Here is a 115,343-nt window from a genome sequence, read left to right as displayed (position 1 = left end):
CCTAATTCACCTTGAACATTGGTTTGTTGGCGTATCACTAATCGTACAACGTGTTGTGATGGAATACTTGCGATGGAATATTCACGGGTAGGAAGTAGGGGGAGTTGTTCCAATAGATGTTGCATATTGGCAAAAGGTTCAATTTCTCCTGTTAAATCTCGATGGCAAAGGATTTGTTGAATACTTTGTTGTGAGCCATCAACAGAGGTATGAGCAGAAATATGATATTTATCTAAAAATGCTTGTATTCGTGCGAGGCTATTTCCAGTTTGAATTTCTGCAATATCACCTGCTTGCCATAACACTGGATGCTCTGCTTGTAATTCGAGATGATAAGCAGGTGCTCCCAAACTGTTTGGATTAAGTAATTCACGCTTTTTGAGTGTCCATTGGTCAAAAACTTTTTGGATACTCATCTCATTTAACTCAAGTTTGCTCATTTTTGCTAATGCAATTGTCCAGCGTTCAATGTCTGCTGCATTAGCATTATCAACTTCAATGGTTTTAAAGAATGCTTGAGCTTGATTTTGCTGTAACCAAGCATCCAATTGATGCCCAAAGCTACAATAAGTTTCAGGATATTCTTTCGAGCCTAGTGCTAAAACAGCATATTTGAGTTGTTTTAAATCTACACTTTGTTGCATGAATTTTTTTACAAAAGTTGCGGCTAAATCTGGAGCATCGCCTGTGCCATATGTACTGACAACAAATAAAATTTGCGCTGAGTTTTGTAAATCTTCAAGGCTTAAATGCTGTAAAGCTTTAACCGTAACGGGTTGATGTGCAGCTTGTAAACTTGTTGCAGTACGCCAAGCCAGTTGTTCAGAAACACCCGTTTGCGATGCATAACTAATTAACCAAGGTGTTGCATTTGGATCTATAGTTGTTGTGGTTGTATGTTGACGAGCTGCTAAAGTAAGTTGTTTTTGTTTACGACGTTTGAGATAAAGCATCCATCCTGTAATAAAAAATAATGGCATACAGAGTGCAGCAAGCATGACTAAGAATTGATAAATTGGTCCAAAAAAACTGCCACGATGCACAGGAAGCATGCTACTCATAATTTTTTCATTGAGTTTTTTATTGGCATATAATTCAATTTTTTTAACTTGATGTTGTTGATAATCATAAACCGCTTTGTTGCGCGCACGTTCATGTTGTGGAATAGGGTCAACAAACGATACTTCAAGTAAACCATCTGCTTTTTTAGGCACAGACAAGGTGATAGAAGAATAATCATGTTTGAGTTGTGTATGCAGACCTTGCCATGTTTGTGTCAGTGCTAAGTCAATTTGTGCTGGACTTAACCGATCTTGATGAGATTTTTGCTCATGCTGATCTTTTTGTTTAGGTTGATTAAGACCTTTAGTTTTATTATTCGCTTGCATTTCAGGTTTGGGTTGTTCAACACCTAATACTTTGAACATACCACTACGCCACCAGTCATAAGACCAATACAAACCTGTTAAAGCAAGCAGTAAATAGAAAATGACCACCCATGTTCCAACAACAGCATGTAAATCCCAAAGAAAATTTCGCCCTTTAAGTTTAGGCTTAATACTTAACCATTGTTTAACAGAATGCTTTTTAGGCCAACGTAGATATAAACCACTTAAAATAAAGTAAATTAAAATAAGGGTAGAAGCACCTGTTAATTGTTTACCAAAATTTTTAATAGTGAAATCGCCAATTGTTAAATCCCCCATCGTTAAAGTACGATGCAGCTTTTGAATAAATTGGAAAAATTCACGTCCTTGAATATCAGGTAAAACTGCTGCTGTGTAGGGATTAATCATGATATTAAAGCCCTTACGCGCACCTTCTTTTTCAATATTAATGCTTGAGCTAGCTTCAGGTGCCTGATCAATCGTGATGCTATTAATCTTCATTTCAGGTTGTGTGTACTGAAAATGTTGAAAAATCTCTGTCGGAGTTAATTTTGCTCGGTTTTCTATTTTAACTGTATAGCTGTCAGGATTAATGAGTTTTTGTATAGGTTGCTCATAAGAGTAAATAGCACCTGTTACACCCATAATTGCAAGGATTAGACCTGCGGTAATGCCAAAAAACCAATGCAGTTGGAAAAGTATTTTTTTAAACATGCGTGTTGAAGAGAGAGTTTAAGTGGGAGAATTATAACTGAAGAACACGCAGAGAAAATGGATTTAATGATAATATTTATTCTCATTATCATTCAGATTATGAGTATAAAAAAGCCTCCTAAAAAGGAGGCATATACTGAAAATAACTTAAAGATTTTTTGCTGCACCTACAGTTTCATTTAAATGTTTACGTACAGTTTCAAATGAAAAATTCTTACTATCCATGCGCTTAGGTAAGATATAAGCACCTTGTTGACCTTTAACTTTAAAGTTAACTAACATAAAGTCAGGCGTGTTGTACCATTCGTAAATATCTTTCCAGCCAATTGTACCTACACCTTCTTGTAGCCCCATTTTTTGGCGCATAACAATACCGCTTGGTTGTACTCCGAGTTTAATCCCTTTAATTTCTTGAACAGGGAACTCATTCATTTTACGTTTAACATACCATTCTAAGCCAAATTTGCGGACTAAAAGATAAACCGCAACACAGGCTAAAAGTACCCAGAAAATAACTGTAGAATAGTTTTTAATGAAAATAAGACCAAGTATAGATAAAGCTGCAATAGCACCCATAATTGCCCATGCCTTTGTGCCAATTTTATTGGTACTACGCCAAATCATCAGTTGAGCATGACGTTGTTCAGCTTCTGTGACTTCATAAGTAACAGGTTGTAAGGTATAAGCGTAAAGATTCTTGGCAGTCATAGTGTCAATAGTAAGAAAGAGATAGAGCTAAACAGAGTTTAGCATTAATTGGGTTCAATTCGTGAGTATATTCTACCAAAATAGCAGCAATTCTGCTGCATTATTAGAGTGACGCTAATTCTGTAGATTGATCATCACGTTCATGACTTAAACTTTGCTTTAAGGTGCTTAATTGTTTCAAAATACTAAACATGAGCGAAAGCTGTTGTAAAATAATCAATGATTGTGATGTATCTTCATCAGACTGATTTAAACGTAAGCGAATGGTTTGCAACATATTATGTGCGGTCAAATCAGGCATTTCATCATGTAATAATGCCCCTTGAATATTATCTAGGGCTTGGTCTAATAAGTTGAGAATTTCTTGATCATGGATCTGTTCGCGGTGGGCACCTAAGGCTGCAATATAACTAATAAAAGTATGATTTAGACACAAAAACTCAAAAGCCAAGGTTTTTTGGCTCGGATCAAAATCAGGTTCGGTGGCTAAAGTTGAAATGAGAGAAGCGACTTCAGCATCGGTATTGTGTGCAGCACGACGTACAACACGATAATTTAATGCATTATTACGTCCATGATGATACTGACTGACAACCTCTGCGAGATATTGACATTGTGCTTCTAGAGAACGATTAATGGTGCGTGGTAAACGACGGAACTTCCAATCTGGAAAAATAAAGCTGACACCAAACCAGGCTAAAGCACAACCTAATACTGTATCAATTAAACGAGGAAGAGCAGCCTGAAAACCTAAGCCATCTAAGTTAAAATTGATCAGTGCTAAAATCGTAATAAATGCAGTTGCTTGCGCATATTGTTTACTACGTAAGTCAAAAAATAGTACGCCACTAATAATTAACAGGAGTAATTGACCTTCGACAGAAGGAACAAAAGATAAAATCGCATAACCAACAATAATGCCTCCTAATGTACCAATAATACGTAAGCGTAAACGACGTTTGGTGGCATTAAAATTCGGTTGGCTGACAAAAAGTGCAGTGAGTAAAATCCAGTAACCATATTCAATTTGTGTGACTTGGACAAAAACATAACCAATAAATAGAACAATAGAAACACGAATCGCATGGCGGAATAATACTGATTCTGGTGTCAGATGCTGTTTAACGCGACTGACGATATCATCCCAGCCTTTTAGATCATCATCTTTGAGTTGGTTTTCAATATGTTTACTTTGATCACGACTAATATATCGCTCAGTTTCAACATTCTGTAGCTGAGCATCAATCGACTTTAAGTTTTGATATAACGAAAATAAAGCATTTACCCAAACTTGATCATAGTTTGGGTCTTGGCGCAGTTTATCTAAGGACTGTCTTAAGTTCTTAAATGCATGTTGAAACCGTGAATTATGTTGGTAAGTACTACGATTTAAAATACTGTCGCTTAAATCCTTACAGGCTTTACCTTGAAGCGATAAAATACGTTGAAAACGAAATAAAATATCACTATGTTCAAACATCTTGGTGAGTTTTTGATAGTCAATATGAGCAGAGTCAGCACGTTCATGAATATCTTGTGCAACAAAATAATATTGTAAACTACGACGAGTATCTCTTTGACCACGGTCGCCTTTTAAACGTGTTAATAGGGCTGTTTTGGTGTCGTTAAAAATACCAATCAATTTACCATTTTCCATAGATAAACTGATCATACTTTGTTGATAGCTGTCAGCAGTCATATCGACATCAAAAAGATTAGATTTAGAAAATAGAAAATCACCTAAAGATTTATAACATTGAGCTAATTTGTCTTGTACAGGACGAATAGGGAAGAGTAAAAAGCTAATGGTAGAAATCAGTCCATACCATGCTGCGCCTGCCACCAATAACGCAGGTTGTGTATACCAAGGCTCAAACAGATTTACACCTAACATGGAATAAACTGAGATCACCAAGCAGCCATAGGAAATCGTTGCATAACGACGCCCTAATGAACCTAATAAAATCCAACCAATACACGAGACGATTAAGCCAAACGCAAAAATCATTGGATAAGGAAATAATAATTGAATAGAGGCAGCAGTGATGAAAAAACCTACATAAGTGTAGAGTAAATTCATGATACGCACAGAAAAGCGATCATCAATATCACTGAGTCCTGCAGCAACCACGCCCAATGTAAGCGGAATGGTCATATGTTGCTGACCTAGAAAATAAGGAAGAAAAGCAGTTCCCGAAAAGGCAATAATCATGCGTAAGTTGTACATGATTGCGGTATTATATGTTGCTTTTCTAAGCCGACTCAGCCAAGTATTCAAGCGATTTCCTTGTCCATCATTTTTTGATAAAGTCTGAAAAATAAAAAACTTCGTGTGAAATTTCAATTAATCCAGCAATAGAAATAATACAATGCAAGCGTTACACTTGTCTGCATTTCTTGCCATTAAATTATTTATATCTATGTCTCAAAAAAACGCAGGGCAGCAATATTCTACGGGTTGGATAATTTTACTCGCATTATTTACATCACTTGGACCTTTATCTATTGATATGTATTTACCTGCTTTGCCACAAATGGCGCAGGACTTTAATGCGACTACGCAACAAGTAGCAAATTCTTTACCTGCGTATTTCTTTGGACTGGCATTAGGGCAACTCATTTATGGACCAATTAGTGACCGAATTGGGCGCAAAAAACCTTTATATTTTGGCATGGCACTTTTTACCTGTGCCAGTTTATTATGCGTTTTAGTTGATGATCATTGGTCACTCATTGCTGTACGTTTTTTGCAAGCACTGGGCGGTTGTGTAGGCGTGGTCATGGCACGAGCTGCTATTCGAGATCGTCTGGATGTACAAGGTTCAGCACAAGCATTTGCAAGTATGATGATGGTGATGGGGGTTGCTCCTGTCCTAGCACCAACTTTAGGCGCATGGATTTTATACTTTTTTGATTGGCATTACGTTTTTATATGTTTAATGCTCGTGGGGATGCTGTGTTTTATTTGTGTGCATTTTTTCTTTAAAGAAACTTTGCCTGTTGAGCGTCGCTTAAATTTAACATTTAACCAAGTGTTTTTATTGTATGGGGCAATTTTTAAAGATCGAAGTTTTCATTTACCAATGTTAGCAGGTTGTTTAACAGGTGCAGCGTTATTTGCTTATATTGGTTCGGCTGCTGCGGTATTAATGGATCAATATCATTTAAATGAACAACTTTTTGCTTATGCCTTTGGTCTAAATGCTCTAGGTATTATATTTGTTTCATTTTTAAATAAAAAATTAGCTGCTAAGTTTTCAGTTGTACAGCGTTTAAAATTAGGTGGAATAAGCCAAATTACAGGTTCTATTATTATTGTGATCGCAGGGTTATTGGTAGATGTGCCACTCTGGGTTGTGATGATTGGTTTGTTTATGACAGTGTCTGGGATTGGTTTTACAGGACCCAATTCGATGGCTTTAGCAATGTCTCAACAAGGCGCACGAGCAGGTACAGCCAGTGCAATTATGGGAAGTATGCAATTTACCTGTGGTCTGATTGGCGGAATACTTTTAAACTTTTTATATGGTAATCATGTCTTAAATATGGGCATTTTGATGTTGGGTTTTACATTGGCAGGTGGTGTTGCGATTTATTTTGTAAGCCGAGAATTAAAACTACAGTCACAAGTTTCAAAGTGACTGTACTATGGCATCCATAAAAGAGCGATGTTCAACTGCAACAAAGCTCTTGGCTCAAAATAAACTTAATTTACAAACACACAAAAATTTTCTGCGGGTTCACGCGGTGTAATAAAATTATTTACAATAGCATCTGGGTCTGCATAGCCTAAAGCAATGGTACAAACCAGTTCTTCATGTTCAGGAGCATCTAAAACATTTAACACAATGCTGTGAAAATGGTTCCATGCTGCTTGTGGGCAAGTATCTAGTCCTCGTGCTTTGGCAGCAACCATGACATTTTGCATGAACATGGCGATATCCATTTTTGCGCCAATGCCCATTGCATTGGAAACAGTAAAAAATAATCCTACAGGTGCATCAAAAAGTTGAAAATTACGTAAAAGCTGTGCCGCCATTTTTTCTTTATCCCCTTTTTGGATGTTGAGTAGACCATAAAGTCCCCAACCATTTTCACGACGACGCTCAATAAAAGGGGAAACCCATTTTTCAGGATAATAAGCAAAAGTTTCTTGGTATTTGCTGTCTTGTTCAGGATGAAGAAACTGTTCAATTTGTGCTTGGCAGACGCGTTGAATTAAATGTTCTCGTTTTTCACCTGTGACAATATAAACCTTCCAAGGTTGGGTGTTACTTCCTGATGGTGAACGTGCAGCAACATTTAAAATATCTAAAATAGTCTCTTGTTTGACTGGTCGATTTAAAAAAGCGCGTACAGAATGACGTTGTGTAATGGCTTCATCAACATATTTAATTTGTTCAGGGTTCATAAAATATCCATATTGTTTTGTTAAATAGACTTTTCAAAATATAGACATTAGTCGTATATGCTTGGAAAATAAAAATAATTCAAAATGATAAATGTAAGAATATATAACAAAAATTGAAAAGTTAATCTAAAAAAAGAATTGAAAAGAATATCTTATTCGGTAAAACTGATTTTAATAAAGTTGTTGAGTTAAGATAGATTACAGATGTGTAATTCTTTTACATATAATGTTACTTTTATGTTTTAACTAAGTTTCAACGCTTTCATAATTTAACAAATAAAGCAAAGGTGCATATGTTGGTTGAGCAAGTTGAGAAATGATTGCTGCCAACAAACAAAAATATTGATTGCTTCAACATTATATAGGGGTGATTCAATCAATTTTTGCACGGATGCACAACATGATTAAAGACTAGGAGTATTTCATGGGTCTATTCCTCAACCGTAAAACATTTGTTTTGAAAAGCTTAGCCCTAACAGTAACTGCATTAATGGTTACTACAGCAAACGCAGCAACATCTGATCAAGAGGAAATTAAACAACTTCGTGAAGAAGTAGAAGCTTTAAAAGCTTTAGTACAACAACAGCAACAAGTACAACAACAGCAACAAGTTAAATTACAAGAAGTCGCATCTCAACCTGCTGCACCACAGTCACCATTAGCATCGTTAAAATCAAAAGCGGGCGCAGACGTTAACCTTTACGGTTTTGTCCGTGCAGATGCTTCTTATCAAGCAAAAGGTGGAGACGGTATTTTTAACCGTATCAATGAGGTTGATCTTAATAAAGCAGGCGATGAAAAAAATGATGATCGCCTTTACAGCACAGCCGCAACATCACGTATTGGTTTAGACTTTAAAGCACCCGTTCAAGGTGCAGATGTTGGCGGTAAAATCGAAATTGATTTTCGTGGTTCAGGTGACACCGTTCGTATTCGTCACGCTTACTTAAACTATAACAATTGGTTATTTGGTCAAACGACATCATCATTCTTATCAACTGAAACTCAGCCAGAAATGTTAGATTTCAACTCACCATTAGGGATTGGAACAAAACGTACTCCAATGGTTCGTTATAGCGATAAACTAGACGCAAATACTCAATACTTTGTTGGTTTAGAAAAAGGTCGTGACGAAAACCGTTTACCTGCGGCAACTGCAAAAATTAGCCATAAATTGGGTGATACTGCTTTGTTAACAGGTCGTGCTTTGATTCAAGAAGTACGTGCACGTGCTGCTGATGACGCAACCGAGTTTGGTTGGGGTGTTGGTTTAGGTGCTAAACTGAATCTTGCTGAACAATTAACAGTATTTGGTGATTATTCGCATGTAAAAGGTGATAATTTCTTCTTACTCTATACAGAAAACCCATATCAAGTTGAAACAAATAAAACGGATATTGAGTTAACTGATATTGATGCTGTGACGGTAGGCGCAACTTATAAAATCACACCTAAACTTCGTAGTACCATTGGTTATGGTGCAGCATTCTATGATGATAGTACTTTAGGTGCTGATGCGAATGAAAAGTTACAGCAAGGTTGGTTAAATGTGATGTATAGCCCAGTAAAACCAATCACTTTTGGTACTGAATATGTCTATGGTGAACGTGAAACTGTAGGCGGTGCAAAAGGTCGTGACAGTCGTTTAGGCGTAATGGCTAAATACGATTTCTAAGCTTTTAGCATAAATCAATAAATAGTAAAAACTGAGGCGCTTGTAGCCTCAGTTTTTGTTTACATATCACTAAAAAATATACACTTTATTTTTGTGTTAAAAACAATCAGAATGGCTTTTAAGTATAACTTTAGTCTAATAATAAGGTTGAATCGCTCATAAAATTGTAAAAAAAGCAGATATTTTTTTGAAATTCTGCATAATGTTGCATCTTTTTAGAATTGCTTATTAAACACGTTATTTAAAGCGATTTTTATACAGTATTAATTAATAATTAGTGCTGTAGATTCAGTTTATTCATGAGGTTATCCCTTTGGATAGGCTGTAATTCTAAGGTTTGATGAAATTATCAATTTATCAATGATAGAAGGAATACATATGATCTATAAACCATACTTCAGATTTCCATATTGTATTTTTATCTATTTAGAAATACAGCCACAATTCATGATCCAAGCGTAATTCAGAATAAGTTTTATTCTGTATTTCTTTTCGTTGTATAGTTTTTCATTACTTTTGGAATGCGTTCTCTTTTTAGAGTACATAAGACTATAGAACAAAAAGTATCACCTAGATTAAATGGAAATAATGATGGAATTTACTTTTAATGCTTTCTATACGCTGATAGCAGCAGTCATTGTACTGCTACTTGGGCGTTTCTTAGTGAACAAGATTGATTTTTTACGCAAATATAATATTCCAGAACCTGTAGCAGGGGGCTTGGTTGCAGCCGTAATTTCATTAATTGTGCATAATCTATTTGGTTATAGCATTACGACAAGTAGCGAGTTACAAACCAGTTTTATGTTGGTGTTCTTTGCTTCAATTGGTTTAAGTGCAAATTTTGCAAAACTCAAAGAAGGCGGAATAGGGCTCGTTATTTTCCTTGTCTGTGTCGCATCATTTATTATTGTGCAAGACCTTGTCGGGATGAGTTTAGCCTCTGTGCTGGGTTTAGACCCTCTTATTGGCTTGATCGCAGGTTCAATTACATTAACAGGTGGTCATGGTACAGCAGGGGCATGGGGTGAGATTTTAGAAACACAGCATGGTATTCAAGGCGCATTAGCATTGGGTATGGCAAGTGCGACATTTGGTTTAATCATCGGTGGGATTATTGGTGGACCATTAGCTAAACTATTGATTAATAAATATCAATTATCTAGCCCTAAAACAAACCAAGAAATTAATAATACAGATCAGCAAGTTAAAAGCGAATCTGAATTAGGTGAATATGTTCCTTTTGAGTATCCACAACAAGTTCGTTTAATCACAGCAGATAATGCGATTACGACGTTAGGTTTGTTTGCTGCATGTTTGGCTTTTGCTGAATTTATGACTGGCTTTAGTAAAGGTCATTGGTTTGAGTTGCCAACATTTGTTTGGGCGCTTGGTGGTGGTGTTATTTTACGTAATGTTCTAGAAAGTGTATTACGCATTAATATGTTTGATCGTGCGATTGATGTATTTGGTAATGCTGCACTTTCATTATATTTGGCTATGGCATTATTATCACTAAAACTATGGCAATTAGCAGATTTAGCTGGTCCATTGGTGGTGATTTTAACAGCACAAACCTTGACGATGGCACTTTATGCTGCGTTTGTGACATTCCGTGTTATGGGTAAAAACTATGATGCTGCGGTGCTTGCTGCGGGTCATTGTGGTTTTGGTATGGGGGCAACACCAACGGCTGTTGCAAACATGCAGGCAATTACCAATATGTATGGTCCTTCACATAAAGCATTTTTAATTGTACCTTTATGTGGTGCTTTCTTTGTCGATTTAATTAATGCAACAGTGATTCAAGTTATTCTTAAGTTTTTTGCTTAAAAATAAATGAGATGTAAAAAAGCTGATGATCAAACATCAGCTTTTTTATTTTAAAATTAAAGGCTTTAGTTTAATATTATAAGTTATTATTTTTATTGTATTTTTAATTTTATTTGTTTTGTTAATCTTCTATTAAATTTAAAACAAGATTCTTTTCAGATTATACTGATAAAATGTGACAGAAAAAATAACAGATTTTTTTGTGAGTCTGTGCTCTGATATATACAAAAGTGAGATGTCTATTTCTATGCAAAAAATAACTTTATGGCTTTTGTGTGGCTTTATGTTGATGGCTTGTCAAACGACACCATCAGAACATCCTGTAGCTAAAATTTCGTCTCCATCAGTGGCAAGCTCACAGCTACAACATAGTTTTTATAAGTTTAAAAATATTCATCATAAACCTGTTGTTGCGCTTGTTTTAGGCAGTGGTGGAGCACGAGGCTATGCTCATATTGGTGTCATTGAAGTTTTAGAAAAACAAGGTATTAAACCTGATTTTATTGTGGGAACAAGTGCAGGCAGTATTGTAGGTTCACTCTATGCAAGTGGTAAATCTGCACAAGAATTACGTGATATTGCATTAAATTTAAAAGTTAAAGATGTACGGGAGTTTAAAATTGGCTTAAAAGGTTTTTTTGATGGTCAAAAGGTTGAAGATTTTATCAATACGCAAGTCCAAAATCAGCCTTTAGAGCAGATGAAAATACCCATGTATGTTGTAGCAACAGAATTAAAAAATGGTCATAAAGTTGTTTTTAATTATGGAAATACGGGACAAGCAGTACGTGCCTCAGTATCCATACCAAGTATGTTTATTCCGACTGTAATTGGTGGTGAAGAATATGTGGATGGTGGCTTAGTCAGCCCAGTGCCTGTAGATGTTGCCAAAGAATTAGGTGCGGATATTGTGATTGCAGTCAATATCTTAGCTCAGCCTGTATATACTGAAACAAGTAATGTGTGGGGGTTATTTAACCAAAATATTAATATTATGCAAAATCATTTAGCAGCAGATGAACTGAAAAATGCAGATATTGTTATTCAGCCTGATTTACGTGAAAAAGCTCATATTTTTGATGTAAAAACTCGTGAATATACAATGAAAGTTGGGCAAGATGCTGCAAATGAGCGTTTAAATGATATCAAAGCAGTATTAAAAATTAAAAATAAAGCGCTGCAAAGCGAAGAGTTTGATGAATATAGTGTCCAAAATTAATATTGAACTCATTTATTTAAATTTAATCATCGGATAAATATAGTTATAATCTTGAGTGTTATACTTAAAAGTTATAAGCATTGTTTATGATGCCAGAGATTAGGTTATAGAAAATGAAAGCAATGTTCGTTGGGCAACAGGTAAAATTAGCAACACATCTAGATATGATTTTTGTCGTGACTAAAATCAACGCAGATCATTCTTATGCCATAAAAGCACAGTCAAATATGGCAGCTCAATTAAGTTATGATCATGTGGTTGCTGAAATGTTATGTGTCGTTGACGCAAAGAAATGACTTAAAAATCATTTAACTATAGATTTTATAAATGATTCACTTAAAAAGTATCATATAGGATAATGGTCAATTGCCGAATTAAACATTTTTTTTGATCGAAAAGATATATAATAATAGATCTATATCTCCTGCCTTAACACTGAGTCAAGAAAACAATGTCACCACTCGATCAAATGATCCCTGCAACAGAAGACCAATCTGAATTAACGATGTCAATTTTGATGACGCCTGACATGGCAAATTTTTCTGGTAATGTACATGGAGGTACCATTTTAAAGTTACTTGACCAAGTCGCTTATGCTTGTGCAAGTCGCTATTCTGGTAGTTATGTGGTTACGCTTTCAGTGGATAAAGTGAACTTCAAAGAGCCGATCCATGTGGGTGAATTAGTTACATTTCTAGCAAGTGTAAACCATGTGGGACGTACTTCGATGGAAATTGGAATACGTGTAGAAGCGCAAAATATTCAAAAACGTTCAGTTCGTCATACAAATAGTTGCTATTTTACGATGGTTGCTGTTGATGAAAACGGTAAACCAAAACAAATTCCATCATTAAATTTGGATAATGATTGGAAACGTTGTCGTTTTGAAGCTGCTGAACATCGTAAAGTTGCACGTTTGCAAGAAAATCATCATCCATCTTGCAGCATTTATAAAAAATCATCACATAACTAAAAGGTTTTTGTGAATGAAAGCTTCCTTTAAGGAAGCTTTTTTGTTTTATGTGATCATAAAAAAAGTGGTTGATTGAAGTTTTAGAAAAATTTAAGTACATCAGGACATGAATCATTTTCAGGATTGATTGTCAGTTTTCTAATCATTCATCGTTTTTAAGACTCACCTTAATTAAAATAAGTATTTATTGAAAAGAGTAATAATTTTTACAATGAAACGAAACGTATCGTCTCGTTTGGTGTAAGGATGAAGGAAATAGAAAAAGTCTCGCGTCGCCAACAATGTATTTTTAATGCAGTGACTGAGATCTTAGAAATACAGGACTATCGCAGCTTAACAATCGAAGATATTGCTCGTCGTGCTGGTGTAGGAAAGTCAACTATTTATCGTTGGTGGGCAGATAAGTCTGATTTAGTTTTCGATGCTTTTAAAGCACATACTGCATCGATTTTTGAAATGGATTTTTCTTTAAGTTTAGCAATGAATTTAGAGCAACAATTGTTAAAGCTGAGTCATGCTTTAGATCATGCCCTGGGACGAGCATTATTGGTCGTATTGGCGGAGCATCGTGAAGCGGCAGGTGAGTTTTTTAAACAATATCTAAGACCTCGTCGTGAAGAAACGCATAAGCTCATTCAAGTGGCAATTCGACGTCAAGAATTACAGGAAAATTATCCTTTTGAGTTGATGCTTGATACTTTATATGCACCTATTCATTATCAAATTATTTTCTTCAATCAAAGACCAAATATTGAGTATATTCAGCATTTAGTGAAGTTGGTTTTAGCTCCTGCTCAGTGGTTACAGGAGTCAAAAATTAATGAATAAACTGAAAAATGATTTGATCATAGGGGGAGATTTGCCCTTATGGAATCGTAATTTTATTTTATGTATTTTAAATAATTTATTTTTATTTATTTATTATTTTGCTTTTTTAACAATATTGCCTGTGTACATTATGCAGTCTTTAGGAGGCTCAATCCAAGAAGCAGGCTTAGGTTTAACTTTATTTTTACTTTCTTCAATTGCTGTAAGACCTTTTTCAGGTTTAATTATTCAAAAAATCGGGCAAAAGCGAGTTTTTCGAATGTCTGCTTTTTTCTTTATGCTATTTGCTTTTACTTATTTATGGGTTGATAGTTTATGGATTTTATTAGGACTGCGCTTTTTACATGGGATTTGGTTTAGCATTTTAACGACCGTTGCGGTGCCTATTGCCAATGAGTTTATTCCTGAGCGACGCAAGGGTGAGGGCATGGGATATTATGTCATGTCGATTAATTTAGCGGTTGTTTTGGGTCCCTTTATTGCCTTAACAGTCTTACAATACTCCGATTTTAATTTTTTATTTCAGTTGCTTACATTCATTATTTGTATCGGGTTTATATTTTGTTTGCTTATTCCTATCCCAAAGCAGCCTGAGTTAATACAAGTCGAAAAAACTAAAAAATTTGTGCTGTCTATTCATGATTTAATTGAGTTTAAAGTCATTCCTATAGCGTTTGTCGCACTGCTGACAGCCTTTGCTTATTCGAGTGTGATGAGTTTTATTGCAGCTTATGCTGAATCAAAGCATTTATTCTCTTATGTAAGTTTATTTTTTGTCATTTTTGCGGCATCAATGATGATGGTCAGACCTTGGGTTGGTAAGCTTTTTGATCAAAGAGGCGCAAATTTTGTCGTTTATCCTTCATTGGTCTGCTTTACGATCGGTCTAGTGATCATGAGTTTTATGTCTAATCAATGGATTTTATGGCTTGCTGCGGTATTTATTGGTATAGGCTACGGTTCATTATTTCCATGTTTTCAAACGATTGCGATTCAGTCCGTGCCTAAGGCTCGAATGGGGCATGCGATTGCAACACTATTTACTTTATTTGATTTGGGAATGGCTTTAGGGTCAGTTTGTATAGGGATTTTAATTGCAAAACTCGGTTATTCAGCGACATATTTAATTTGCGCCATTTTGACTGTTTTGACCTTACTTTTTTATAAGATCAAAGCAGCCCAACCACTCAATTCAATATGAAGCTTGTGCATTCATGCTTAAATTGAATCGTGTTTAGTTTCAAATGCATATAAATTTTGTGCATTTTGACCTAAAATTTGTTGACGTTCTTGTTCATCAGGAACAATTTTATGAAAAGCTTCAACCACTGATGCATAAGATACTTTTGACTCATGTTGTGTATTGGGCCAATCACTTCCCCAGACTAATTTATGTAGAAAACCTTTTGCTTTCAATAAAGCAAAAGCTTGGCTTGCAACATCAATATTTTCAGGAGATTGACCAAGTCGATAAAAAGCAGATACTTTAATCCAATGTTGATTGACATCTAACATATTTAAAAAATCTTGATAATCAGGATCTTGTATGCCTTTTATTGGGTCAATACGCCCAAAGTGATCAATCACAACATTGAGTTGGTAAGAGCGTAAAATCGGTAAAATTTGAACTAAATATGCAGGTGGAGCATGTAATTCAACTTGCCAATTCATGAATGACAAATGATTAAATAATGTATTCCAAGCTTTGTCTGAAAAATTCGGTAAGTTTTTGCCAAACAGATTTAAACGAATACCAACAATACCTTGTTGATTGAGTAAAATTAATTCGTTGATATGAATCACATGATCAACAACAGCAATACCTTTTAAGCGATCAGGATATTGTGCAATGGCTTGGAGCATTACACGATTATCTGTGCCAAAAAAACTGGGTTGTACCAAAACACCATGAGTGAGTTGGTGTTGATCCAAATGCGCAATATATTCGCTTACAGAAGCATCATAATCTGGTGTATAGCGTGCAGTTGCGATACAAGGATCATTTTTTGAAAATACATGGGCATGTGTATCAACAGCAAACATTTTTATCTCACATTACAAATTTAAGAATAAGTACAGCAATTAAGGCAGCGACTAAACCAACGGGAACAGCTCTAAATAGCAACTGATTAAAGAGTTGGTTTTTATCGACATCAGCAGGAGCTGATCCTAAAATTAAGCTTCCGCCAGACGAAAACGGGGAGATGGCGGAAGCTTGAGCACCAACAACGATGCAAAGGAAAAGGACAAGCGGGTTTAAGCCAGAAGCAAGCGCAATAGCAGGCACAATTGGGAAAAGCGTCGGTGCAACCACACCTAAAGTGCTTGAAAAAACAGACATAACAGCACTGATTAAACAAATCAGAATAGGGATAAGCCAAACAGGAACGTTATTTGCTAACCAGTCAGAGAGTTGAGTGATGACACCAAGTTTGACACCGAGTGCGATTAACATCCCCACACCACAGATCATGATGAGCGTATTCCATGGAACAAGTGCCATGACTTTTTTCTCGTCAGCCAATTTCATAAATAAGCTGATCAAGGCAAAGATAATCGCAATAAAGCCGATATCAATTTTTGAATTTAAGAAGGCAATAGTGTGTTGATCTGGCATCAATAAATTTAAAATTGGGAAGATCAATACAAGTGCCATCATGCCAAGGATGAGCGCAATAGATTTCTTTTGCTTGTCATCAAAAGCTTCAGGTTGAGTGTCTTCAATATGAATTGAATTACTATTACGGTTCCACAAGGTATATAAACCCAGTACCACAATCGGAATGATCAATGTCACCACAAAAATACCTGTGGCATAGCTAAAACCAGTTGCAGCGTCTACACCGACACTTTCCATCAAACTACGGAAAATAATGCCGCTTTGTGAGGTCATAAAGTTCGCACCTGCAAGCGCACCGTAATTCACTGCCATACCACCAATGATCATGCTCATATTGGTTTTTCGGCAAAGTAACAACGTGATCGGTGCCATAAATGCCAAAACGGTATAAAAACCAGCACCTAAAGCCGCAATAATGGTTGAAGCAAAAAAAACAGCTAAAGGTAATAATTGCGGAAATTTACGGCATTTATAGAGAAGATGACTAGCAAGCTTTTCAAGTGCTCCATTAGCAAGAGCAAAGTTATAAAACAAAGTCACAGAAAAAATAATAAAGAAAATTTTTACAGGCCACAGCTCAATAATTTCGGATGGTTTTAAGCCCATACCAAAACAACCAATTAAATAGCTAAAAATAATCGTAAAAAATCCGATATTGATTTTCGTGACATAGCCCAAGCCAATCGATATGGCTAAAGCAGCAAGAATAAGCATAGTCATTTGTCATCTCTCCTTGACAGTCTATGACTCATAAATACATTTAAAGATATAAACATATATATGTTTGAATGTTTATATTAAAAGCTGATGTGTTATGATTGTCAAATCTAAATTTTGTAATAGTTATGCAAATGCTTGATGAAAATGCATTTAAAAATTTTAAGCTGCCTCGTTATGAACAGGTTCGCTGGCAAATTCAAAAGCTTTTAGTTCAGTCAAAATGGACGATTGAAGAACCGATTCCATCTGAACAAGAGTTAGCAAGTATGTACAGTGTCTCTGTGGGGACTGTGCGCAAAGCAGTTGAATGCTTGGTAGAAGACGGTCTGTTGATTAAATTACAAGGCAGAGGAACGTTTCTAAGACAGCCAAACTTTGCTACGTCATTGATGCGTTTTTTCCGCATGCGTAATCAATTTGGCAAGGATGTACAACCGATTGGTGAAATTAAAAAATTACAGGTTGTTGATGCGATTCCAGAAATTAATCAAAAACTTAATCTGAATGAACAAGCATCTTTGATTTATATTGAACGTGTGCGTTTGAATGAAAATACAGTGGTCTTGAGCGAGAAGATTTGGTTGCCAGAAACCTTATTTACAGTATTAACTACGCTAGAATTAAAAGATTTCGCAAATTTACTTTATCCATTTTATTATGAAAAATGCGGACAATTTGTTTCATCGGCAACGGAGCAATTATCTTTTAAGAAAAATCTACAAGATCCGTATTTAAATAATCAACAATCTGATGCTTTGGTACAAGTGTGTCGTATCGCTAAAAACATTGAAGGTGATCCGATTGAATATCGTGAATCTTTGGGTTTTGCAGAAAACTTTAATTATGAAATCACCATTCATTAATCAGCATTCTCATTGAGATCATTAAATTTATATAAATCAAAAAAGAAAAAGACCAGATCGCAGCTTGATCTGGTCTTTTTCATTGGTTCAGTCTCTACAACTGACTTAACCGTATTGCTCTTCAGAGGGAGTGAAGTTAATTATTGATTCGCTTGAGGTGCTGCTGGTGCAGTGCCTTCAGCCGCACTTTCTGTTGTTGGTTGTTCAGAAGAAGGTTGAGCTGCCGCAGAAGCATCCTCAGTTGTTGTTGCAGATTCTTGAGTTGAAACCACTACTTTCTCAGCTTCATCAGCCGCTTGTTCAGCCGTCGCAGCAAAAGAAGCAGTTGCAGCAGTTAAAGCAAAAGTTGTAGCTAAAAGTGTTTTAACGAGTTTCATATTTGGCATCCTTTATTCATTAAAAAATAGTCCGTGATTTATTGTGTTGTCTGTATTGATTGATAAATTGCTAGGTGACAACAATCACTAGTGGACGAAAATCATGCTAAGCGGTGAACTACTTTTAGGCAACCTTATGAACAAAGGAAAACAGTTTGAGTTACGTAATGGACATAAAGCGCCAATTTTTGTGTAATTCTTGTGAAAAATTCTTCATTTTGTCTGCTTAAAATGTGTGAAAATATTAAAAAATGATTAAAAAATAATCTATAAAATTACGGATGAGAAACAAAAAAAGAAAAATTGAGTGATTTAAGAGAATTTATTTAAAAAATAAAAAAATATTTGATTTAAATTAAAGTCTATAATAATCAATTGCTTGTTTAAAATGAGAAATGCTAAAAATAGATTTTTTATCAAAAAAATGATTGGCTTAGCATGTATATGTCTATTTTCATAAATTCTTTATATGAATACTTGCACAATAAACCCTAAACTAAGATTTAACTTTTAATATTATTGATAGATTGGGCATGCTCCATGAAAATTATTCCTGCTGCAACGGTAAAAACACATATTATTTCTGGTTTTTTAGGTGCAGGAAAAACCACTTTATTGCAGCAACTTTTACAGCAAAAGCCTGAAAATGAAACGTGGGCAATTTTAATGAATGAGTTTGGTGAAATTGGTGTAGATCAGCAACTTTTACCGAATGCTCAAGGTTTTGAAGTAAAAGAATTATTGGGAGGCTGTTTGTGTTGCAGCAGCCAATTGCCTATGCAAATTGCATTGTCACGTTTGATTCAAGAAAAACAACCAGATCGTTTATTTATTGAACCTACGGGTTTGGGGCATCCTGCCCAACTTCTAGAACAATTAACAGAACCACATTGGCAAACTCAAATTGATATGCGAGCGTTGGTTACGGTGATTGACGGTTCACGTTTGCATGATGCAGCATGGGTTAAGCAAGATTTATATCAAGATCAACTGAAAGCTGCACAGATTGTTGTGGTTTCACATCAAGACAGCATGTCAGAACATGATCAACAAGTTTTAGCACAATTCAAAAATGAGTATTTGGCTGATATACAACATTGGCTCATGTCGGAACAAGGGAATATTGAACTGGCGCAAATTGACCTACCTCATCAAGGGATACAACGAAAAATCGTGCCTTTGATTCATATCCAAAAACAGTTAAATCGCACAGAAGCGTTACCTGTAATTAAACAGCTCCCTTACCATTATGTTGAAAGTGCAAATGGTTATACGGTTGCAGGTTGGAAGTTTTCTAAACGTTGGCAGTTTGATTTTTATGATGTGCTAGATGTGTTATGTGATCAGAAAAAATGGTTAAGAATAAAAGGTATTTTTAATACCAATCAAGGTTGGATGGTGTTCAATTTTAATCCCGAAGATTTAAATTATAAGTCAACCGAAGAAGGACTAGATAACCGTGTTGAAATGATTACCCAACAAGATCAAGATTGGGAAAGTTTTGAAACTGCACTTTTAAAATGTCGTATTGATTCCTTGGAAAAAGCGCAGTAATCCAATGCAAAATCTTATAGACTGAGCGCCATATTTTAGAACTTGATTTTTGGACGGATTATGGCGCTTAAAGCAACTATTTATAAAGTAGATTTAAATATTGCCAATATGGATGTACATCAATATGGCGATTATCAATTGACGATGGCGCTACATCCATCTGAAACGATTGAACGTTTGATGGTACGAGTTTTGGCATTTGCGCGTTTTGCTGATGAACAATTGGTATTTACTAAAGATTTATTTGAAACTGATGAGCCTGCATTGTGGGAAAAAGATTTGACAGGGCAGTTGGTAAAATGGGTTGAGGTCGGTTTACCTGACGAAGATAAAGTTAAAAAAGCAGCAGCACGTTGTAAAGATGTTGCTGTAATTGCTTATGGTTCAGCAGTTGCAGAATGGTATAAACGTAGTTCAAAGCTCAAAACCTTATCCAATGTGCAAGTATGGCAACTGTCAGAAGCAACAACGACAGCGATTCAACAATTATGTGAGCGCACGATGCAGTTACAGCTCAATGTGATGGATGGTGAATGGACACTCATCGGTGACAATGCTCAAGCACTGATTGAGTGGACACAGTTACAGTAAAACTGCATTTAAATACAGTCCAATTTAAATGTAGACCTAATCGAAAGTGAAAGTGGAGTAAAAGACATGACAGCAGCGTTAGAAATTATTGATTTAGTGGTTGGTGAAGGTAAAGAAGCAGTAAAAGGTGCTTTAATTACAACACATTATACAGGTTGGTTAGAAGACGGAACTAAATTTGATTCGTCACTAGATCGTGGTAACTATTTTGAAACTGTGATCGGTACAGGTCGTGTGATTAAAGGTTGGGATCAAGGTATTATTGGAATGAAAGTGGGTGGTAAACGTAAATTGATCGTGCCTGCACATTTGGCTTATGGTGAGCGTAAAATGGGTAATATTATTCCTGCAAACTCAAATTTGATTTTTGAAATTGAATTATATGATGTAAAAACACGTGACTAAGCATGTGATCAAACATGTAAATTGTTTTTGAATCTTCCCCTTGTAGAATGCTTCTCTTTTTAAAGCTGAGCAGCAAAAATGCGTAACAAGGGGAGATGTTTTAAAATCTATATAAACAAACAAGTTTTAACAAAGACTTTATTTTTTGAGTATATTCATCATAAATAAAATAAGTAGTTTTGTGAGAAGATGTAATATCAGTCAAACCAATAGAATGTGTAATATCTATCAGAATTAAAAACAAAAATGATCAATTGAGTGCTAACTTTCTATAAGTTAGTGTATGGCATTATTTGCAAACAAAACAAAACTTTCATTTTAATATTCACTTCAGGATTATACCTTATAAAATATCTACAGTAAGGATGTTTGATTTTTTGTGTTTTTTATCTTGGATTGAGTGGCGATCAGCGCTTATTTGGCTGCAAAAGAAACTGTACAAAATTTTGAGGGTACAGTTTTTTCGTTACTGGATTTGTCCAGTTGGATTTAAGATAAATCATAAAATCAGCATTCATAAAAAGTTCATGAGCTAAAAATTTATGTTGAATTGTTTTTTTAAACCAATTGTTGCTTGTTTAACGATGCTGGCTGCTTCTATGAGTATGATGTCAAATGCTGAAACGCTCAAACCAGATCCTCGTTCTTTAACGATCATTGGTTATCATGAGATTACAGATCATGAACATGCTTTAATTCCACAATATGCCATTAAATCTAAACAATTTGCTGAGCAAATTAAATCTTTGCAGCAAGATGGTTTTCACTTTATTAGTGTAGATCAATTGATTCAGGCAAATCAGGGAAAATATAAATTACCCAAAAAACCGTTGTTGCTTACTGTGGATGATGGTTATCAAAGTTTTTATCAATATGCATATCCACTTGTTAAGGCATTAAAAGTTCCAGTTGTTTTATCTGTTGTTGGGTCATGGATAGATACGCAAGGTAAAGAAGTCAGTTTTGGTGATCAGACCATTCCTCGTCATGATATTTTGACTTGGGATGAGCTAAAAGAAATGCAAGACAGTGGTTATGTCGAAATTGGGAGTCATAGTTACGACTTACATCGTGGGATTTTAGGCAATCCACAAGGGAATTCAGAACCAGCAGCAACAACACGTTTATATTCACCTGAAAATAAAAGCTACGAAACAGATGCTGCTTATGCAGAGCGTATTTATACAGATTTAAAGAAAAATAATGACTTATTAAAGCAACATGGGATTCGTAGCCCACGTGTCATGGTGTGGCCTTATGGTCAGTACAATATGAAAACGATTGAAATTGCGAATCAATTAGGCATGCCTATCACCATTACTTTAGATGACGGAAGTAATGATGTTAAACAGTCGTTGAGTCATTTAAATCGAATTTTAATCGAAAGTGACACGACACGTGAGGACTTATTAAAAGATATACATACACGTGAAATGGGCTTAAATGACAATAATCGTCCACAAAAGATTATGCATGTCGATTTAGACTATTTGTATGATCCTGATCCTGCTCAAGAAGAACGAAATATTGGTCTATTACTTGATCGTATTCAGGCAATGAAAGTCAATACAGTGTATTTACAAGCTTTTTCTGATCCAGATGCAGATGGTTCAGCAGATATGGTGTATTTCCCAAATCGTTATTTACCTATGCGTGCAGATTTGTTTAATCGAGTTGCTTGGCAAATCCAGTCGCGTACTCAAGTGACACGTTTATATGCATGGATGCCACTTTTGGCATGGAATTTACCCAAAGAAAACCCTGTTTCACAGCAGTTGGTGGTCACTCAACAAGCTGAAAAATCTGACCATTTAAATATGGGTTATCATCGTTTATCTCCTTATTCTGCTCAAGCAAGAGAGGTGATTCGAGGGATTTATGAAGACCTTGCAAAGTCATCTGAGTTCAATGGTATTCTTTTTCATGATGATACAACGCTATCTGACTATGAAGACAGTAGTTCTTATGCTTTAAGTGCTTATAAAGCAGCAGGTATTTCAACTGATCTAGATGCTGTGCGTAAAGATGAAGCACAATTACAAAAATGGACAGCATTTAAGACCAAAACCATTGATGATTTTGCAATGCAAATGGCAGATCAGATTCGTTATTACCATCCTTATTTGGTGACAGCACGTAATATGTATGCCCAAGTGGCTTTAAATGCATATTCGGAAAATTGGTACGCACAGTCCTTGGAACAATCACTCAATCGTTATGATTTTACAGCAATTATGGCAATGCCTTATATGGAGCAAGTTGACGATCAAGAAAAATTCTTTAAAGATATTGTAAATCGTGTCAAGTCTTATCCAAATGGATTGAAAAAAACAGTATTTGAATTACAAGCACTCAACTGGCGAAATAATCAACCCGTTCCCACACAAGAGATGGCTGATACGATAAAATCACTCTATCAGCAGGGTGCGATGCACATTGCCTATTATCCTGATGATCCTTTCAAAAATCATCCAGATCCAAAAATTATGCGTGATGTCTTTGGCTTAAAAACCAATCGTCTCGTTCCTTAATAGTACTCGATATGAATTTTTTACAGCAGTTCTGGCATATGGCGTTGGATTTTGTATTTTTTTATCCATTATTTATGTCATATCTTTGGATGATTGGCGCGGTGATTTTCTTCCGTAAGGAAAAAAAAGAACCACCTTATGATCAACCTAATCCGTTAATGGCATATCCTAAAGTTGCTGTATTAGTTCCTTGTTTTAATGAGGGAGAAAATGCAGAAGAAACTTTAAGTCATGCATTACAGTTAAATTATCCACATTTTGAAGTGATTGCGATTAATGATGGTAGTTCTGATCATACCGCACAAATTTTGGATGCTTTAGCTCAGAAATACCCAAAATTACGTGTAGTGCATCTTGCGAAAAATCAGGGTAAAGCCATGGCTTTACAGGCAGGAAGTCTATTGACAGATGCTGAATATTTGATTGGGATTGATGGTGATGCTCTATTAGACCCTCATGCTGCGGTGTGGATGATACGACATTTTTTAGCAGACCCAAGTGTTGCAGCAGTTACAGGTAATCCACGTATTCGTACACGTTCTACCTTATTAGGGCGAATACAAGTTGGTGAGTTTTCTTCTATCGTGGGGTTGATTAAACGTGCTCAACGAAGTTTTGGACGACTTTTTACGGTTTCTGGTGTGATTACTGCATTTCGTAAAAGTGCTGTACATGATGTTGGTTACTGGTCACCCAATGCCTTAACTGAAGATATTGATATTACATGGAAGTTACAACGTGCAGGTTGGAATATTCATTTTGAACCCAATGCTTTGGTGTGGATTTTAATGCCTGAAACCTTAAATGGTTTATGGAAACAGCGTTTACGTTGGGCAATGGGTGGCGCACAAGTCCTTATTAAAAATATCGATGTTGTATTTAAACCTAAATTAAATTATCTTTGGCCCCTGATTTTAGAACTGGTTTTGACATTAGTTTGGTCATATTTAATGCTCGCGGTTGCAATTATTTGGGTGTTGCATTTTATAATCCCAAGCATTGCGATCAGTCAAAACGTGAGTTCTCCTTTTTTACCGTATGGAAGCGGAATTCTTTTGGGTTTAAGTTGTTTACTTCAGTTTGCTTTAAGCAAATGGATGGATAGTAGATACGAACCTAATCTATTAAAAAACTATTATTGGATGATTTGGTATCCTTTTGTTTTTTGGTTAATTACGTTAACAGCAAGTATTGTAGCATTTCCAAAAGTATTGCTACGTGGTCATGGAAAGCGTGCGCGTTGGATCAGCCCTGATAGAGGTATGCGATCTTAATGGCATTGTTTGAGTATAGGTAAAAATGAAAGCCAGTAATCTGATTATTGATTTACGTCAACAATTGCCTTGGCATAAGCGATATATATCAACAACATCAACAGCCATGTTATGGGGTGTTTGGATTTTATTGTGGCGCCCATTACTCTTGCTTATTGGGGTGATTGGTATACAAAAGCCACATATTGTTCACAACATTATGCAAGCTTTTACGGTAATATTACAGCATGGTTTAATTGCATTGATGGTCTGTGCATTGAGTTTGTTGTTATGGAACCGTTTTATTCCTGCAAAAACACCAGAGCAAGCTAAGACTAAATCTTTATCTGATTATGCTGAACATTTTGCTTTAAATGAACAAGAGATTGATGAAGGTCGACACCAGAAGATCAGTATTGTCCATCATGATGAACATGGCAAAATCATTTCAATTCAATAAATCTAACGATAAAAATCCCACATCTAAGTGGGATTTTTTACGACACTTATTTACCGTGCTATGACAGGGAAGGCAGATTTTTTATATGGATCAACGTTTGTGCAAAAAATAAATTCGGCTGAAAGCATTCGAGGCTTAGCGTGTTTAGCTGTGGTTTTTTCACATTTAAGCCTAAGCTTTGTTCCATATTTGCATTATTTTGATGTCAATGATGTTGCTAATAATCAATTGATTTATGCGATTCATCATTCACCTTTTGCATTTTGGTATTCGGGAACGGCTGCTGTTTTTATCTTTTTTGTGCTGAGTGGTTATGTTTTGAGTTATGCCATTTGTAAAAATCCTGCACAGATTTCCTTTAAGCTTAAAAATATGTGGATTAAACGTTATCCGCGTTTAATGATTCCTGCTTTATTTTCTTGTCTATTGATCTGGATTGTATTTAATACCATTAAGATTGATAGTCAGCATGCTGGCGGATGGCTACAAAGTTATGTCACTCAAGTTTTTTCATTAAAAACTGTTTTTTATGAAGGCACAATTGGTTCTTTTCTTTTTGCAGAAAGTAATATTAATTGGGTACTTTGGACGATGACCATTGAATTACTTGGTTCATTTACTTTATTTATCTTAATTGGGTTACGCCAACTGCATCATGTCGTATTTTTTATAGGCTCAATTGTCTTTGCCTACTTTGCTTATTATTGGCGTGGTGAAGGCTTTTGTATGGGAATCTCTAGCTTTATTATTGGCATGTATATTTATTTTTATGGTCGCCAAATTTCGCTTTTATGTGCAAGCACATTACTAATTTTAGGTTTATATTTAGCAGGTGCGCATAATACAAGTCAGTCATATGTTTGGTTATATGAATGGCTTGGTAATCGAACCTATGAGTATGGCAATTTTTTTGCGGGTATTTTGATTGTTTATAGTATTTTAATGAATCAAAAACTATCAAATATATTAGATCAGCCTTTATTGGTTTGGTTAGGTAAATTATCTTTTTCAGTATATTTGCTACATTTAATGTTGATGTATCTGATTTGTCTGCCATTTTTAAATTTATTTTTAAGTTGGGGATGGAGCTATTTGAGTGCTGTGATGTGGGCATCAAGTATTTTTATTATTGTTACTCTCGGTGTTGCCCAAGTTTATAGTCATTATGTTGATGAACTTTCTATTCATGTCAGTCAAAAAATCGCAAAGCTCATTTTAAAACCTAAAGCCAAAGTATCATAAAGATACAGTTTTTTGATTCAGTTTATTTTGCGACATCATAAAATCATTTAATATATTGATCGGCAATGAAAATAATTTGAGTTTTAAAAATAATGAAATATTTAAGTTCTATTGTACTTTGTATGATGTGTAGTGCGACATTTGCAAACTCCACGATCAATTTTGAAAATTTAAAACAAAGTAAAACTTTAGACAAAGCATGTACACAAGATGATACAGATGTATTTGAAGTCAAAACTTATCAATTAAAATCTGGAAAAGTACAATTAAAAACTTATTCGTGTACAACAGAAAAGCAGGGCAAAACACAATATTATTCAGGTTTTGGTCTTCAGCTTGTTTCAGGTCAAATGATTTATTTTTATGATCAGTTATCTGATGCGATTGGTTATGTAGGAGTCAGTTCGCAACGTGTCGATCAATCTACCGTGGTTTTTGATAATATGTATGAGCGTGGTGGTGATTTGGTTTTTGTCTGGATGCAGGACGAGCAACATATTTATGCAAGCAAAGTCCCTTATATGGCATCGGATGAAGGTGGTATTAAAATTTCAGCACAAGATCAAAAGATTTATTTACAAAAACAACTGTATTTAGGTGAAAATAAACAACAACAAGCGCAGTATAAAAAAATTGGGCAAGGCATTGTATTAAAAAAACAAATAGGAAAAGGCATGGTTTATCTGTCTGGAGATCTTAAAAAATTTCAACAAGAACATTTACAATAAAGTGAAAAAGATGATCTTTAACTCAGGTCAAAGTATGGTTTATTGAGATTAGGTAAAGGAGTTTCAAATCATGAAATGGTTGCTGATCATCATTGCTATTGGGGTGATTTTTTTTATTTTTAGAGTTATTTCTAAACAACAACTTTCACAGTTAAAATCAACGACATTTAAACCCTTTAAAGATGCTGTTCAACCTAAAAGTAGTGTGACAAAAGTTGAGCCACTAGCACTGAGTGATGAAGAACAACAATTATTTGATGATGTCGCCAAACTTTTTTTCGAACAACACATACAACAGCAAGACATTGAACAAGCAGAACACATACAACAGCAATTTTTGAATAAAATGCCAAGTAAAACAGACAGTCAAATTGGTGAGTTTGATCTTGGAGAATGGTGTATTTATTGGAATTATCGTCAGCAGTCTTTAGAGTACTATGTTGGAAAATACGGCATTTTTTATACGCATGTTGACCGTCATGGGGTTGAACATAAGGCTGAATTGATGAAAGCATCGTCATAAGTTTTTTTATTGTCTGCTCTAAATTGAATACATCAGTCGATTTAATTTTATGAGCTCTTGCTTAGGATTTTGCTTTCAAACGCCATTTTAAAAGAAAGACATTTATGAAGATGGGGTGATGAGGTCATTAAAGGTTTCTAGCATTTGATCCCAGATTGGTTCAGACCCTTTACGAAAATATCCCATATGTCCAATTTGTTTTAAACCAAAATCATCTGCACAAATGTTAATAAAATGCATCGGTGCATGTTTATAGTGCTGCATAAAAGCATATCGTGACTTTGGTAAAGCCCAGTCATCATCTAAAGCAGCGACAGCATAGATCGGTGTTTTGACTGCTGCATAAAGACGATGGAGTTCTTTTTGTTCAGGATCAGCAAAAAAATAAGTTGGATTTTTACACCACTTTCGCCACTCTTGATAGACGCCTTTGGGTAAGTCTGCGCCCATTTTGAATTTACTCCAAGGCAAGTAACCTGTGAGTGCGACCAAAGGTGGGAAAACAATATTCCAAATCACTTGAACTTTTATTTTCTCTTTCAATGGCATATAGCCATGCCAGCCTGCACCTGTGCCAAAACAATACATCGCTGTGACTTTATGATGGTTGGATGTTAGACCTAAAGCTTGTCCACCGTAGGAATGACCAACCAGAAAAAGAGGAAGCTGTTCATCTGAAAAATGATCAATTGCACCTGCTAAATCTAACTTGCCCCAATCTAAATAGGACATTTCAAAGCCTTTTAGTTGTTGAGGTGCAGATTGAGCAACACCACGATAGTCAAAGGTGAGCACTTGAAAGCCTTGCTGAGCAGCATATTCAGAGAAACGACGATAAAAAGCTTGCGGTACGCCCGTTGCACAAGACAGTAAAATTTTAGCCCGAATCTCTTGCTCTGGTGTATAGCTGACTCCGACTAAATCATAACCGTCTAAAGCTTGAAATGAGCAAGTATCAGCTCGAAAGGATTGATAAACTCTATTTTCAGTATGAGCGAATTTTAAGTTTTCTATCATCTTTTTCCTCATTTTTAACTGTCTATATCATGTGATGTGTGTTTATTTACCTTGAAAACGTGGCGCTCGACGCTCGATCATCGCTTTTACACCTTCTTGTGCATCTTCAGATGCAAGTAATGGGGTCAGTAATTCTTGTAAATTTCCAAAAGCAATTTCAGGGCTATGTAAAAATGCTTGATGAGCAGATTTTAAGGCTGCCTGTACGGCAAGGGGCGCGGCTTGAGCAATACTTTCAGCGATTTCAAGTGCTCGAATAAGTTGATTATTGCCTTCTACGACTTCTGTCACAAGGTTCATTTCATACGCAGTTTGTGCATAGAAAAGATCGCCTGTGAGTACGTATTTCATGGCTTTTACCCAACCTGCAGCTTGAACGAAACGTACTGTTGCACCACCAAAAGGTAAAATACCGCGTTGTACTTCAATTTGTGTAAATTGAGTATTTTCATTAGCAATAACGATATCTGAATTCAACATCAGCTCAATTCCTGCGGTATAGCAATAACCTTGAACCGCAGTAACTAAGGGTTTTGTTCTCTGACGACCCACTGTACCCCAAGGGTTGACGATATCATCAGAAAAATTAAAAACACCCTCAGCCAATTTAGGTTGTAATTCGACTAAATCAAGCCCTGCAGTAAAATGATCACCATGAGCAAAAACGACGGCACATCTAAGTTCGGGGTTATTTTCGTATTCTGTTAAAGCTAAAGATAAATCTTGAATCAGATGACTATCAAAAGCATTACGTTTACTTGCTCTGTCTAAGCCGATCAGGTACAAATGACCACGAATTTCACGACTGACTTTTCCTTGCGTATTTGACATTATTGTTCTCACTTAGATCGTTATATCATTAATACATCAATACTTTTAACTGATCATTTTAAAACGATCAATTCAATCAACATGACTGATGGGTTTATAGTTGTACCATAGATCCTTAAAAATAAGTCTATTTATGCTGTATTACTCTGATTCAAATCATTTCATTCATATTGAAAAATAGACAGATTATTTAGAGCAGTTGGCTTGCATTCACGTTATTTTTTTTCATAATAAGCTATTATTTTTTAGTGCAGCTTAGCGATGTCTTCTTTAGAAATATTCTCAGTGATCATTAGTATTATCGGGGTTGCACTGACGATCAAACGTAATATGTTATGTTGGTTTTTTAACTTTTTTGCCTTTGTTTTATATGCTTATCTATTTTTTCAAGTCAAACTTTATGGTGAAACTATTTTACAATTTTTCTTTATGATTATTAACTTTTATGGCTTTTATCACTGGCTGAAAGGCAAACAACAAGATCATGAAATTCGTATTGAACCAATTGCTATAAAAAATGTGATTATTCAGATGATTTTAGCTGCTCTGGGTGGCTTAGTATTTGGGTTAAGTTTGCATTATTTTACTGATGCTGCTTTGCCAATGCTAGATTCTCAATTGGCTGCATTTAGTTTACTTGCTACTTATTGGACGAGTCGTAAACATATTGCGACATGGGTTTTATGGGTTTTTGTTGACATTGTTTATGTTGCAATGTTTATTCATAAAGATCTGCAACTTACGGCAGGTTTATATGCAGCATTTGTGGTGATGGCTGCATTTGGTTGGTGGCAATGGGAGCAAGTAAAAAAGAAACAAATGCTTCAGTTATAACCGACAGAGAGCCAAGAGATGATCATTGATTTTGTTACCATGCAAACAGAAAAATTTCAAAAACTGGCTGAAAAAATTCAGTCCGAACCTGAATGTTATTTAGATTTTGATTCAGTTTCGGACTTTTATAAAGCGAAATGGCTACAGGATTTTCCGCAGGGCACAACATGGACAGTCACAGGTTTAGACAATGGGGCAGATGAATTTGATATTTTAATCGAATATCGTCATTATTTTTTAGTGATTGAATATTGCCAACAGTTAAAAGTATATACAGGAATTAAACAGCTGAGAGTTTAGAAACTTGACTATAAAATGTCGAATCTCTTTTTGTTGAATATGACTTTTGTGTGAATCATCGTAGATATGTTGTTCATTTAAGATAGATATGTAATATTTCAAAATATAAGTCAGGATGGCAGACTGTAATGAACGTGTGGGGCAGATTCAGTGAATTTATAAATGGAAATATCATTTTAAATTGGCATCCTCTTACCAAATGTTGTTTAGTGATGGTACTAGGTGCATTAGTCTACATTTTATGGATCGTATGGTATCTTTTTGTTTTTAGTATACCAACGATGAAATATTGGATGAATGAAAGTTTATATCATTCACATTTGATTATTTCGCTGACTATTCTGATTATATTTTTACTATTTGCATTTTTAAGTTGGAAGTTTAAAAAAAATAAATGGATACAAAATGATTTTCCATATTTTGCAATTTTATATTTTGGTGCAACCTTAATATATGGCGGTTTTAATGTTGGTATTTTAAGCCCTGCAACAATTGGTGGATATATCAGTCTAATTTCTGTGGGTATTGTCCTATTTGAAAGAAAAATTATTTATAGCACAGCAATTCCTGTCACTATTTTTATGCTTGTGTGTATGGTTTTAAGTAGTTTAGAAAAAATTCCTTATGCACCATTATTTAGTCGAGAGCTTAATCAAACAATTTTATCGGAAAATTCATTTTGGATTTATAGCATGCTATTTTTATATGCTCCGATTTTTATATTTTCAATTATTCTTTTTGAAATTTTACTGACTCAGTGGCGTAATCGTGAAGCACAGATTCAACATATGAGCTCACTTGACCCATTGACCAATATTTTTAACCGTCGTAGTCTGGCACAACGTTTGAGTTTTATGCAGGTTGAAAATCAAGATTATGCTTTAATTTTGCTAGATCTTGACCATTTTAAACATATTAATGATCATTATGGGCATGATATCGGCGATATTGTACTGATTAAAGTCGCCAAATTATTTAATTTACATTTAAGTACAAATGATATGGCAGGTCGATATGGTGGAGAAGAGTTTTTATTGATTTTGCAAAATAAAACACAGCAGCAAGCTGTATTAATTGCAGAACAGTTTCGACAGTATATTGAACAAGAGCCTATTTCTTTAGATTCACATCGTGAAATTTATATAACTGCGAGTTTTGGGGTGGCTGTATCTGAAGAAAATGTGAATAAAGAAATGGTTTTAAAACATGCTGATCAGGCATTATATCTTGCTAAAAATAAAGGGCGTAATCAAGTACGGTCTTATACTGAGGTACAAGAAATCTAATTGTTAATATAAAAAATTATTCAATATCTTATTTAAAATGATCTGTTGCACTTAAATTTTAATAAATTTGGGTAAAAATATAAGTGCAACACCAATAATAAGCATGAAGAATATATTTTCAATAAAATAAGGGTAAAGCATTAAAATAATACCAGAGACCAAGACCACCATATTTTTTTGTTTTTTACCAAAAATAAAATAGCCTAAGCCTATTGAGCTAAAAACTACACCTAAAAGTAAAACTGTAGTATTCATTTTTTATCATATTGATTGCTTAAAAAATCAGTATGACAAATTGAACTGAAGATATACTTAAAATATGGATATATTTAAATTTGATAATTTTTTTAATGAGTTTAAATACTAAGTCAAAAATAAACCATCAAATCAATATGATGAAAAGGAGAAAGCAATGTCTGTGATTTTACCCGTGGCTCAACGTGGTGAACCGATTCTAAGCCTGATTGCAGCGTCTGTTGCTGAGCATGAGTTTGGCAGCGAATGGTTGATTCAGTTGGTTTCGGCATTGCATGAAACCATGATGGCACGTCAGGGCGTGGGGATTGCTGCGCCGCAGGTGTATATTTCCAAGCGTGTTATTATCGTGGCGTCCCGAGCAAATCCACGTTATCCCGATGCACCAACAATGGAAGCTGTGGTGATGGTCAATCCTGAGATATTTGAATTTTCATCTGAAACAGTGGCGGGTGAAGAGGGCTGTTTAAGTGTTCCTGATGAGCGAGGACAGGTGACTCGTGCGGAACAGATTTCAGTGCGTTATTACACATTGAATGGCGAAAAAGTTGAAACTACATTTTCAGGTTTTCCTGCTCGAATTGTGCAGCATGAGGTCGATCATTTGAACGGTGTATTATTTGTTGATCGGTTATAAGAGATTTATTGCGGTCATGCTTTGGTAAAATTTATTTTTTATGTTTCCATTTTGAAGATGGGTATAATAGCCCAATTGTGTAAAATTTTGGGAAATGTATATGGCATCTGAATTCCAGCAAGGGAAAATTAAGCAGTATCACGCAGATCGTGGTTTTGGTTTTATCGGTGGAGCAGAGGAAGACATTTTCTTTCATATCTCTGACTTTCCGCTTGAAGATGGTGAACCTAAGCGCAATGAGCGTGTTAAGTTTTTAATTGCCGATAACAATGGAAAACCACGTGCAATTAAGATTGAACGTGTTGCAGATAATTCAGCCAAAGCAAAAAAGACGAAAGTGGTGAAGCATAATAATGCGATTACCAATACTTTGTTGTCGAATTTTAGAAAATGATCAGTCCGATAAAGTGACTAAATTCCTCCCTTTGAAGCTGAAAGGATTTTTAGCGCAAGGGAGGATAAGTCTTTAAATTAATAATAACAACGCGAATCTCAACTCTCTAACCCCTTGAAATAAAAAGGACATAACACAATTTAGATTTCGACCAAGAAAACCATTTTATGTTATGTCCATTTATGATTTTATCATTTCTGTTTACTTATTTATTATAGACTCTTTGTATCCACAGATTGTTACTAAGCCATTAAGAACACGAGGATTTCCCCCTGCTTTAACTGATTTAGAAATCATCACAATGCAAATCGTAGGCGAGTTTTTAGGACTAGATTCTGATAAAAGTATATGGCAATACTTTAAACACAATTACTTAGATTGGTTTCCAAAATTGGGTTCTTATCCTAATTTTTGTAAACACTGTGCAAATCTATGGGGAGTTAATCAGCAAATTATGAAAAACTCAAACAAACCTATATGTACGACAATATTCATTTTATTGACGGTTTCCCTATCCCTGTTTGTCGTTATGCTCGAGCAAAGAAGCATAAGAATTTTAAAGCCAATGCTGGATTTAGCTACTGTGCTGCCAAGCAAGAGAAATATTATGGTTTTAGAGGTCATATCGTCATTAATTTTTCAGGAATGATTACAGATTATACGTTTGCTCCAGCTAACTGTGATGAGCGAGATATTGCCCCTGAAATCACACAAAATATTCATGGTTTACTTGGCGCAGATAAAGGCTATATCAGACCTGAATTGAAAACATATTATTATTTACAACACATTGATTTACAAACACCATTTAGACGTAACATGGTTGATTATCGCCCTAAAGAAGCAATGAGAATACTCATGAAAGCACGAAGAAAAATAGAAACAGTTATAGGACAACTTACAGAGCAATTTAATATCCAAAAAGTAAGGGCTAGAGATCTATGGCATTTAACCCATCGGATCACACGAAAAATTCTTTCGCATACAGTTTCAGTTATTTTAAATTCTCAATTAGGTCATCCTCCTTTACAGTTGGAAAACCTAATTAAAAGTTGAGAGTGGCGTAATAACAATGAAACCCTACAATAAAAATTTAAAACAGGCATCTCGTGATTTACGAAATAATATGACTGAGGCTGAAAAGCTGTTGTGGTCAAGGCTTCGTGGTAAGCAGATTTTAGGACTTCAGTTTTATCGGCAGAAGCCAATCTTAAATTTCATTGTGGATTTTTACTGTCCTTCAGCCAATTTGGTGATTGAGTGTGATGGTGGTCAGCACTATACAGATGAGGGTTTAGAGGCGGATCGGGTGAGGGATGAGGCTTTGGCTCAGTTGGGGTTAAAAGTTTTACGATTTGATAATTTACAAGTCTTAAATGAAATTGATGCGGTGGTGGAAAGGGTTTTTGAGGTGATTTCTTTGCAATTGGAATCTCCCTAAATCCCTCTTTAAGAAAGAGGGGCTTTTCGCGAATTTGATGGAGGTATTGGATTCGCGATGTTCCTCCCTTTTTAAAGGGAGGTTAGGAGGGATTTATCACGTATTTTGTCCAAGGATTCTTTTTGCTCGTTCTAATACATGATCAAAAGTAATAATACTAAGATTATGGTAGCTTGAATTTAATATCCGAAAAGCTCTATGTTGTTCTTTGTTCCAATTTTTTGAGCGACCGTAAATTAAAGTGCATCTTGGTTTGATTGTCTTAATATTTTCTGTACGCTCTAAAAATTTAACGCTATTAGACTCTTGTTCTATTTCATGGATATAGGTTAATGATTGGGTAATAGCTTTAATTAAATCACTATGAGGAATATAATTTCCATGATCTAATTGAGATTGCCAAAATTGTAAATTTCCTTCAGGACGTTTAATTTCTACAATATCGATAAAATCATCATAACTTTGCATTAAAAAAATCAGAAATGTTTCTAGTATCAATTGATCTTTCATCAATAGTTTTGACGAAATCGCTTCCTAGAACCCAACTATTATGTTCAAACCATTTTTGCCATTTATTTTCGATTTCATCATTTTCTAGTAAGTGATTAAACTCATCTATGGCACGTAATCTATTTATATAAGAAATACTAACCTCTAAATCGGTTCTATTTATTTGATTATCTATCAAAATATCAATTAGTTCTTTAACTTCAATACCATTGAACAATTGTTGAATTTTATCTTTTGTCAAAGAGTTTAAATTATTAGGTAATTCGACAAATGTTCTTTCACCTAATTTAAAATGTTCATAATGATTTTCTAAAAAGTCGATTAAATTTGATGTCTCATCATGATCAAGAGTTAACTCACTTTTAGGTTCTTCACTTTCAAGGGTTTGGATGTCAAAAAACTGTTTTGGTTTATTATATCTTCCTAGTTTCAATAAAATTTCACTGCAATCAGTTCTTTTTACCTTCCAAAAAGTCGCACGAGTTATAACGGTCTTCTTATCTTTAAGAATGGCATGTTTTTTATCTGATAAGCTCATTTTATTCAACTTAAAAGTTATTGGTTGGATTGTAATTTATATTTAAAATCAGTTGAATAGCAATAAGTTATTATGTAATCCCTCCCAACCTCCCTTTAAAAAAGGAAGGAGCTGTCACGTAATTCATTGGATGCGTGAAAGTCCCCCTTTGAAAAAGGGGGATTTAGGGGGATTAAATTAAACAAATCACTGAACCGAATCATCCAAATTCGGTGCTAACCAACGCTTCGCTTCATCCAACGTCCAATTCTTACGCTTCGCATAATCCTCAAGCTGATCCTGAGCAATTTTACCCACGTTAAAGTACTGACTTTCAGGGTTTGCATAATAGAAACCGCTGACAGAAGAAGGTGGCCACATTGCAAAACTGGACGTCAACTGCGTACCAATCTTATCGGTAGAACCCAACCAGTCAAACAAAGACGCTTTTTCAGAATGCTCAGGACAAGCAGGGTAACCCGGTGCAGGACGAATCCCGACATACTTCTCTTTAATCAACTCTTCATTTGAAAGTTGCTCATTTGCCTGATTGCCCCAGAACTCTTTACGAATGCGCTCATGCAAATGTTCAGCAAAGGCTTCAGCAAAACGGTCACCTAAAGATTGCGCAAGAATCGCAGAGTAGTCATCACCTTTGGCTTTATACTCATGCGCCATTTCTTCCGCACCGAAGATCGACACGGTAAAGCCACCTAACCAATCTTCAGCCTGATCTTTAGTCGCCACAAAATCAGCCAACGACAAGTTTGGCTTACCTGTCACTTTGTCAGACTGCTGACGAATATGATGGAAGGTATGTGTCGTTGCGCCTGATTCATCATACACTTCAACCGAGTCCGCCGCAGAACGGTTGGCAGGGTAAATGCTAAACACTGCACGCGCATCAAAGCGTTTATTTTCAATAATGTCTTTGAGCATGTCCTGCGCCTGATTATATAAATCAGTTGCTGCTTCACCGACCACTTCATCGGTCAGAATTGCAGGGAATTTACCTGCCAGACTCCATGAAATAAAGAATGGTGTCCAATCAAAGTATTCCACCAAAGTTTCAAGCGGATAGTTGGTCAGCGTTTGCGTACCAATAAAGTTTGGCTTCACAGGTGCATTGGCAGCAAAGTCAATTTTTAAACCATTTTCAATGGATTCAGCATAAGACAGTTTGGCTGCTTTTGGCTGTTTATTGGCAATACGCACACGTACTTTTTCATATTCCGCACGGGTTTCTTCAACAAACTTCGGCTTCATTTCTTTTGAAAGTAAAGTCGTTGCCACACCTACTGCGCGAGAAGCATCGGCTACATAAATGACCGCATCATTGGAATATTGCGGGTCAATTTTCACTGCCGTATGCGCTTTAGAAGTCGTTGCACCACCAATCAATAAAGGAACATGGAAATTTTTGCGCTGCATTTCTTTGGCTACAAAGACCATTTCATCCAAAGATGGCGTGATCAAACCTGAAAGACCAATAATATCGACTTTTTCATCAATCGCAGTTTGTAGAATCTTCTCAGCAGGTACCATCACCCCAAGGTCAATAATGTCATAACCATTACAACCTAAAACCACGCCAACGATATTTTTACCAATGTCGTGTACGTCGCCTTTTACGGTTGCCATCAGGACTTTACCTTTAGACTGACCGCCTGATTTTTCCGCTTCAATGAACGGGTTTAACCAAGCTACCGCTTGTTTCATCACACGTGCCGACTTCACTACTTGCGGTAAGAACATTTTACCTGAACCGAACAGATCACCAACCACGTTCATGCCGTCCATGAGTGGACCTTCAATCACATCCAATGGGCGGGCAGATTTTAAACGCGCTTCTTCGGTGTCTTCATCAATAAAGGTGGTGATGCCTTTGACCAAAGCATGTTCAAGACGTTTTTCAACGGGTTGATTACGCCACTCAAGGTCTTCAACTTGTTTTTGTGCAGCACCTTGACCACGGTATTTTTCCGCCACTTCAAGCAATTTTTCGGTCGCTTCCTGATGACTTTCACCCTGATTTTGGTTCAGGATGACATCTTCAACCGCAGCTTTTAGTTCAGCATCAATGTCATCGTAAATTGCCATTTGACCTGCATTTACAATCCCCATGGTCATGCCTTGTTTAATGGCATGGTAGAGGAACACAGAGTGAATTGCTTCACGGACAGGCTCATTACCACGGAACGAGAATGATACGTTCGACACACCGCCTGAAATCATCGCATGTGGTAGGTTCTGTTTAATCCAGCCTGTTGCTTCAATGAAATCAACCGCATAGTTATTGTGTTCTTCAATCCCTGTCGCAACCGCAAACACGTTCGGGTCAAAAATAATGTCTTCCGCAGGGAAGCCCACATCATTGACTAAGACATCATAAGAACGCTTACAGATTTCGCGCTTACGTGCCGCAGTATCTGCCTGACCTGTTTCGTCAAATGCCATGACAATAATTGCCGCACCGTACTGACGGCATAAACGGGCTTTTTCGACAAACTCGTCATAGCCTTCTTTCAGCGAGATCGAGTTCACCACAGGTTTACCCTGAACGCATTTCAAACCTGCTTCAATGATTTCCCATTTAGAGGAGTCAATCATGATCGGCACTTTGGAAATTTCAGGTTCAGAGGCAACCAAATTCAGGAAATGTACCATCGCACCTTGCGAGTCGAGCATCCCTTCATCCATGTTAATGTCGATGACCTGTGCGCCTGCAACCACTTGTTGCAATGCCACATCTAAAGCTTCGGCAAAGTTTTCTTCACGGATTAAACGCAGGAATTTTTTAGAACCTGTGACGTTGGTACGTTCACCGACATTCACAAATAATGAATCAGCGGTGATGTTGAACGGTTCTAAACCACTTAAACGGCAAGCAGGTTTGGTTTCAGGTACTTGGCGTGGCTTGATGTCTTTTACCGCATTGTAAATGGCACGGATATGATCAGGCGTGGTACCACAGCAACCGCCTGTGATATTGATCAGACCACTTTCTGCAAATTCTTTCAGGAATGCGGCAGTTTCTTCAGGGGTTTCATCATAACCACCGAAGGCATTTGGCAAGCCTGCGTTTGGATGTGCTGAAACAAAAGTATCGGCTACATCGGCAATGGTTTTGACGTGTGGACGCATGGCATCTGCACCGAGGGCACAGTTAAAACCAATGGAGAGTAAGTCACCATGACGCACAGAGTTCCAGAAGGCTTCGGCAGTTTGACCTGTCAGCGTACGACCTGAAGCATCGGTAATCGTCCCTGAAATCATCAACGGTAATTCACGACCAATCTGACGGAACACTTCTTTTACTGCAAAAATCGCAGCTTTACAGTTTAAAGTATCAAATACAGTTTCAATGAGCAGAATATCCGCACCGCCTTCAATCAGGGCATGCGCAGCTTCTATATAATTTTCTTTTAACTCATCAAAAGTAATATTACGAAATGCAGGGTCATTTACATTCGGTGAAATCGAACAGGTACGTGATGTTGGACCCAATACACCTGCCACAAAACGTGGTTTGTCAGGGGTTGAGTATTTTAAACAGGCTTCTTTCGCCAAACGTGCCGCTTCACGGTTGATCTCAGGAACCAAGTCTTCCATGTGATAATCCGACATGGAAACACGTGTGCCATTGAATGAGTTGGTTTCAATGATGTCCGCACCAGCATCCAAGTAGGCTTCATGAATGCCTTGAATAATTTGTGGCTGAGTCAGCACCAAAAGGTCATTGTTGCCTTTTAAGTCAGATGCCCAATCCGCAAAGCGCTCACCACGATAGTCGGCTTCTTCGAGTTTATGGCGTTGAATCATGGTTCCCATTGCACCATCAATAATCAGGATGCGTTGGGCGAGAAGCGCTTTTAAAGTGGCAAGTGTGGACATAAATAACCCAATCCGATGGAATATAAAATCTGCATATATGTTAGCAGAATTCAAATCAATTTTACTGTTATTCATGTGGTGAAGCGAAGGAAAAGCATTTTTGTTGCTATTTTGATCAGATAGTGCAGGGCATTAGAAAATAATTGTCTGAATTTTCATCGAAATGTCATCTCTTGAGCGTATTTTATTTGTCCCCAAAAAATAATATGCAATTTTTTATTGCAAATATTACAATTATTTTAATTGTTGGAAAATGACATTTTGGCGTAAATTGCCAATTATATTTTATTTAATATGTTGATTTATTAATATTTAATTTGTTTTTAGTGATCTTTGTTTGTGTTTTGGTCAATTCAAATAAGCAAAAATGTTGCTTTATATGACAGCTATTTGTCATATAATTGTCACAATTTAATTGAACAATAAGCGCATTCTATCATCCGCTTAAAACGTCTGCATGAATTCTAATCTACCTCCCGTTTCAGATTCATCACAGTCGTCGACTCAAAGTAAATCGACGAATGTTCATGTTCCGACACCTAAATTTTTTATGCCGGTGTTTTTAACGCTTATTATTTCAACACTTATTTATATCGGTGTTCAGCTTTCTGCTGATTTAGCTCATGTACCACCTTTGAGCTTATATTCTGTTGTATTACTTGCGACAGCTTTATTTATTGCTTTGGGTTTTGAGTTTGTAAATGGTTTCCATGATACAGCCAATGCTGTAGCAACGGTTATTTATACCAATGCTTTGCCTGCACCCGTTGCAGTGATGTGGGCAGGTTTTTGTAACTTTCTTGGGGTAATGGTTGCAAGTGGTGCTGTGGCTTACGGGATCATTGCTTTATTGCCTGTTGAATTGATCATGAATGTCGGATCAGGCGCTGGTTTTGCTATGGTTTTTGCCATGCTCATTGCTGCGATCATGTGGAACTTAGGTACTTGGTTCTTAGGGATTCCAGCATCTAGCTCACATACACTCATCGGTTCGATTCTTGGTGTAGGGATCATGAACTACATCTTGCATTCGGCAAGTGGTGCAAGTGGTGTAGACATGGATCAAGTGATCAAAGTCGGCAAAGCACTTTTATTCTCACCATTGATTGGTTTTGCCTTTGCAGCTGTTGTTTTCTTGCTTGTGAAAAAGATCTTCAAGAAACAACTTGAGTTGTTCCAACCACCTGAAGGCAATAAGCCACCACCGCCATTGATTCGTGCCATTTTGATTTTCACTTGTACAGGTGTAAGTTTTGCGCATGGTTCAAACGATGGGCAAAAAGGTATGGGCTTGATCATGTTGATTTTGATCGGTTTAGTGCCATTGGCTTATTCTCTCAACAAAAACTTAGATCAACAACATTTACAGTCTTTCTCTCAATTGTCTGCACAAACAGCAACAGCAGTGTATGCACAGCATGCCGATATTCCTGATGAGCAAGCACGTTCAACAATTACCAAATATATTCAAACTAAAGAAATGACACCCGAAGTTGTACCTGCGTTAGCAAGTTTGACAGATCACTTAGGTGACCGTGTGGCTAAATTTGGTGATTTAAAAGATATTCCTGAAGCAGAAGTATCATCTTTACGTAATGATATGTACTTAAGTACAACTGCATTTAAACGTTTAGACAAAGCTGAACAATTGCCAAAAATGGACGAAGCTCAAGCGAAAACTGTAAAAGAATATCGTAAAAGTTTAGATTCATTCCTGCAATATATTCCAACTTGGGTCAAAGTTGCTGTAGCACTTGCTCTAGGTCTTGGAACAATGGTGGGTTGGAAACGTATTGTTGTAACTGTGGGTGAGCGTATTGGTAAGCATCACATGACTTATGGTCAAGGGATGTCTGCTGAGTTGGTTGCAATGACAACAATTGCTGCGGCAGATGGTTTTGGTATGCCTGTATCAACAACACACGTATTAAACTCAGCAGTTGCTGGAACCATGGTGGCAAATAAATCAGGTTTAAACTTTAATACTGTTAAAACGATTCTTTCAGCATGGATTTTTACATTACCTGCGACCATTTGTTTATCGGGTGGCTTGTATTGGTTGTTGCTTAAAGTGTTTTAATTCTTAGATGCTTATATGATTTGATCTGAAAAACGCTGCTTAAGCAGCGTTTTTTTATGAGTATTATTTTTTCAACTTACTCAGTACTTGCTTAAGAGGAAGTTTCTCTGCGGCAAAACCATAGATTGCAGCAAAAGGTAATGCTGTACGAGCTAAGTAAGCTACACGCCATAAACCTCCATGATTTGCACCTTCCATCATCAGTTCTAAAGGATGTTCCATCGCGGTTTCTGGATTGGAAACAGACTGAGGGTTTTTTAAATCATGAATCCAAAGCGCAGCCATAATGGCATTGGTGGTTTCAGGGTCAAATGCTTCGACATCAAATAAACTGGCACCGTTAAATGCAGCTTTAAGCAGTGGATTTTTTGTCACTGAATGCGTTGTCGTTGAAGGCGCAATGTTAATACTGACTTTTTGCCCTTGATGTCGTGCTAAAGTTGCCCGCCATTGTTGAATACGTTTTGCTAAAGCATAGTTCGGACCTTGTTCAACCACAAGACAGTCTGCAATTCCATAGGACTGACCATTATCAGATGCGATGAGTTTGGACTGATTGTCTTTAAAAAACTGCTTCATGGACAAGGCAGAAACACCTTTACTCAGAATAATTTCCAGTTTAGAGCGTTGTTGATTTTTTGCTATAGAGCCTTCGATTACTTCTTTGGGCACAGCATAAACATCGGTTGGGGTACACATATACATCAACGATGAATCGGCTTTTTGTTCACTGACCGTGCTCATGATGCTATCCATCGCCATAGAGACACGAACATGTTTTTCACCATCTAAATAAGCAATCGAGGCTAAATCAAGACGCTGAGGGTTATCGCATAACCATTGCGTGATTTCTGGGATTTGAGTAAGTAAGTTTGCACCGAGTTTACTTTTGAGCGTATCGATGTCTTGAGTATCTGTTATCTTGTCAAAACAAGGTGCATACAGCGTAGCATTACCATTTTTGATGGTATTAAGAATTTTTGCCCAGACGCGTTCATTAGGTAAATCCACTGCAACGATATTGGCTTTCCAACGCGCAAGCCATGTCAGTGGTCCAGCCTCAGAACCTGCACCAAATAAAACCAATGTACGGTCTGATAAGTCAAACCATTCAGGATGAGCATGGGCTTCTCGGAGCGCATTAGCATGGCTCGCTTCGATAATGCCTTTATCTTCCCAAACTTGGATTTGTTCAAGTAAAGCAGCACCTTGCAATTTTTTGCCACGATATGGCACATACCATTCAGGTTGAATATCGGATTGACCTTGAAAATGAACAGAATAAATTTTTTCCGTCAAAGGAATGGACATGACATCTTTTAATGCATAACGTTGCCCATTTCTGAAAAAATCAAAACTATGCTGAGCTTTATGTAAACCTTGTTTTGCAATTGTGATTGGATTATTGACAGATTGAATGCCATTTTCTACCAAAGCTTTGAAATAAACTGGATAGTTTTTACGCCAATTTTTTTCTTGTAGTACCTGCTTTGAACGTTGAGGGTCAACCAAAGATAAAGCTTCAGCAATGATATTTTTACCTGTTTGAGAGGAGCTGCTTTTTTTAGAGTGCGGATCTAGAGGAAATTGTAAACCATCAATTGAATTGGACATGCAAAATATCTCGTTTATTTCAGTATTAATATACAGATGTATACATTATCCACGCCAAGTTTAAATGTTCGGTGGCATTTCATACCAAAATGACATACAGAAATAAAAAATCGCACACTATAGCGAAGACATCATTTAAAAAATACTCCTCATTTGGGGAGTAGAATTTATTCAATAAAACAATACATTAGGCTTGGGGAAAGTAGAAGTTAAGATCAGTGAGATTGTTATGAATATTCAAGTTAGTGCGTATGTTTTAGGTGCTTTATTATTCGTTGGGGCGACACCTGCATTTGCAAAAGATGTCTTTAATGCTCAAATTCAAGTTGGAAATAATACGTATCAGAGCAAAGGCTATACTAATTTAAATGATGCGATTGACCAGTATGATTTTGTAAATATGAAACAAATATTTCCAAATTATACAGAAACATCTTTTGCGCATTCAGCATTAAATTTAAGAGGGGTAAATACTCAACTTGAATTTGCACAAGACTCATCACAGTTAAAATTTAGTATTCCATCATTAGGAATTACCAGAACTTATGGGGAAATTGGAGGAACGAGAGAGCAAGCTAAAGATGCTTTTTTAAATGCTCTAAAAGGCGAAGATGAATATATTTTAAAAGCTCTAACGAAGGAATGGGTAAAAAATACGCCTATAGACCCTGTTGCAGGTAACCCAAATAGTTTAATGAGCACGATGGCGATTAGCAGTACAGACACAATGTCTGACATGACTTCAAACCAAGCTTTTGGCAATAAAACCACAGGTTCACGTTCTAGTTTTGGAATTACACCACGTTTTGGGCGTTATACCCAAGGTGAATATGGCGTAGATGTTTATAACTTACCCATCAGTTATAGCCACTGGTTTGAAAATGAAAAAGTAGGCATATCTTTTGATGTACCTATTACGCTTGTTGATACTGAGGGAGCTTATTCGGGTAGTCTAAACTTTGGTTTGGGTGTAAATTTTAAAGCTTATGAAAACAAAGATTTAACTTGGTTTGTTATGCCACAAGTACGAGTGGGAGCAACAGGTTCAGAAGACTTAGGTTCAGCAGCTTTAATCTATGGTGGTGGTTTGGTGAGTAATCTACAATTTCCATTAAGCTGGGATGCTTCAATCAATATTATTAATATGGCAACAGTCTATAAAACAGACTCTATTCAAATCGGGGACTATGAAACTCATTACGATTTAAAAAATACAATTTTGCGCAATGGTGTCGAATATAGCCAAGTCTTGAAACGTAGTATTAATAATAGTCCTCTGATTGCAAAAGTGTCTTTGGCACGTACAGATTATCATGGAGATGAATTATATACCGAAGTTTCACATGATTTATCAGCATCAATCGGATTTAAAAACTTAAAGCCAAACGCTTGGATTAGTGATTATCGAATTGGAGCAACATATACCTATACAGATAATGACTTAAAAGGATTCATGCTCAATATGGGTTATACTTTCTAAGGAATAGAACAATGAAATATATTTTACCTAGTATTGCATTGTTGATGACAACAAGCGTCCAAGCTGAATTAATTATTCACCAAGCGCCATTTATAAAAGGTGTGGTGGCTGAACCTGTTGCAACACCAAATGAAAACATCACTGAAACTACACAGCCTCAATCTCAAATAGCGCTAACTCAGTCATCTGTAATTGAACCATCTGTAAATACTGCACAGTCACCAACCAATCCTGTATTGCTTAGCGAAGCTCAACCTGTACAAGCTGTAGCACCTCAAATTGCTAAACCGACCGTCGTGTCTAGTGTTGTTGCAGATGAAACGGAAAATCGTATTTTAGGTTTAAAATATGCAGAAGGCGCGAAACCATTTGTTGTGTTTGCAGAAGCAGGAATTCTTGGTTTAGGTTTTGGTGCAGGTTTTTCAATTAATTCATATCTTGATCTGGTCGCAGGATATAATGGCGGAAAATACAAAGCTGATGCGCTAGACTTTGAATTAATGAGTGGAATGAAAGTCGATAAAGTGGATTTTGACAGTAAAGTTCAATATGTTGCTGCTAATATTCGACCATTCGCTGGTTCATTTCATTTAACATTAGGTTTATTTAATCAAGATATTAAATTTAAAGGACAATATTCTCCAAGTGACTTTTATCTTGATGAAGGAGAGCTTCCTGAATATACCTTTAACCATGCAACTTTTGATGCAAATCAAGTTGGAAATGTACACCTAGATGTTGATTTTGATCAGAAAGTATTGCCGTATGTGGGAATGGGTTGGAGTCCAAAAATTAGTCAACGTTGGGGTTTAGCAACACAGTTTGGCGCAATGTATGCAGGTAAACCTCAAGTCAGTTATTATCCTGAAAATGGAAATTTAACCATCCAAGATCAAGATAAAACCACAACATTGGGTGACGCTTTAAAAGTAGAGGAAGATAATTTTAGCACATGGCTAAAATGGATCCCTGTTGCCAAAATTGGTCTTTGGGTACGTTTTTAATTTTTCTAATTTCGCTTCATTTCAGATATTCGCTACAATTTTTGTAGCGAATATTACCTAATTAAAATTTAAAAATAAAACTAAAAAGGAAGCTGCATTAACTGATTAAAAAAATGCGGAACAACACGTGGTTCAATAATAATTGTCATAATCACACCATATGCTGCTCCCCATAGATGTGCACTGTGATTAATATTTGAATTACCTTTTTTACCTGACCAAATACTATAAGCGACATATAGCACAGCAAAAATAATTGCAGGAACGGGAATAAAGAAAACAAAAATCAATTTCCATGGTTGAAATAAGATATATGCAAATAACACCGCAGAAACAGCACCAGATGCACCTAAACTTGCCCAACGTGTGTCATTTTTATGTTTTAGATAACTCGGTAAAATTGCAAAAATTAAACCACCTAAATAAAACAAGACAAAGCCTAAGTCATATAGATATTGACGATAAAAACTTTCGATAATGCTACCAAAGAAAAATAAGGTAAACATATTAAATAACAGATGCATACCATCAGCATGAATAAAACCATGAGTAATAAAACGGTCATATTGCGATTTTTGCTGAATTGCAGGTGGCCAAAAAATAAAACGATCAAGGACTTGCCGATTTGAAAAGGCGATAAGGGAGATAATCACCGTAATAAGGATGATTGTAATCGTATGATTAAAAGGTAAATGCAGCATAAGCGTTCACAAAAAGAGAAGAAGATCAATTTAACAGCAATCATGCCATTAAATTGTATGAAATCATGTTGTTTTTCATCAAATCCGACAATTTTAGTTGATTTTTATTCATTCAGCCTCATCTTCAGTTAAAATAACAACTTCAGCTTGAGGATAGAGTTATGTCGACTGAGAACACCAATACTGCAGTTGCAGAAGAAATTCCAAATTTATTGATTACTCCAAATGCACAAGAGTATTTAAAGGATCTGTTGGATAAGCAAAATACTCCAGGAATTGGCGTTCGTGTATTTGTAGAAAATGCAGGTACTCCACGTGCAGAATGCTGTATGGCATATAGCGCGCCTGAAGAGGTTGTACCAACAGATTACAAACAAGATTATGCAGATTTTCCTGCATTTATTGATGCACCATCCATTCCATATTTGAAAGATGCTGTGATTGACTACAATAAAGATCGTTTTGGTGGTCAACTCACTTTCCGTGCTCCAAACTCTAAAGTGCCACGTGTTGGACCAGATGCCTCTATTGAAGAGCGCATTACTTATGTACTTCAAGCAGAAATCAACCCAGGTCTTTCAGGTCATGGTGGTAACTGTGCTTTGGTTGAAGTTGTTGAAGATGCAGAGCATGGCTTAACGGCTGTATTGAAGTTTGGTGGTGGTTGCCAAGGTTGTTCAGCGATTGATGTGACTTTGAAACAAGGCGTTGAAACAACACTGAAAGAGCATGTGCCTGAGTTAGCACGTGTGGTTGACCAAACAGATCATAGCCAATCAGAAGGTGCATATTTCAAATAATTTTTGAAATTTTGTGCAAAAAAACCTCCATTTTTTGGAGGTTTTTTTATGGGTCATTACTTCTATGTTTAAAATAAAAACAATATAAAACTTAAATTAAGCTTAATTTATTGAAATTATCGTGTGATAAATAATCAAAAAAGCGTAAATTCTTTAATTAATAATGATAATAGTTATCAATATCTATTGTAATTAGATTATCTTTTGTTACACTACGCAACGAAAACTGCATCTTTTATTCTTTTTCTATCATTTTTAGCCGCTCTGGAATACTTTTTATGCCAAACCGTATTATCCAATCTATATTATCTCTTTCGGTATTATCATTGATGATGGGAAGTGCATACGCAAAAGATTCACAAGAAAATTCCCGTGAAGTTCAGGCTAAAAATTCAGAACCTGTACAATTAGAAACGGTGGTTTTAACAGCGTCTGGCTATAAACAAGATAAAACAAAAGCACCAGCCTCTATGACGGTGATTACACGTAAAGAATTAGAAAATCGACAATATAGTGATATTACAGATGTACTTAGAAATACCCCAGGTGTTGTAATTTCAGGTGCAGGTTCAGCGCAAACGGTCAGTATTCGTGGTATGGGCTCAAGTTATACATTATTTTTAGTCAATGGAAAGCGCCAATTTTCTAAAGATGTGAACCCAAATGGCGATGATAATGGTTTTGAAAAAAACATCTTACCGCCAGTTGCTGAAATTGAACGTATTGAAGTCATTCGTGGTCCTGCATCTACTTTATATGGTACGGATGCCATGGGCGGTGTGGTAAATATCATTACCAAAAAAGTCAGTACCGATTGGTCAGGAACTGTAGAATTAGGTGCTGTGCTACAAGATCATCACCAATCTGGAGACATTAAAAACGGTTCTGCATATTTATCAGGTCCGCTTATTGCCAATAAATTAGGCATGCAATTGGGTGTAAGTAAGTCTAAACGTGATGAAGATCGTTATGTGGGTGGCTTTAGAAGTACTGATGTTGAAAGCTTAAATTCAAGATTTACATATTTACTCAATGATAATCATGATCTTGAATTTGAAGCAAATTTCATGAAACAAGAATCTGAGTCAACTGCGGGTAAAACCATTGTAAGTACAGGTGCAGATTCTTATGGACGTAATTATCGTCAAGTCTATGGCTTAACCCATAATGGTCATTATGGCGATAATTTAAGTAGTAATTCTTATATTCAATATGAAAATTCAAAAAATCCAGATCGTAGTAACAGTTCAACAGGTTTAAGTGGGATTGAACTGGAAACTTGGTTGGCAAATAGTCAGTGGCATTGGAAATTAAGTGATCATAACTTAATTGGTGGGCTATATTTTAAAAATGAATCTTTAGTCGATAAAGCAACCAATCAAAATGCCGACATGCCTGTAACAGAGTTAGAGCGTTGGGCATTTGCTGTATTTGCAGAAGATACCTGGGCGATTACTGATACATTTAATTTGACGACTGGATTACGTTATGATCATGATGAAAATTATGATGGTAATTTTTCGCCACGTTTATATGGTGTCTACACCCCTACAGATGCTTGGACATTTAAAGGTGGGGTATCTACAGGTTATAAACAACCTGACTTAAAACAGTCTTCAAGTGATGTGCATTCTGTTACAGGTAAAGGCAGTGCCTTTATTATGGGGAATGATAATTTAAAACCAGAAAAATCTGTCAGTTATGAGTTTGGTACAGCATGGCAAGGTGATCAATCTAAAGCCTCTGTGACCGCATTTTATACTGAATTTAAAGATAAAATTACTGAAATTCGTGAATGTTCTTCGCCAAATGGCAGCAATACAAATGCTGCGACTTGGGCATGTAAAGACCCATTTGGTCGTTTAGATGCTGTAACGGGTGATGTTCGTTTATGGAACTTCATTAGTTCGCGTATCAATGTTGATGAAGCAACTATGCAAGGTGTAGAAGCAACTTTTGATACTGAACTTGCTGATGGTGTTAATTTAAGTACAAACTATACTTATACTGAAACAGAGCAAAAGTCTGGCGATTTAAAAGGGCAGCCTTTAAATCAAGTGCCTAAACATATGTTTAATGCGACAGTTGATTATACTATTAATGATGCTTTAGACATTTGGACACGTTTACATCATCGTAGTGAAACTTCATCATATTTAGGTCGAGCTTCTATGTCAGCACCGACACCAGCATATCAGTTTTTAGATGTTGGTTTTAACTATCAATTTACAGCAAACTTAAAAGGTAAATTTGGTGTTTATAATATTTTAGATGAAAAAGCTGAAGATGCTGATGGTGATCAAGTCCTTGATGGTCGTCGTTATGGGATTAGCTTTTTAGCAAAATTCTAATAATATGATGAAAAGAAAAAGGCGTCTAAGCGCCTTTTTCGATATTCAAAATTTTCAAAGTAGCTTCTGAATAATAAAATTTTTCTAAATAAATACGTGCACGAGTTTTTAAATGCTCGGAAGAAATCATTTTTTGAATAACAGGTTCAAGTAATGCTTGTAGCTCATTTTGAATCAATGCTTCATCAATATTTAAATCACGCAGCAATAAATCAAAAGGGCGCTCTTCATTACGGACATACCAAGCAAAAACACCATCATGAACTTGTTGTTGTAAATATTCAGTTTGGCGAATATGTTCCCAAATTTCGTGCCCTAAACCAACCGTTTGTGGTAAGTCCTCAATTTCAATATAGTTGCGTAAAGTGCTTATAGGCACTTTTTTAATCTTATGCCAAAGATTTGCTTGGAAATGATAAAGCTTATGATCATCAAACTGTTGATTTAAAACTTGTTCACTTAACTGGCTAATCTTAATAATATTTTTTTGTAGATAATGCTTTACGGTATCATCCAAATTGGTATCAGTCACAGATTCCAAAACAGATTTTCCCATTTTCATAAAACGACCAACACCAGGCACTTTTTTATTCATGACTGAATTATCAATGTAGTCTTGAATAGAATGATGAATGAGTTGAGTGAGCATCTGAGAAAATGAAGCATTATTGACAATACGTTTGATCAAGGCTTGGCGATGACTAGATTTACTTGCAACATATTGAGCCGTTTTATCAATCGTCGTAACAGGAATAATATCCTCAATTAAGGTTTGATCATTACTTGGATGAATGAGTGCAATACGAATATGTTCAGCAATTTGTTCAATTAAGAAGGAACTTGCTGGCGTTGCTAGAATTTGCTTTTGTAGCAAATCATTGATTTGTTGAAAAGTCCAAATATCTTTGAGATTTTGCTTTCTAAACCAGTGATAAAATTCGGTAAATTCTATTTTAATGGTTTCAGATTGAGCAAACTCTTGATCTAAAAATGCCAATTGAGCATTAATCAATTGTTCAATCATGGGATGAGTCATGATAAATAAGCCTTAATTATAAAATTTTCTGTTCAAGTAACGGATTCTTTTGTGATTGAATCTTAGTGAGAAAAGAAAGATAAGCATCTACCACTTTATCAGGTGCTTCTAAGAGCGGCATATGACCGATATGATCTAATATAATCGGTTTTTCACTGCGTTTGATCATTGATTTCAACTCTTGCGCAACTTCAACATTGACAATCTGATCTTGTTTACCCCATAAAATTAGCGTAGGTGCTTCAATATTTCTAACCATGGTGGCAAATGAAGTTGTGGTATATAACTTATTTAATGCATCAATTTGATCAATGACCTTTTTAGTATCTTGTGCTTTAAGAATTAATAATTTTTCACGTTCAGCATTGATGATGGCAGGTGTAAAAGGTGGATTATACATGACTTTTTTCAGTACAAAGTTCAGATCACCCGCTTGAGCAACAAGTAATTGTTTGAGATATACAGGATTTTTTAAATAATTGGTATTGTTACTTTTAAATACACCGCCTGAGCTGAGTAAAAATAAACTTTTTGTATCAAATGGATATTGCGAAGCATAAAACATCGCAATTGAACCACCTAAAGAATGCCCAACGACATTTAAGTTATTTTGAATATGTGCAGCCTCAATGAAGCGTCGCAATTGTTCAGTAACATTTGGAACAGAAATATCAAAATTTGCTGGAACCTGCGTTGTGCCTGCAAAAGGTAAATCAGGAATAATCACATGATAATGTTGTGTTAATTGATGAGCTACATCATTCCATGTATCGCGGCTACTGCCTAAACCATGAATCAATAAAAGTGTAGGTTTACTGCGATCACCACCTTCACTATATGACCAAACAACATCACCTACACGTAAGGTTTTACTCGATAAACCTGCCCAAGCTCTTTCTTCTTGTAATACTTTTTGATAGTCAACAAATTCAGTTGTGGCATATGCATTTGTCAAACTTAGACCAGAAACTCCTATTGCCATACTACTAAAGATGAGCGCTGCTCTACAAAATTGGAGAAAAGTTTTTGAGGGCATCTGAGGCATTTAACGGGTTCCTTCTTAACAATCCACTATTATATAAAGCAAATGCAATTTATTGATGACCTAATTTCAGCAATCAATTGGCATCTTTTGCATAAAGTGTTATTTTTTATAAAGTACTGTCTGTTTAATAAGCGATTCTATAATCTAAAGTGTTAAATTATTCAAATTATGTGCTTATTATGTAGATTTGTTAAACAATTGACTTGTATTTGAATGAAAAAATAGCATTTAACTTAATTTGTAACAGAGTTTATTTTTAGTCAGTGACATTCAAATTTGACAGTATTAAAATTCAATATCATCTCCACACAATGGAACAATACACACATGCTAACCGCTCAAGAAGCTTTAGAACGATTGAAACAAGGCAATGAACGCTTTGCACATGGTGAAACAAATCATAATAAGTTTTTGACACACCAACAGCGAACAGAGATGGTTGGAAGTCAGGAGCCATTTGCAATTATTTTAGGATGTTCAGACTCGCGTGTACCTGCGGAGATGGTATTTGATCAAGGTTTTGGTGATTTATTTGTGATCCGTGTAGCAGGGAACATTGTCGCACCATCACAAGTGGGTAGTGTCGAGTTTGCAGCAGACAGTTTTGGCTGTCCGTTGGTTGTGGTGTTAGGGCATAGTCATTGTGGCGCGATTCATTCTACAATTGAAGCATTAAAAAACCCAAATACACCGCCTTCAGCAAACTTAATGTCAATTGTTAACCGTGTGCGTCCTTCAGTTGAGATTTTAATGCAAACTGAATTAAAAGATGATTTGGAAAAATTGTCTATGCATGCAGTAAAATCAAATGTATTTGCTTCGGTGAATCAGTTACGTCATGGTTCGGCTGTATTAGAAAGTTTAATTGCTAAAGGTCAACTCAAAGTGGTTGGTGCAGAGTACTCACTTGAAACAGGTGAAGTGTCATTTTATGACTTTTAAATCATTGTTTTAATGTTAAAAAATAATTGTAAGCTTTGATAAAAAATCCCACATGATGTGGGATTTTTTTAGATATAAATTTTTTAGAATTTATAACCGATTTTTAAACCATAAGCGATGGCATTGTTATCACTGAAGTCTGCAACATAATCGCTACCACCTGCTTGTGCGCCAGTTTGTGCTTTAGCATCACCTAACCAGAAGTATTTTACGCCACCTGCAATGAAGTAATTTGCAGCAGGACTATATTGAACACCTAAGCCAACGTTCCAATAACCTTCTGTTGGGCCTAATGTTGATACTGGATTACCTGCACCTGAGTCCCAACCAACAGAAACGTTACCTGCCCATTGGTCATTCAGTTTACGACCAACACCTGCGTTAACAGACCATTGATCATCAGAGTATTCAACAAGGTTAAAGCCATTTGATCGACCAATTTGAGGTAATTTACCAACAACATCCGATACTAAGCCAAATTTATATGGGCGAATTGAAAAATCTTTCCAATTTACCCAACGAAGATTGGCAAATGCAACAGTATTTTCCATAATACCTGTTTGCAAATCTAAGTTAACTGATTGAGGTGTTGTAATTTTAGTTTTTCCTGTTGCTGCTGCGATCTGTTGCGCTGCGGCTGCCCCTTCATCACCTAATAATGATAAAGCACCTAAAGTTGGTAAACTTTCTTGTGCATTGACATCATGATCGATTTCAGAGCGATATGTAATGGAAGCTTTTAAGGCAATTTCAGGAATCTGATATGAAGCACCTGCTAACCAACCTACACCACTCGTTTCTTTAATTTTAGCGTCATAGCCATTGTAAAGACTATAAGCTTGACCACGTAGACTTACACTTCCTTTAATAGTTTGATAGGCAGCACCACCATACAAATTAATATTTTTAATAGGTTGGAAACCAAAAATCATAGAAAGATTTTGAGTGTCAACTTCAACGCTCGTATTACCTTTACCTAAAGTTGAGTTGACTTGCTTCAATCCTTCATCAACTTTCTGTGTTACACCTTGTTTAATTGCAGCATCAATTTTATCTTTTGTACCTTGAAAGTTTGCATTATATGCAGCAAGTGTTTGCCGATATTGAGCTTGTCCTTGAGCAGAGCTCAAATCAACACCTTGTGCTTGAAGGGCAGCACCAACACGATCAGTTGCTGATAAAGCATTAAAGTTTTTATCAATAGTACTTTGACGAATGGCATCTAGGCTTGATGTTGGTAAAATCGTATTAGTAGGATCAGAAACAAAAACATTTTCGCCATGGTATTTTGCATCAGCACCAAAAGGTTGGTCATAAAGTAGACCAAATGATATTTTGTCAGTGAGCTGTAATTTAAGAGCCGCAGAAGGGAAGTAGTAGTCCTCACCCATGTCATCAATATTACGGCGAGTTTCACTTGTTCCTGCTTCACGTCCTTCTACAGTTGGATCTAGAACAGAAAGACCAGCCTCAAAATAGTTATCTGGTTGTAAAAATGCAGAAATCGATTGACCAGATCGATCTAATGCAGCAGCAAAAACAGTGGTTGTTGGTAAGGTTGCAAATAACATTGCAGTTGTTAACGCTTTTACTTTCATTTTCGCTTTTTCCCTAGACCGTAAAATGAATAACTTGAAGCATTTGTAAATAAAAAATTAGAATATTTATGATTTACAAATAATGTTCGAAATTTACTTCTTTTTACAAAATAACATATAAAAAATAAGAGTAAATACTCTAAGAATTGAAAATATAAAAAAAGTGTAAACGCTGTAGTTTATTATTTGTACTGGAATTATTTAATTTAAAATGAATCAAATGTTTAGATGTTTTTTATTGATTGAAAATTCAAATGAATGATTTAATGTCTATTGCATAAGAACTAGACTTTTAAATGCATTAGAAAATGTTAAAAATAAAAGATTAAACATAATGGAGAAAAGATTTTGTTGTGATGATTAATTTTTTGACAGGGTTGTAATGGTACGCTCTGCGGGACTCGAACCCACGTCGGTCGCTTAGGAGGCAACTGCTCTATCCGGTTAAGCTAAGGGCGTCTAAAGTTCAGTGATTAATGTAATATAATTATATTTAAATATAAAGTTGAATTTTATATATAAATTAAGTATTAAATAAAATTTATTTTAAAATAACTAACCTCTTTAAAGCATAATATAAATTAAAATAATCATACTGACTTTAAAGAGGTTTTTAGATTATTAAAAAATTAAAATTTATAACCAATTTTTAAACCATAAGCGATTGCATTATTATCACTAAAATCTGCTACATAATCATTTCCCGCATTTTGAGAGGATACTTGACCTTTTGCATCTCCAAGCCAAAAGTATTTTACTCCTCCAGCAATAAAGTAGTTCGGTGCTGGACTAAACTGTAAGCCCACGCCCACATTCCAATAACCTTCTGTTGGACCAAGTGCAGTGACAGGATTACCTGCACCAGAGTCCCATCCAGCAGAAACATTACCTGACCATTGTTCATTGAGTTTGCGACCAACACCGACAGTTGCATTCCATTGGTCTTTAGAGTATTGCAATAAATTAAAGCCACCTGGACGATTAATTGAAGGAAGTTGTCCTACAACCTCTGAAACCATGCCAAATTTAACAGGGCGCAGTTCAAAATCTTTCCAATTTACCCAACGAATATTTGCAAATGCGACAGTATCTTTCATCACACCTGATTGTAAGTCGATATTGACAGACTGTGGCGTACTAATTTTGGTATCGCCTGTTGCTGTCTCGATTTGTGTAGCGGCAGCAGCAGCTTGTTCACCGAGTAAACCGAGTGCGGATATCGTTGGTAAATTTTCTTGTGTTTCAATATCATGATCAATTTTAGAGCGATACGTCACAGATGCTTTTAGTGCAATTTCAGGAATCTGATATGCCGCACCAACGAGCCAACCATAACCATCTGTTTCTTTTAGGGTTGCATCATAACCATTATAAACGCTAGTCGCTTGCCCACGAAGGCTGACCTGTCCTTTAATCGTTTGGTAAACACCACCTGCATAAAAGTTTAAATTTTTATTGGGTTGAAAACCAAAAATCATAGCGAGGTTGTTAGAGTCAACTTCAGCACGAGTTGCACCTTGTCCTACTAGACCATTGACTTGGGCAATGCCTGCATCAACCTGCGCAGCAACATTGGCATCAATAAGATCTTTGGTATTACCCAAAGGTGTTGGTGTATTATTGTTATACATGCCTTGTGCTTGAGCAACTGAAAAGCCTGCTTTTTGTGCAAATGCTTCAATGGCTAAAGGTGTACTACTCGCAATTTTGGAGCTACGTAGCGCACTCATCGTTGCTGAAGATAAAATAGTCGTACTTGCATCTGTTACAAAAACATTACTGCCAGTGTATTGAACATCTGCACCAAAGGGCTGATCGTATAAAAGACCAAATGATATATGATCGGTGACTTGAAGCTTTAGGGCTGCTGAGGGAAAGTAATAGTCATTGCCCATATCCTCAATATTTCGATGCGTTTCACTTGTGCCAGCATCTCGTCCTTCAACAGTTGGGTCTAATACAGAAAGACCTGCTTCGAAATAATTATTGGGCTGTAAAAATGCTGAAATAGATTGTCCAGAGCGATCCATTGCGGCAGCAAATACACTGCTAGTCGGTAATAAACTGAGTAAAACAGCTGAGTAAAGAGCATTTATCTTCATCGACCTATTCCTTGATATTATTGTAAATTTCTTTTCTTTTGCTTTTTGTACAGGTCTTAATAGAATTGTTTTGATTAATCACTGCACTTTTTGAAGATAGCATGTTTCTAAATAAGCACAATATATTTTTTGGCAGAAGTGACAGGCTTATTTGTCAAAATAATCAATAAATTAAGTGAATGTGCATTTTTTAAAAATAATTAAAATAATAAGAAAAATGATATTTTTCATAGTATTAGATCATATTTTAATCAAAAAAAGAGATATTGGTCATGATCCAATATCTCTTTTTAGTCGGTCTATCAAGCTTTTGATATGAGTATTGTCTGTATTTTTGATTGATTATTACAGCAATATATTTTTCCAAAACTTTGATTCAGTACCAATATTTTTCTATTGTTGTCGATTTAATATTTTATATAGCCCAAACATCAGTACAATCCATACAGGAATCATTAAAACTGACTCTTTAAAGCCTTGAGTCCACATAATGTAAAGCACAGTTGCAATAAAAATCAGCACCAGATAATTACTAATTGGTGCCCAAAGTGCAGGAAATTTAGTTTTTGTTCCTTCACGTTGCATTGCTTGTTTGAACTTTAAGTGCGTTAAGCTGATCATTGCCCAGTTTAAAACCAGTGCGCCTACAACAATATAAATTAAATGGCTAAGCGCTGCTTCAGGTGCTTTATAATTTAAAATCACACAACCAAAAATTAACAAAGCGGACATCAAAACCGCAGCAATTGGTACACCTTGCTTATTCACTTTTAATAAAAACTTAGGCGCATTACCTTGTAAGGCTAAACCATAAAGCATACGGCTGTTGGCATACATTCCGCTGTTATAAACTGAAAGTGCAGCAGATAAAATGATGAAATTAACAAGGTTTGCAGCCCAACCGATCCCGATCAGTGTAAAGACCATAACAAATGGGCTTTTATCTAAACTACCACCATCAAATAAATTCCAAGGCACCAACGACAATAAAATAATGATTGAACCAATATAGAAAATAAGAATACGTGGAATAATTTGGTTAATTGCTTTAGGAATTGTTTTTTCTGGATCTTTTGCTTCTGCTGCTGCCATACCAATTAATTCGATACCGCCAAAGGCAAACATAAGAAAGGCAAGCATATAAAATAAGCCTTCAAAACCATGTGGAAAAAATCCACCATGTTCCCAAAGGTTACTAAAACTATAGCCTGCTGTTGGATCTGCGGTAAAAATCAAATAAATACCGAAAATAATCATCGCAATAATGGCTGTAACTTTAATAATAGAAAGCCAAAATTCTGATTCACCATAAAACTTAACATTTGCTAAGTTAATTGCAGTAATCGCAACGAAAAAGACTAAAACAGTGACCCACGCAGGAATGTGAGGCCACCAATAGTTAATATATTTTGCAGCAGCAGTTAACTCTGACATTGCCACCAAAATATATAAAATCCAATAATTCCAACCTGCTAAGAAACCTGCAAATTTACCCCAATATTTATTGGCAAAATGGCTAAAAGAACCCGCAACAGGTTCATGTACAATCATTTCACCTAATTGGCGCATGATTAAAAATGCAATTAAACCACCAATGGCATAACCTAAAATGATCGATGGTCCAGCAGATTGTATGACTTGAGCGGAACCTAAGAATAAGCCAGTACCAATTGCACCACCCATAGCGATGAGTTGGATATGACGGTTCTTTAAGCCACGCTGAAGGGTAGTTGACTCTTTATTCAAAATGATCAGCCCAACAATGGAGAAGAAAACAGATTGTAATTCATTGATTTGAGATATCCTAGTATCCCCAGTTCATCTCTGATTGTTTAGAATATGTATACTTTATTATTATTGTGAAAATTTATGTAAAATCAAAGAAATACTTTTTTGGGCTGATATGAAAAATTCTTATTTATTTTCTTTGGGTTATTATATTTTTAGACTTAAGTCATGTAATGAATGATTTTTATTGAAAAAACAGAGTAATATAAAATTGAACTACGATTCAATATTTGCAACAACAACGATAAGCTGAAGGAATAAGACCAATGAGTTTTGCACCGCAAATTAAAATACCTGCAACTTACATGCGTGGTGGTACGAGTAAAGGTGTTTTTTTTAAACTTGATGATTTACCTGAACGTGCACAAAGTGCAGGTCAAGCACGTGATCAATTGTTATTACGTGTGATTGGTAGCCCAGATCCGTATGCAAAACAAATTGATGGAATGGGTGGCGCAACTTCAAGTACCAGTAAAACAGTGATTTTGTCTAAAAGTCAGCAAGCAGAACATGATGTGGATTATCTGTTTGGACAAGTTTCAATTGATAAAGCATTTGTCGATTGGAGTGGTAATTGTGGCAACTTGACAGCAGCAGTAGGTTCTTTTGCAATTAGTAATGGTTTAGTCGAAGCATCACGTATTCCTGAAAATGGCATTTGTACTGTACGTATTTGGCAAGCCAATATTCAAAAAACGATTATTGCTCATGTACCTATAAGCAATGGTCAAGTGCAAGAAACAGGAGATTTTGAACTTGATGGCGTCACTTTTCCTGCTGCTGAAGTTCAAATTGAATTTTTAGACCCTGCGGATGATGGCGAAGAGGGTGGCGCAATGTTTCCAACAGGAAATGTTGTAGATATTTTGGAAGTGCCAGAAGTTGGTACTTTTCAAGTTACTTTGATCAATGCAGGTATTCCAACAATCTTTTTAAATGCTGAAGAGATTGGTTATCAAGGTACAGAGCTACAAGAAGCAATAAATAGTGATACAGCAGCATTGGCACGTTTTGAGAAAATTCGTGCATATGGTGCAGTAAAAATGGGCTTAATCTCAGATGTAAGTGAAGCTGCGAATCGTCAGCATACACCTAAAGTGGCTTTTGTTGCTCAGCCAAAAACTTATACTTCTTCAAGTGGTAAGGTTGTTACAGAAGCCGATACCGATCTTTTGGTTCGTGCTTTATCAATGGGTAAGCTACATCATGCCATGATGGGAACCGCAGCCGTTGCGATTGGAACTGCGGCAGCAATTCCTGATACTTTAGTGAATTTAGCTGCTGGTGGTGGTGAGCGTGAAGCTGTACGCTTTGGGCATCCATCAGGAACTTTACGTGTCGGTGCACAAGCATTACAAGAAAATGGTCAATGGGTAGTAAAAAAAGCGATCATGAGTCGTAGTGCACGTGTACTCATGGAAGGTTGGGTACGTATTCCTGCTGATAGCTTCTAAATTTTAAAATCACTTTTAAATTATTTATCATGAATGAGATCTCTAATTGTTGATGCAGTTAGGGATTTTTCATTTTAATATAAAAGATGATGGTGATTATTTTTTAATCTTTTCTTAAATTAGATATATTTTTAAAGTATAAAAAATTATAATGAGCCGCATTCAAAATCACATGACTTTTCAGAAAGATATTTAAAGCTATTTCTTACGCATTTTTTTGTGCTTTAAGTCAAGATCATAGAAGACCAATAGGCATGCAACGAAGTCTAATGTATTTGAATATAAATAGAGAATAGTTGGATGAATACTCATACTGAAGGGGTAATGTATGGAACACGAACAACCACAGATTAATCAGATTTTGTCTGATATTGATTTTATACAAGCTTTAAAAAATCTAGAAAAAATTGATTTAGTTTCGTTTATTTCAAGATTACCTTTACCGATCGCAATTTTAGAAATGGATTCGCGTTTAATTGGTGTAAATCAGCAATTTGCAGATATTTTCCAAAGTGATGCATTATATTTAAGTGGTAAATTGCTGAATAATTTTTCGAATATTATTTATTCGCACTTCATCATGGCGATTGAAAAATTTCAAGATGGTGAAGAACAAGCAAATTTTGAGTTTTATTCTAAAGGACATTTTTATTTATCTTATTTTAAGGTATTGCATGATATTGAAAAAAATATTAATGCAGTGATTTTAATTTGTGCCGATGTCACGCGTTTAAAGCGCCGTGAAAAAGTTTTAATTTTAAATAATCAAAAGTTACATGATCATTTATTTATTGATGATCTTACAGGTTTGCCAAATAAAATGGCTTTTGATCGTTTTATTCAAGAAAAAGTTGTAAAAAATAAGCAAACTTTATATGCATTTATGAAAATTGATTTAGATCATTTTAAAAAGTTTAATCAAGTACATAGTTACACTTACGGTGATGAAATTTTAACTGAAATTGGACGACTATTAAATGATGAGTTAAACGCAGACTATGCACATATATTTCGTTTAAATTCAGCAAGTTTTGTGATCGTTGTACAGGGAATGACGCAGTGGGCTGTGTTAACTTTAGCAGAACGTTTAAAAATTAAAATTATGCAGGAAAATATTGCTCTAGATACATTAAAAAACGAAATTTTAACAGCTTCAATTGGTATTTATCATCTGAGCGCTGAACAAGATCATGATATTTTACAACAGTTAGATCTTGCTGTGCGTCAGGCAAAAGCACAAGGTCAAAACTCGATTCATGTTTTAAGTACATAAGTGAAATAGGTTAACTAAAATAACCATAAATAGATTTGAAGATGATCAATCTAAAGCCTAAGAATGCGTTGCGTCTTTATACAATAAAAGCGCAGAAACATAACAATAGGAATTGTTTTGAAATAGATGTCTAGTCAGGCATTTCAGGGTAGAATGAGCAAGGCTAAAATATTGAGTTAAATGACTCACCATTTGAATTTCGAGGCAAAAGTGACCGCAATTTCTAATGTGAATGCAGATGTATTAAAGCAAGCGCAACAGCGTATTCAGCAGGATTTACAAACAGCATTAGAGGCTTTTTCTCTTCCTGAACCCTTAAAGTCGGCAGTACATCATGCTGTAATGTTAGGCGGGAAGCGTGTTCGTCCTGCTCTATGTTATGCAACTTCACAATTACAGGAAAATAATCCTAACTTTGCAGCAGTGCGCCGTGCGGCTATTGCGATTGAATTAATACATTGTTATTCGTTGGCACATGATGATTTGCCTTGTATGGATAATGATTTATTACGTCGAGGACAACCGACATGTCATGCTGCTTTTGGTGAGGATACCGCTTTATTGGCGGGTGATATTTTACAATCAATGGCTTTTGAGGTGTTGGGAAGCCGATTATTTGATCAGATGCAAGCAGTGGAGGCTGAAATTGTATTAAAACAAATGCAAATTTTAGCGACAGCATCTTCAAAAATGGTTTGTGGTCAAGTCCTTGATTTACAGGCTGAAGGTAAGCATGTAGATCAGGCTCAGCTAGAAAATATTCATCGTAATAAAACAGGTGCTTTAATTCAGGCAGCAATTATGATGGCTGCAGTTACTATTTTTAAAGGTACAGATCAGGCAATTCCTCAATTAAGACAATTTGGGCAAAGCATAGGTCTTGCATTTCAGGTGCAAGATGACATTTTGGACATCATTTCAGATACTGAGTCTTTAGGAAAAACAGCAGGTAAAGATGAACAAGTTGATAAATCAACATATCCTGCATTAATGGGTTTGGAACAAGCAAAAATCTATGCTCAGAGTCTGCATAATCAAGCCTTTGAAGCACTTTCTTATTTTGGTGAAAATGCCTTAGAACTCAATCAAATTTCTCAATTTTTGCTTTCACGTAAAAGTTAAAGCTGAGTTTTAATTTAAAAAAGTTGAAATCTAAAACCGATTTAGATTTCAACTTTTATTTTTTCTAAGACTCGATTTATTTGTGATTTTCTATAAAACTGGTCAATGTTTGATAACATGATGCAGCATCTAAGTGTTTAACAGTCTGGACAATTTTTTGAATTTCTCCCTTTGTCCATTGTTCTTTTTTTGCAATAAAAACGAAAGAAGCAAGCCAAATAAAAGGTGGGTCTTGTGGTCTAAGATATAAATGTTTAAGTTTTTTCAATTTTATTTTCCAACGTATGTTTATGATTATATTTTAAGAAATTCAAGTTGTTTGAATTAAAAATAGGGCTCTTTTGAACCCTATTTTCAATAACTTATAGAATACGCTTTTATTTTGATTCTTGGTAGAGTTGATCTGCTTTTTCAAAACGCTCAATAATTGCAGTATTTGGTTTTTTACTCGCTAAACTCACTACAATAATGGCAATCATAGAAGCCATAAAGCCCGGAATAATCGAATAAAGATCTGTCTGAATGAGTTGAGGAACAGTGACCCAAAGAATCACAACCACAGCACCCACGACCATACCCGCAATTGCACCTGACAACGTCATACGTTTCCAGAACAAAGATAAAATAATCAGTGGACCAAACGCTGCACCAAAGCCTGCCCAAGCATTTGCAACTAAGCCCAAAACTTCTGAATCAGGATCATGTGCCAGTACAATCGCTAAAATTGCGATCAGTAAAACCATCAATCGACCGATCCAAACCAACTCTTTTTGTGAGGCATTTTTACGAATAAAAGCTTTATAAAAATCTTCAGTCAAAGTGCTTGAGCAGACCAACAACTGACAGCTTAATGTACTCATAACAGCAGCCAAAATTGCAGCAAGTACAATACCTGCAATCCATGGATTAAATAAAATCTTGGTTAATTCTATAAAAATCGTTTCATGATTTGCTGTTACATTGCTCGCTAATTCTGGATTTAAATAGAAGAATGCAATACCAAAGAAGCCTGCTGTAACTGCACCACCTAAACAGAGAATCATCCAACTCATTCCGATACGACGTGCATTTGGAATAGATTTTACTGAGTCAATTGCCATAAAGCGCACAAGAATATGTGGTTGACCAAAATAGCCTAAACCCCAAGCCAAAGATGACAACACAGCAACTGTACTTAAATTGGTAAATAAATCTAGAGCTTGTGGGCGAGCAGCTTCAAGTGCCATAGTGACATGTGATAAATCACCAATGCTCAAAATGGTAACGATAGGGGTCAGTAATAAAGCAAAAATCATCAAAGTTGCTTGAATGGTGTCAGTCCAACTGACTGCCAAGAAACCACCAATAAATACATAACTGATGGTCGCAATCGCACTAATCCAAAGGGCATTATTGTATGACATGTCAAACATACCTTCGAAAAGACGTGCACCTGCCACCATGCCAGAAGCACAATAAACTGCGAAGAAAATCAGAATGACCATTGCTGAAATGACACGTAAGACTTTTTTACGATCATCAAAGCGATTTGAAAAATAATCAGGTAAGGTTAGCGCATTGTTTTGTATTTCAGTATGTACACGTAAACGACCTGCCACCAACAGCCAGTTGAGCCATGCACCGATGATGAGACCAACAGCGATCCAGATTTTGGATAAACCAAATAAGTAAATCGCGCCTGGTAAGCCCATGAGTAACCAGCCACTCATATCAGATGCACCTGCCGATAAGGCAGTGACGAAACTTCCTAAACGACGTCCACCTAAAATATAGTCAGAAAAATCTTGAGTTGCTCGGTAAGCCATTAAGCCAATAACCAACATGGCGACTATATAAAAAATAAAGGTAATTAAGGTAGGGTCTAGGGAGCTCATACGCAATCCAAGTGTATGGTGGACAACAATTGAAATGATTAAATTTCAAAAATAACGTGAAATTTAAGCATAAATTCACAATTTTTGCTGACTATTTATTGTGCAAAATAAAAATAGATCATTTAAAAATGACCTATTTATTTGAAAATTATATAAATTATTGATTTCGACCCATAACGCCACGAATCGTATTTAGGATATCAGCAGGCAAGACAACAGTTTTGGCATTGTTAGATTTTGCCATGTCTTGCATGGCTTTCACATATTGTTCACCCAATAAATATGCGACAGGAATTTCTTTATCTCCAACTGCACTGGTCACCATTTCGATGGCTTTTTGTGATGCTTCAGCTAAGACCACTTGGGCTTCTGCATCACGACGAGAAGCTTCTAAGCGACCATCTGCCTCTAAAATAGCAGCTTGTTTTTCACCATCTGCTTTGGTCACTGTAGCACGACGTTGGCGTTCGGCTGCGGCTTGTGCTTCCATTGCTGACTGCATGGTTGGTGAAGGCTGAATATCTTGAATTTCAACAGTTTTTAGCGTAATCCCCCAGTCGGAAATATCATCTGAAATCGCTGCTTTTAGCTTTGCTTTAATATGGTCACGTGAAGATAATGCATCATCTAAATCCATTTCTCCCACGATAGAACGTAGTGAGGTCTGCACGAGGTTTTGAATCGCCCATGTATAATTCTCAATACCATAAACTGCTTTTTCGGGAGTAGTAATATTAATATAGGCGACAGCATTCATTAAAAGTACAGCATTGTCACGTGTAATCACTTCTTGGGAGGGAATATCTAAGACTATATCTTTGGTGGTAATTTTATAAGCAACTTCATCTACATAAGGAATGATAAAATTGAGCCCAGGATTTAGAGTACTATCATATTTTCCTAAACGCTGCACAATCCATTTATAACCTTGCGGAACAATACGTACACCTTTAAAAATAGTGACACCAACAAAAACTAAGAGTGCTAATACAATAATTGAAGCAACTGACATTTTTTATTCCTCATTTTTAAAAATCATTATAAAGATGATGTGCTTTGATGGGGCTGAATGACTAAATCATTACCCAAAATATCAATGACACGAACCCGATCACCTACAGCAACAGGAGAAAGTGTTCGACAGTTCCATTCATCAGCACCTAAAACAGGCATAGGAAAACGAACTTTGACTTGATCATGTGCTAAGTTGATTTGAATCACCATGCCAACTTGACCAATTGTGGCTTCACGCGGTAAACCCGCTTTAGTTTTATCAATGGAGAGCGGTTTAATGAATTTAAACCAAAGTACGGTGCATGTGATTGAAAAAATAATCCAAAGAATGACTTGGGTTGAAAAAGATAAGGATGGAAAAAGCCAAGAAAATACGGCAACAAGCATTGCTGCAATACCAAATAACAAAGCAGCAAAGGAAGGTAAAATGAGCTCAGCAATCATGAGCAAAACGCCCAACACTAACCAGTGCCAAGGTTCTATAATAAAATTCATACATCTACTCGAATTGTGATCATTGATATAGATGACGGATCATCTATATCAATGTAACAGATCAAAACTAGATTGAGTATTAAAAAATCAGTTTATTTGAGTAGATGTATTACATCAAATTTTCAGCTTGAGCAAAATTAAATTGCTGCTTTGGGTGCAGGTTTAAAGGCTGCTGGAGATTTTTTGAAATTGTTAATCGCAGCTTGAATGGCAGTGATCTTCAATTGTGCTGCTTTTTCACCTTCTAAAATGGCTTGATTACTTGCTTTTAAATCTAAAGTACCCAAATGCCCAACTTTAGGTTGAATCACAATGTTGGCTTGTGAAAGTTCAGAGTTAATACTTTGTTGCCCCATAATATTGATGGTTTGGTCGAGTAAACCCCACATATTGATCGGTTGGCTGCCTGAAGGGCGTGCGGAAATATCAACAGCAATGACGATATCAGCCCCCATATTTTTGGCTGTTTGCACAGGAATAGGGCTGACTAAGCCACCATCTACATATTGAGTTTTACCAATGGTCGTAGGTACAAAAACATTAGGAATACTACAAGAAGCACGTACTGCTTGACCTGCATTACCTTTAATAAACTCAGCTTTTTTGCCGTTATCTAAACGTGTTGCAACCGCAGCAAAGCGGATCGGAAATTTTTCAATTGGTTTATTACTCACATTACTATTGACATAGTTTTGGAGTTTTTCACCTAATACAATCCCTTGTCTGTTTAAGGTTAAATCACGAAGATCTGACTCTTTAAGCTGTTGAGCAATTTGTTGCATTTGATAAGGTGTTTTACCACTTGCATAAATACTACCGACAAAGCTGCCTGCACTTGTACCTGTCACAATTTTAGGTTTAATTCCATGTGATTCGAGCACTTTAATCACACCAATATGTGCAAAACCTTTAGCACCACCGCCGCCAAGTGCAAGGGCAATGATAGGTTCACGTGCTTGAATTGTTGTAGAGGTTTTGGGTGCTGTTTGTGTCGTTTTATCACAACCAACAAGGGCTAAACCCATTAAACCAATCAGACCGAAATGTTTCACTTGCATGGTACTTGTCTATTCATCAATGAGGCAAAATATGGGCATCATCTGAACAGATTACGCCATTATTTTCTAGCGCTTTTTAAACAGTTTTTGTAACGGTTTTGCCAGACGCTCAGGGTTTTTAGGTGAAAAATTACCTTCATAATACTGAAAAATACATGCTAAATCGGCTTCATAATCTCCGCTTGGGTGTAATACACCTAAACAACGAATCACTTTATGGTCATAATCTAAAGCAAACATTACAATTGGAATGTGTGCACCTACTGCGATGTGGTAAAAACCACTTTTTATTTTTTCAGCTTTATTACGTGTGCCTTCAGGTGCTATTGCTATCCAAATTTTTTCAGTATGTTGTATCACCTTGATGATTTGCTCAGTGAGACCATGCGGCGAGTCACGTTGTACAGGAATGACACCAATCCATTTAAAAATACGGTCAAAAGGGGGCTTAAATAAGCTATCTTTTCCAAAAATAGTGACACGCAAGCCAATGCCAAGCATGGCTAAAAAAGCATATAAACCATCAAAGTTTGAGGTATGTGGTGACACAATCGCAACCGCTTTAGGTAAATTTGGAAATTCGCCCTCAAAGCGCCAACCTTGTGCAAGATATAGTTTTCTAAATAAAGCTCTACTTTTTTTGGTTCCTCGTTGGGGAACTTGATCGGGTAGTTCTGGAAAATGTAATGTCATTGTTTTTACATCAAGCTAAAACTATTTGTAAATATTAAACTTTCAAGTAAAAGATTACATGGATAAATTGTAATAATTGGTCAATATAAGTGTGTTGGAGCGCAGCTCAGGTGTATGAAAAGGTCAATCTTAATATAGCAAAAGCATCACATTTATATGTTTTGCTCTTTTCTTTGTATTGGGCACAAGGTTTACCTGTGGGTTTTATGACGCATGCACTGCCTGTGATTTTACGTGCGCAAGGCGTGTCATTAGCACATATTGGTGGCTTTGGTTTATTGATGGCACCTTGGGCAATCAAAGTCTTATGGGCACCTTGGGTTGACCGTTTTGGGGGATCAGCTTGGGGGCATTATCGAAGTTGGATTGTACCTAGCCAGCTTTTGACTGTGATGATCTTAATCATTTTGTCTTTTTTACCCATTCAAGCACTCAATCAGCCAATGTATTTGTTTGGGTTCTTTATTGCTTTGTTATTCATGAATGGCATTGGTGCCACACAAGATATTGCAACCGATGCTTTGGCAGTCAATATTTTAAAAGGAGAGCAACAACACTGGGGCAATATGTTTCAGGTTGTAGGTTCTCGATTGGGTTTTATTGTTGGTGGTGGGGCAATTTTGTGGGCACTTGATCGTTTGACATGGCAAACGACATTTTGGGTTTTGGCAGGTATTGTATTACTGAATATTTTTCCTATTTTATTTTATAAAGAGCCTATTCATCAGGTCAATTTTGAAAAAACCAGCAAAAATAACAAGCTCATTCCGTATGATGTATTACCCAAACTCAAAGCATATTTGCATTATTTTGTTCAAAGTAAAATGATGTTGTATTGGTTGATTGTGCTTTGCAGTATAAAAATTACAGATGGCTTAATGGGACCCATAACGAAACCTTTATTGGTTGACTTGGGGCTATCTTATGCACAAATAGGTATTTATATCACTATGCTTGGTGCTGTAGCTGCGTTAGGTGGTGCTGCTATAGCGAGTATATTTTTACACTATTTTTCTCGTGGTCAGGCTTTAATTATTTTTTCACTTTTAAAGTTATTGAGTCTTTTCGGTTATGTCGCTTTGGCATATCAATTTGAATATCAGCAGCAGATCAATACACATTTAATTTATTTGATCAATGCCTTAGAAGACATGTTTTCTGCAATGCTCTTGGTCGTTGTTTTAACTTTAGTAATGCAATATAGTCGTAAAAGCCATGCAGGGACTGACTTTACATTTCAAGTATCAATCATGGCATTGGTGAGTGGGTTGTTATATAGCCTAAGTGGTATTTTGGGTGATGCTTTAGGTTATTTCCATTATTTAGTGGTAATTTTGGTGATCGGTTTGGTTAGTTTTATACCATTAATATTATGGTATCGTATTTTTTTAACTCAAGAAAAGATGAAAATTAAACCAATGTAATAAAATGGTATATAGAAAAATTGATTTTTTTCATGGTATTAAAGTGTTTTCTTAAAGCCAATTCAGTTTAAATTAAGTGATTCTTAAGGTTCATTTTTTAAAGTAAAGCATCTTTTATGAGTTGATCAGACCGAGATGTTAGGCTTTATTCAGAAAATTACAGATAAAAAAAGAACAGTTTCTCTTACAGTATTTAGTTTATTAATGGCTGTGTGGTTGGGTGTATGTTTAAATTTTGCATTTTATCAGCAAATTCATCGGTTAACGCCTTATCAAGGCTTTAAATCTTATGTTTTTTTAGCAGCAACAGCCTGTATTTTAGTTGCTTTATATAACTTAATTTTACAAATTTTTGCATGGAAATGGACGCAGAAAGTCATCACGATTGTGTTGCTTTTTGTAGGTGGATTTAGTGCATATTTTGTGAATTCTTTAGGCGTAGTGATTTCACCTGATCAAGTCCAAAATATGATGCAAACGGATCCTGCTGAGGTTCGTGATTTGATCTCATTACGTTTTATATTATGGGTTTTTGCTTTTGTTGTTTTGCCAATCGCTTTTGTGTTGTGGATACAGATCGGTACAGAATCATGGTCTAAAGTTATCTTAAAAAAAGTGGCGAGTGCTTTTGCATCTATCGCCGTAATTGGTTGCTTTTTATTTATTTATTATGTCGATTTTGCTGCTATTTTCCGTGAGCATCGTGATTTAAAAGGCATGATTTCTCCACAAAATGTCTTTGCTGCAACCAGCTCTTATTTTCATAAAAGAGCACCTAAACAAAATTTACCTTTGATTCATTATGGTGAAGATGCTCATTTAGTTGAAGATACTTCAACACAACGCCATCCTAAACTTATGGTGTTGGTTGTGGGTGAAACGGCACGTGCTGAAAGTTTTTCTTTAAATGGTTACGCTAAAAATACCAATCCAAATTTATCAAAACAGACAGGAATTTTAAACTATAGCCAAGTGAGCTCATGTGGCACAGCGACAGCAGTTTCTGTCCCATGTATGTTCTCTGGTATGCCAAGAAAGGAATATGATGAGCAATTGGCAAGTCATCGTGAAGGTATGTTAGATATCGCGCAACGTGCGGGTTATAAAGTAACGTGGATTGATAATAACTCAGGGTGTAAGGGCACATGTAATCGTGTAGAGCAGTACAAAATTCCTGAAAACTTAAAACAAAAATGGTGTAAAGATGAGGAATGTTTAGATGGTATTTTGGTTGATAGTTTAAAACAATATTTATCTGAAATTGCAAAAGATGATAAAACCCCACGTTTAATTGTATTGCATCAAATGGGCAGTCATGGTCCTGCGTATTACAAACGAGCATCAGCGCAGTATCAAAAATTTAAACCTACTTGTGATACAAATGCGATTCAAGGATGTACACGTGAAGAATTATTAAACAGTTATGATAATACGATTGTGTATACTGATGATGTACTGAATCAAGTGATTGAATTATTGAAAACCCAAACACAATATCGTACTGGTTTTTGGTATCTCTCTGATCATGGTGAGTCGACAGGTGAACACGGAATGTATTTACATGGTGCGCCTTATGCGATTGCACCAACACAGCAAACACATGTACCTATGATTCTTTGGTTTTCAGATGATTGGAAAAAATCTCATGCTCAACAAATTGAGTGTTTAGCGGCACAAAAAAATAAATCTCTAAGTCAGGATAATTTATTTCCAAGTGTCTTAAGTTTGTTAGATGTGAAAACTCAGGTGATTAACCAAAAGAACAATATGCTCAGTCAATGTACTGTACGTAGCTAAAGGAAATCAAACATGACCAAAATCTTAATGATAGAAGATGATTTTATGATTGCTGAATCAACGCTGACATTGTTGCGTTTTCATCAATATGAAGTGGAATGGGTCAATAACGGTTTAGATGGCATCAAACAGTTAACTCAGCAACAATTTGATTTGATTTTACTTGATTTGGGTTTGCCTATGATGGATGGCATGCAGGTGCTAAAACAAATCCGTCAACGTGTAACAACACCTGTATTAATTATTTCAGCGCGTGATCAGTTACAAAATCGTGTGGATGGTTTAAACCAAGGAGCAGATGATTATCTGATTAAACCGTACGAATTTGATGAGTTAATTGCACGTATTCAAGCCTTATTAAGACGTGCAAACCAAACTAAGTCTTTACAGGCAAATGCTGAAATTCTTAAAAATGGTGATCTCGTTTTAGATGTGGAACAACATCTAGCCATATTCAAAGGTGAAGCTATAGAGCTTTCTAAACGTGAATGGGCAATTCTTATTCCATTGATGACTCATCCAAACAAAATATTTTCTAAAGCCAATTTAGAAGATAAGTTATATGCTTTAGATAGTGAAATTAATAGTAATACCATCGAAGTTTATGTACATCACATTCGTTCAAAATTAGGTAAAGATTTTATTCGTACAATTCGTGGTTTGGGATATCGACTAGGGCAAAGCGTAGCTTAGTATATGAAAGAAAATCAGCACTATTCCCTTCGAAAGCGTTTAATCGCTTATGTTTCTTTATTTAGTGTCATCTTAGGATGCGTGCTTATTTTCACTGCATATAAAATTTCTTTACATGAAACGACTGAGATTTTAGATGCACAAATGGTGTATTTGGCTGAACGTTTGGAGAAAAATGTTCGTCCTTTAGAAAGTCAATTTAGTCATCAAAAACGTTATCATGAAGAAGACTTATTTGTTGATGTTTGGGCATATTCTGAACGTAAAGATTTAACCCATGAAAATCATTATCTGATTGAACCTAAAACTAAAGCAGGATTTTATACCCAAGAAACTGAACATGGTACATGGATCGCTTATGTGCTGCCTACTGAACAATATCAGATTCAAATTAGCCAACAATTTAAAGTCAGAGAACACCTCGCTTTTGAATTAGCAGGGACGATGTTTTTGCCCTACTTAGTGATTATGCCACTGGCTTTATTGGGTTTGATTTTAATTATTCGCCGAAGTTTAAGACCTTTGGATACGTTTAAGTCTGAATTATCACGACGTGATCCGAACTCTTTATCCTCTATTCAAAATAATGATTATCCTCAAGAATTAATCCCTACGATCAATGAAATGAATCATTTATTTGAACGAATTTCGTTATCGCAACAAGAACAGCGCCAATTTGTAGCAGATGCAGCACACGAACTCAGGACGCCAATTACAGCTTTAAATTTACAAACTAAAATTTTAATGAGTCAATTTCCTGAAGACCCCAACTTATTGAATTTAAGTAAAGGTTTAGCGCGAATGCAGCATTTAGTTACACAACTTTTAGCGCTTGCAAAACAAGATTCATCTTTAAGAAATGAGCGCATTGCAACTCACTTTCAGTTAAATGATGTGGCATTAAATTGTGTTGAACAATTGGTTAATTTAGCCATGCAAAAGGACATTGATTTAGGTTTTTTAAGAAATGATACTGTGCAAATGTATAGTATTGAACAAAGTGTTCATTCGATTATTTTTAACTTAATTGATAACGCAATTAAATATACGCCTAATACAGGCATTATTAACATTTCAGTTTTTGAAGACTTACATGGTTTTGCATGGATCAAGATAGAGGACAGTGGAGCAGGCATAGACGCTGACTTATATGACAAAGTGCTGAAACGTTTCTATCGCGTGCATCATCACTTAGAAGTTGGAAGTGGTTTAGGTCTATCAATTGTAGATAAAGCAGTACAGCATTTACATGGTGAGTTACAGCTTTTACGCAGTGAAGAGTTGGGTGGGCTTGAGGTTTTAGTGAAGTTACCTACACAGTTGATTGAAAAGTAATGCAAAATTGATCAATTTTGTATTTACAATTTGATAGTGATATTTTTCTGTGAGATGAGGTAAAAGGGCTCAAACCGAACCTTTTTACCTATCATGACGTTTTATCTAACTTTTGAGTATAAGGGTAATTAATCATAATAGTTTTCAAATTACTGATATTTAAAAGAATGGTGATTTTTCCTAGTAATCATTAAATTAGGCTGCTTTAAATTTTTTATAGAAAATAAGATATAAGAATGCATTGATGGCAAAAATAACCCAAGCAGTCCAAAGGTTATGGCTGAGAAAATGTGCACCTCGCATCATTTGCCCCCAACCCATTACAAAACCTAAAATTAACCCTAAACCAAGAAAAATATAAGCACATCGAGGTGAAGCCAAACGATAAACAAAATACCCTGTTATTAAGGCAAAACCTGAACAAGCATGTCCCCCCGGAAAGCAATGTCCTTGTGTTGCAGAAAAATCCCAATTAAATCCAGAGCTTGTCATTTGAATCATATTCCATGGGCATGCATGGCGAGATTGTGATTTTAATAGACCAATCACAGCCATTGAAAATAAACTCACCCAAAACATATAACCATAAAGCCAGCGAGAAGGTTTTAGTTTTTCTAATTTAAAAGAGGCAAGCCATAAAAATAGAAAACTCACATAAACAATAATGAGTAGATATTTTAAATATTTATGGTTCCATTGTACTAAATAGTAATTATCACGATACAAAAAATGTCCAGATTGATCCATCCAAGGATGAATAAGATATTGATCTATTGCACCACCAACAGGAAAAAAGAGCCATAATATTGCAAAAGTGATTAGGCTAATAAATATATAGGTTAATGCTATTTTATTAAATTTTGATAGAAGCATATCGAATTAAATGTAAAAGATAGATGGAAATATAGTTGATCATTTAAACAGTTTAAACTTAAATGAGGATTAATCTATCTGTGCATTTTGAATAGAAAATGCTGTTTTATTTTGATGAATGATTATGAATATTCAAGCGGTAATTTTTGATTTAGATAATACTTTAACGCATAGAGATCAAAGCATAGTGCGTTATGCCCAAAATTTTTTACAATATTATTCTTCTTGTTTAGTCGAGCAGGTAACTTCATCAGTAAGCTTATTAGAGCAAACTATAAATATTATTCGACGGATTGATCAGGGAGGATATCCTAAAAAAGAGTTTTTAACTCATCCGAGTATTGCTGCATCTGTTGGTTATGCGCTCACTCAAGAATTACTTTGGTCAAAAACCCCTCCTCTTGAAGAATTAACCCATTATTGGTTTCAACAGTTTGGTTTAGCAGCAGTTGCCATGCAAGGTGCAGTAGAATTATTGCAATATTTACAAGGGCAACAGTATAAATTGGCTGTAATTTCTAATGGCGGTCATGCAACACGTTTAAAAATTTTAGAAGGTTTAGCATTTAGTCATTATTTTGATGAAATTATCAGTTCTGAATTGGTTGGCGTGAGTAAGCCTAAACCTGAAATTTTTTTGCAAACTTGTCAGCGTTTACAGGTTCAGCCAGCACAAAGTTTATATATTGGTGATCATCCTATTAATGATTATGTAGGTGCAACAGGTGCGGGTTTGAATGCAATATTGTTAAATGGTTTTCATCAAGATGTTGAGCATATTCCTCATCGCATTGATTCATTACAACAGGTTTTAGATTATTTATAAATAAAAACAGCAACATTATTGTTGCTGTTAAATATAGAAAGTCATTGCTAGAAAATAGCATCTTCAGAGTTTGCTGAAATTTTGTGAATGGAAAGGTCTGCACCACGAAACTCATCTTCTTGGCTGAGGCGAATGCCCATTGTAACTTTTAAAACACCATAGACAGTAAATGCGCCAGCTAAAGCAATAATAATCGCAAAAATAGTTCCTAAAATTTGTGACATCATTGCAACGCCACCTAAACCACCTAACCATTTTTGCCCAAATAAGCCCACAGCGATGCCACCAAAAGCACCACATACACCATGTAATGGCCATACACCAAGTACGTCGTCAACTTTTAGTTTATTTTGTGTATAAGTAAAGAGTTTGACAAAAAAGAATCCTGCACACATACCAATCAACAATGCGCCGATAGGATGCACAATGTCTGAGCCTGCACAAATTGCAACTAAACCTGCTAATGGACCGTTATGTAAAAACCCAGGGTCTTCCTTACCAAAAAAGTTAGCAGAAATCGTGCCGCCGACCATTGCCATGAGTGAGTTGATGGCAACTAAACCTGAAATTGCATCTAAACGTTGTGCGCTCATGACATTAAAGCCAAACCAGCCTACGATTAAAATCCAAGAGCCAAGTGCTAAAAAAGGAATAGAAGAAGGTGGATGTGCACTGACACGACCATCTTTCTTATAACGACCATGACGAGCACCCAATAAAATGACAGCAGCTAATGCCATCCAACCACCTACCGCATGTACGACCACAGAACCTGCAAAATCATGAAAAGATGCACCAAATGTATTTTTTAGCCATTCTTGTAATCCAAAATTACCATTCCAAGCAATTCCTTCAAAAAAAGGATAAACCAAAGCCACTAAAAATAATGTTGCAATGGCTTGTGTTCGCATTTTGGCGCGTTCAGCGATTCCACCTGAAATAATGGCAGGAATTGCAGCAGCAAAAGTCAGTAAAAAGAAACAGCGCATGAGATTATAGCCATGCTCAGCAGAAAGTTGTGCACCTGAATGGAAAAAATGCTGACCATAAGCAATATAATAACCTACAAAAAAATAGGCGATTGCGGAAATAGAGAAATCAGTCAAAATTTTACTGAGCGCATTCACCTGATTTTTATGGCGAACCGTGCCAAGTTCTAAAAAAGCAAATCCTGCATGCATTGCAAGTACAAGAATTGCACCGAGAAGAAGAAATAGAAGGTCGATATTTTGCATAGGGTACTTATTTGGTGCTATATGTCACAGTTTGGTTCAAGTATAACGAGCTATTTTGCGTCGTGAAGAGGCGAAGATAAGGGAAAAATTGATCAAAAATCGAGAAGACAAGCCAAGACTCGATATAAAGCAAAGCGTTGCACCAAGTCGGATTTCATGCACTATAATAGTGCGTTTTTGCAATATGGTTATCAATCTAAGTTTTTGAAAAATAATGAATAATTTTTTAAACAATATTGAATATCACATTTTATGTTTTATAAAAATGGAAGTATCAATTAAAACTTCGATAAATGGTGCATGATTTTTGATCATGGTTGCTAGAAATGATGCATAAATGGCAGAAGTTACTGGTGAATAGACTTCATTTTGTGCATTTATGACTTTAGCTAGAATATGATTTTGGGTGATATAAGATCAGTCTAAATGTTGAAAAATTTATATATGCCCACAAAAGTATTGAAATAATTGAATTTCTAAAAAATCACTTATTTTCTGGTGCTCTAAAATAGATGGTGCTGCAAATATGAAAAAGATGTCTAAATAACAGAATTTATCCATAAAATAGAAAATAGTATTTTGAAATTCACTACTTTCGAGTAATAGGCATGAACTCATACCTGAAAAATATAAAATGATCTGTGGGTGTTGTAGTACATGAAAATTGGCTTGTTCTATAAGTTGTTGCGTGATTTGAGCGTCAATTGGAGTAAAGAACGGAAATTCTATTTTTTGAACAGGTGTAGTCGAGCAGAGTTCCCAATCAATTTTGCTTGTTGAACCACGCCAAAAAGGTGCTAAAGAGTGGTTAATATACTCAGTGATTTCAAAATCTAAGCTTTGATATGAAATCGAAAAACGCTCTAAAAAAGTACATATATCAGATAGAAGTTGTGTTTGATGATGAGACATTTTATTTTTCTGATTTGGAAGGGTGAGTATTTCTCATAAAAAAGCTCACCGAAGTGAGCTGATTTAAATATAAAAATTATTTAGCTTGTCCAGATTGTTGTTTAATCTCAGCAGTAGAAGGCTGTACAACAATTTGGTCAGATGTATTGGCTTTTACACCACCACCTAAGGTTTTGTATAACTCAACTTGGTTATTTAGGTTCGCTTGTTCAAGCAATAACAAACCTTGTTCCGATGAGTATGAAGAGCGTTGAGCATCTAGTACTGTTAAGAAGCTATCAATACCAGCACGGAAGCGAGCATTTGAAAGCTTATAAGTTGTATTGGTTGCATCAACTAAACGGCGTTGTGCTGCAAGACGCTCGCCGATATTTTGACGAGTTGCTAGAGCATCGTTTACTTCACGGAAAGCCACTTGAATTGATTTTTCATAATCAGACAAAGCAATTTCTTGATCTGTTTCTGAAATTTTTACATTGGCTTTACGTGTGCCCCAGTCCCAAAGTGGAATATCAAGACTTGGACCTAAAGACCATACAAATGCACCCGATTTAAATAAGTCACTTAAATCAGTAGAAGCATAACCTGCCGAACCTGTTAGGCTAATGGTTGGAAATAAACGTGCTTTTGCTGCACCGATATTTGCACCCATTGCTGAAAGTTTATATTCAGCAGCGCGTACATCAGGACGATGTGTTAATAAATCACTTGGCAAACCAGCCGCTAAAGCGGAGTTGTTGGTGATTTTATTAACACGTTGAGTTGGCAATAAGTTTGCAGGAACAGTTTGTCCTACTAACAAATTAAGCAAGTTTTGTGCTTGAGCAATTTGCGTTTTGTAGTTAGCCACATCATTACGTGCAGTTTCTACAGAAATTTGTGCCTGACGTACAGGAACTTCACTATCAATACCTACATCAAAACGTTTTTTGTTGAGGTTATAAGAGTCAAGTTGTGCTTTTAGCGTTTGATCTGCGAGTTTCAATTGAGTATTCGCAAATGAATAATTAAGCCAAGCTTGTGCTACTTGACCAATTAAAGAAATTTGCGTTGCATCACGTGCACTTGCTGTTGCCAAATAACTATCTAAGGCATTGTCTTTTAAGCTACGAACACGACCCCAAAAGTCTAATTCATATGCAGTCACACCTAAGCCAACATTATAACGTGTTTGTGCACCAACGCCTTGATCTTGGCGTAATACACTACCACTTGCGCCAATCGTTGGCAGTTGGTTGTTTTCAGTAATTTGATACTGTTGTTGTGCACGTTGAATATTTAGCGTTGCTGTACGTAAATCACGGTTATTGGTTAATGCAAGATCAATGACTTGGAGCAAGCGTTGATCTGCAAAAAATTCTTTATAACCTTGTTCAGCAATAGACGTACCCGATGCACTTTCAAGATAATTAGTCGGAATATTGGCTTGTGCTACGGGTTCTGGGCCACGCATGCTTTGACATGCAGTCAAAGCAAGCGCAAGTGCAGATACCGCAATGCCACGACCTGAAATAGACCATAGATTTTGCATCACGATTTTTGCTCCTGGAGATTTTGATTCTTAGGTTTGTATTTAAAGATACTACGGATCCATACGAAGAATACAGGAATAAAGAAAATACCGAGTAATGTTGAGCTAATTACCCCACCCAATACACCATAACCCACAGAGTGTTGGCTACCTGCACCAGCACCACTTGCTAAAGCCAATGGAAGTACACCAAAACCAAATGCTAAAGTTGTCATGATAATTGGACGTAAACGCATTTTTGCTGCATGAAGTGTTGCTTCAAACAGTTCTTCACCTTTTTCTTGTAACTCTTTGGCAAATTCTACAATCAAGATCGCATTTTTTGCAGATAAACCGATGACTGCAATAATTGCAACTTGGAAATAGATGTTATTTGAAAGATTTGGATCGCCTGAAAGCACCATACCTAACCAAGTTAAGCCCATCGCACCCACAATACCAAGTGGAACAACTAGTAATACAGAGAATGGAATTGACCAACTTTCATAAAGTGCAGCAAGACATAAGAATACAATGAGTAATGAAAGCGCATATAAGAATGGTGCTTGGTCGCCAGACTCACGTTCTTCTAACGATAAACCTGTCCATTCATAGTCAAAGCCTTGTAAGCCCATAGATGGAAGTTTTGCAACAATTTCTTCCATTGCGAGCATTGCATCACCCGAACTCACACCAGGAGCAGGTGAACCTTGAATGTTCATTGAAGCGATACCGTTATAACGCTCTAAACGAGGTGAACCATAAGTCCATTGTCCAGTTGCGAAACTAGAGAAAGGAATCATTTCACCTTTATTATTACGTACATACCACTTGTTTAAATCTTCAGGCATCATACGTGCATTTGCATCGCCTTGAACATAAACCTTTTTCACACGACCACGATCAATAAAGTCGTTAATGTATGAACCACCCCAAGCCATGCTCATGGTTGAGTTAATGTCTGCAATACTTACACCCATTGCACCCGCTTGCGCTTGATCAATATTAATTTGATATTGAGGTGTATCTTCTTGACCATTTGGACGAACACCTGTTAAGCGTTTGTCTTGTGATGCCATTCCTAAGATAGCATTACGTGCTGCAAGAAGTTGCTCATGGCTTTGACCACCAGCCGCTTTTAACTGGAAGTTAAAGCCTGCAGTAACACCTAATTCAGGCATTGCTGGTAATTGTAAAGGCATAACATATGACGCGTCTTTGGCAATCATATTGAGTGCCATACCACGTTTAATGATTTCACCAATTTGTTGTTCAGGTGTTGTACGATCTTTCCAATCTTTCAACTGAATAAATGCTAAACCAGCATTTTGACCTACACCTGTAAATGAGAAACCTGAAACACTAAATACAGACTCTACAGATTTTTTCTCATTTTCCATAAAGTATTTAGTCATCGTATCGATCACTTTGTCAGTACGGTCTAAAGTTGCATTTGGTGGCAATTGCACCAAAGTCATGACCACCCCTTGGTCTTCTTCGGGAAGGAACGAAGACGGTAACATTTTGAACAATACAACTAATACTGCAATCACACCTGCATAAACAATTCCTGAGAATATTTTATGGTGTGTCATGAAGTTTACACCACCTTTGTACTTTTCAGCAGTACGATCAAAGGCATCATTGAACCATCTAAAGAAACGCGCAAAGATGCTATTGCTTGGTTTTTTATGTGGATCATGCTGTTTTAAAATCGTAGCACAAAGTGCAGGAGTGAAGGTAAGGGCAACGATCAAGGATAAAATCATTGCAGTTACAAGTGTAATAGAGAACTGACGGTAAATGACCCCAGTTGTTCCACCAAAGAATGCCATTGGAACGAATACAGCAGTCAATACAGATGTGATACCAATCAATGCACCAGAGATCTGTTTCATTGAAAGTTCTGTAGCTTCTACAGGGTCAAGATGATCTTCCACCATGACACGTTCAACGTTCTCAACAACAACAATCGCATCATCGACTAATAGACCGATTGCAAGCACCATGGCAAACATGGTCAAGGTATTGATTGAGAAACCAAAAACATTAATAACCGCAAATGTACCCAATACAACGACAGGTACAGCCATTGTTGGAATAATGGTTGCACGCCAGTTTTGTAAGAATAAGAACATCACCAAGAAAACCAAAATAATGGCTTCAATTAAGGTATGTACTACACTTTCAATGGATAATTTAATAAATGGCGTTGTATCAAATGCCAATTTATCTTTCATACCCGCAGGATAGTTTTTACGTAACTCGACCATGCGTGCTTCAACAGCTTTTGCTGTATCTAAAGCATTCGCACCTGTAGCAAGTTTAATTGCAACACCACCTGCAGGTTTACCATCAAACTTAGAGTCAAATTGATAGTTATCAGCACCGAGTTCAACACGTGCAACATCACCTAAACGTACTTGAGCACCATCAGCCGTATTTTTCAAGAAAATATTCTTGAACTGCTCAGGTGTTGTAAGCATGCTTTGTGCATTGACTGTGGCATTGAGAACTTGCCCTTGAATTGATGGCGCACCACCTAATTGACCCACAGCAACTTGTGAGTTTTGCGCACGGATTGCTCCTGCAACATCACTCGGTGTAATGCCTAAACTTGTCAATTTTGCAGGATCAAGCCAAATACGCATCGCATAAGAGCCACCAAATACTTGAACTTCACCTACACCCGCAACGCGGCTTAAAGGTTCAGAAATATTTGAGTTTACATAGTCTTTAATATCGTTTGCTGACAGACTATCTGACTCAGAGTAGAACGCTAAAACTTGTAAGAAACTTGCACCAGACTTCGTTACTCGTACACCTTGACGTTGTACATCTTCAGGTAAGAGTGCAGTTGCAGATTGCAATTTATTTTGTACTTGAACTTGCGCGATATCAGGATCGACACCTTGTTCAAAGTTTAAAGAAATAGAGGCTTGACCATTACCCGCACTATTAGATGAGATGTAACGTAAACCATCCAGACCATTCATTTGTTGTTCAATGATCTGTGTCACTGTATTTTCAACAGTTGCAGCAGATGCACCAGGATAAGTCGCAGAAATTGTGACTGTTGGTGGCGCAATCGTTGGGTATTGCGCAATCGGCATTTTTGTTAGCGTGAGAACACCCGCCAACATAATGACTAACGCAATCACCCATGCAAAGATTGGGCGATGAATAAAAAATTGAGCCATTGAGTCTACCCCTTATGCTGAAGTAGCTTTTTGTTCAGTTGTATTATTTTGCTGAGCTGGTTGTGCTTTTTCATCTGCTTTTGGTTGACCCGCTTTAGGATTTGCTCCTTGTGGTGCAGCAGCTTGAGGTTGATAAGGCTTAGCAACAACTTGTTGTTCAGCTTTGACTTTAGCAATACCATCAACAATCACTTTATCGCCTGTGCTTAATCCTTCCGTCACAATCCAGTTTTGACCTTGTATTCCAGAAGTCGTTACAGGACGAGATTCAACTTGACCTTTTGCATTGACAAGCATAGCCATAGCTTGACCTGTAGGCGTACGTGTAATCGCAGCTTGAGGGATCAAATAGGCATTTGGAATCACACCTTGTACGATTTGCGCATTAGCAAACATACCAGGAAGTAATAAGTGATTTGGATTTGAGAACACAGCACGTAATGTCACAGAACCTGTATCAGGGTTTACACTCGCATCAGAAAATGCAAGATTTCCTTCAACAGGGTAGATACTGCCATCTTCAAGCTTTAAGCGAACTTTCGTATTATTACTACGGTCAATACTGCCTTGAGCAAGTTGTTGACGTAAACGAAGTAGTTCAGCACTTGATTGATTAATATCTACATAAATTGGATCAAGCTGTTGAATCGTGACGAGAGCATTTGCTTGACTCGCAGTCACTAAAGCACCAGCAGTCACACTAGAACGTCCAGATTGACCTGAAATAGGCGAACGAACAGTAGAATAGCCAAGATTGACTTCAGCACTACGCAGTTCAGCTTGTGTTGCATTGATATCTGCTTGTGTACCAGCAAAATCAGCTTTACTTGCTGCTAGATCAGCTTCTGCTAATTTTACTTGTGCAACAGCATCATCATATTCTTGTTTAGAAATCGCATTTGAGCTAACCAATTGACGATAACGACCTTCTTTCACACGTAACACGCCTAAATTGGCTTGTTGACGAGCGATGGTTGCTTCTTGGCGTCCTAAATTTGCTTGTTGACGTGTTAAATTTGCACGAGCACTTTCAACAGATGCACGATTGATACGTGAATCAATCTCATAAAGTGGTTGACCCTCACGGACAAAACTACCTTCTGAGAATAGACGTTTTAAAATTACACCACTCGCTTGTGGACGAACTTCAGAAATTTGGTATGCTGCTGTACGCCCAGAGAGCTCTACAGTTTGTTCAACGCTTTGTGGTTGAGCAACAATGACACCAACTTCTGTCGGTGGCATTTTTTGAGCAGCAGCGCTACCTTGTTGTGCATCTTTTGGATCTTTGCTACAACCCACAAGTGCAAGACTTGTTGCTAGAGCACAAGCAGTAAGAGCAGGCGCCCAAAGCTTTGCCGACATCATTATTCCACCTCGTTTAGATTCTTATCTAAAAATAATTTGTTCATACTTAATATTTGTTTCGAAAGCAAAAGCCAGATCAAAGAAACCCAGATAAACCCGATACTCCAACCCGCAAGTACATCAGTTGGAAAATGAGCACCTACATATACCCTCGAAAATCCCATACTTAGGCACCACAAACTAGCAAATATGATTAAAATTTTTGCTTTAGCATGCCGATAAAATATAAAAATGATTAAACAAGCAAGTACAGCGGCATATATGCTATGAGCACTTGGAAATGATGCACCATAGGTTTGCACCATTTGATAAGCAGCCTCAGGGCGTGGACGCTGAATAGAATATTTTAATATCCAACCTACAGCGGAAGCACCTAAAAGGCTAAAACTAATCAACACAACATTTGCATATTTTTTGACATAGGCTTGTTGTAAGCACCATATCCCACAAACCAACAACATGGCAGGTAAACCACCTAAATAAGACAAACTTACAGCGATATGATTTAAAAAATCAGAACGATGTAAACTCATCCAAATGATAGAAGAACTATCAAGTTGTTGTATATACAAAATATTGAGTCCAATACAACTTATACTTAATCCAATACAGCCAAGAATGAATAAAAAGATATAAGGCATATGAGATGACCTTGCTTTGGTTAATCACATGGTTGAGATTAATTAATGTGCTGAAGTGTACTAGCCAGTACACTTTTTTTCAAGTCACTATAAATGAGTAATTTATAGTAAGTTCTTTTTTTTCAAGTTGTAATCATTTGCACAAAATGATAACAATTTAACTAATGACCATTCTTATGCGTTAAAGAGGAATGTTCCTCTACTTGCAAAGGTTGTTTTGGAGGCCAAAAAAAGTCGAGTGGTCTTGTAAAAAAATGAGTAAATACCAATTTTGCCAAAGGTTTCCATTGTTCAAAACGAACTTGTCTTGCTTTGAGTGCGACAATAATCGTCAAACTAAAACTGACAAATAAGTTTGTCATACCAATCAATAAAACACCTAAAAATGAAATGACGATCAATCCAATATCAGGTGAGCCATTGACACACATTAAGCCTTGAATAAAGTTGGCTGACGCAAAAGCGATATGACGAATATCTAAAGGTAAACCTAATATAAAACCAATGGTTCCCATGCTACCTAGCATAATACCAAACAGAAAATTACCTGCTAAAGCACCTAAATTTCGCTCCATATAGTCTGCAAATTTATTTAGTCTATTTTGACCCATTAAATTTTTCAATTTGACATGTGCTTTTAAGCGTGGACTGACCTTACGATAGACTGCCATATTGTCAAAATAGCCTGCGATTAAGCCGGATAAAAATAAACAAACGCCCGCGATTGCAGCATGTGGCACAGCCAAAGATGTAAAAGGATTTAAACTATGCAAAACGACATTGGCTTTGGCATGCGAGAGTAATGGTTCATGCATCGCTATTTGCCAAAAATAAGTAATCAAGGCTGCCGTAGGAATAGCGATAGAAATATTGCCCAAGATCGCAATAAACTGGGTACGAATAATATTGATAATTAAGGCAGCGAGTTCTGCAATCTGAGCTGTTTTAGAGCCTTTTCGATGTTGTACAGTTGAAGCAAGTGCTGCTGCTGTCATTGCAGGTTGTTTGGTTGCAACAGTAAAATGCAAGACATGAATAAACATAAAACCTAATGAATAATTCATGCTGAATAAAAAAGCTTGCATGAGTGGGGCAAGTGTTAAACGCGCTGTTAATATCTTTAACGTTGCCATTGTGGCAATAATAACGCCTGCACCCGCAGCCGCTTTATACATACCCAAAAAGCCTTTTTTATCGGTACTTACATAATGCTCACCCGTTTTACTGGCATTTTCTGTTACTTGTAGCGCAATCAACTCACTATTGGTTTTGAGTAAATGTCGAACACTGGTTTCATTGTAGTGAGCATGCACAAGATCAATGATCAAATCACCGCAAGAGACAGCACGTACTTTATCTTCTTCAACAATTAAATTGAGTAAAATTTCTACTCGATCAAGACATTGCTCAAGTAAAGATAATAAATACGTCAAACTTAAACTGACACCAATACGTTTGGTTGCACGACGAATTTTAAGTACGACATCACGACATTGTTCAATCATGACAAGAGCTTGGTCAGCATCTGGCGGAGCAAGCACCGCGATTTCATTGATATCTCGATGCTGTTTTTTATAAGCCTCAATAAACTCAATAATTTCACGGTTTTGAACTAAGAAAGGTGATTCATATTCACTGAGTTCAGGATAAGCATTAATAAATTCAGGATATAAGCCAATCCCACTGATTCGATAAGACAATACTGTAATGGCTGTGATCAATTCACGTTTGACATTGAGTTCAGCTTTTAGAAAATGACCTTGTGTCAAAATATGGAAAAGCTGATTCCATTGCGCGTCTTTAATATGTTCGAGCCAGTATTTATCTGTACGTTGATGAAATACATTGCCCACTAAATCACGTAAATCTGTTTCATCTTTCAATAAAGGTAAGAAATAAGCACCCAAGCGCTGTGAAAGCTGACTCCAAAAGCCATCAAGTGACAAAATGCCACTATCTGCATATAAACTTGCTTGTTTATGTTGGTTAATAATTTTAAGTAAATAGCCTTGAACATTTAAAGCAGCGGTAGGCGTAATGAGTAAGGCTTGAATAAAAGCTTGTACATGTTGCTGTGTAAGTTCAGCATTTTGACTATGGGCTGGTCGAATACGATTGACCAACTCGATAAGGAGAGATTCATCAGGAATAGCTTGAGGAGACTCAAGCTGTTCCTGCATTTTTAAAAAGATATCATTAAATTTTATATGCATAGGCAAAAATGTAGCTTAAGTTTATTGAATTCTATGTAAAGCAAGTTGTGCCAAATTGAACAAGGCTTGGCGATAAATACTGTCAGGCAAATGTTCTAAAGCACGTATTGCGGCTTGAGTTTCTTCGGTAGCGCGTTGGCTGCAATATTCTAAAGCCCCTGAACTGTGAACAATTTCAATCACACGTGTTAAGTCAGAAGTGCCACCTGTTGCAATGCTTTTACGAATAATTTCATGATCATCGCCTGTTGTATTTCTTAAAGCTGAGATTAAAGGTAAAGTTGGTTTACCTTCCATCAAATCATCACCGATATTTTTACCTAATGTTTCTGCATCAGAGGTGTAATCTAAAATATCGTCAATAATCTGGAATGCATTACCAAAATGACCTGCAAATAAACGTAATGGTTCACGGTACTCAGGTTTACCCGCTAAAATTGCAGCACCTTCGGTTGCAAGTTCAAAGAGGCGAGAAGTCTTACCATGGATAATATCAAGATAGGTTTGTTCTGTGGTTTCAGGTTGATGCTGTGCTTGGAGCTGTAAAACTTCGCCTTCCGCAATTTCACATGTTCCTGTAGAAAAATCTTTCAGTAAAACCATATTATCAAGGTCAACCAAAAGGTCAAAGGCGCGAGAAATAAGGAAATCACCCACTAACACCGCAGTTTGGTTATTCCATGTTGCATTGGCAGTCGGGCGACCACGGCGTAAACCAGATTCATCTACAACATCATCATGAACCAACGTTGCTGTATGCAACATTTCAATAATGGCAGCAAGTTTACGATACGGTTCCATATCTGTTGCACCGCAAGCCTTTGCTGCAAGTAAGCACATGATTGGACGCATACGTTTACCGCCAGCTTCAACAACATGTTTACTGACAGCCATCACGAGTGCGACTTTAGACGTAATCCCTTCATTAATAAACTGATCCATTGCAGCAAAGTCAGTGGCAACAGGCGCGAGAATATCTTGCTTAAAGTCAATGGTCATGTGAAGGAAGCCTCATACAAATGCATTTTTAAGTTGCTAGTGTAACAATTAACATCAATGAATGTTGCTTATGAAAACAGTCATCGTACTGAATCTTAATGATATGTTCTTAATTTGTCCAAAAACTGACGGAATTAGAGCTGTTCTGTAAGTCATTCTTTTGAGCTACATAGTAGCGAATTTAACTGAAAAATCTATTTTAATTTATGTAAAAATAGAAAAAATAGAGTTATTTCAAATATTAATAAAAAATACTGTATAAAATATCTGAATAAAGAATAAACAAATAGAATATTTAACTAAAATGGCTTGTTGTTTAATTCATTATCACTTAAAATCTTTGCCCTTGTATAACCCCCAGTGGCGTTCGTTTTAAGATCGGAATATTCCTTTTTCGGCACGACGACACGGGCAAGTTGGAGTACATTATGTACGCAGTAATCCAAAGCGGTGGTAAACAGCACCGTGTTGTTGAGGGTGAAACCCTTAAAGTTGAATTGTTGAAAGCTGAAACTGGCGCGACTATTACATTTGATGATGTATTAATGGTTGTGAATGGCGAAAGCATTCAAATCGGTGCTCCAGTTGTTGCTGGCGCAAAAGTAACTGCAGAAGTGGTTGGTCATGGTCGTCACGACAAAATCCGTATTGTTAAAATGCGTCGTCGTAAACATTACCGTAAACAACAAGGTCACCGTCAATGGTTTACCGAGTTGAAAATTACTAGTATTGCAGGCTAATCACGAGGAGTAATAGACATGGCTCACAAAAAAGCCGGTGGTTCGACACGAAATGGTCGTGATTCAAACCCTAAAATGTTAGGTGTTAAAATGTACGGTGGTCAAGCTGTGACTGCTGGTAACATTATCGTTCGTCAACGTGGTACAGAGTTCCACGCTGGTGCAAACGTAGGTATGGGTCGTGACCATACTTTATTTGCTACTGCTGATGGCGTAATCAAGTTCGAAGTAAAAGGTCAATTTGGCCGTCGTTATGTAACTGTTGAAACTGCATAAGTTTTAAACGTTCATAGCAATGCCAGTCAGTTGAAAAATTGACTGGCATTTTTTATATCTGAATAAAAATTATTTTAAATCTAAAAATGAAAATAGACCCACAATTACTCGAATTCGCCAAAATTATGCGCACAAATGCCACTGAGGCAGAGCATTTAATGTGGCAACTTTTAGATAATTAGCAATTTATGAATTTGAAGTTCCGCCGTCAGCATGTAATTAAACGCTATATTGTAGATTTTTACTGTCATGAAATTGGTTTAGTCGTTGAGTTGGATGGAAGCCAACACAATACGGATGATGGTAAAGAATATGATGTGGAACGGACAAAGTTTTTAGAGGCTTTGGGTTTTAAAGTTGTAAGGTATTGGAACGATGATGTGTTGGGGGAGACGGATGTGGTTTTAGAGCATTTATGGTCAATATGTACTGAATTAAAAAGCACCTCTCCCTTGCGCAGCAGTGCTGCTCATCTCCTAGAAGGAGAGGGAACTCCAGTGCAAACTCATGCAGGTCTTAAATCAAATAACGCTCCCTCTCCCTATGGGAGAGGGTTGGGGTGAGGTAAACTTGAAAAATAATAATTTAACCTAATAAAGATCTAATATTTAAAATTTAATTGGGGGTATAAAGAATATGTTAGATAAAAAATCAGAAGCTATTGGGCTATTGAATGAAGCTTTGAAAGAACTTGAATCAGCTAAAGGGAGTGTAACTGTTGCAGTTCAAAAATTGTCACGTGCCTCCTTGTTATTGGATGAAAAAAATATATATGTTTGGTCTGAAATTCAATTGGGAAATCAAAAATATATCTTTCACATAAAAAAATTATTGGACTTGATTAGTAAGGAGTTTGAAAAAAAGCAAAAACCCGTAGATATTACTTCTACTGTATTTAAAACAATACTGCAAGAATTAAAAGATAATGGAATTGATCATAAGTTTATTATCACATCTAAATTTGTTAGTCTAAAAAACTCAGATTCAGCTGGTGGTTTGGTTCATTCAATTCATGTATTAGAGGATCAATTACCTTACCTAAAAAAGAATGGGAATGATAAAACTTTATATTTGAAAAATGTACAAGACCATATCGATTATATAAAGAAAAAAGCACATGAATACTGTGTGAAATTAAGTAATAAATATAAATATTCGGATACTTCTATAGGTTGTTTTGATTTATTGAAAAATGCCGTGGATGATAAACTACTTGATTTAGAACCTGAGTTAGCACAACAACTAATGCTTGCATTTAAAGGTATATCATCAAAAAACTCTGAGGAATGGTCGCAAGCATTAACTTCATGTCGTAGATTGCTAGAAGCTTTAGCAGATAAACTTTATCCACCAAACGATAAGGTAATTAACAAACGAACTTTTAAAGCCAATCAATATATCAATCGCTTATGGCAATTTATGTCCGAATCAATTGAGTCTGAGAGCAATCGAGATTTAGCTAAAATGCATGTAGATTATTTAGGCTCATGGTTAGAAAAAAACTATAAAATGACCAATAAAGGTGTTCATGCTGAAGTTAGTCAATTAGAAGCAACTCGTGTTGTTTTTCATATGTATTTAATGCTTTCTGATATTTTAGACTATTTAGATCCTTCACAAATAAGTAGTAGCTCGAAACCTTCTTTAAAAACAGCAACTCTAGATGATTTTGAAGTACGATTAAATGTTAAGCGCGACATAGCGAAAGCAATTTATAAAGTGAGAATTGAGAAAAATGGCTCCCTTACTTTTGATGACTTAAAAGGAGTTCGAGGTATAGGCACTAAAACGCTACAATTAGCACAAGAACAATTCTCTGAATAAAAAATCCCCTCAATTGAGGGGATTTTTTAAATCAAATATAGCATCAAAGAGCCGCAATCTGCTCCATATTCGCTTTAATCTTCGCTAACTGATCAGCAAACTCAGCAAGTTTAACTTTCTCACCTTCAACCACAGCAGCAGGTGCTTTCGCTACAAAACTTTCATTGCCAAGTTTAGTCGCAATTTGGTCATGTTGCTTTTGAACCTTGTCGAAGTCTTTTTGTAGACGACCAAGTTCCGCTTTCGGATCAATCAAACCCTTCATAGGAACGAATACAGACACATGACCAACTACAGAAGACGATGACAATGGCGGTTGCTCAGCATCAGCAAGGAAAGTAATGCTTTCAACTTTTGCCAACGCTTTAAACAATGGTTCAATACGTGCGATCTGCGCTTTTTCAGCATCCGTGGTATTTTGTAGAAGCACAGGTAACAAACGCGCATTACCTAAGCCCATTTCACCACGGATGTTACGAACTGCACCAATCAAACCTTGAAGCCATTGCATATCTGCTTCAGCTTGTTCATTGATCTTCGCTTCATCGGCAACAGGGTATTGTGCCAACATGATGCTTTCGCCTTGCAGACCAATCATTGGTGCAAGCGTTTGCCAGATTTCTTCAGTCAAGAACGGCATGATTGGATGTGCAAGACGTAAAGACGCTTCCATCACCGCAAGCAACACACGACGAACTTCCGCTTTACGCTCAGTCGACACATTTTCATCATTTAGAACTGGCTTAGTCAGCTCAACATACCAGTCACAGTATTCATTCCAAATGAACTCATAAATTGCTTGCGCAGCCAAGTCCAAACGATACGTCGCAAAGGCTTGCTGAACCGCTTGTTCCGCTTTTTGTAAACGGCTTACGATCCACTGTTCAGGCAGTTCCCAAAGGTCTTGACGAACTTCTTGACCAATGGTTTGACCTTCAACATTCATCAGAACGAAACGGGTTGCATTCCAAATCTTGTTGGCAAAGTTACGGTAACCTTCAACACGTTTCATGTCGAATTTGATGTCACGACCTGTATTGGCAAGCGCACAGAAAGTGAAACGAACCGCATCTGTACCATAAGCTTGAATACCTTCAGGGAATTCTTTACGGGTTGCTTTCTCGATTTTTGGTGCAGTTTTCGGGTTCATCAAACCTGTAGTACGTTTTTGCACGAGGGTTTCAAGGTCAACACCGTCAATCAAATCTAATGGGTCAAGAACGTTGCCTTTAGACTTCGACATTTTTTGACCTTCGCCATCACGGACTAAACCATGCACATACACGGTTTTAAATGGAACTTGTGGCGTACCATCTTCATTTTTCATAAAGTGCAACGTAAACATAATCATACGTGCAACCCAGAAGAAGATGATGTCAAAACCAGTCACCAATACATCCGTCGGGTGGAAAGTATTTAAGAAATAGTTTTCTTTATCTTTCTCTGCGTCGCCTGTCCAACCTAAAGTTGAGAATGTCCATAGTGCAGAAGAGAACCATGTATCAAGTACGTCTTCATCTTGGCTCAGTGCAAGATCAGCAGGCAGATTGTGTTTTGCACGAACTTCAGCTTCATCACGACCAACATAGATGTTGCCTTCAGCATCGTACCAAGCAGGGATACGATGACCCCACCACAATTGACGAGAAATACACCAATCCTGAATGTTGTTCATCCACGCCATGTACATGTTGCTGTATTGTTCAGGCACAAATTTAATGTCACCGTCTTTTACAGCTTTAATCGCAGGCTCAGCAAGTGGTGCAATTTTTACATACCATTGGTCTGTCAATAATGGCTCAACAATCACGCCTGAACGGTCACCGCGAGGGGGTTTCAAGGTATAAGGTTGAATTTGATCTAACCAGCCTTCAGCTTCAGCTTGTTCAACCAATTTTTTACGTGCAGCAAAACGTTCCAAACCTACGTATTCTGCAGGTGCAGGAATAGTTTTAGAAATTTGTTCACCCGCTTTCGCGATATATTCAAACTCAGCCAATACTTCAGCATTTTTGTTGAAAATGTTAATGATCGCGAGTTCACAACGTTTACCCACTTCATAGTCATTGAAGTCATGTGCAGGGGTGATTTTTACACAGCCTGTACCAAACTCTTTATCGACATATTCATCTTTAACAATGGCAACCGCACGACCTGTAATTGGGAGGATAATGTTTTTACCCACAAGGTGTGCATAACGCTCATCATCAGGTGCAACTGCAACTGCTGTATCACCAAGTAATGTTTCAGGACGAGTGGTTGCCACAACAATGTGGTCTTTACCATCATGGGTACGCAGTGACTTGTCTTCAAAGAAATATTTGAAGTGCCACAATGAACCTTGTTCTTCTTTATCAGACTCAACTTCTAAGTCAGACAATGCAGTTTGTAGTTTTGGATCCCAGTTCACCAAACGTTTACCACGATAGATCAAACCGTCTTCGTGCAGTTTTACGAAAACTTCTTTGACTGCATTAGATAAACCTTCATCCATAGTGAAGCGTTCACGTGACCAATCTACTGATGAACCCAGACGACGAATTTGACGGGTAATATTACCGCCAGATTGTTCTTTCCATTCCCAGACTTTTTCAATGAACTTTTCACGACCTAAGTCATGACGGCTAATGTCTTGAGCACCAAGCTGACGTTCAACCACCATTTGCGTTGCAATACCCGCATGGTCTGTACCTGGTTGCCATAAGGTATTTTTACCAGACATACGGTTATAACGTGTCAAGGCATCCATGATGGCATTGTTAAAACCATGACCCATGTGCAAGTTGCCTGTGACGTTTGGTGGCGGAATCATGATACAGAATGAGTCGCCTTTACGAGAAGGTTGGAAATAACCATTCTCTTCCCAAGTCTTGTACCATTTTTTCTCGATCTCAGTCGGATCGTAGGTTGTAGCAATATTTTGCGCTGAATCAGTCATAGTAAAAACAGATCAAAAGTGAGTGAAAAATTAGATTCATTGTAGCAAATAAATTTCCTAAGTGGGGGATTCTCATCAAGTGTATAGAACGCTCTGGTTGGGCAGTAAACTTCACTGAGCGAGTATCAAAGTTTGAGCAAGAAAATTTTATTGATGAATAGAATCATCACAACATTCATTAAAGTCAAAAAATAAGATAAAAGGTTGGTCAGTATTGCAATAAATATTTTAAAAAAATAAATGAATCAGTGGCTTAATATATTTTTAAAATGTAAAAAGAATCAAGAAAAGACAATGCATATAATGATAAGCTTTGCTAATATTTTGTCACCATTGATTGACCCATAATATTAACAAAAAGGCTGATTTGTATGACTTATAAAATTAACTTAGCAATTGACACTTCAACTTATCAAGCACTGCAAAATGTCACTGAACGTTTAAATCAGGGAGATAAAGAAAATCTATCTAAACAATTAGGCACGATTTTTACAGATATGTCTTGTCAGGTTTTAGATCAGGTTTTTGGACGCTTGATTGAAGAAAAACGAGGAAAAGATTTAGATGCCAAAGGACAAAAAAGTTTAAAAGAAGCCGAACAGATTTTTGAGCAAATTGAAAATGCATTACGAAAATATATGCCATGGTCGATTTCCTTTTTTGGGAATGATCGTTTAAAGCCTGTGGCAAATCATATTTTACAAAAATTTGACCCATCTAATCCTGAACAAATTTATATGTACTATGTGTTAGACCGTCATTTAGGTGAGCAAGCGAGTCAAAATATTCAGCAAGTTTTAGAAGGGAATATTCAGGCATTACCAGCCACCTTAAAAAATTTAGTTAAAATCATTGATTTGGGTATTTCTGAGTTTATTCGAGATCCAAAAACCTTATTAAAATTTAATTTTGTGGTCGATAAAACTTTAAATGGTGTCATTAATATGATTACCAGTACAGGTTATAAACGCCTAGAAAAGGTAGGGGATGACTATAAAGCAGGTGATGCAGAAAAAGCACAGCATTATGCAAAACATTTTAATCATTTTTTAGTGCGTAGTTAATTTCTGGGTACTTTGCATGAAATATTTTTCATGGCATATTTAAAATCAATTATTTAGGAAGATAGTTCATGGACATGAAGGTTGTTTGGATTACAGGAGCTTCATCAGGTTTAGGTAAGGCTTTAGCAAAAGAGTGTGCTTTACAAGGTGCACAAGTGGTACTGAGTGCACGCCGTTTAGACGAGTTGGAAAATGTTCGTGTAAGTTTGCTCAATCCAGATCGTCATATTTCGGTTGCAATGGACATCACCAATGAATCACAAGTTCGTCATGCTTATGAGCAAGTGCTCAAAGAAAAAGGTCGAATTGATTGGTTGATTAATAATGCGGGTCTCAGTCAACGTGCATTGATTGCAGATACGACCATGCAAACAGAACGTGCCATTATGGAAATCGATTATTTTTCACAAGTTTTTTTAACGAAAACCGTATTGCCTACATTCTTAAAACAGAAATCAGGTCGAATTGCCTATGTATCAAGTATTGCAGGTTTGCTTGGTACGCAATATCGTGCGTCATATTCGGCAGCAAAAGCCGCGATTCATATGTGGGCAAATAGTTTACGTGCTGAAGTTGCCAAAGATGGTGTGAATGTTTCAGTGATTTTTCCAGGTTTTGTTAAAACCAATGTATCTTTTAATGCATTGAATGGTGAAGGTAAGCCTCAAGGTCATCAGGATGAAGCCATTGAAAATGGTTTAGATGCAGATGAATTTGCACAACAAACGATAGAAGCTTTACAAAAAGGGGAAGAGTTTATTGTGGTTGGAGGACGAAAAGAAAAACTGGGTGTATTGGTATCACGTATTTCACCGAAAATTTTATATAAAATGATTCGGAAAATGAAAGTGAAATAAGTTCATTGATGAAAATAGGGCAGGAGAGATTTACATGAATATTATTTTAAAAATAATGTGTGGATTTCTCTCTGCTATTTGTCATCACAACAAAAAAATGATCCTAAAGTTTGATGGTCAGCAGTATCAAGTACCTACATTATATAAACACGATTATGCTTATTAGATATAATCTATAGTGGTTAGAGCTTTGTATTGTAAAGTTATTTTTATATGATAAAAATTGAATCAAGTGAAAAGTGGTAATATGTTAAATAACGAAATGACTTTAGAACAAATTAATCAATTTTTAGCAAGTAAAGCGCAGCATATTCAAACGGCATTTAAAAATCGTGATTATTTGAGTGCTAATCAACAACTTTTAGAGCTGATTCAAGTCGTTCCTTCACATCAAAATGTGCTCTGTGATTTAGCGATCACAGAAATGCGTTTAGAAAATTATCAGATTGCATATGATTATTTGCAACAAGCGATACAATATCATCCTCATACTGTAGAAATTAATACTTATGATGCAATGAGTGAAGTATGTTATTTTTTAAATGACAGAAAACAACAAAAGCATTATGGGCGTTTAGCGAATCAAGCAAAAAAAGATGCAGTGCAACATGAAAAAAAATTAAGCCTTCCTCAGACTACACCTCCTAAATTTAACCCACAAGCACCCTCTGAAAATATTATTAGTTATTCTTTATATGGTGATTTACCACGTTATTGTGAAGGGGCAGTATTAAATACTCAATTTGCAAAGGAAATTTTTCCTGAATGGACATGTCGTTTTTATATTGATGAAAGTGTACCGCGCAAAATTGTAGAACGATTAAAAGCATTAGGTGCACAGATCATTTATGTGAATGAACAGCAAAGACAGCTTTCAGGTTTATATTGGCGCTTTTTTGTCATGCATGATCCACAAGTAAAACGTTTTTTAGTTCGTGATGCTGACTCATTTTTATCTTATAAAGAGCGTGCGGCGGTTCAAGCATGGATTGACTCAGATTGTTATTTTCACTGTATGCATGATTCTTATGATCATGTGGAGTTATTATTAGCAGGAATGTTTGCAGGTTGTTCAGGTATTTTCCCTGATATTGAGCAAGATATACACCAATTTTTAGCTCGGGATCGACATCTGATTGAACGGGTAATGGATCAGCACTATCTACGATATTGTATTTGGCCTACAGCCGCACAAAGTATTTTGATCCATGATAGTCAAGGTTATGATGCTACAGCCTTAGATTTTCCATTAAACATAAATGAATATGATGAAAATTTTCATATTGGTCGTATTGAAGCGAGATGGAATGTGCAAGTAGAACATACATTTGAGCCAAATACATGGTTAATTTGGTCTTTAAAAGATCAGACTCAACGCACAATTTGTGAATATGATATTTATGTGGAAAGTCAGCGATTTAATATCATGCTTCCTAAAGTTTATACAGACCGTTTACAGCGCGGTGAATGGTATATTGAAACTCGACTTAAGCTTTCATCTGTGATTTAGATGACGTGAAACATCACAATAATATGGATGATCTGTTTAAATCAGAGCCATTTTTGCATGCATATTAAAGTTTTTTCCACTGTATATTTTCATTGCTAAACTGGAGTAAAAACGAAAAACCAGATTCATCTGCCACCAAGTAAGAAGATGGATTGACCATCAGCACTTTTAATAAAATACCCGCTTCTATCGTAATGGGTTGTAATTGATCTTTCGTTAAAGTTACAGGTTGAATTAATTCAACAATCTCCATCTTTAATCCTAACTCATTATTTCGCAGTAAATATCATATAAATTATGACATATTTATTATGTTTTTTATGAGTTTAAACTGAGCGTTTAAGTGGAATAAATGAATATTTTGATTGAATTTTATACTAAAATGTAAAAATACCTGTCTTGATATAATGAAATAAAAACAGTGTATTTTTACATGAATTTAAAAGCTTATAAATGAACTGTTGCACCTAAAGCTTGGATGAATTGTGCCATCCATGCAGGGTGTGCAGGCCATGCAGGTGCGGTGATTAAATGCCCATCCGTTACAGCTTCTGTTACAGCAATCTCCGCATATTGACCGCCTGCAAGTTTGACTTCAGCAGCACAAGCAGGGTAAGCCGAGCATAAGCGACCTTGAAGAATATCAGCCGCAGCAAGAATTTGAGCACCATGACAAACCGCAGCAATTGGCTTTTGTGCAGTATCAAATTCACGTACAATTTCAAGGATTCTTTCATTCATACGTAGATATTCTGGAGCACGTCCACCAGGAATCACTAAGCCGACATAATTTGCTGTATTGACCTCGGAAAAATTATAGTTAATCGCAAAGTTATGCCCACGCTTTTCACTGTAGGTTTGTTCACCCTCAAAGTCATGAATTGCGGTAGCAATGTGATCACCTGACTTTTTGTCAGGACAAACCGCATGTACTGTATAGCCTAAGCCCACTAAAAATTGGAAGGGTACCATTGTTTCATAATCTTCAGCATAATCGCCAACGAGCATTAAAATTTGTTTAGACATTATTCAGCCCTCTTTCATCCATTTGTTAAAATTATCTATTGAAACATAGCATAGCCGATTGACAGAATTAAGGCAGATCGACACATCTTTAGTCGTAAATTTTATAAAATAAGCAAATTTCTATTTTGTTAGAGCAAAGCAATAAAAAAATATAATGACAAGTTACTAAAATACATAAAAATTATTGTGATTTCTTATTCTTAATTAAGCTTTTAGGATTAATATCAGGTCACTTAGAAAAAATATTAAGGATATCAAGCATCAATGTTTAAATCTTTTTTTCCAAATCCAAAATGGTTTTTTGGTTCATTGCTGATTTGGTTCATCATTAACTTAGTGCTGTGGTATAGCGGTGGTAAATCTTGGGGAGAGTTCATTGGTTTTCCTCAAGCTTATGCGACAACAGAGTTACCCATTAATGTGACACGTTTTTGGTCAGCACAGTTTCTTTGGTTTTACCTCTGGTTTTTTGTTTCAACTGCACTATTTGCGGCATTTTGGAAATGGAAATCGAATAATAAATGGCAAGCGTGGTCAGTATGGGGCTCAGCTTTTATTTTGTTTAATGTTTGGTTTGGGGTACAGGTGAGTGTATCTCTCAATGCTTGGTATGGTCCATTTTGGGACATGATCCAAAAAATGCTCAGTAGTGGTGGTGGCAATATCCAAGATTTGTATATGGGCACATTGACATTTTTATTAATTGCGATGGTTGCAGTTACTGTGGCTGTCATCAACTCATTTTTTGTCAGCCATTATATTTTTCGTTGGCGTACTGCAATGAATGAATATTATACAGCACATTGGGGTAAATTGCGCCATGTGGAAGGTGCTTCACAGCGTGTGCAAGAAGATACCATGCGTTTTGCAACAACACTTGAAGCTTTAGGTGTGAGTTTTATTAAAGCCATTATGATTTTAATTGCTTTTTTACCTGTCTTAATTCAGCTTTCTGAACGTGTTCCAGTCTTACCTATTGTGGGTGAAATTAAGTATTCGTTGGTATGGGCTGCAATAGGTTGGGCAATTTTTGGTACATTTTTATTGATGGTGGTTGGGATTAAATTACCAGGTTTAGAGTTTAATAACCAAAAAGTCGAAGCAGCCTACCGTAAAGAATTAGTTTATGGTGAAGATTATGTAGATCGTGCCCAGCCTGCGACATTAAAAGAATTATTCCAAAACGTGCGTAAAAACTATTTCCGTTTATATTTTCATTATGCTTATTTTAATATGGTGAGCACATGGTATGCACAGCTCGATATTTTATTTAGTTTGGTTGTGTTATTTCCATCTATTGCAGCAGGCACAATGACTTTGGGCTTACTGAACCAAATTGGTAATGTGTTTGATAAAGTCCGTGAGTCTTTTCAGTATTTAATTAGTTCATGGAAAACGATTATAGAACTATTATCTATTCATAAGCGTTTAAAAGCCTTTGAATCTGTTTTAGATGAAAAATAATGATTTCATAACAAAAGAAAAGAGCATCCAAAAATGCTCTTTTTTATCTAAGCATCAATAACATAGCAATGAATTAAGGCATTTTGCAACAGAGCAGCAAAGCTTTCGACTTCGATGTTTTCTAAGACTGCAAAACAAATACTGTCATGATCTGTATTGATATAAAGCAGGCTTTTATGATGTGGTTTGAGATAATGTGCCAAAGATTCCATACCATCTTGCATAGATTCATCACCATCCATACGCGACCATTGCCAACCAGTAAACTCATCAAAATCAGCCAAATGATATAAACTTTCAGTATCTTTATAATCAAAATGATAAAGTTTTGGAGCCGCAACGTTTAAATATTGCCAATATAAGGTATAGATATTTTGACTTTCACAATAGACTAAAACATCCTCTTGAGCGATTTCAAATTCTTCGATAATAAAAGCATTCGTTGAATGAATCAGTTCAGTTGCTTGTTCTTGGTTTTGTCCACAAAGTAACAATGATATGTCATGCAACCATGCGCTTGCTGTCACTTGCTCAAGCCATTCATTTATTTTAATTTCAAATTGTGCCTCGGTACTGCGACCTAGTAATGCATCATGCAGGGCAGCAAAATAATCTGCGCGAGTCATTTCTTCGTTGACAATAAACTCAAAGCTATGAATATCAAAATAGCCACATTGCGCTTCGTTATTTAAACCATCAAAACATAAAATTTTATCGTGTTGTACATGTAAATAAGGCAGGGAATAGTAGTCGCTATGAATGAGCAATGTCCCTTTTTTATTGAAAATATTAATTTTTAGATCATGGTCAATGGCGACAATTTTTCCACCTTTAAAAATTTTAGGCGGCGAGTCTTGAAAGCCACGTTCAATATTTTGATATTTACAAGGAATGATCATTTCGCCATGTTTATTGATCACACCATAATTTTCACGCTGATCATCAGATTTAAATTGACGTAATGTTGCTAGACCATGCTTAGCGTTGATTTTCCCTAAAATGGCATGATCCAGTTGGAAAACCAAATCACCTTGTGGTGTATAAACATTGAGTTTTTGATCACAATCTTCTGCACGAATAAATCCATCTTCATAACGACCATAATCAATAAATTTAAGATTATCTTGTAGTAAGCTTAAGCTTGGAAAATGTAGTAATTGTTGAATAATTTCTCCATCTTCTTTCAAAATACTGTGACTGATTAATGCATTGCTATAAACCTCAATGTTATTGAAACCTTTGGAAAATGGCAGAATTTCATTCCCATTCAAGTCATAAAGAGCACTCGAATGTAATAAATCCTTTACAGCTTTAGATGCAACAATAAACCCTCCTTGCACAAATGCCATCTCAATTTCTAAACTCAGTGGTAAAATTTCACGACCATAGGGCGTAACTAAGGCTGAAAAAGCATGATCTACTGCATGCTTTTTAGAGGGTAATTTTTTATTTTTAGGATAAACAGTAAAAGCGTCAATCGCATCTTGGAAAAAGCGAGTTTCAGTGAGCGCCCATTGTTTAGAAAAATCTTCATTCCACCAAAAATCTTCAAAGTCAGCCTGAATATCCCAAATGCGTGCGATACATTTTCGATCCCACCAACCTAACTCAAATTGTGGGCGTTGTATGATTTGATTGGCAGTTGAATGTTTAAGCTCAAAAATATTATTTAAATTAAACTGTTTAGACAACTCCGAAATTTGCTCTAATTGTTTTAAAAATTTCTTTGAGCCAAAAGTAGCATCGTTAAACAGGGTACAGTCCAACATTAACCATGTTTTATGTGTCGTTTGAATGGTCTGATCAATATGTTGCCATTTTTCAGCAATATCGAGAGGGAAATTTTGAATATCTTGTTGAAAGTGTAAATTTAAAAAATTCCAGCGTTGTTTGACTTGAGAAATTGGCGTAATCAACGTAGATAGACTTTGTGTATCTACATAGGTATTGCTGGCAACTTTCTCAGGTAAATGCTCAAGATCTCCCATTAAATATGAAAATAATAGCGGAATATGAGAGAACCATTCAGCCCAAGCCTCAATTTGAGGATTATCAAAATGCCATTCTATGCTATTTGGTAAACAATCAATTGCAAATAAAGTACATGATTTTGCCATTTTTATAAGATTAAAAAGTGATATTGAGTCAATGAAGCTTAGATTTTATTCACTTATTTTTAAAGGGATTTCAAGTTGTTAATGTGTAGCATGATAAAAATTTAAAATCGGACGCATTAATTGCTGGTTATTTGGATTCAATGTCACATGAATATTACAAAAATTAAAATCACCATCATTGCTATATTTTGCGACACCATGCGTTTTAGTCTTTTGCTTTGCAATTTGATAACTAAAAAATGCAGTATTTTTATTGGGATAAACCAAAGTTAACTTTTTATGAGAGTCTTGCATACCACCATATTCATATTCAATACTTTGTTTAAGCAATTGTGGGAAATATAAACTTGCTGAAGGATAACCACAACCTGCACAAACTGAAGAATCATAAAGTGTAATGGCTTCTTGATGATCTGGACTCATGAGCAAACTTGAACCTGTTCCATTTGCTCCAGCATCTGTTTGGATGTCTTGCCAATGTCGAGGAACAAGAACGACACCAAGCTCAGGTAAACTTAGAAGCTTGAGTTGCTTAGCTAAATTTGTGTCTAAGTTAAAATTAAAATGACAAGACTGAGCATCACATTTTTTAATTCGAGCAATATAACCATCATCGACAGGATTCAGTGCGGTGACACCATAAAAGGGAATACTGACATTGTTTTGAAATGTTGCATGCCCTAAAAAGTATTGTTGATTATTGATTTTTCTCGCTTTTTCATTATTTGAAAATTGAGGGAATTGTGGCTGAAACGTTTTGATTTCAGCACGTACGGTGTTTGCCAATAATAATAGAAAAATAGGAATAGCGATTTTAAACATGATGGTTTTGTCCTGATGTAATCTTTGTTCAAGTTAGATTTAAATAAGCAGTCATTTTTAGGCATCAAAAATTCTAAAAATAAGCATAAAGAATCCTCGAATGAGAAACCAAATCAACTGTAAAATTCCCATGAAAATCATTTCAAAGAGAACTTCAATAAGAAATTTTATAATTGCTTTGATGATGCGTTTTAATTGTTGAAATGGAAAATAAAAAATCCCTAAACAAAATTGCTTGATTGGAGAGAGCGTATTGCCTAAAAATGTAGTTGGAAAATTATTTTCATTGGCATAAATCAGTGCAAATAACCACATGATTATAAAATAAGCCAAAATCAGCAAAAAAATATAGCTCAGCATGATATTTACCTAAAGAATTTTAACTTTTAAGCATCACAATTTCCTGCATTATCAAGTGCAGAAAAATACCATTTTCCATTAATTTTGCTGAAAAATAGATGCATATCATCGCCAATATCTTTACTCTTGCCTACATATTGTAACTCAACTAATTGTTTTTCAAAGGGTAAGATTTTTTTAAGTTCTAGATTGAGTTCTTGCTGAGACATTTCAATAATATCTTGATTATTCTTACTTAACCCTGAAAATGGCTTATGGTTATTTGTGGTATAAAATAAACCTGATTTATTCCAAGAGGTACAGTCCATTGTGGGCAGCTGTGTGCTTTTGATCAGTTTTTGATTGGCTTTAGGTGCTTGATAAAACCACATATTTGAGCCATTCGCTTCGTATTGAGGAAATGAAAATTCTGAACGCGTATAAAAACTTTGATTGATTGGTACCCCAATTTTATTCCAATAAATATAACCATATTGTGGGTGAATATATTGTCGAATCGTTTGAACATCTTGGACGTTAAAAGCGTAGCTCACTGTTTGGATGACGTGCTCAAGTTCCGTATCGATAGCAGCAAAAGAGACAGAAATTTCTAATAGATAAATGATAAGGCTATATTTTAAAAATTGAATTTTAGACATGTTTTTGTACCTTCATATTTTAATCTTTTCTTTATTTATAGTGAGGAATAGTAATAAAAAATAAGTACTTTCAATGCATGAAATTTGTAATCTATTCCAAATGATTATGATGTTTGTGAAAAAAAGCAGGTCGATAAACAACCTGCATGGGGTGTTCTACTGAATATTTAACGCAATTTATTTATGTGTACTGACCTGAGTCATACGTGGAATTTTAGGTAAATCTTCTAGAGCTGGATCAATTTCATCTTCTTGGGCATGTACCAGAAAGTCTACGCGTTTACGTAAATTTTTAAACTCAGTTGTTGTCATTAATTCTGGATGACGAGGACGTGGTAAATTCACTTCAATAATTTCTTTGATTTCACCTGGATTGGCTTTTAATGCAACAATACGATCTGCTAATAAAATGGCTTCATCCATATCATGTGTTACAAAAATAATTGTAATATCAATGTTTTGCCATAAGTCCATAAGGTGTTTTTGCATTTTTTGGCGTGTATGTGGATCAAGTGCACCAAAAGGCTCATCCATCAGTAAAATTTTAGGTTCATTGACTAATGCTCGTGCAATGGCGACACGTTGCTTCATTCCTCCAGAAAGTTGGTGTGGATATTGGTTTTCATATTTTTCTAAGCCAATAATATTAATCCATTCTCGTGCGGCAGCTTCGGCAACAGGATTGCTCGAACCTTTCATAAGTGGTCCAAACATGACATTTTCTTTGACAGTTTTCCATGGGAACAAGGTATAACCTTGAAATACCATACCGCGTTCGGGGCTAGGACCGTGAATTTTTGTACCATCCACTAAAATTTCACCACTACTATAGGGGTCAAGTCCTGCAACTATTCGGCTCAAGGTTGATTTTCCACAACCAGATGGACCAATGATACAAATGAACTCTCTTTTATGAATTTTTAAATCAATTTGCTTTAATACCGTTCTTTCCTGTTGCTGATATTTAAAGATTTGGCTGAGTTTTTTGGCTTCTAAAATGATAGGACGTTGATAAATTGCATTAAAATAAGCATTTGCATCAAAATCAGTCGCGTATTGAGGATGATGATTCATTATTTTGCTCCTAATTTCCATTTAAATAGACGTTGCCCTAACTTCATGAGTACAACATCGCACAGTAGACCAATCACCCCAATAATGAGAATGGCGGCATAAACATTGTCAAAATTTTGATAACGTGCTTGTTGAGTAATAAACCATGTAATGCCTGAGGTCGTACCAATCAGTTCTGACACGATTAAATAAGTCCAAGCCCAACCAAGTAATACGCGTAAATCACGATAGATATCAGGTAGGGCAGCAGGAATTACGACATTAAATAAGCTTTTGAATGGGTTCGTACCCAGTGTGAAACCTGCTTCAATTAAACTTTTATCAACTAAACGTGTGGTATTGGCAATAATTAAAATTTGTTGAAAAAGCGTGCCGATGACAATAATGGCAATTTTAGGTGCATCATTGATCCCTAAAATAGCCACAGCCAAAGCCCCAAAAGCAGGTGCAGGTAGATAACGAAAAAATTCGACAAAAGGTTCGGTTAGTTGGGAAATTGTTTTAGAAAATCCACATAAAATCCCCAATGGAATGCCAATAAGCGATGAAATAAAAAATGCAGTAAAGACAATTTTAATACTATGCCACAAGCTTTGATGAAACCAAGGTGCATCTGCTTGTACTGGTGCTGTAGTAAAGGCAGTTACTAAAGCAAGCGCAACTTCATGTGGTGCAGGTAAATAAATAGGATTGACTAATTTTCCTTGAGGCGGTGCTTGGTCATGATTGACTGCATTTTGGGCTTCACTATAGAAAATAGCTTTGTCTACTCGGCTACCTACTTGTAGAAAAGTCGAACTTCCTGAGTTTGTGATCTGAACTTGAGGATGCCAAATAAAAGGTAAATAACTGACCGCACACCACAATAAAATAGGAATCAAAAAAGAACAAAAACCTAAATATAGTTTTTTGCTTGCACTGAGTTCACTAGCAACATAAGCCATAACGTGTCGCCCCAATATTACGATTTTTTTAAAATGTAATACTGTTAAGCAAAATGAGTGCCATATCTATTTTTTAAGTTGAAGCATCGAGGTTTAATCATAAAGCGTTGCATATTGCTCTGATACTGATGAAATGAAGTGCATTAATGCACGATATTTGCACTGTTTTGGATAATTCTGTTCTTGTATTTCGCTCAAGCTTAAATAGATTTTTTTTGTTATAGTAGCTGACTTATTTTATACATCTATTTTATATAGGAAATGTAGCGAATGACTCAGACGCACTCAACAGTCCCAAAAAGTAAGAAAAAGCTGTTTATGCTTTTGAGTTTAGGCATCATTATTCCAGTATTACTCATAGTGATCGCATTTGTCGCTATTAAGAATGATGCAGAAAATCAAAAAGAATATGACCGTATCCGTCAGGAACAAGCAGCCCGAATTGAATTAAAAAAACAACAGCAAGAGCAACAAACCATTCATGAAAGTCATTCTGAATAAAGCAACATTTCTCATAAAGTAAAAAAGTGTACGATAAAAAACCGCTCAAATTTGAGCGGTTTTTTATATCAAATAAAAATTATTTGTTTTTGTCTTTTAACTGAGGAACAGCAGAACCTGTACCGACTGCAAGTAAACCTGCACCTGTATAGATACCCAATTTTGCACGAGTATCTGTGATGTCAAGGTTACGCATAGTTAACTGACCAATACGATCCATAGGAGTAAATACAGAATCACCTTTTTCCATCGTTAAACGCTCAGCTTCATAAGTGAGGTTTTCAGACTCAGTGTTCATAATCGTGTAATCATTACCACGACGAAGTTCTAAAGTCACAGTACCTGTGATCGCTTTAGCCACCCAACGTTGTGCAGTTTCACGCAGCATTAAAGATTGAGAATCGAACCAACGACCTTGATACAATAAACGACCTAAACGTAAACCGTTGATGCGGTATTGTTCAATCGTATCTTCGTTGTGAATACCAGTCACTAAACGCTCATAAGCGATGTGAAGCAGTGCCATACCTGGAGCTTCATAGATACCACGAGATTTTGCTTCGATGATACGGTTTTCGATTTGGTCAGACATGCCTAAACCATGACGACCACCGATACGGTTTGCTTCAAGAATGAATTCGACTGGATCTTCGATACGTTTGCCGTTTAATGCAACAGGGAAACCTTCTTCGAAAGTTACAGATACTTCTTCAGCTTCGATTTTTACGTCGTCTTTCCAGAATGCAACGCCCATGATTGGATCAACGATTTTGATACCAGCGTTTAGGTATTCAAGATCTTTCGCTTCATGAGTAGCACCCAACATGTTTGAATCTGTTGAATATGCTTTTTCTTTTGACATTTTATAGTCAAAACCATTGTCGATGAGGAATTGTGACATTTCCGCACGACCACCGAGCTCATCGATAAATGTTTGGTCTAACCAAGGTTTGTAAATTTTAAGAGCAGGGTTAGTCAATAAACCATAACGATAGAAACGTTCAATATCGTTACCTTTATATGTTGAGCCGTCTCCCCAAATGTTCACATCATCTTCTTTCATGGCAGTTACAAGCATTGTACCTGTTACTGCACGACCCAATGGGGTTGTGTTGAAGTAAGGAACACCACCAGTGCTGATATGGAATGCACCACATTGAATTGCAGCAATACCTTCTAATGCAAGTTGTAAACGGCAGTCAACCAAGCGTGCTTTTACTGCGCCATAAGCTTCTGCTTTACGTGGAATTGCATCATAGTCATCTTCATCAGGTTGACCCAAGTTTGCAGTATATGCATAAGGTTCTGCGCCTTTTTGTTTCATCCACAATAAAGCTGCTGAAGTATCTAGACCACCAGAGAAAGCGATACCCACTTTTTTGCCTACTGGTACATTCTGCAAGATCGTTGCATTATCAGTCATTGCTAGTCCTAACTATTTTGAAATAGGCACCACAAAATCGGGTCACCCAAGAGAATTTTATAAACGCAGTATTATAGCACTTTTATTTATGAGTTTTTAGAAAAAATGAGCTTTGAGAGGCTTTAATTTTATAATTAAAATATAAGATATTTATCTTGTATTTTTTTTAAAATTAAACCAAGAAAAAAATAAAGATGAAAGTTTAGACATTTTTTTTGATGGTTGCAGGATTGTGTGGTTTCTTAAGTTTTGCATTTTTTATGTGTAGTGGTTCACTTTCTAAGAGAAATAAGCATTTAGACAAATAAAAAAACATCCCTAAATAGGGAATATCAAGTTTTAATTGACTGAATACAATCATTTAATGGGCAAAGTGAAATTAAATAAAGTATGTGAATGATCCGTACTTTATTTGTTTTTATTTTCAAGTGATTTAGTCAGACTTTATGCAAAGTCTAAATGAATGTGATGACGAAAGATTTTCTAATCAGTCATTAAAACTCATTTTTTAATATGTTGTTTAACCTAATATTTTCAAAAATATATTTAAAATTAATTTATTCAGGGGCAGTAAAATGGTTGATATCAAGTCTGTAAATATTACAAATGGACAAAGCATTGAGCAAAACCTTGCAGTTTCTCAGCAGGGAAATGTGATTACAACAAAATTAAGTCAAAATAATGCCATTACTAAATTAGGTATTTCACCTGATCAAATTTCAAATACGACACGTGACGGACAAAATTTAGTTATTCATTTAAAAGATGGTAGCCAAATTGTTATCCAAGACTTTTTTTTACAACCAAATCCACAGCTTGCATTACAGCAAGGGGATTTATTGTGGAATATGCAGGTTGCAGAAACAGCATCAGGCTTAGAAACTAATTATTTAGCCTTAAGTTCTTTAAGTGATTTAGCACCAGTAACGAGTGCAGGAAGTGCTTTTAGTATTCCAACTTGGGGAATGGCGATAGCAGGTGCAGCTGGTTTAGGTGGTGTTATTGCTGCTTTGAGTAGTGGTGGTGGAAGTAGTAAATCAAATGATGAAAAAGATATTACTCCACCTAAAACTGGGGCTTTTGGTCTCAATGATTATCACGATACTGGTATAAAAGCAACTGACTTCGTTAGTCAAGATAAGGATTTTGATTTAACTTTAACAGGGCAAGAAGCAGGCTCAACTGTTATTTACCAAGTTTCCAAAGATGGTGGTAAAACATGGGTAAATACAGATGCGAAGCAAAGCAATTTAACTGATGGGAGTTATCAGTTTAGAGCAGTGGTCAGTGATGCCGCAGGTAACACTGCGACAACAGCAGTACAAACGATAGTAGTCGATACAACAGCACCAAAAGCAGGGGTAATTAGCCTAACTGCTTATGAAGATACAGGTGCTAAAGCGGATGATTTCGTCAGCCAAGATCGTAGCTTTGACTTAACTTTGACAGGACAAGAAGCAGGCTCAACTGTTATTTACCAAGTTTCCAAAGATGGCGGTAAGACATGGGTAGATACAGATGCGAAGCAAAGCAATTTAACTGATGGGAGTTATCAGTTTAGAGCAGTGGTGAGTGATGCCGCAGGTAACACCGCAACAACAGCAGTACAAACGATAGTAGTCGATACAACAGCACCAAAAGCAGGAGTAATTAGCCTAGCTGCGTATGAAGATACAGGTGTGACAACGGATGACTTCGTTAGTCAAGATCGTAACTTTGACTTAACTTTGACTGGACAAGAAGCAGGCTCAACCGTTATTTACCAAGTTTCCAAAGATGGTGGTAAAACATGGGTAAATACGGATGCGAAGCAAAGCAATTTAACTGATGGGAGTTATCAGTTTAGAGCAGTGGTCAGTGATGTTGCAGGCAATGTTAGTACAACGAGTATCCAAAAAGTTACTGTCATTTCAGATGAAGATACAACTGCACCAAAAGCAGGGGTAATTAGCCTAGCTGCTTATGAAGATACAGGTGCTAAAGCGGATGACTTTGTCAGCCAAGACCGTAACTTTGATTTAACTTTAACAGGACAAGAAGCAGGTTCAACTGTTATTTACCAAGTTTCTAAAGATGGTGGTAAAACATGGGCAAATACGGATGCGAAGCAAAGCAATTTAACTGATGGGAGTTATCAGTTTAGAGCAGTGGTGAGTGATGCCGCAGGTAACACCGCAACAACAGCAGTACAAACGATAGTAGTCGATACAACAGCACCAAAAGCAGGAGTAATTAGCCTAACTGCGTATGAAGATACAGGTGTGAAAACGGATGACTTCGTTAGTCAAGATCGTAACTTTGACTTAACTTTGACTGGGCAAGAAGCAGGCTCAACCGTTATTTACCAAGTTTCTAAAGATGGTGGTAAAACATGGGCAAATACAGATGCGAAGCAAAGCAATTTAACTGATGGGAGTTATCAGTTTAGAGCAGTGGTGAGTGATGCTGCAGGTAATACTGCGACAACAATAGTACAAACGATAGTAGTCGATACAACAGCACCAAAAGCAGGGGTAATAAACCTAACTGCATATGAAGATACAGGTGTGAAAGCGGATGACTTCGTCAGCCAAGACCGTAGCTTTGACTTAACTTTGACTGGGCAAGAAGCAGGCTCAACTGTTATTTACCAAGTTTCCAAAGATGGCGGTAAAACATGGGTAAATACGGATGCGAAGCAAACTGATCTAGTCGATGGCGTTTATCAGTTTAAAGCAGTCGTGACGGATCTCGCAGGTAACACACAAAGCACAAATATTCAAAAAGTGACTGTTGATACAACTGTGCCAAAAGCAGGGGTAATTAGTCTAACTGCTTATGAAGATACAGGTGTGAAAGCGGATGACTTCGTCAGCCAAGACCGCAACTTTGATTTAACTTTGACTGGACAAGAAGCAGGCTCAAGCGTTATTTACCAAGTTTCTAAAGATGGTGGTAAAACATGGGTAAATACAGATGCGAAGCAAACTGATCTAGTCGATGGAACTTATCAGTTTAAAGCAGTTGTAACAGATCTTGCAGGAAACACACAAAGTACAAATATTCAAAAAGTGACTGTTGATACAACTGCACCAAAAGCAGGGGTAATTAGCTTAACTGCATATGAAGATACAGGCGCTAAAGCAGATGATTTCGTCAGCCAAGATCGTAGCTTTGACTTAACTTTGACTGGGCAAGAATCAGGCTCAACTGTTATTTATCAAGCTTCTAAAGATGGTGGTAAAACATGGGTAAATACAGATACGAAGCAAAGTAATTTAACTGATGGTAGTTATCAGTTTAGAGCAGTGGTGAGTGATGCCGCAGGTAACACTGCGACAACAGCAGTACAAATGGTGAAAGTGGATAGTATTGTAAATGTTATTAAAGATATTGTTTTAAATGAAAATGGTCAAAGTTTTATAGCTATCGCTGAGGCTAATAGTACGATTAAAGTATTAGATGATCAAGGGAATGAAATTGGTCAGGCAATTACTAATAGCACTGGTCAAGTTCAGGGAAATTTTGATAGAGAATTTTTAAATAATGAAAAATTACATTTTATTGTAATAGATCAAGCAGGTAATCAAAGTGCTGAGATAGTCATAGATGCATTAAAGGGTCATGTAGAACCATTTATAACGGATATTGTTTTAACTACATATGGATTTACAGCAAGAGCACAACCTGGTGCCATGATTAGTGTTTATGATCAATTTAGAAATCAAGTTGGAGAAGGTACTGCAGATATTAATGGAAAAGTATTTGGTAATTTTGTAATAGACTATTTTAATGGTGAAGAACTCTTCTTTTTTGTTCACGATTATGAGGGAAATATGATTCTAGGGGATATCATAAATTCTTTAGATAATACCCCCCCAGAATCTGGTATTTTAAGTACGATAGATTATATCGATACAGGTGCTAAAGCGGATGACTTTGTCAGCCAAGACCGTAACTTTGATTTAACTTTAACAGGACAAGAAGCAGGTTCAACCGTTGTTTACCAAGTTTCCAAAGATGGCGGTAAGACATGGGTAGATACAGATGCGAAGCAAACAGATCTAGTCGATGGAACTTATCAGTTTAAAGCAGTCGTGACGGATGTTGCAGGAAATACACAAAGCACAAATATTCAAAAAGTGACTGTTGATACAACTGCACCAAAAGCAGGGGTAATTAGTCTAACTGCTTATGAAGATACAGGTGCTAAAGCAGATGACTTCGTCAGCCAAGATCGTAGCTTTGACTTAACGTTGACAGGACAAGAAGCAGGTTCAAGTGTTGTTTATCAAGTTTCTAAAGATGGCGGTAAGACATGGGTAGATACAGATGCGAAGCAAACAGATCTAGTCGATGGAACTTATCAGTTTAAAGCAGTTGTAACAGATCTTGCAGGAAACACTGCGACAACAGAGGTACAAACGGTGGTGGTCGATAATCTGATTCAGATTTCGGCTAATACAGTTGCTGATTTATCGGTCAGTAGTGATAATGTTATTCGCTTACAAGAACCAAGTAAAATCACTGATTTTGTATTAAGTTTGAACGATTTACTGAGTGATTTAGATGTTTCAACCTCAGTCATTCAAACAGAGGTTTTAGGGAAGAACTATACTTTCACTTATCATGCAGGAACAAATGAATGGGTTGCTCAGATCCCTACCGCTGATTTATGGGGAGATGCACCTTCTGCACAGTTAATTGTTAATTTGAGTTTTCAGGATGTTGCAGGGAATATTCAAACTCAGCAAATTACACATGAATACTTTATAGATCCACAGCCTGATTTACCTGGTATTACAAAAGCAATTGCTAATGATCAAGATGGTACAACCATTGAAGGCTTTGCTTATGCTGGTAGTACAATTGAAATTTTTGATTCAAACTCTGTGCTCATTGCAACTGTGGGCACTGATGCGGCAGGAAACTTTGAAGCACATTTACCAGCAGGTTATCAAAATCAAGATTTAACGCTAACAGCAACATATAATGGTTATACAAGCCCACCAGCTGTTTTATCTGTTGTTGAAGTTCCTATTTTAACTGTTCAACATATGAGTGAAACAGGAGAAATTACAGGATTAATTACCTCAGGTAGTGAGCTTATTATCTATGACACTACTGGAAAGGTCATAGAAACTATACAAGTCACTGAGAATTCATCAGCGAAACTTGCTCAAACAGGAACAGTTGAATTTAAAGCACAATTAGGCAATGCGATTCCAGAAGGTGAAACGGTTGTTATTGTTGCTAAAAAGAATGAAATATCAGGATATGAAAATGCTGTTTTGGCAGATTATACCGCACCTCAAATAGATGGGCAGATTGAATTTGATCAATATGGAACAAGTATTTCAGGTAAAATTTTAGATGCAAGCAATGTTTCAATTGATATTTATGATGTAAATGATAATTTTCTTGGGCATGCAGCAACATTGGCAGATGGAACGTTTACTGTTCAGTTAATAGCACAAGTCAATGAAGCAGAAGTGCTTAAAGTTAAATTGACGGATAAAAATAATAATATTACTGAAACTACGATTGTAGCACCAAATGTTGCTTATCCACCGCAAGTGACACTTGTTGGAAAAGATAATACTATTCAAGGTTTTGCTGAAGACTTAAGTGTTGTCATTGTAAAAGATGCTCAGGGAAATGAGTTAGGGCGTGTGAGTGTTGGTGATGATGATCATTCATCTGTGAGTGCGTTTTCTTTAGTTGCTAATCGTGCATTGATTGAAGGAGAAACACTTTATTTGAGTATTATTGATCAACATGGCGTAACCAGTGAAGATGAACTTGTCCTTGTAGATTGGACTGCGCCAGAACCTGCTACTGATTTATTATTTGATCAAGAAGGTTCAGTATTGACAGGAACAGCCGAGCCATGGGCAACAATCATTCTCCAAGATGAATTTGGCAATGTGATCAATACAGGTTCATCGAATACAGTAGATGAACAAGGTCATTTTACAATTTATACTGATCTACACGATGCTCAAAAAATCAATGTTATTGTTGTAGATGCAAATAAAAATGAAAGTGTTGCAGCATCTATTATTGCTCCAGATTATGCGAAAGAACCGTATATCTATAAAATTGCTCAAGATGGAACTATTTCAGGAAGCGCTGAAGCATTAAGTACAGTCATTATCACAGATATCAATGGCGTAGAGGTTGCTACAGGTGTAGCAACAAATTATGGGGATTTTGAGCTTGTAAGTAAACGTCCACTGATTGATGGTGAAGAATTATTTGCAGAGATTACAGATATACGTGGTAATCAAAGTCAAAAATCTAGTGCTATTGTTGATTATACTGCACCGCCAGCAATTACAGATTTGGTACTTGATCCAAATGGTATTCATTTTACAGGAATAGCTGAAATTGGGAGTTGGATTGAAGTTCTTGATAAGGATAATAATGTAGTTGGATATGGGTATACATCATATAATAGTGAGCAGGTAGAGGGTAACTTTCGTGATTACTTATTAAATGGACAAGAACTTAAATTTGTAGTGATTGATGGAGCAGGGAATAGAAGTACAGAAGTTATTGCTCATGCACACAACGATGTAATAGCACCTGAGCCAATTTTAGACATTGTCTTAGATGAAAATGGACTTAACTTTACGGCTAAAGCTGAAGCAAATAGTTCAGTAAAAGTATTAGATACAAATAATCAGGTGATTGGTTCAGGTTATACAGATTCAAATGGACAAGTCATAGGGTCATTTTATAATTACTATCTGAATGGTCAAAGTCTGACTTTTATTGTGGTAGATCGTGCAGGTAATGAAAGTGTAGCTACGCATAAATCTGCATTAATTGATGCGGTTGCACCAGAAGTTGCAACTCACCTTGAGTTTGTAGAAGAAGGCTCTGTATTAAAAGGAATTGCTGAGCCTAATGCAATGATCAAAGTATTGGATAGCTCAGGTCAATTGGTTGATATTTGGTCTAATGTGGTGGGTGCTGATGGTGGTTTTATTGTCAGTCTTGGAAAGCATTATCTTCATAATGAAGAATTTAAGGTAGTGGTAGTAGATTATGCTGGCAATGAAAGTAATCCTGTCACTATTAAAGCTCCACTTGATGATATTGCACCTGAGGCGTTAAAAGATATTGTTTTAAATGAAGATGGACGTAATTTTACAGCAACTGCTGAAGCAAACTCGACCATCAAAGTTTATGATGAAAATGGTATTGAAATCGGTCTGGGTTCTACCAACGAAACTGGTCAAGCGACTGGATATTTTTATAATGTCTATTTAAATGAGGAAAAATTGCATTTTGTTGTGCTTGACCGTGCTGAAAACTCAAGTGCCGAAACAGTTATAAATGCTTTATTGGATAATATTGCACCATTGGCTGCAACAGATTTAAATCTTACGGAAGGCTATAGCGGTTCAATTCTTACAGGTAAGGCTGAACCAAATACAACCATCAAAGTTTATGATCAAGAAGGTAACGAACTCTCTGTACGTTGGGGATCATATAACGTCAATGCAGATGGTGTTTTTAGCTTAGAATTTTATAATTACTTGCTCAAAGCACAAGAACTTAGCATTGTTGTGGTGGATGCAGCAGGAAATATAAGTCCAGAAGCAAAAATCATTGCACCACTTGATGATATTGCACCTGAGGCGTTAAAAGATATTGTTTTAAATGAAGATGGACGTAATTTTACAGCAACTGCTGAAGCAAACTCGACCATCAAAGTTTATGATGAAAATGGTATTGAAATCGGTCTGGGTTCTACCAACGAAACTGGTCAAGCGACTGGATATTTTTATAATGTCTATTTAAATGAGGAAAAATTGCATTTTGTTGTGCTTGACCGTGCTGAAAACTCAAGTGCCGAAACAGTTATAAATGCTTTATTGGATAATATTGCACCATTGGCTGCAACAGATTTAAATCTTACGGAAGGCTATAGCGGTTCAATTCTTACAGGTAAGGCTGAACCAAATACAACCATCAAAGTTTATGATCAAGAAGGTAACGAACTCTCTGTACGTTGGGGATCATATAACGTCAATGCAGATGGTACTTTTAACTTAGAATTCTATGATTACTTGCTCAAGGCACAAGAACTTAGCATTGTTGTGGTAGATGCGGCAGGTAATACAAGCCCAGAAGCAAAAATCATAGCACCGTTAGATGATGTTGCACCTGAAGCGTTAAAAGATATTGTTTTAAATGAGAATGGGCAAGAGTTTACAGCAACTGCTGAAGCAAACTCGACCATCAAAGTTTATGATAAAGATGGTATTGAAATAGGTCAGGGCTTTACCAATGAAACAGGTCAAGTAGCAGGTTCTTTGAATCAAGTTTATTTACATGGTGAAGAGTTACACTTTGTTGTACTTGACCGTGCGAAAAATCCAAGTCCTGAAACTGTGGTTACTGCTTTGGTTGATGATGTACCACCAAATAAAGCTGAACAACTTGAGTTTGATCTTAATACGATGCAAATATCGGGTTATGCGGAACAAAATACCAAAATTGAAATAATAGATCAGTATAACCAATTAATTAAAACAATTGATCATTACAATGAGGATGCTTTTTTAACTTATTTATCTGGAGGAAGTAGTAAATATCAAGGTCAAAATTTAAAAATTGTTGTTGTAGATGCGGCGGGAAATAGAAGTGAAGAAAGTTTCATTAAAATTCCATTGGTTGAAAATGGTATTCAAGTTGCTACAAACTTACACATCAATGATGATGGCTCAGTCCTTACAGGTAATGCAACAGCAGGAATGTATGTTGAGATTACTGATAGTAGTACTAATCAAATCATCAGCTATTCCCACAGTATCAATGATGATGGGACATTTAGTGTTTATTTAGGTGGGCATTATTTACAAGGTCAAACAATAGTTGTCCGTGTTTATGATGGAAGCCAATACAGTCAAGTTACAGAGATCGCAGCACCATTAGATAATGTTGCACCAGTGGTTCAGGATTTTAATATTTCTGAAGATGGTTATATAACAGCAACAACTGAAAAAAATAGTACGTTGAAAATTGTTGATCAAGATGGTGATGTTTTAAATCTTTGGTTGCAAGCAGATGAAAATGGTCAGATTAATCAATATATTGGTCAAGTTGTTTTACCAAGCGAAGTGTTGACCATTACAGCAATAGACTTGGCAAATAACGAAAGTCAAGCTGTGCAATATTCAGTCTTAGCTAGCCCAGATGCACCAAATTCGCCAAGTAATGTTGTATTAACTGAAAATGGCTTAACGTTGACAGGGCAAGCGGATGCATCGACACAAATCGTTGTTTATGATGTACTTGGCAATACAATCGCTTATGGTAATAGTGATGAGTATGGGCAATTTGCTATACAGTTCAACCAACCTTATATCAGTGGACAGGTGTTAAGGGTAGTTGCTTATAATAATTATCCAAGTAACTATACAGAAATTACTGCACCTGTAGATACGATTGCACCAGAAGCCCCAAGTGATTTAGCGATTGATTTAGAACAACAAGTTCAATATATCACTGGGCAAACAGAAGCTTTTGCAAAAGTGGAAGCTTTTAATGATAAAGGTGAAAGTCTAGGTTATACCGCTCAAGCGGATGTTGATGGTAAGTTTTCATTATATGTAGCGGGTTTAGCAGGTTCTGGTTATTGGAATGGTGAGATGATACAAGTCCAAGTGACTGATGCAAATGGTAATAAA

At 36.3% G+C, this 115,343-nt stretch carries 92 protein-coding genes, 1 tRNA gene and 2 pseudogenes (2 of these 95 cut by a window edge); 49 read left to right on the top strand and 46 right to left on the bottom strand.

The genetic code is table 11. The annotated features are described in order from the left end of the window. From HX005_RS03380 to yccS, 3 genes are all read right to left on the bottom strand, one after another. On the bottom strand, positions 1-2,102 hold the 5' portion of the coding sequence (locus tag HX005_RS03380) for a PepSY domain-containing protein (protein WP_286376281.1). Its footprint begins 508 nt before the window's first position; only the first 2,102 of its 2,610 coding nucleotides appear in the window; the start codon lies at positions 2,100-2,102; the stop codon falls past the left edge of the window. A 147-nt stretch (positions 2,103-2,249) separates the two neighbouring features. After that, positions 2,250-2,810: an SdpI family protein gene (locus tag HX005_RS03375; RefSeq protein ID WP_286376280.1), complete on the bottom strand. Its 561-nt coding sequence runs from the start codon at positions 2,808-2,810 to the stop codon at positions 2,250-2,252. A gap of 103 nt (positions 2,811-2,913) precedes the next feature. Further along, the gene (yccS, locus tag HX005_RS03370; protein ID WP_286376279.1) at positions 2,914-5,088 is read right to left on the bottom strand and encodes a YccS family putative transporter; all 2,175 of its coding nucleotides are present in this window, start codon (positions 5,086-5,088) and stop codon (positions 2,914-2,916) included. 142 nt (positions 5,089-5,230) lie between these two features. On the opposite strand from yccS, the gene HX005_RS03365 reads away from it, so the two are divergent. Next, positions 5,231-6,451 (top strand): multidrug effflux MFS transporter, encoded by a 1,221-nt coding sequence (locus HX005_RS03365; protein ID WP_286376390.1) that lies wholly within the window; start codon positions 5,231-5,233, stop codon positions 6,449-6,451. Positions 6,452-6,516: 65 nt separating this feature from the next. Here HX005_RS03365 and HX005_RS03360 read toward each other — a convergent pair whose 3' ends face one another. Further along, positions 6,517-7,221 carry a nitroreductase gene (locus HX005_RS03360; protein WP_286376278.1) on the bottom strand — a complete coding sequence of 235 codons (705 nt, stop codon included), beginning with the start codon at positions 7,219-7,221 and terminating at the stop codon, positions 6,517-6,519. A gap of 424 nt (positions 7,222-7,645) precedes the next feature. Here HX005_RS03360 and HX005_RS03355 point away from each other — a divergent pair, with 424 nt between their 5' ends. The 7 genes from HX005_RS03355 (at position 7,646) to HX005_RS03325 (ending at position 14,950) form a co-directional block, all read left to right on the top strand. Next, positions 7,646-8,896 (top strand): DcaP family trimeric outer membrane transporter, encoded by a 1,251-nt coding sequence (locus tag HX005_RS03355; RefSeq protein ID WP_107007438.1) that lies wholly within the window; start codon positions 7,646-7,648, stop codon positions 8,894-8,896. 591 nt (positions 8,897-9,487) lie between these two features. Then, complete coding sequence (gltS, locus tag HX005_RS03350; RefSeq protein ID WP_286376277.1) at positions 9,488-10,729, top strand: sodium/glutamate symporter; 1,242 nt, start codon at positions 9,488-9,490, stop codon at positions 10,727-10,729. Between the two features lie 247 nt (positions 10,730-10,976). After that, a complete protein-coding gene (locus HX005_RS03345; RefSeq protein WP_171405085.1) occupies positions 10,977-11,948 on the top strand; it encodes a patatin-like phospholipase family protein in 972 nt (323 codons plus the stop codon). Between the two features lie 113 nt (positions 11,949-12,061). Then, on the top strand, positions 12,062-12,244 hold the full coding sequence (locus tag HX005_RS03340; protein WP_107007441.1) for a hypothetical protein: 183 nt from the start codon (positions 12,062-12,064) through the stop codon (positions 12,242-12,244). 155 nt (positions 12,245-12,399) lie between these two features. Continuing rightward, entirely contained in the window at positions 12,400-12,921 is a 522-nt protein-coding gene (locus tag HX005_RS03335; RefSeq protein WP_107007442.1) for an acyl-CoA thioesterase, read from the top strand. 246 nt (positions 12,922-13,167) lie between these two features. Next, the gene (locus HX005_RS03330; protein ID WP_286376276.1) at positions 13,168-13,749 is read left to right on the top strand and encodes a TetR/AcrR family transcriptional regulator; all 582 of its coding nucleotides are present in this window, start codon (positions 13,168-13,170) and stop codon (positions 13,747-13,749) included. Next, positions 13,742-14,950, top strand: coding sequence for an MFS transporter (locus tag HX005_RS03325; RefSeq protein ID WP_286376275.1), 1,209 nt, complete (start codon positions 13,742-13,744; stop codon positions 14,948-14,950). The genes HX005_RS03330 and HX005_RS03325 overlap by 8 nt, the downstream gene beginning before the upstream one ends. A 17-nt stretch (positions 14,951-14,967) precedes the next feature. Here the strand turns inward: HX005_RS03325 and HX005_RS03320 are convergent, their stop codons facing one another. Both HX005_RS03320 and HX005_RS03315 read right to left on the bottom strand, forming a co-directional pair. Further along, a complete protein-coding gene (locus tag HX005_RS03320; RefSeq protein ID WP_286376274.1) occupies positions 14,968-15,792 on the bottom strand; it encodes an amidohydrolase family protein in 825 nt (274 codons plus the stop codon). 7 nt (positions 15,793-15,799) lie between these two features. Then, positions 15,800-17,089: an SLC13 family permease gene (locus tag HX005_RS03315; protein WP_286376273.1), complete on the bottom strand. Its 1,290-nt coding sequence runs from the start codon at positions 17,087-17,089 to the stop codon at positions 15,800-15,802. Positions 17,090-17,220: 131 nt separating this feature from the next. On the opposite strand from HX005_RS03315, the gene HX005_RS03310 reads away from it, so the two are divergent. After that, a complete protein-coding gene (locus HX005_RS03310) occupies positions 17,221-17,952 on the top strand; it encodes a GntR family transcriptional regulator (protein WP_286376389.1) in 732 nt (243 codons plus the stop codon). 140 nt (positions 17,953-18,092) lie between these two features. On the opposite strand, the gene HX005_RS03305 is transcribed toward HX005_RS03310, so the two are convergent. Further along, positions 18,093-18,329 (bottom strand): hypothetical protein, encoded by a 237-nt coding sequence (locus tag HX005_RS03305; RefSeq protein WP_107007447.1) that lies wholly within the window; start codon positions 18,327-18,329, stop codon positions 18,093-18,095. A gap of 540 nt (positions 18,330-18,869) precedes the next feature. On the opposite strand from HX005_RS03305, the gene HX005_RS03300 reads away from it, so the two are divergent. From HX005_RS03300 to HX005_RS03260, 9 genes are all read left to right on the top strand, one after another. Beyond that, positions 18,870-19,883: a CobW family GTP-binding protein gene (locus HX005_RS03300; protein ID WP_286376272.1), complete on the top strand. Its 1,014-nt coding sequence runs from the start codon at positions 18,870-18,872 to the stop codon at positions 19,881-19,883. Between the two features lie 60 nt (positions 19,884-19,943). Next, positions 19,944-20,474, top strand: a complete 531-nt coding sequence (locus tag HX005_RS03295) for a YaeQ family protein (protein ID WP_107007449.1) — start codon at positions 19,944-19,946, stop codon at positions 20,472-20,474. 66 nt (positions 20,475-20,540) lie between these two features. Continuing rightward, positions 20,541-20,879 (top strand): FKBP-type peptidyl-prolyl cis-trans isomerase, encoded by a 339-nt coding sequence (locus HX005_RS03290; RefSeq protein ID WP_107007450.1) that lies wholly within the window; start codon positions 20,541-20,543, stop codon positions 20,877-20,879. Positions 20,880-21,421: 542 nt separating this feature from the next. After that, entirely contained in the window at positions 21,422-23,410 is a 1,989-nt protein-coding gene (gene pgaB, locus HX005_RS03285; RefSeq protein ID WP_107007451.1) for a poly-beta-1,6-N-acetyl-D-glucosamine N-deacetylase PgaB, read from the top strand. Positions 23,411-23,421: 11 nt separating this feature from the next. Then, complete coding sequence (pgaC, locus tag HX005_RS03280) at positions 23,422-24,684, top strand: poly-beta-1,6-N-acetyl-D-glucosamine synthase (RefSeq protein ID WP_286376271.1); 1,263 nt, start codon at positions 23,422-23,424, stop codon at positions 24,682-24,684. A 25-nt stretch (positions 24,685-24,709) separates the two neighbouring features. Then, positions 24,710-25,123: a poly-beta-1,6-N-acetyl-D-glucosamine biosynthesis protein PgaD gene (gene pgaD / locus HX005_RS03275; RefSeq protein WP_286376270.1), complete on the top strand. Its 414-nt coding sequence runs from the start codon at positions 24,710-24,712 to the stop codon at positions 25,121-25,123. Positions 25,124-25,183: 60 nt separating this feature from the next. Next, positions 25,184-26,365: an acyltransferase family protein gene (locus tag HX005_RS03270; protein WP_286376269.1), complete on the top strand. Its 1,182-nt coding sequence runs from the start codon at positions 25,184-25,186 to the stop codon at positions 26,363-26,365. 92 nt (positions 26,366-26,457) lie between these two features. Then, positions 26,458-27,093 carry a hypothetical protein gene (locus HX005_RS03265; protein WP_286376268.1) on the top strand — a complete coding sequence of 212 codons (636 nt, stop codon included), beginning with the start codon at positions 26,458-26,460 and terminating at the stop codon, positions 27,091-27,093. 70 nt (positions 27,094-27,163) lie between these two features. After that, on the top strand, positions 27,164-27,616 hold the full coding sequence (locus HX005_RS03260; protein ID WP_286376267.1) for a hypothetical protein: 453 nt from the start codon (positions 27,164-27,166) through the stop codon (positions 27,614-27,616). 102 nt (positions 27,617-27,718) lie between these two features. On the opposite strand, the gene HX005_RS03255 is transcribed toward HX005_RS03260, so the two are convergent. After that, on the bottom strand, positions 27,719-28,633 hold the full coding sequence (locus HX005_RS03255; protein WP_286376266.1) for an alpha/beta hydrolase family protein: 915 nt from the start codon (positions 28,631-28,633) through the stop codon (positions 27,719-27,721). Between the two features lie 42 nt (positions 28,634-28,675). Next, complete coding sequence (locus tag HX005_RS03250; RefSeq protein ID WP_107007458.1) at positions 28,676-29,464, bottom strand: crotonase/enoyl-CoA hydratase family protein; 789 nt, start codon at positions 29,462-29,464, stop codon at positions 28,676-28,678. 261 nt (positions 29,465-29,725) lie between these two features. On the opposite strand from HX005_RS03250, the gene pnuC reads away from it, so the two are divergent. From pnuC to HX005_RS03235, 3 genes are all read left to right on the top strand, one after another. Continuing rightward, positions 29,726-30,298, top strand: coding sequence for a nicotinamide riboside transporter PnuC (gene pnuC / locus HX005_RS03245; protein ID WP_286376265.1), 573 nt, complete (start codon positions 29,726-29,728; stop codon positions 30,296-30,298). A gap of 18 nt (positions 30,299-30,316) precedes the next feature. Continuing rightward, positions 30,317-30,598, top strand: a complete 282-nt coding sequence (locus HX005_RS03240) for a hypothetical protein (protein ID WP_286376264.1) — start codon at positions 30,317-30,319, stop codon at positions 30,596-30,598. A 293-nt stretch (positions 30,599-30,891) separates the two neighbouring features. Continuing rightward, positions 30,892-31,884 carry a GGDEF domain-containing protein gene (locus HX005_RS03235; protein ID WP_286376263.1) on the top strand — a complete coding sequence of 331 codons (993 nt, stop codon included), beginning with the start codon at positions 30,892-30,894 and terminating at the stop codon, positions 31,882-31,884. Positions 31,885-31,935: 51 nt separating this feature from the next. Here the strand turns inward: HX005_RS03235 and HX005_RS03230 are convergent, their stop codons facing one another. Beyond that, positions 31,936-32,139: an amino acid transport protein gene (locus HX005_RS03230; protein WP_107007462.1), complete on the bottom strand. Its 204-nt coding sequence runs from the start codon at positions 32,137-32,139 to the stop codon at positions 31,936-31,938. A 157-nt stretch (positions 32,140-32,296) separates the two neighbouring features. Between HX005_RS03230 and def the strand changes: the two genes are divergently transcribed. The 4 genes and pseudogenes from def (at position 32,297) to HX005_RS03210 (ending at position 34,611) form a co-directional block, all read left to right on the top strand. Beyond that, positions 32,297-32,776 (top strand): peptide deformylase, encoded by a 480-nt coding sequence (def, locus tag HX005_RS03225; RefSeq protein ID WP_286376262.1) that lies wholly within the window; start codon positions 32,297-32,299, stop codon positions 32,774-32,776. Between the two features lie 100 nt (positions 32,777-32,876). Continuing rightward, the gene (locus HX005_RS03220) at positions 32,877-33,170 is read left to right on the top strand and encodes a cold-shock protein (RefSeq protein WP_107007464.1); all 294 of its coding nucleotides are present in this window, start codon (positions 32,877-32,879) and stop codon (positions 33,168-33,170) included. Positions 33,171-33,342: 172 nt separating this feature from the next. Further along, a pseudogene (locus tag HX005_RS03215) lies at positions 33,343-34,226 on the top strand (IS982 family transposase). 16 nt (positions 34,227-34,242) lie between these two features. Then, a complete protein-coding gene (locus tag HX005_RS03210) occupies positions 34,243-34,611 on the top strand; it encodes an endonuclease domain-containing protein (protein ID WP_286376261.1) in 369 nt (122 codons plus the stop codon). Positions 34,612-34,707: 96 nt separating this feature from the next. On the opposite strand, the gene HX005_RS03205 is transcribed toward HX005_RS03210, so the two are convergent. From HX005_RS03205 to metH, 3 genes are all read right to left on the bottom strand, one after another. After that, positions 34,708-35,079 (bottom strand): Shedu anti-phage system protein SduA domain-containing protein, encoded by a 372-nt coding sequence (locus HX005_RS03205; protein ID WP_286376260.1) that lies wholly within the window; start codon positions 35,077-35,079, stop codon positions 34,708-34,710. Then, the gene (locus HX005_RS03200; protein ID WP_286376259.1) at positions 35,066-35,659 is read right to left on the bottom strand and encodes a hypothetical protein; all 594 of its coding nucleotides are present in this window, start codon (positions 35,657-35,659) and stop codon (positions 35,066-35,068) included. The genes HX005_RS03205 and HX005_RS03200 overlap by 14 nt, the downstream gene beginning before the upstream one ends. Positions 35,660-35,845: 186 nt before the next feature. Then, positions 35,846-39,532, bottom strand: a complete 3,687-nt coding sequence (metH, locus tag HX005_RS03195) for a methionine synthase (RefSeq protein ID WP_286376258.1) — start codon at positions 39,530-39,532, stop codon at positions 35,846-35,848. Positions 39,533-39,989: 457 nt separating this feature from the next. On the opposite strand from metH, the gene HX005_RS03190 reads away from it, so the two are divergent. Beyond that, positions 39,990-41,612, top strand: a complete 1,623-nt coding sequence (locus tag HX005_RS03190; protein ID WP_107007467.1) for an inorganic phosphate transporter — start codon at positions 39,990-39,992, stop codon at positions 41,610-41,612. A 63-nt stretch (positions 41,613-41,675) separates the two neighbouring features. On the opposite strand, the gene HX005_RS03185 is transcribed toward HX005_RS03190, so the two are convergent. Next, the gene (locus HX005_RS03185) at positions 41,676-43,226 is read right to left on the bottom strand and encodes a hypothetical protein (RefSeq protein ID WP_286376257.1); all 1,551 of its coding nucleotides are present in this window, start codon (positions 43,224-43,226) and stop codon (positions 41,676-41,678) included. Positions 43,227-43,455: 229 nt separating this feature from the next. Here HX005_RS03185 and HX005_RS03180 point away from each other — a divergent pair, with 229 nt between their 5' ends. Beyond that, entirely contained in the window at positions 43,456-44,706 is a 1,251-nt protein-coding gene (locus HX005_RS03180) for a hypothetical protein (protein ID WP_286376256.1), read from the top strand. A gap of 11 nt (positions 44,707-44,717) precedes the next feature. Further along, entirely contained in the window at positions 44,718-45,710 is a 993-nt protein-coding gene (locus HX005_RS03175; protein ID WP_286376255.1) for a hypothetical protein, read from the top strand. Positions 45,711-45,790: 80 nt separating this feature from the next. On the opposite strand, the gene HX005_RS03170 is transcribed toward HX005_RS03175, so the two are convergent. After that, on the bottom strand, positions 45,791-46,411 hold the full coding sequence (locus tag HX005_RS03170) for a rhomboid family intramembrane serine protease (RefSeq protein ID WP_107007471.1): 621 nt from the start codon (positions 46,409-46,411) through the stop codon (positions 45,791-45,793). A gap of 161 nt (positions 46,412-46,572) precedes the next feature. On the opposite strand from HX005_RS03170, the gene nfuA reads away from it, so the two are divergent. Both nfuA and HX005_RS03160 read left to right on the top strand, forming a co-directional pair. Beyond that, entirely contained in the window at positions 46,573-47,211 is a 639-nt protein-coding gene (gene nfuA / locus HX005_RS03165; RefSeq protein ID WP_286376254.1) for a Fe-S biogenesis protein NfuA, read from the top strand. Between the two features lie 278 nt (positions 47,212-47,489). Further along, positions 47,490-49,562 carry a TonB-dependent receptor domain-containing protein gene (locus HX005_RS03160; protein WP_286376253.1) on the top strand — a complete coding sequence of 691 codons (2,073 nt, stop codon included), beginning with the start codon at positions 47,490-47,492 and terminating at the stop codon, positions 49,560-49,562. A 25-nt stretch (positions 49,563-49,587) separates the two neighbouring features. On the opposite strand, the gene HX005_RS03155 is transcribed toward HX005_RS03160, so the two are convergent. Then, on the bottom strand, positions 49,588-50,598 hold the full coding sequence (locus tag HX005_RS03155; RefSeq protein ID WP_286376252.1) for a hypothetical protein: 1,011 nt from the start codon (positions 50,596-50,598) through the stop codon (positions 49,588-49,590). Between the two features lie 16 nt (positions 50,599-50,614). Next, positions 50,615-51,643: an alpha/beta fold hydrolase gene (locus HX005_RS03150; protein WP_286376251.1), complete on the bottom strand. Its 1,029-nt coding sequence runs from the start codon at positions 51,641-51,643 to the stop codon at positions 50,615-50,617. Between the two features lie 327 nt (positions 51,644-51,970). Between HX005_RS03150 and HX005_RS03145 the strand changes: the two genes are divergently transcribed. Further along, positions 51,971-52,585 carry a carbonic anhydrase gene (locus HX005_RS03145; protein ID WP_107007476.1) on the top strand — a complete coding sequence of 205 codons (615 nt, stop codon included), beginning with the start codon at positions 51,971-51,973 and terminating at the stop codon, positions 52,583-52,585. A gap of 83 nt (positions 52,586-52,668) precedes the next feature. Here HX005_RS03145 and HX005_RS03140 read toward each other — a convergent pair whose 3' ends face one another. From HX005_RS03140 to HX005_RS03125, 4 genes are all read right to left on the bottom strand, one after another. Then, positions 52,669-54,183, bottom strand: coding sequence for a long-chain fatty acid transporter (locus HX005_RS03140; RefSeq protein ID WP_286376250.1), 1,515 nt, complete (start codon positions 54,181-54,183; stop codon positions 52,669-52,671). Between the two features lie 383 nt (positions 54,184-54,566). Beyond that, positions 54,567-54,642, bottom strand: a tRNA-Arg gene (locus HX005_RS03135). A 170-nt stretch (positions 54,643-54,812) separates the two neighbouring features. Further along, positions 54,813-56,285: a long-chain fatty acid transporter gene (locus tag HX005_RS03130; protein ID WP_286376249.1), complete on the bottom strand. Its 1,473-nt coding sequence runs from the start codon at positions 56,283-56,285 to the stop codon at positions 54,813-54,815. 393 nt (positions 56,286-56,678) lie between these two features. Beyond that, positions 56,679-58,031: an amino acid permease gene (locus tag HX005_RS03125; protein WP_286376248.1), complete on the bottom strand. Its 1,353-nt coding sequence runs from the start codon at positions 58,029-58,031 to the stop codon at positions 56,679-56,681. A 308-nt stretch (positions 58,032-58,339) separates the two neighbouring features. Between HX005_RS03125 and prpF the strand changes: the two genes are divergently transcribed. From prpF to HX005_RS03110, 3 genes are all read left to right on the top strand, one after another. Further along, entirely contained in the window at positions 58,340-59,527 is a 1,188-nt protein-coding gene (prpF, locus tag HX005_RS03120) for a 2-methylaconitate cis-trans isomerase PrpF (protein ID WP_286376247.1), read from the top strand. A 328-nt stretch (positions 59,528-59,855) separates the two neighbouring features. Next, a complete protein-coding gene (locus HX005_RS03115; RefSeq protein ID WP_286376246.1) occupies positions 59,856-60,800 on the top strand; it encodes a GGDEF domain-containing protein in 945 nt (314 codons plus the stop codon). A gap of 210 nt (positions 60,801-61,010) precedes the next feature. Further along, positions 61,011-61,922, top strand: coding sequence for a polyprenyl synthetase family protein (locus HX005_RS03110; protein ID WP_286376245.1), 912 nt, complete (start codon positions 61,011-61,013; stop codon positions 61,920-61,922). 76 nt (positions 61,923-61,998) lie between these two features. On the opposite strand, the gene HX005_RS03105 is transcribed toward HX005_RS03110, so the two are convergent. From HX005_RS03105 to HX005_RS03080, 6 genes are all read right to left on the bottom strand, one after another. Continuing rightward, positions 61,999-62,190: a hypothetical protein gene (locus HX005_RS03105; protein ID WP_107007481.1), complete on the bottom strand. Its 192-nt coding sequence runs from the start codon at positions 62,188-62,190 to the stop codon at positions 61,999-62,001. Positions 62,191-62,299: 109 nt separating this feature from the next. After that, positions 62,300-63,796 carry a sodium/proline symporter PutP gene (putP, locus tag HX005_RS03100; protein ID WP_286376244.1) on the bottom strand — a complete coding sequence of 499 codons (1,497 nt, stop codon included), beginning with the start codon at positions 63,794-63,796 and terminating at the stop codon, positions 62,300-62,302. A gap of 157 nt (positions 63,797-63,953) precedes the next feature. Continuing rightward, positions 63,954-64,808, bottom strand: a complete 855-nt coding sequence (locus HX005_RS03095) for an SPFH domain-containing protein (RefSeq protein ID WP_107007483.1) — start codon at positions 64,806-64,808, stop codon at positions 63,954-63,956. A 26-nt stretch (positions 64,809-64,834) separates the two neighbouring features. Next, entirely contained in the window at positions 64,835-65,305 is a 471-nt protein-coding gene (locus HX005_RS03090) for an NfeD family protein (RefSeq protein WP_107007484.1), read from the bottom strand. A gap of 137 nt (positions 65,306-65,442) precedes the next feature. After that, positions 65,443-66,363, bottom strand: coding sequence for a patatin-like phospholipase family protein (locus HX005_RS03085; RefSeq protein ID WP_286376243.1), 921 nt, complete (start codon positions 66,361-66,363; stop codon positions 65,443-65,445). A 66-nt stretch (positions 66,364-66,429) separates the two neighbouring features. Beyond that, on the bottom strand, positions 66,430-67,056 hold the full coding sequence (locus tag HX005_RS03080; protein WP_286376242.1) for a lysophospholipid acyltransferase family protein: 627 nt from the start codon (positions 67,054-67,056) through the stop codon (positions 66,430-66,432). 134 nt (positions 67,057-67,190) lie between these two features. Here HX005_RS03080 and HX005_RS03075 point away from each other — a divergent pair, with 134 nt between their 5' ends. The 4 genes from HX005_RS03075 (at position 67,191) to HX005_RS03060 (ending at position 72,305) form a co-directional block, all read left to right on the top strand. Next, entirely contained in the window at positions 67,191-68,480 is a 1,290-nt protein-coding gene (locus tag HX005_RS03075) for an MFS transporter (RefSeq protein WP_286376388.1), read from the top strand. 135 nt (positions 68,481-68,615) lie between these two features. Further along, complete coding sequence (locus tag HX005_RS03070; RefSeq protein ID WP_286376241.1) at positions 68,616-70,277, top strand: phosphoethanolamine transferase; 1,662 nt, start codon at positions 68,616-68,618, stop codon at positions 70,275-70,277. A gap of 12 nt (positions 70,278-70,289) precedes the next feature. Further along, complete coding sequence (locus HX005_RS03065) at positions 70,290-70,970, top strand: response regulator transcription factor (protein WP_286376240.1); 681 nt, start codon at positions 70,290-70,292, stop codon at positions 70,968-70,970. 3 nt (positions 70,971-70,973) lie between these two features. Further along, positions 70,974-72,305, top strand: a complete 1,332-nt coding sequence (locus tag HX005_RS03060; protein WP_286376239.1) for an ATP-binding protein — start codon at positions 70,974-70,976, stop codon at positions 72,303-72,305. A 195-nt stretch (positions 72,306-72,500) separates the two neighbouring features. Here the strand turns inward: HX005_RS03060 and HX005_RS03055 are convergent, their stop codons facing one another. After that, positions 72,501-73,178, bottom strand: coding sequence for a phosphatase PAP2 family protein (locus HX005_RS03055; protein ID WP_286376238.1), 678 nt, complete (start codon positions 73,176-73,178; stop codon positions 72,501-72,503). Between the two features lie 124 nt (positions 73,179-73,302). Here HX005_RS03055 and HX005_RS03050 point away from each other — a divergent pair, with 124 nt between their 5' ends. Further along, a complete protein-coding gene (locus HX005_RS03050) occupies positions 73,303-74,004 on the top strand; it encodes an HAD family hydrolase (protein ID WP_286376237.1) in 702 nt (233 codons plus the stop codon). Between the two features lie 47 nt (positions 74,005-74,051). Here the strand turns inward: HX005_RS03050 and HX005_RS03045 are convergent, their stop codons facing one another. The 8 genes from HX005_RS03045 to sdsA form a co-directional block, all read right to left on the bottom strand. Then, positions 74,052-75,239 (bottom strand): ammonium transporter, encoded by a 1,188-nt coding sequence (locus tag HX005_RS03045; protein ID WP_286376236.1) that lies wholly within the window; start codon positions 75,237-75,239, stop codon positions 74,052-74,054. Between the two features lie 438 nt (positions 75,240-75,677). Continuing rightward, entirely contained in the window at positions 75,678-76,151 is a 474-nt protein-coding gene (locus HX005_RS03040; protein ID WP_286376235.1) for a hypothetical protein, read from the bottom strand. Positions 76,152-76,227: 76 nt separating this feature from the next. Then, on the bottom strand, positions 76,228-77,682 hold the full coding sequence (gene adeK, locus HX005_RS03035) for a multidrug efflux RND transporter AdeIJK outer membrane channel subunit AdeK (protein WP_286376387.1): 1,455 nt from the start codon (positions 77,680-77,682) through the stop codon (positions 76,228-76,230). Further along, on the bottom strand, positions 77,682-80,861 hold the full coding sequence (locus HX005_RS03030; RefSeq protein ID WP_286376234.1) for an efflux RND transporter permease subunit: 3,180 nt from the start codon (positions 80,859-80,861) through the stop codon (positions 77,682-77,684). Before HX005_RS03030 ends, adeK begins: the two co-directional genes overlap by 1 nt. Before the next feature lie 12 nt (positions 80,862-80,873). Further along, entirely contained in the window at positions 80,874-82,229 is a 1,356-nt protein-coding gene (locus HX005_RS03025; RefSeq protein WP_286376233.1) for an efflux RND transporter periplasmic adaptor subunit, read from the bottom strand. After that, positions 82,229-82,870 (bottom strand): phosphatase PAP2 family protein, encoded by a 642-nt coding sequence (locus HX005_RS03020; RefSeq protein WP_286376232.1) that lies wholly within the window; start codon positions 82,868-82,870, stop codon positions 82,229-82,231. The genes HX005_RS03025 and HX005_RS03020 overlap by 1 nt, the downstream gene beginning before the upstream one ends. Positions 82,871-83,031: 161 nt before the next feature. Next, the gene (locus tag HX005_RS03015) at positions 83,032-85,083 is read right to left on the bottom strand and encodes a site-specific recombinase (RefSeq protein ID WP_107007498.1); all 2,052 of its coding nucleotides are present in this window, start codon (positions 85,081-85,083) and stop codon (positions 83,032-83,034) included. 21 nt (positions 85,084-85,104) lie between these two features. Beyond that, a complete protein-coding gene (gene sdsA / locus HX005_RS03010) occupies positions 85,105-86,082 on the bottom strand; it encodes an All-trans-nonaprenyl-diphosphate synthase (protein ID WP_107007499.1) in 978 nt (325 codons plus the stop codon). 428 nt (positions 86,083-86,510) lie between these two features. On the opposite strand from sdsA, the gene rplU reads away from it, so the two are divergent. The 4 genes and pseudogenes from rplU (at position 86,511) to HX005_RS02990 (ending at position 88,922) form a co-directional block, all read left to right on the top strand. Further along, on the top strand, positions 86,511-86,822 hold the full coding sequence (gene rplU / locus HX005_RS03005; RefSeq protein ID WP_107007500.1) for a 50S ribosomal protein L21: 312 nt from the start codon (positions 86,511-86,513) through the stop codon (positions 86,820-86,822). Between the two features lie 18 nt (positions 86,823-86,840). Further along, positions 86,841-87,098 (top strand): 50S ribosomal protein L27, encoded by a 258-nt coding sequence (gene rpmA / locus HX005_RS03000; RefSeq protein WP_092615635.1) that lies wholly within the window; start codon positions 86,841-86,843, stop codon positions 87,096-87,098. 86 nt (positions 87,099-87,184) lie between these two features. Next, positions 87,185-87,661: pseudogene (locus tag HX005_RS02995) on the top strand (endonuclease domain-containing protein). Positions 87,662-87,734: 73 nt separating this feature from the next. Further along, complete coding sequence (locus HX005_RS02990; protein WP_286376231.1) at positions 87,735-88,922, top strand: helix-hairpin-helix domain-containing protein; 1,188 nt, start codon at positions 87,735-87,737, stop codon at positions 88,920-88,922. A gap of 43 nt (positions 88,923-88,965) precedes the next feature. Here the strand turns inward: HX005_RS02990 and HX005_RS02985 are convergent, their stop codons facing one another. Beyond that, positions 88,966-91,860, bottom strand: coding sequence for a valine--tRNA ligase (locus HX005_RS02985; RefSeq protein ID WP_286376230.1), 2,895 nt, complete (start codon positions 91,858-91,860; stop codon positions 88,966-88,968). 371 nt (positions 91,861-92,231) lie between these two features. Here HX005_RS02985 and HX005_RS02980 point away from each other — a divergent pair, with 371 nt between their 5' ends. The 3 genes from HX005_RS02980 to HX005_RS02970 all read left to right on the top strand — a co-directional run bounded on the left by HX005_RS02980 (position 92,232) and on the right by HX005_RS02970 (position 95,291). Further along, positions 92,232-92,924: a hypothetical protein gene (locus HX005_RS02980; protein WP_286376229.1), complete on the top strand. Its 693-nt coding sequence runs from the start codon at positions 92,232-92,234 to the stop codon at positions 92,922-92,924. A 68-nt stretch (positions 92,925-92,992) separates the two neighbouring features. Next, on the top strand, positions 92,993-93,781 hold the full coding sequence (locus tag HX005_RS02975; protein ID WP_107007506.1) for an SDR family NAD(P)-dependent oxidoreductase: 789 nt from the start codon (positions 92,993-92,995) through the stop codon (positions 93,779-93,781). Positions 93,782-94,028: 247 nt separating this feature from the next. Beyond that, the gene (locus tag HX005_RS02970) at positions 94,029-95,291 is read left to right on the top strand and encodes a nitroreductase family protein (protein ID WP_286376228.1); all 1,263 of its coding nucleotides are present in this window, start codon (positions 94,029-94,031) and stop codon (positions 95,289-95,291) included. Positions 95,292-95,355: 64 nt separating this feature from the next. On the opposite strand, the gene HX005_RS02965 is transcribed toward HX005_RS02970, so the two are convergent. After that, positions 95,356-95,544: a hypothetical protein gene (locus HX005_RS02965; protein ID WP_107007509.1), complete on the bottom strand. Its 189-nt coding sequence runs from the start codon at positions 95,542-95,544 to the stop codon at positions 95,356-95,358. 194 nt (positions 95,545-95,738) lie between these two features. Continuing rightward, the gene (locus HX005_RS02960; RefSeq protein WP_107007510.1) at positions 95,739-96,317 is read right to left on the bottom strand and encodes a DJ-1/PfpI family protein; all 579 of its coding nucleotides are present in this window, start codon (positions 96,315-96,317) and stop codon (positions 95,739-95,741) included. Positions 96,318-96,581: 264 nt separating this feature from the next. Between HX005_RS02960 and sbmA the strand changes: the two genes are divergently transcribed. Next, the gene (gene sbmA, locus HX005_RS02955) at positions 96,582-97,781 is read left to right on the top strand and encodes a peptide antibiotic transporter SbmA (RefSeq protein ID WP_286376227.1); all 1,200 of its coding nucleotides are present in this window, start codon (positions 96,582-96,584) and stop codon (positions 97,779-97,781) included. A 47-nt stretch (positions 97,782-97,828) separates the two neighbouring features. On the opposite strand, the gene HX005_RS02950 is transcribed toward sbmA, so the two are convergent. From HX005_RS02950 to HX005_RS02925, 6 genes are all read right to left on the bottom strand, one after another. Then, entirely contained in the window at positions 97,829-99,898 is a 2,070-nt protein-coding gene (locus tag HX005_RS02950; RefSeq protein ID WP_286376226.1) for a WG repeat-containing protein, read from the bottom strand. 78 nt (positions 99,899-99,976) lie between these two features. Then, positions 99,977-100,720 carry a DUF4850 domain-containing protein gene (locus tag HX005_RS02945; RefSeq protein ID WP_286376225.1) on the bottom strand — a complete coding sequence of 248 codons (744 nt, stop codon included), beginning with the start codon at positions 100,718-100,720 and terminating at the stop codon, positions 99,977-99,979. A gap of 57 nt (positions 100,721-100,777) precedes the next feature. After that, a complete protein-coding gene (locus HX005_RS02940; protein WP_286376224.1) occupies positions 100,778-101,080 on the bottom strand; it encodes a hypothetical protein in 303 nt (100 codons plus the stop codon). Between the two features lie 26 nt (positions 101,081-101,106). Then, the gene (locus HX005_RS02935) at positions 101,107-101,718 is read right to left on the bottom strand and encodes a hypothetical protein (protein ID WP_286376223.1); all 612 of its coding nucleotides are present in this window, start codon (positions 101,716-101,718) and stop codon (positions 101,107-101,109) included. A 177-nt stretch (positions 101,719-101,895) separates the two neighbouring features. Further along, a complete protein-coding gene (locus HX005_RS02930) occupies positions 101,896-102,792 on the bottom strand; it encodes an ABC transporter ATP-binding protein (protein ID WP_107007516.1) in 897 nt (298 codons plus the stop codon). Then, entirely contained in the window at positions 102,792-103,736 is a 945-nt protein-coding gene (locus HX005_RS02925) for an ABC transporter permease (RefSeq protein WP_286376222.1), read from the bottom strand. The genes HX005_RS02930 and HX005_RS02925 overlap by 1 nt, the downstream gene beginning before the upstream one ends. 270 nt (positions 103,737-104,006) lie before the next feature. Between HX005_RS02925 and HX005_RS02920 the strand changes: the two genes are divergently transcribed. Then, positions 104,007-104,237 carry a hypothetical protein gene (locus HX005_RS02920; RefSeq protein WP_107007518.1) on the top strand — a complete coding sequence of 77 codons (231 nt, stop codon included), beginning with the start codon at positions 104,007-104,009 and terminating at the stop codon, positions 104,235-104,237. 79 nt (positions 104,238-104,316) lie between these two features. On the opposite strand, the gene argG is transcribed toward HX005_RS02920, so the two are convergent. Further along, positions 104,317-105,660, bottom strand: a complete 1,344-nt coding sequence (argG, locus tag HX005_RS02915; RefSeq protein WP_286376221.1) for an argininosuccinate synthase — start codon at positions 105,658-105,660, stop codon at positions 104,317-104,319. A gap of 575 nt (positions 105,661-106,235) precedes the next feature. Between argG and HX005_RS02910 the strand changes: the two genes are divergently transcribed. Continuing rightward, positions 106,236-115,343: the 5' portion of an Ig-like domain-containing protein gene (locus HX005_RS02910; RefSeq protein WP_286376220.1), read on the top strand. 1,215 nt of this gene lie beyond the right edge of the window; the window shows 9,108 of its 10,323 coding nt (coding positions 1-9,108); it begins with the start codon at positions 106,236-106,238; the stop codon falls past the right edge of the window.

This window comes from Acinetobacter sp. R933-2, from assembly GCF_030325485.1.
Lineage (GTDB): Bacteria > Pseudomonadota > Gammaproteobacteria > Pseudomonadales > Moraxellaceae > Acinetobacter > Acinetobacter sichuanensis.
Note: the sequence above shows the minus strand (reverse complement) of the source record. Positions and strands in the feature narration are given on the sequence as shown.

Coding starts and splice junctions, on each gene's coding strand:
- HX005_RS03375 (WP_286376280.1), bottom strand. CDS start 2,810: ATGACTGCCAAGAATCTTTACGCTTATACCTTACAACCTGTTACTTAT.
- HX005_RS03365 (WP_286376390.1), top strand. CDS start 5,231: ATGTCTCAAAAAAACGCAGGGCAGCAATATTCTACGGGTTGGATAATT.
- HX005_RS03360 (WP_286376278.1), bottom strand. CDS start 7,221: ATGAACCCTGAACAAATTAAATATGTTGATGAAGCCATTACACAACGT.
- HX005_RS03355 (WP_107007438.1), top strand. CDS start 7,646: ATGGGTCTATTCCTCAACCGTAAAACATTTGTTTTGAAAAGCTTAGCC.
- gltS (WP_286376277.1), top strand. CDS start 9,488: ATGGAATTTACTTTTAATGCTTTCTATACGCTGATAGCAGCAGTCATT.
- HX005_RS03345 (WP_171405085.1), top strand. CDS start 10,977: ATGCAAAAAATAACTTTATGGCTTTTGTGTGGCTTTATGTTGATGGCT.
- HX005_RS03340 (WP_107007441.1), top strand. CDS start 12,062: ATGAAAGCAATGTTCGTTGGGCAACAGGTAAAATTAGCAACACATCTA.
- HX005_RS03335 (WP_107007442.1), top strand. CDS start 12,400: ATGTCACCACTCGATCAAATGATCCCTGCAACAGAAGACCAATCTGAA.
- HX005_RS03330 (WP_286376276.1), top strand. CDS start 13,168: ATGAAGGAAATAGAAAAAGTCTCGCGTCGCCAACAATGTATTTTTAAT.
- HX005_RS03325 (WP_286376275.1), top strand. CDS start 13,742: ATGAATAAACTGAAAAATGATTTGATCATAGGGGGAGATTTGCCCTTA.
- HX005_RS03320 (WP_286376274.1), bottom strand. CDS start 15,792: ATGTTTGCTGTTGATACACATGCCCATGTATTTTCAAAAAATGATCCT.
- HX005_RS03315 (WP_286376273.1), bottom strand. CDS start 17,089: ATGACTATGCTTATTCTTGCTGCTTTAGCCATATCGATTGGCTTGGGC.
- HX005_RS03310 (WP_286376389.1), top strand. CDS start 17,221: ATGCTTGATGAAAATGCATTTAAAAATTTTAAGCTGCCTCGTTATGAA.
- HX005_RS03305 (WP_107007447.1), bottom strand. CDS start 18,329: ATGAAACTCGTTAAAACACTTTTAGCTACAACTTTTGCTTTAACTGCT.
- HX005_RS03300 (WP_286376272.1), top strand. CDS start 18,870: ATGAAAATTATTCCTGCTGCAACGGTAAAAACACATATTATTTCTGGT.
- HX005_RS03295 (WP_107007449.1), top strand. CDS start 19,944: ATGGCGCTTAAAGCAACTATTTATAAAGTAGATTTAAATATTGCCAAT.
- HX005_RS03290 (WP_107007450.1), top strand. CDS start 20,541: ATGACAGCAGCGTTAGAAATTATTGATTTAGTGGTTGGTGAAGGTAAA.
- pgaB (WP_107007451.1), top strand. CDS start 21,422: ATGTTGAATTGTTTTTTTAAACCAATTGTTGCTTGTTTAACGATGCTG.
- pgaC (WP_286376271.1), top strand. CDS start 23,422: ATGAATTTTTTACAGCAGTTCTGGCATATGGCGTTGGATTTTGTATTT.
- pgaD (WP_286376270.1), top strand. CDS start 24,710: ATGAAAGCCAGTAATCTGATTATTGATTTACGTCAACAATTGCCTTGG.
- HX005_RS03270 (WP_286376269.1), top strand. CDS start 25,184: ATGACAGGGAAGGCAGATTTTTTATATGGATCAACGTTTGTGCAAAAA.
- HX005_RS03265 (WP_286376268.1), top strand. CDS start 26,458: ATGAAATATTTAAGTTCTATTGTACTTTGTATGATGTGTAGTGCGACA.
- HX005_RS03260 (WP_286376267.1), top strand. CDS start 27,164: ATGAAATGGTTGCTGATCATCATTGCTATTGGGGTGATTTTTTTTATT.
- HX005_RS03255 (WP_286376266.1), bottom strand. CDS start 28,633: ATGATAGAAAACTTAAAATTCGCTCATACTGAAAATAGAGTTTATCAA.
- HX005_RS03250 (WP_107007458.1), bottom strand. CDS start 29,464: ATGTCAAATACGCAAGGAAAAGTCAGTCGTGAAATTCGTGGTCATTTG.
- pnuC (WP_286376265.1), top strand. CDS start 29,726: ATGTCTTCTTTAGAAATATTCTCAGTGATCATTAGTATTATCGGGGTT.
- HX005_RS03240 (WP_286376264.1), top strand. CDS start 30,317: ATGATCATTGATTTTGTTACCATGCAAACAGAAAAATTTCAAAAACTG.
- HX005_RS03235 (WP_286376263.1), top strand. CDS start 30,892: ATGAATGAAAGTTTATATCATTCACATTTGATTATTTCGCTGACTATT.
- HX005_RS03230 (WP_107007462.1), bottom strand. CDS start 32,139: ATGAATACTACAGTTTTACTTTTAGGTGTAGTTTTTAGCTCAATAGGC.
- def (WP_286376262.1), top strand. CDS start 32,297: ATGTCTGTGATTTTACCCGTGGCTCAACGTGGTGAACCGATTCTAAGC.
- HX005_RS03220 (WP_107007464.1), top strand. CDS start 32,877: ATGGCATCTGAATTCCAGCAAGGGAAAATTAAGCAGTATCACGCAGAT.
- HX005_RS03210 (WP_286376261.1), top strand. CDS start 34,243: ATGAAACCCTACAATAAAAATTTAAAACAGGCATCTCGTGATTTACGA.
- HX005_RS03205 (WP_286376260.1), bottom strand. CDS start 35,079: ATGCAAAGTTATGATGATTTTATCGATATTGTAGAAATTAAACGTCCT.
- HX005_RS03200 (WP_286376259.1), bottom strand. CDS start 35,659: ATGAGCTTATCAGATAAAAAACATGCCATTCTTAAAGATAAGAAGACC.
- metH (WP_286376258.1), bottom strand. CDS start 39,532: ATGTCCACACTTGCCACTTTAAAAGCGCTTCTCGCCCAACGCATCCTG.
- HX005_RS03190 (WP_107007467.1), top strand. CDS start 39,990: ATGAATTCTAATCTACCTCCCGTTTCAGATTCATCACAGTCGTCGACT.
- HX005_RS03185 (WP_286376257.1), bottom strand. CDS start 43,226: ATGTCCAATTCAATTGATGGTTTACAATTTCCTCTAGATCCGCACTCT.
- HX005_RS03180 (WP_286376256.1), top strand. CDS start 43,456: ATGAATATTCAAGTTAGTGCGTATGTTTTAGGTGCTTTATTATTCGTT.
- HX005_RS03175 (WP_286376255.1), top strand. CDS start 44,718: ATGAAATATATTTTACCTAGTATTGCATTGTTGATGACAACAAGCGTC.
- HX005_RS03170 (WP_107007471.1), bottom strand. CDS start 46,411: ATGCTGCATTTACCTTTTAATCATACGATTACAATCATCCTTATTACG.
- nfuA (WP_286376254.1), top strand. CDS start 46,573: ATGTCGACTGAGAACACCAATACTGCAGTTGCAGAAGAAATTCCAAAT.
- HX005_RS03160 (WP_286376253.1), top strand. CDS start 47,490: ATGCCAAACCGTATTATCCAATCTATATTATCTCTTTCGGTATTATCA.
- HX005_RS03155 (WP_286376252.1), bottom strand. CDS start 50,598: ATGACTCATCCCATGATTGAACAATTGATTAATGCTCAATTGGCATTT.
- HX005_RS03150 (WP_286376251.1), bottom strand. CDS start 51,643: ATGCCTCAGATGCCCTCAAAAACTTTTCTCCAATTTTGTAGAGCAGCG.
- HX005_RS03145 (WP_107007476.1), top strand. CDS start 51,971: ATGCTAACCGCTCAAGAAGCTTTAGAACGATTGAAACAAGGCAATGAA.
- HX005_RS03140 (WP_286376250.1), bottom strand. CDS start 54,183: ATGAAAGTAAAAGCGTTAACAACTGCAATGTTATTTGCAACCTTACCA.
- HX005_RS03130 (WP_286376249.1), bottom strand. CDS start 56,285: ATGAAGATAAATGCTCTTTACTCAGCTGTTTTACTCAGTTTATTACCG.
- prpF (WP_286376247.1), top strand. CDS start 58,340: ATGAGTTTTGCACCGCAAATTAAAATACCTGCAACTTACATGCGTGGT.
- HX005_RS03115 (WP_286376246.1), top strand. CDS start 59,856: ATGGAACACGAACAACCACAGATTAATCAGATTTTGTCTGATATTGAT.
- putP (WP_286376244.1), bottom strand. CDS start 63,796: ATGAGCTCCCTAGACCCTACCTTAATTACCTTTATTTTTTATATAGTC.
- HX005_RS03095 (WP_107007483.1), bottom strand. CDS start 64,808: ATGTCAGTTGCTTCAATTATTGTATTAGCACTCTTAGTTTTTGTTGGT.
- HX005_RS03090 (WP_107007484.1), bottom strand. CDS start 65,305: ATGAATTTTATTATAGAACCTTGGCACTGGTTAGTGTTGGGCGTTTTG.
- HX005_RS03085 (WP_286376243.1), bottom strand. CDS start 66,363: ATGCAAGTGAAACATTTCGGTCTGATTGGTTTAATGGGTTTAGCCCTT.
- HX005_RS03080 (WP_286376242.1), bottom strand. CDS start 67,056: ATGACATTACATTTTCCAGAACTACCCGATCAAGTTCCCCAACGAGGA.
- HX005_RS03070 (WP_286376241.1), top strand. CDS start 68,616: ATGTTAGGCTTTATTCAGAAAATTACAGATAAAAAAAGAACAGTTTCT.
- HX005_RS03065 (WP_286376240.1), top strand. CDS start 70,290: ATGACCAAAATCTTAATGATAGAAGATGATTTTATGATTGCTGAATCA.
- HX005_RS03060 (WP_286376239.1), top strand. CDS start 70,974: ATGAAAGAAAATCAGCACTATTCCCTTCGAAAGCGTTTAATCGCTTAT.
- HX005_RS03055 (WP_286376238.1), bottom strand. CDS start 73,178: ATGCTTCTATCAAAATTTAATAAAATAGCATTAACCTATATATTTATT.
- HX005_RS03050 (WP_286376237.1), top strand. CDS start 73,303: ATGAATATTCAAGCGGTAATTTTTGATTTAGATAATACTTTAACGCAT.
- HX005_RS03045 (WP_286376236.1), bottom strand. CDS start 75,239: ATGCAAAATATCGACCTTCTATTTCTTCTTCTCGGTGCAATTCTTGTA.
- HX005_RS03040 (WP_286376235.1), bottom strand. CDS start 76,151: ATGTCTCATCATCAAACACAACTTCTATCTGATATATGTACTTTTTTA.
- adeK (WP_286376387.1), bottom strand. CDS start 77,682: ATGCAAAATCTATGGTCTATTTCAGGTCGTGGCATTGCGGTATCTGCA.
- HX005_RS03030 (WP_286376234.1), bottom strand. CDS start 80,861: ATGGCTCAATTTTTTATTCATCGCCCAATCTTTGCATGGGTGATTGCG.
- HX005_RS03025 (WP_286376233.1), bottom strand. CDS start 82,229: ATGATGTCGGCAAAGCTTTGGGCGCCTGCTCTTACTGCTTGTGCTCTA.
- HX005_RS03020 (WP_286376232.1), bottom strand. CDS start 82,870: ATGCCTTATATCTTTTTATTCATTCTTGGCTGTATTGGATTAAGTATA.
- HX005_RS03015 (WP_107007498.1), bottom strand. CDS start 85,083: ATGCATATAAAATTTAATGATATCTTTTTAAAAATGCAGGAACAGCTT.
- sdsA (WP_107007499.1), bottom strand. CDS start 86,082: ATGACCATTGACTTTAAGCAAGATATTCTCGCGCCTGTTGCCACTGAC.
- rplU (WP_107007500.1), top strand. CDS start 86,511: ATGTACGCAGTAATCCAAAGCGGTGGTAAACAGCACCGTGTTGTTGAG.
- rpmA (WP_092615635.1), top strand. CDS start 86,841: ATGGCTCACAAAAAAGCCGGTGGTTCGACACGAAATGGTCGTGATTCA.
- HX005_RS02990 (WP_286376231.1), top strand. CDS start 87,735: ATGTTAGATAAAAAATCAGAAGCTATTGGGCTATTGAATGAAGCTTTG.
- HX005_RS02985 (WP_286376230.1), bottom strand. CDS start 91,860: ATGACTGATTCAGCGCAAAATATTGCTACAACCTACGATCCGACTGAG.
- HX005_RS02980 (WP_286376229.1), top strand. CDS start 92,232: ATGACTTATAAAATTAACTTAGCAATTGACACTTCAACTTATCAAGCA.
- HX005_RS02975 (WP_107007506.1), top strand. CDS start 92,993: ATGGACATGAAGGTTGTTTGGATTACAGGAGCTTCATCAGGTTTAGGT.
- HX005_RS02970 (WP_286376228.1), top strand. CDS start 94,029: ATGTTAAATAACGAAATGACTTTAGAACAAATTAATCAATTTTTAGCA.
- HX005_RS02965 (WP_107007509.1), bottom strand. CDS start 95,544: ATGGAGATTGTTGAATTAATTCAACCTGTAACTTTAACGAAAGATCAA.
- HX005_RS02960 (WP_107007510.1), bottom strand. CDS start 96,317: ATGTCTAAACAAATTTTAATGCTCGTTGGCGATTATGCTGAAGATTAT.
- sbmA (WP_286376227.1), top strand. CDS start 96,582: ATGTTTAAATCTTTTTTTCCAAATCCAAAATGGTTTTTTGGTTCATTG.
- HX005_RS02950 (WP_286376226.1), bottom strand. CDS start 99,898: ATGGCAAAATCATGTACTTTATTTGCAATTGATTGTTTACCAAATAGC.
- HX005_RS02945 (WP_286376225.1), bottom strand. CDS start 100,720: ATGTTTAAAATCGCTATTCCTATTTTTCTATTATTATTGGCAAACACC.
- HX005_RS02940 (WP_286376224.1), bottom strand. CDS start 101,080: ATGCTGAGCTATATTTTTTTGCTGATTTTGGCTTATTTTATAATCATG.
- HX005_RS02935 (WP_286376223.1), bottom strand. CDS start 101,718: ATGTCTAAAATTCAATTTTTAAAATATAGCCTTATCATTTATCTATTA.
- HX005_RS02930 (WP_107007516.1), bottom strand. CDS start 102,792: ATGAATCATCATCCTCAATACGCGACTGATTTTGATGCAAATGCTTAT.
- HX005_RS02925 (WP_286376222.1), bottom strand. CDS start 103,736: ATGGCTTATGTTGCTAGTGAACTCAGTGCAAGCAAAAAACTATATTTA.
- HX005_RS02920 (WP_107007518.1), top strand. CDS start 104,007: ATGACTCAGACGCACTCAACAGTCCCAAAAAGTAAGAAAAAGCTGTTT.
- argG (WP_286376221.1), bottom strand. CDS start 105,660: ATGACTGATAATGCAACGATCTTGCAGAATGTACCAGTAGGCAAAAAA.